This window comes from Mangrovibacillus cuniculi (assembly GCF_015482585.1).
GTDB classification, from domain to species: domain Bacteria; phylum Bacillota; class Bacilli; order Bacillales; family R1DC41; genus Mangrovibacillus; species Mangrovibacillus cuniculi.
This window is the reverse complement of sequence record NZ_CP049742.1, coordinates 2870720-2986062: the sequence shown is the minus strand read 5'-3', so window position 1 is coordinate 2986062 and position 115343 is coordinate 2870720. Positions and strand designations below refer to the sequence as shown.

Below are 115343 nucleotides of genomic sequence, written 5' to 3'. Positions count from 1 at the left end.
TGCTTTTCCTTCCATTCCAGCAGCATGCGTAAAGCCATATTGACCGTTGACATCACCAATTCCAAAGATCGTTGGAATGGAACTACGACCATATCGGTCTATTAATATATGTCCTCTTTCGTCCACCTTTACGCCAACTCCATCGAGGTTAAGTTCTCTCGTGTTTGGTTTACGACCAGCAGCAACAATAATTTCATCAACCTCAAGAGTGAAAGTAGTGGTTTGATCACGTAGAGCAATTATTTTCCCTTCATTGGTGGTAGATATCTTCTCCACATCTGTTGAAGTAAACACAGTCATTTCTCGCTCTAAAAGCTCTGTTACTTTCCCCACCAATTCCTTGTCACCAGTCTTTCCTAGCGTTTTACCTCTTTCTACTAGCGTGACTTCGCTTCCTAGTCTAGCAAATGCTTGAGACAATTCCATCCCAATAGCTCCTCCACCGATGACTAGAAGACGCTTTGGTAGTTGTTTCATGGTGAAAACTGTCTCATTCGTCCAGTAATGAATGTCTTTTAAACCTTCTATTGGCGGAATAAATGGACTTGAACCAGTTGCTACCACCACTCTTTTTCCTTCTATTGTCTTACTTTCTCCGACTTTTATTTTCGTAGACGTGATAAAGCTTGCCGCTCCAAAGAGAACATCTACACCTAGCTTTTCAAAGCGGTCTGGATCATCGTGTTCTTGAATGGTACGGATAGAGCTTTGTACTTGTTCCATCACTTTTTCTACATTAATATCTCCGGACACATCCATTCCAAACTTGGTAGTCTTCCTGGCTTCTGCCACTTGATTTGCAATAGAAATTAGGGCTTTGGAAGGAACACATCCGAAATGTAGACAGTCTCCTCCGAGAAGTTTTGACTTCTCTACTAGTGCTACCTTCGCACCCAGAGAACTTGCTCCTGCTGCAACTGTTAAACCTGCTGCTCCTCCACCAATAACTATGATGTCATACATGCTATATCTCCCCCGTTACGACAATATCTTTTTTGCTTCTAAGAAACGCTGCATTCCTGTGAATAGTTCGATTGCAAAAAATAGTAGCGTTGACCACAGTAAAATAGAAGGGAATAAAATCATGATGCTGAATAAAACAAACCCTTCCGTTCGCTCGGCTATTCCAGCTTGATAATAGAATGATTTCATTCCTTGCTTTTCTGTCACTGCTCCTACAGTTAAGAAGATGGTCATGGAAACGATGATGGAAACACTTAGTAATAAAAGTGCCCACATGACGTCTGGATAGCGAAATGCCAGTCCTAGGATGACACTGATTTCTACTATTCGATCAAACGTTACATCCATTACTGTACCGAATGGAGACGGCTTTGTTAGGCGTGCCATACTGCCATCTACTACATCTAGAAATCCGGAAAACCACAGAGCAAACAATGCGATAAATGGCATATCCCAATAAATGAAGAAACCTGTATAGGAGCCAATAATAAATGCTATTACTGTTACTTGATTGGCTGATAGCCCTAATTTTAAAAGCCATTTGGCACTGTATGTGAAAATTGGTTGAACATATTTTCTTGCATGTGTGTCTAACATTTTCTTTCTCCGATCTTATACTTTTTTCCACTTTCTTTGGATTACTATCGGTATAACCGTCACAAGGAAAAACAATACAACAGCTAATAGAATAGTTGACCAGTCTCCAGAGGTAAAAGAAGAGCCTAAAAAACTATAAACGAAAGTGCCTGGCAGTATTCCTAGGAATGTTGCCAGCATGAAATTCCAGAATGGTACTCGGGTTGCACCCGCTACATAACCAATCAGATCAAAGTGGACTACTGGGATTAACCTTATCCAAAAAATGTACCAGAATCCCTGTTCGTCCAGCTTCTTCTGGAAATTAGGGAACTTTTGCAAAGGATCAATTTTTAAAAATTTCCCCAAACCACCGTACGTCATCCCATATGCAACTGCACTACTTCCCATCGCACCAAGGATGATTAGGAGCCACCCTAGCCAAGCTCCAAACACTAATCCAGCGGTCAAGGAAAGGATGGAGGCTGGAAAAAGAATAAGCGGACGAAACGTATAGGCAACGACAAAGATGACTGGAGCCCAAATCCCAAACGATTGTAACCAGTTTTTAATAGCTGTTGGGGAGATATCTTGAATGTGTGGAAATAGAAAGTAAAACAAAATTGCTACCACAATAACAATACTTAATAGGAAAATTTTTTTCATCCGTTATCGTCCTTCTCTAAAAATTCTACAGCTTCTTTTGGAAACGTAAGATAGCCTTTTTGACCTTCTTCCAACCTTATACCTTTTACTAAAACATTGGCGTCAAGTTCTGCTACTTGGATGTATGCATATATTCCTTCTTCTTTTGCAATGGTTCGTATTACATTACCCGCAAAATGTGTGTTGGTTGGGGGTGTGGTATCCCACATAAGGTGTTTTTGACGAATAAAGCCACCAGTGGGTAACGGAATACCTTCTCCCAAAGACTTTAAAATTTGCTCATGTTTTGGCTTTTCTTTTAGTTCTTCCGATGTACCCACTTGCACCACTTGTCCTTCTTCGACCCAAGCGATTTTGTCTCCAATAATAGTTCCTTCCTCCATATCATGTGTCACAAAGATGGCAGTTGTTTGCTGCTCTTTAAGAAACGTTCGTAACCATAGCCGTAAATCTTCTCTTGTAGATGGATCAAGCGCACTAAAAGGTTCATCTAACAGTAATAGAGACGGCGATGCTGCCAAAGAACGAACGAATGCTACTCGTTGTTGTTGCCCACCAGATAACGTGTTCGGGTAAACCGTTTCATAGCTTTGTAATCCGACTGCTTCTAACCACTCTTTCACAGATCGGGTCTTTTTCTTAGAAGCTTGCATGGCAAAAGCAATATTCTCTCCGACTGTTAACTGTGGAAATAATAGTGGTTGTTGAAACACCATACCTACACCACGTTCTTGTGCGGGTATAGTGGTGACGTCTTGCCCGTTAATTAGGATGTTCCCCGATGTTACCGATTCTAATCCAGCTAAAACGCGAAGGAGCGTTGTCTTCCCAGCTCCTGATGAACCTAGTAAACTGATAATCTCTCCTTTTTCTATTGTAAAAGAGACGTTTTCTAAAAGATTTTTATCTTTTACTGTTTTAGTAATATTGCTCACTTCTACATAGCTCATGTTAACCACCTCTTTTTCAACGTTGAGAAGAGTATCCGAAATAATAGTTCGTGCAGTAAAAAGAAGAAGATTGGTAGTAGCGCAAATAACAAGGCAAACGCCGTCACCATCGTATCATCAATGGAATTAGCGTATGGAAAAAAGATCAGAGCTAACGTAATCACATTTCCTCCACCAATGATTGCCGTTAGCGCATACTGACTTAAGCTAATGACGGTTGTTAAAAAGACGATACTTCGAATAGTCGGCAATAGCATTGGTAGTTCAATGAGGAAAAGGGTTCTAGCATTGGACGGATGCAACAACATCCCTTGCTCTCTCCACTTCTGTCCCATTCTCTCCATTCCTGAACGCATCATAGTAATGGCATAAGGTAACGTAGGTAGTAAGTGAATTATCACCACTCCGAGTATGGTATCAGCAATCCCCATTTTAATTAAGATTATTTGTAAACCTATTGCGATTGCGATAACAGGCAGTAGTAAGGGAGAAAATAAGAGCAATTCGATCGCACTCTTCCCTTTCCACTCTTTAAATGCTAATACTCGTCCTGCTAAAAAGGCACACACTAACGTAATCCAGATGACAAGAAAGGTAATGTAAATGGTAGTCCACAATGCTTCTATTAATAAAACATCTTGAAAAATCGTTCGGTATCCTCGTATGGTCCAATCTGACACATCCAGTTCTCCAAAGGTTAAAAACCCGGTAAAACTTTTCCAAACGAGTAGAAGCAGCGGAAAAATACTGCCTAGAACCGCAAAGAACCAAATATTTGTAGGTGTTCTCATGCACTATTCACCAACCTTTGTCGCATCGTTCTTGCTTTCCTAAAGCCAAACCAAGCCATGATTCCCATTGTTATGGTTAAGCTGACAGCTAGCGCATAGCCAAGTGGACGATTAGCAACATTGCCGCCGTAAAACCAATCAAATAGTAAAACACCAAGCGCTTTTTGTTCTGAGGAACCTACTAAAGCAGGCACTTCATATCCAACAAAGATAAAAGCGACTAAGATAAGTAAAATCTCTAAAAGAGTAGGGGCAATCCATGGGAGCTCTGCGATTTTAAATACCTTCCATTTAGAAGCACCCAGTAAAGACGCTTGTTCTTTGTATCTCGTATCCATTTCTACATATGCTGGTAGTAACATTAAAATAACAAAAGGAACCTCTTTCCAAACGTAAGTAATAATTGTTCCAATTCCCCACTTGTCCTGTACTAACAATGGAAACGATTCTCTGTTTTCTACTAAACCGATTTCAACTAACGTAATAGATATGACACCACTAGGATTTACTAGTAAATAGACCATGTAAGCCCAAACAAAGTGTGGAAACATCATTGGAATCCATATGATGAGTCTATTAGATGCTTTCTTTAAATAAGGGACGGTCACTTTGCAAATTCCCCAGCCAATAAGAATGGAGAGAATAGTAGATACTAGTGTAATCCATATTGTGAACCCTAGTGACTTCAAAAATACTGGATTCTGGTACAGTTCCATATAATACATAAGCGGATGTTGATTTGCAGCTAGGCTGTTTTGTAGTGCTTTTAAGAAACCAGCTGTACTTAATATACCGATAATGAAAATAGAAGGGGCTAACCAGAGCCAGCCCCTACTTTTCTTATTATTTTCGTTCATTGTTCCACTTCTCTTCAATTAATGTAACGTAAGCCGCATCTACTTCCGGTTGAAATACTTCCTCTAGTTCCTCTGCAGGAAGGACGCTTTCCCCTCTATAGATAGATTCCAATTTACTCTTTTCTTCTGGCTTTAACGACTCTACGTTTAAAGGGGTATTTTCTCCCCAATACGTAGGGCGGAGTTTCTCTAATTGTGCGTCAACGGAAAGAAATTCGTTAATAGCAACTAAACTTGCTGGGATATTAGGAGAATTAGTTGGTATCGCCAAATAGTGATGGTTACCAATCGAACCTTCTTCTAATACAAACGTTTTCGTTGTTTCAGGGAAAATACCTTTTTCCATGAAATGTTCCGCTCTAGCTTCATTGTACCCCATAGACATCCATACCTCACCTTGTGCGTATAGGCGATCTAATTCTTCTAAACTAGTTGGATACGTTTCCCCTTTTCTCCACAAGTTAGGTTGCCACTCTTCTAAACGTTCCATCATTATTGGCCATGCTTCCTCTATGACTTCTTCTGGGGTACCGTTTTGTAGTTTCTCCAAGCCTACTGCGTCGTAAAGAAGATGTCGCAGAAATGCGTTACCAGTGAAATCAGATGGGTCTGGAAACGTAAATTTCCCAGGGTTTTCTTTTATCCATTGGTCCAGCTCCACCAGGGACGCAGGTGGACGTTGGACGTTCTTTTCGTCGTATTGAAAAACAAATTGAACTTTCCCCCATGGAGCTTCTAGACCATCAACCGTCTGTCCAAAATCAATGGAAAACTGATCTTTTGACGGAGCATAGTTAGATTCATAGACTGGGAGTGTCTCTAAGAAGGGGCCGTATAGTAATTCTTCTTCTTTCGCTAAGGCAAAATTCTCGCCATTGATCCAGACTAAGTCAATCGTCCCTGCCTTCTTTCCAGCTTCCTTTTCCGTTTGGAGCTTTTGAAGAATTTCAGGCGTGTCCATCGGAATTCTCTTAATTGTAATGCCATGCTTTTCTAGGCGCGGTTTCATGTATTCATCGATATAACGATTTATCCCTTCATCGCCACCCCAAAGGAACATGCGAACTTCTTGACCGGAAGCAGCTTCTTTTACTTCTGTCCAACTCATTTGTTGAACCTCGGTTGGAGAATAAGATTGTGTGTTGGAACATCCCACTAGGATCAGTGCGGAAAGGCATAAAGTGATGATTTTTTTCACAAAGTGTTCCTCCTGTAGGTTTTTTGCAGTGCCAGTAGACTCATTGAAGTATACGAATTAAATGTATGTTTAGATCAATTCCTGCATTCAACGTACCATAAGTATTTTGTTTTCTACAAAATTTAATGTACCACTATTATAGCTCTCAAAACTTTATCGTAACTGTAATCTCTTTTTGCGATAATGTTTTGAGGCCTATAATAGAAAGATAAAGGGAATCCTGAGAATATAATCTCAGGATTCTTCTCTATTATGCTTTTGTCCAAGTAGGAACCATTTCTACGTCTGCCGCTACCATTGTTGTGTAAATAGGGCATCTTTCATCAACTATTCGTTGTAATTCATCTACTCGTTCTTGCGTTTCAGATGTATGCACAGTTGCTCTTACAGAAATCTTTTGGAAATAAGGACGTACTGATTTATCACCCATCATCCCTTTAGGGTTAATTTCACCACTTACTTCAAAGTCAATTCCTTGCAAGTCAAACTCTATTTCCTTTGCTACAAAGTTCGCAATCGCGTTTTCACAACCTACTAATGATACAAGTAATGTAGCTAAAGGGTTGGCTCCTTTATCTGTTCCGCCCATATTAGCCGGTTCATCAATAACAACCTTATGATTATGAGAGATTCCTTCTGTGTACATTCCTTTAGATACTGCAGTTATTTTTTCAATCATTAAGGTCACTCCTTATTTTTATAATGTAAGCTATCTTATATTAGTGAATAACACTACTTTTTGAATCATACATTTTTGTTTTAATATCTTGATACGTTACAATTGAGTTGGAAGTTTTATCCCACCATACTGGGATAGAGATTTCTCCAATTATACGAAATAGTTCGTTTCTTGCATTCATTACTTGGAGAATGTTCACTTCTTCAAAAGGTATCTCCTTTTCCATAAGCCAATCTCTCATTACTTTGCATTTGGAGCATCCATCAATTATATAAAGCTTAGACGTTTTGTCTCACCTCTCTTTTCTACATCCATAATGTACCTCAATGCTTAATAAATAATCTGTAAGATAGGTTACACTTTAATTTTAGAAGGTTAATGAAGGAGAATAGCATGGATAAATTATTTTTACTGTCTCAAATAAGCTTATTTGATGAATTACCAATGGAAGAATTACATATTATTGATGAATTAAGCGAGATGAGACCTGTTCCTAAAGGGACTATTATCTTCTCCCCTGACAAACCGATTGAAGCTTTATTCTTACTAAAAAAAGGGCAAGTGAAATTGTATAAAATAAACCCTTCAGGTAAACAGTTCACTATTGATGTTTTAATTGATGGTAATATTTTCGGAGAAACTTCCACCCTTTCGTTGACAGATGACGATACATACGCAGAGGCAATGACAGAAACGTACTTGTGCATTATTAGTAAAACAGAGTTTGAAAAGTTTATTGAAAATAACCCCAAGATTGCCCTTAAGCTAATCAATATCCTTTCTACACGTTTAAAAGAAATTTACAGCATGAGTGAAAAAATTGCTCTTGGAGATGTGAAGTACAGAATACTTTACTTGCTTGTTAAATTAAGCGAAAAAACCGGAAAACGAAAAAATCATTGGCAATCGATTAATATGAAATTGACTCATCAGGACATCGCTAATATGGTCGGATCTTCACGTGAAACGACTAGCTCGATCATGAGTCAATTTAAAAAAGAAGGATTAGTGAAGAAAGGATTAAAGTTCTCTATCCATATCGATGAAGCAAACAGATTATTAGATAGCTTATAGAACTTCTTAAAAAAGCAAATAGGGCTAAGACAAAACTGTACCTGTTTCGTCTTAGCCCTTTATTCGTTACTTATAAGACATAAGCCATCCATTCCTTAGACTTACGGTCATAGATGATTTTTCCTCTTACTGTAGTTTCTTCTATATTACTCGCATCGTCGTCTACCAGTAAAAATAGTGGAAGTTCAATTTTCCCTCGAGTAGATTCAATTTTTTCTAAGTCTATTAAAAGACCTTCCTCCCATAGTGTAGCAAACGTCATAAGCACTGTTGATGGAATAGGTGGCAATTCTTTTTTTCGTTTAATACCTAACAAAGTAGAATCCAATTTCATTAAAGACATCTTATTGGATAATAAAATTCCTAGGGAAGTAAAGAAATCTTTAGACTCTTTCATAAAAATAGTAGATTGCTCTCCATCTTCTCTACTTAGATAAACAATACTGTTACCTAATTTAGAAAAGAAAGGTTGGTGTAAGGGAATCATTCTATGTCCAAGATACAGCAACTCAGCCACCTCTTGAGGCGCTAAGTTATTCAACTGCTCTTCATCTTTGAAGTCTGTCCAACATAATTCCGTCTCTACCTTTTTAGGCGTTTGCAAATACTGTTGGGTATCTTCTTTATCCCAAAATTCTAAATATGTATGAAGATTAATGTGTGCTTGTCCAAGAGGGTGCTTTAAGAAGAGAAGGTGCTTTGGAGTTTTCCAAGCTTGCATCCATTCATAAAAATATACGCCTCTTAACTCGGCTGCAGATTGTGTGTTGTCTAGATGAATGGTAATTTGTTGGTTCGATTGAAACGCACTCATCTCTTTCCCTCCTTATGTTTCATTCTTGGTGTCTCTCCCATTGATTATACAATGGAAAAACGAAAAACAGCCATCTTGTAAAAATAAATATTTTCCTATATATACCCCTTATGTTAGACGAATTAACAGGTAAAAAGTTTCAATTTTTACCTTTTTTCATCTTTTAATCATGCTTTTTACTAAGCTTTCATACAATAAGGTACTATAAAGTTATTTGACCTTTGTTTGACGTAATTCTCTTACACTTTTATAATAGTTATTACTCTACATGTTGAAAGGGGTGGTAGGATGGGGTATTGACGCTTCAATTCCAACCAACTGTAATTAGTAGCAGAATTTCCAGCGCGCAAGACCTCGTTCTTCCTTTTTCAAGCGGATCCTTAACGCCTCAGAATCTGGAGAACGAGAAAATTTAATTCCAGAAAAAACAGGAGGTGACTCCGGCTATTCTAACTAGGATAGTCGGGAAACTATTTGGACAGTCCCAGTATATTGAACCTAGTGTTGGTGATGATTTTTATCGGTTTGACTGCATTTTTCGTCGCATCAGAGTTTGCAATCGTAAAGGTAAGATCTTCACGTATTGATCAACTTGTGGAGGAAGGTCATCCACTCGCGAGATCAGCCAAACGAGTAATTTCTAATCTTGATGAGTATTTATCTGCTTGTCAATTAGGTATCACCATTACTGCACTGGCACTAGGTTGGATTGGAGAATCTACTGTAGCTGATTTATTAGGTGGACCATTAGCTAGTCTAGGAATCTCAGAAAATCTTAGTCATGTTATTTCTATAGCTATAGCTTTTACGGTTATTACGTTTTTACACGTGGTTATCGGAGAACTAGCACCAAAAACAGTAGCGATCCAAAAAGCAGAGCGATTAACGTTACTTTTATCAAAGCCTTTAATCTTCTTCTACCGTTTAATGTATCCGATCATTTGGTTACTGAACGGATCAGCTCGTTTTGTTGTGAGATTATTTGGTCTAAAGAATATTTCAGAACATGATATTGCTCATACAGAAGAAGAGTTACGACTAATTGTGACAGAAAGCTATAGGAGTGGCGAAATCAATCAATCTGAGTTTAAATATGTGAACAAAATCTTTGAATTCGATGATCGTATTGCTAAAGAGATTATGGTACCTCGAACAGAGATTGTTACATTAGATAAAAATGATACAATGGAAACGTTCTTGCAGCTAGCTAAAGAAGAACGTTATACCCGTTATCCTGTGATGGACGGTGACAAAGACCACATTATTGGGATGATTAATGTAAAGCAGATCTTTATTGATGTCATGGAAGGTAAGAAAATTACGAGTTTTGAACCGTATATCCGACCTATCATTCGTGTAATTGACTCTATTCCAATCAACGAGCTCCTTGTTCGTCTACAACGCGAGCGAGTGCACATGGCAATTCTTTCGGATGAGTACGGTGGTACTTCCGGGTTAGTAACCGTGGAAGATATCATTGAGGAAATCGTTGGAGAAATCCGAGATGAGTTCGATGCAGATGAAGTGCCATTGGTACAAACGATTGAAAAAGATCATTACGTTATTGATGGAAAGGTATTGGTTTCAGAAGTAAATGAATTACTTGGTACTTCCCTTGACGATTCAGACGTAGATACGCTAGGTGGATGGGTGTTAACTCATCAATACGAGTCGCAAGGAAGTGACATTATTCGATTTGAAGATGTGGAATTTATCGTAAAAGAAATGGATGAACACCAGATCAAGTATGTGGAAGTTAGACGAGTGGAACAAGAAGATGAGTCTACTGTTGAAGTCAAGACGATGCCAACTACTACAAATCAGAATACAGGTGCAGAAGTACTTTCTAATTAAGTGAAATGATAATGCTGCAGCCCTAAGGTGAGTTTACTTGCCTTGGGGCTTTTTTGTGTGGAGGGGTGGTGGCCTTTTTGGCGGCTTCCGCCGTTTGTCGCCTTGAATTGTTTCCCCTTCTGGCGGCTTCCGCCGTTTGTCGCCTTGAATTGTTTCCCCTTCTGGCGGCTTCCGCCGTTTGTCGCCTTGATTCGTTTCTCTTTCTGGCGGCTTACGCCGTTTGTCGCCTTGAATCGTTTCTCTTCCTGGCGGCTTCCGCCGTTTGTCGCCTTGAAAAGCCTCCCCTTCCCTCGGCTTAAGCGCTTTTGCCGCACGTAACCTCCCCTCTCTACTGCGGCTTCACCGACTTGCCGTATAAAACTCATTCCCCTTCCCTCGCCTTAAGCGCTTTTGCCCCATGCAATCTCTCCTCTCTACTGCGGCTTCACCGACTTGCCGCATAAAACTCACCCTACTTCCCACGGCTTAAGCGCTTTTGCCCCATGCAATCTCTCATCCCCACTGCGGCTTCACCGACTTGCCGCATAAAACTCACCCTACCTCCCACGGCTTAAGCGCTTTTGCCCCATGCAATCTCTCCTCTCTACTTCGGCTTCACCGACTTGCCGCATAAAATACACCTTATCTCCCACGGCTTAAGCGCTTTTGCCCCTTGCAACCTCCCCTCCCTACTGCGGCTTCTCCGACTTGCCGCATAAAACTCACCCTACCTCCCGCGGCTTAAGCGCTTTTGCCGCACGTAACCCTGACCCCAGCTATCTGCTTAACCGCTTTTGCCGCCACAAAATTGCCACCTACATTTTAGTTCACAGTAACTCCCCTTCCTTTTTTCATGGTATACTCAAGGAGATTTACTAAACAAACGTATACAAGGAGATTTAACATGTCTGAAATGATTCATGCGATAGAAGCTTGGCTAATGGAGTATGGCGTTTGGGGTTTAATTTTCGTGTCTTTTGCGGATTCTTCCTTTTTCCCTATTCCACCTGATGTATTACTTATTCCAATTTCACTTGCATCTCCTGAGAACGCTTGGTGGTATGCACTTTGGACAACCGTTGCGTCTGTTTTAGGAGCCATTCTTGGTTGGGTGATAGGAAAGAAATTAGGAAGACCTATTTTACTCAAACTATTTAAAGAATCTAGTATTTTAAAAGTAGAAGAACTTTTTGAGAAATATGGTCCTGTAGCTATTTTGGTTGCAGCATTTACACCCATCCCATACAAAGTATTTACTATTTCTGCTGGGGTCTCTAAGATGAAGCTTTCTACACTTGTGGTTTGGTCTATTATCGGCCGTGGCGCTCGTTTCTTTTTGGAAGCTGCTTTAATTGTTACCATGGGAGCTCAAGCAAAGGTGTTTATGGAAGAAAACTTTACGTTAGTTACTTTAATTGGCGGAATTGTGATTGTCATTGGCTTTATTGCATATACACTTATGAAGAAAAGAAAAACCGTCTAGACAATTATGTCAGACGGTTTTTTTATTAATTAGAAGGAATACTTAGATCTTTTTTTAAGTTTGTTTGTAACTCAGAACGTGATTTTGTTTTTTGTATTTTAACTCCGACTTTTGTTAACTTTTTGATTAAATGGACCATCTTGTCATGACTAGGTTTCATTTGAATCACCTCTTTTGAGTATATATGTATCGAACTATTTACGTTGACTTCTGCTCTTATATTTATATCGTAACCCTTACTATCTGCTGTGTATAGCATATATAGCATATTGACATCTAAATTTGATAAGTCTGTAACAAATTTTATAAAAATCGCGAATAAAATGGAAAAAAGCTACACATTCTACCATTATGAAAACAAAACTTTTTTCTATTGTCTCTCTGTTACTATTGTCATTTGGTCTGATTACTACTGTCACTCATGCCGAGGAAGTTTATACGGTACGTTCCGGTGACACTCTGTGGAAGATTTCTCAACGTTTTCAGATTGGCTTATCTGAAATCATTTCCGCTAATACCCAGTTCTCCAATCCAAATTTAATCTATCCTGGAGATCGCGTGACAATTCCTACTATCGAAGGAACAAAGTCCGTGGAATCAGAAGTTGTAAGACTTACTAATGTAGAGCGCCAAAAACAGGGTCTTCCTGCCTTGAAGCAAGATTGGCAAGTAGCCCGTGTTGCTCGCTACAAATCAGCAGATATGAGAGACAACAACTATTTTTCTCATACGAGCCCTACATACGGTTCTCCGTTTGACATGATGAGAAACTTTAACGTTTCTTACCGTTCTGCTGGAGAAAATATTGCTGCTGGTCAGCCGACAGCTGCTGAAGTAGTGCGTGATTGGATGAACTCGCCTGGACACCGTAAAAACATCTTGAGCAGTGGATACACGCACATTGGTGTTGGTTATGCCAAGGGTGGTTCTTACACTCATTACTGGACACAAATGTTCATTTCTAAATAAATAAAGGAGATATAAACAGCTCTAATTTTTAGAGCTGTTTTCTATTTATATGACGTTTCACAAGTAAAAAGGTTTCAATTATTTTCGCAATTTACACCATTCTCTCTTATACCATCAAGTCGATTCGTCTACTATTTTTGGTATGAGTCTATGGCACCTTCACTTGCAAGTGTAAAGATACTTTTAGCAGCCAGGAGAAAGCACTCTACTACTTCTCGGGTAAATTCTTCTTCTGCTTGTTCTTCTAGCTCTCCTAGTATTTCTTCTATTTCCCATTCTATTGAATCTTCAAACTTAGGATCATAATTCCCAGAAGCAACGTATTCACCAAACTGATTGCCTTTAGCATAGATTTGTAAGCCATAAAACTCTGTTAAAGCATACATTGTGTTGGAATCAAAGTAATAGGAAGGAATTTTGCCGTTCACATGTGTTCGCAGATAGTTCGAGAGGGTGACTTCGATGTACTCTTTTGATTTAGCATAGGATAGTTTCATTGACTTTAGTTGAAGTGTTTCGTTAGTTGTGGTTTCATATTGAAGCGTTGGATGTTTTCTTTTACTCAAAACAAAGCCTCCTTTTCATAAGATATACGTATTATCTCACAGGAGGCTCTGGATATATATTACATTAATGTAAAAGTCAAAAATATCAATTCTGACTATAAGTGATTTTAAACTAATTCATTTTTGTTGCTATTTAAGAGAAAACGAAAGGCTTCTTCTTTGGGCATCGGTTTTCCATACAGATATCCTTGGATCATATAGCACCCTAAATCTTGAAGCAAATTACTCTGTTCTTCCTCTTCTACACCTTCTGCAATAAGGTTAATATCTAAATCTTTCGCAAGTCGTATTAATGTTTTAATAATGATCATACTTTTAGGATCTTGATGTACGTGTTGAATAAACTGCCTGTCTAATTTTAATGTAGAAACAGGGAAGTGAAGCAAATAGGTTAAGGATGAATATCCCGCACCAAAGTCATCAATGGAAATACTTACTCCCATCTTATTAAAGATAGTTAGTTGCTCAGAAACTTCCACTGTATTTTCTAACGCTAAAGATTCCGTAATTTCAATAACTAGTTTACTTGGACAAACTTGATGCTTATCAAGGTATTTTCCCACCAACGACGGGAAATCCTTGTGTAAAAATTGCCTTGCGGAAGCATTAATACTAATAGTGATATCTTTGGATTTCTCTGTATTCCAAGCTTTCAATGTTGATAATGCTTGATCAACAACCCATTCTCCAATTTCTACAATGATTCCAGTAGATTCTGCCATTGGAATAAATTTAGCTGGAGATACAATTCCTAAGTCAGGATGATTCCAGCGAATAAGCGCCTCATACCCTTTCAATTCTTGAGTTAGCGTATTGATCTGAGGTTGATAATATAATTCAAATTGATCTAATTCTAACGCTTTACGCAAGTTCATCTCTATGTGTAAGTCTGTTTCCATTATCTGAGCAGCATTCTTCTCAAAATGATATATTCCTCCTCTATTTACTTTAGAGGCATTTTGCAATACACCAGATCGGGCAGAGGAGAGTAAAATTTCTGGTTTTTCTCCATGCTCTGGATACGAACTGACTCCCATGCTAAATGTACAGTAGATCTCTTGATTCGCAGTAAAAAACGGCTTCGTTAATTCTTGATACATGGCGGATAATTTACTACAAATAGTTTCTTTTATTGGTTCTGTGACAAGAACAAAATGGTAATTTCCTACTCTAGCAATAAAGTCTTCTTTTCTTTTCTTTTCACCAAGTCTTTGGGCTATGTCTCTTACTAAATTTTCCCCACATTCATAACCTAGTACATCTTGCATATATTCAAATTTATCAATTCTTATATATACTATATTAAATGGCTTAACGGGTGATAAATCGATTTTACTACTCACATATTTACAATAGTGGTTTTGGTTAGGCAGGTCTGTTAGCTGATCAAAGAATGCTAACTTTTCGAGTTGTCGCTCTACCTCCAACCTTTCCATTCTTTCTAATATAATGGCAATCATGTCTGCGAAGGTACCAGCGAATAACTGTTCTTGTGCTGTCCATTTTCTTTCCACAAACGATTCACAACATAATACTCCCTTAACGCCTGATGATGTAATAATCGGGGCATCTAACATCGCGCTGACACTACTCGCTTGTTCTAGGAAGAATGGTACTAGTTCTTTTGTTCTCTCATCTTCATAAATATTATCAACAGCAATCGTTCGGTGAGAGTGTAATAAGTTAAAGTACGTCATACACGACGATTCTTCTAATACAGTATCGCTTCGGTAGTGGCCGTTTTGCTTGTCATACTGGGCATAGTTATGGAGTTTGTTATCGTCATCTTGAGATAACCACACGCCCACTCTTTCTACATTGACTAAAGTGGACATCTTCCCGCATATCTCTACTAAAGCATTCTGCAATTGACTTGGTTCAATCTCTCGACTTTTCGCAATCTCTAATATTTTTGCTTGTTGTTGCATTAATATCCCCTGAGGTGATTCCAACACGTATCCCCCCTTCCTGATAGACTATTCTATAAATGTATATCGACTAAATATGATAATTTATTATATTCAACAGTAGAGAAATAGTGAAAAAGAAATCTAGTAAAATGCGGAAAACAATAATTTTCCCAACAAAAAAAGAAAAGGATCTATCACCCTTTTCTTACAGATGGACGAACATATAGTTTTCTTCCACTTGCTAGGTAAACTCCCACTAAAATAACTAGCAATCCGGTTAAGGTATATAGTGAAATGATTTCATCTAACAAAAATGCACCCCATCCAATGGCAGTTACAGGAATTAAATACGTAACATTTGTAGCAAATTGAGCAGATCCAGCCGATACCATATAATAGTATAAGACCTGTGCAACACCTGACCCTAAGCACCCTAGGCCAATTATTGCTAAAACAGTTTCTATTGAATCAATGGTAAGAAATGAGGCTTGTGACTCTCGTACAGCCAATAAACCTCCACCGATAGCACCAACAAAAAGTGTGACCGTAGCAGTCGTTAATACAGATACGCCGTTTAACCATCTCTTTGTTAAATGAGAACCTAAAGCATAACAAAATGTAGCGATAAGCATAGTGCCAACACCAACAAATGCTCCGGTCCACAATACATCTATGCGCCATTCTAGTAAAATAACAATTCCAATGAATCCTATACATACACCAATAAATTGACGGAAAGTAGCATTCGTCTTAAAAAAGACAGCTCCCAATAAAAGAGCCCATAACGGAGTAGTAGCATTTAAAATGGATGCGGTACTACTTGGAATAAGCGTCTCACTCCAAGATATTAGCAGCCAAGGAATACAAACATTAATGATTCCTACTACAATTAATGGAATCCATGGAATCTTCTTTCTTGTTTTACGTTGTTGGAGGATCATAAATGGTAGTAAGACAAAAGCACCGGCTAGACACCTCCAAAAGACAACTCCAGCCACACCTACATTCGTACCCAATATTTTTATAAATACAAAAGATAAACCCCATATAGCACTAAGGCCAAATAGGGCTGCAAATAACTTCCATGTATTTTCCTGTTTACTCACATTATTCCTCCGTTACTTTCGTTTCTTCATCGCTAGACATTATATCTAAAAACACTCTAGCAAATAACGGATCCCATTGCGTCCCACTTCCCTCTCTAATGATAGAAAGAGCTTTCTCTTTTGGCATCCCTTTACGATAAGGTCTATCAGAAGTCATGGCATCATACGCATCAGCGACAGCCATAACGCGACCAAACACCGGAATATCTTCACCTTGGAGACGGTCTGGATATCCTTTTCCATCAAAACGCTCATGATGACTTCTAACCCCTGGCAAAATAGCTGATAAATCCTCTGTAAATCTTACTTGTTTCAAAATATACTCACCGATGGAAGGGTGCTCTTGAATAATGCGAAATTCTTCATCTGTTAGTTTACCTTCTTTTAAAAGAACCTCATCTCTAATTCCTATTTTCCCAATATCATGAAGTAATGCGGATTTCTTTAATAGCTCTTGTTCTCTTTCTGTCCATCCTACCGCATTTGCTATTTTCACAGAATAGTTAGCTACACGGACAGAGTGCCCTGCAGTGTAAGGATCTCTAGCATCTAGCGTCGCAGCAATGACAGTAAAAAAACTTTCTAACAGCAGACGGTTATCTTCATCCCGCGTATCTATTGCATTTACCATGTGGTTGTACCCACGAATTAACTTAGAGAATTCGTCAGAATATGGATTGTCTAAAAGAAGGAGATTTCCTTCTCTTACAGCTTCTACACCAACGGCTAATTCATCAATTGGCGAGAGCATATGCTTAAATAATAGCATGGCACCTAAAAGAGCTATACTACCAACAACGACTATAATAACCAAAGCCCATTCCCAATACTCTCGCATATTTTCTGTCACGCCTGTTTCAATCAATCGTACTTGATTTGCCAAACTAAATAACATGATAGGGAATGTGGCTAAGAATAAGGAACTTACGACGAGCTTCTTTTTTAAACTTAAGAAATATTGCTCTCTTTTAGATTGATAGATATTGAATTCTTGTAAACTGTATTTCTCCACAGCTAATAAAACTGGACGAGTAGCACTTATTGTCAGGAAGAACTCGATTAATCCATGAAGCATTGCGATTAATATCGCTCCGGTACAAGCTAATCCTATGTATACCAGAGGAAGCTCTAGGTATCCATAAGAGATTGCTAGATATGAAAGAGTGATAGCTGGAATAGATAAACCAAATAGGTGTGGTCCCATAATTCGAATGACAGTTAAGGTCGGGAAACGATGAAGCTGCTCATAAGCTAACTGACAGTCTTGTACAGATGGGTTCGTACCAAGTAACATCTTTCGTATTGGTTTAATATGTTTACTAAACAAAGCCAGTTCAGCTCCAGCCATGACACAACCGGAGAACATCATGATGAACAGCAGTGTCAATATATCTTGCTTTTGTAAATCCAATGAATGGAATATAAACATACTCCCCACGCCAAAGACAGCTACTAGTGAACCGAATATGTATTGTATAAATAAAGAAGTAACGAATTTTTTATAAATGTCTTTCAACGTTTTATTCCCCCATTGCATTTCCACTCTTACTATATTTTACTATAGTAAGGTGAAAAAAGAGAATTATTTCATGAACTGTTGATATCTTTTCAGTTTAACGTAACTATTTATAAATTCTGTCGTATCGTCATACGTTACAAACGGAAAAACTCCTTTATTTGTATGTAAATATAATAAACCACTCCCATCTGAAAATGGCTTATACGAAACATCTAAAACAATTTCTAGGGGAAACTGTTCAAAATGTGTGTCAATCTCTGTCCTTGATAGACGTAAGGTATATTTTTCTTTCTTTATGACTTGTATGCCATCTTTTATGTATTTAGTTGTACACTCATAACCTAGTTTTATCACTATCATCACCCGAAAAAAGGAAAGAGGCTGGGACAATAACCGAAAGTGACTGCACAGGGATTTCCGCTATAGGGGGACGCTCCTGTGGGGTCTCAGTAACCCACCTTTCCCGTAGGAGTCGCCCCCTTCCGCTACAATCCCAAAGATTTATACTGTATAAGCACTAATTCTGCAGTATTATGAAGTCAAATACTAAGAAAAAAGTACATTCGTCTTTTTGAATGTACTTTTTTAGTTATGTTCCAGTCTCTTCACTTATTAGTTTGTTGATTCGTTTTCCGATCCACCAAAAATACTAGAAATAGCATTCATTAGATTGGTAAAGAACTCTTTTACCGAGTTCCAGAAACCTTCATTTTCTACTACATTTTGTAACGTATCTTGTAGAGCGGTAGACAAATCTTCTAATTGCGTACGTACATTATCAAAGTTAATATTTAACCCTCGAATACGATCAAACAAATCAATCAATCTTTGTTGCTCTTCTTCCGTTAATTGAATTCCTAATGTAGATAACTGTTCTTGTACTATTTGCTCTACTTCTTCACGCGTTACAGGATTTTGTTCCGCAATTTGTTGCTTTATTTGGGTTAAGAGTTCCGTTACTTTTTGTTCTTCTATACCTTGTTCGGAAACTAAGTCCGTCATTAAATCTAGCTCATCACTCGCAACGTCCATTCTATCGGCATCCAATTCTACTCCAGATGCTTCATACGCTTTATAAATACCAGCTAATGCAGAATGTCCTGTTACTGCTACTGGAGAAGCAACTTCCACTTCTGCATTTTCCACACCAGCTGTGATCATCGCATTTATATACATTTCATCCGTTACTTGTGTAATATTACCTGGTGTTACACGTTTAATTACAATTCCTGTTCCTTCTTCTGTCATCGTTATTTTCGCAGAAGAAAACATTCGTGAATTAGGATTACCACCAATATATCTCGCTAAGTCTTTCGCTGTTACCGTATATTCCTCCACTTGTGAAGCATCTTCTACTCCAAAGGCTGATTTAACTTCTTCTTTTTGTTCATTACTTAAGGTTTCACCATAAACTACAATTGGTACACCTAGTAATTCATTTATTACTTCTTGATTTCCAGTATCTGCACTAGCAATCCCTGTTGGTAATACAAGTAAACACAAAAGAGGGACAAGTAGCATCTTGGTTATCCTTTTCATTTTTCTCTTCTCCTCATTTCTTCATGTCTTACTATCACTACTAAGAGTATAATCGTATTCTAATAATTAGACGAGTATTACCTAAAGAAGGTTTCATAAATTACGTAACAGTCCATTTACTATTGTTCCGTTTTTGACTTTATACCCTATTCTTTCACCATAAATGGTATATTGATGTGCTACCTCTATTAAATTCCCTCCAATATCCGTTATTGGTTTAGAAGTACCACCAACTATTTCTCCATCTACTATCCATACTTCAATTTTTGTCTTATCGTATTCAGAAAGCATATCTAACACATGGTCTGTTACTTGAAACACTTGCATGTTTATTTCTTTATCTATAAGAGATAATGGATCTTCTCTTAAGAGTTGCCAACTAAGTTGAACTTCATGTTCTTCAATGAAATCTCGTGTCATTTTCATCTTTTTGTTTCCTTCATACCGAATGATATTGTATCCATGCTCTTGTAGAAACGACTTCGCAAGATCATCCGAAATATCATAGGAGGTCTCTGGAATAACTGGTGTACAACCAAAAAGTATGATGAATAATAGTAATAAATTAGTATAAACTTTTAGCACTTTTCTAGCCTCCTCTTATTTATTATGTGCTAAAAGTGAAATTTTTATTGGACATCTAGATACATGAAAACTACCTTCTAAAAACAGAAAGCTATCCACAAGTATAAAGCCATGTACTTGTGGACAGCTTCCACTAAACTATTTGCGTAATGCTTTTAAGATAAGACTTACTATAAACACAAAAATAATGGCACCTACAAGAGCTGGAATTATTGCTATATCTGCAACTACAGGACCGATATTAAATAAGTTACTACCAATCCATGACCCGATAATACCAGCAATAATGTTACCAATAATACCACCTGGAATATCTTTACCAAGTATAATTCCTGCTAACCAACCAATAATACCACCTACGATTAAATAAAAGATAAATCCCATAAAGGTGTACCTCCATATCTTTTCTAAATTAAGATTATGTTCCCCATATAGACGACTTTTAAACCAACTTTCTGTTATAATGTTCGATGGATTGAAGGAGGAACATCAATGAGCTTTTTCTTGTGGACAATTTACTTAGGTGTGTTAGGATTATCACTCGTAGCATATGTGAAAGAAGAGTGGCGAAAATATACGATTTTAGGATTGATTGATTTTATTATCTCCATTGTGACTTGGTTTGGATTATTCAGTTTTGTGACAGGACAAACGATTTTTACGCAAGAAATATGGCGTATCGTATTTGTTGTTGGGCTGTGCTGGGATATAGCAGGATCGCTATTCTTTCCACATAAGTTAACAAGCAGAGAGATGGAAGAGGGTCCCTTTTTCTTGCGATTTGCGTCTTTATTATTCATCTTTCCACTTTATTACGGGATATATCAACTTGCGTTTATATAAACAAGAGAGTAGCCAATCGGCTACTCTCTTTTATTTCGGATGCATTTTGAATTCTAAGAATAACTCGTTATAATATGCTAACATTTCTTTTCCTAAGTTTTCATAAACCTCTAACCTTGCTGTCAACTCTTCACTTGGATAAAAACGTTCATCACCAGAGATATCCTCTGGTAACAATTCTACTGCTGCTTGGTTTGGAGTAGAATATCCAACGTACTCTGCATTTGCTGCACCGTTCTCTGGATCTAAGATAAAGTTAATAAATTGGTGAGCTCCATCCACATTCTTCGCTGTAGATGGAATAACCATATTATCAAACCACAAATTAGATCCTTCTTCTGGAACAACGTATTGCATATGCTCTACTTCCCACATAATTTCAGCAGCCATCCCAGACCAAACAATTCCAATTGGAGCATCACCGTTTTGAATAAGCGTCTTAATCTCATCCCCTACAATTGCTTTAATATTTGGTGTTAGGGTATCGAGCTTTTCTTTAGTTTCTTGCAAGTGCGAATGGTCTTTGTCGTTAAGACTGTACCCTAAACTGTTTAATCCAAACCCCATTACTTCTCTGGCTCCATCAATTAGCAAGATCTCATTACGTAAGCTAGGATCCCATAAGTCATTCCAGCTCTTAATTTCGATATCTATTTCATTTGGATCATAGACAATACCTACTGTTCCCCAAAAGTAAGGAACGGAATAACGGTTCCCCTCGTCAAAAGGAAGGTCCATAAATCTAGGATCGATATGCTTTAAGTTAGGAATTTTGCTGTGATCAAGCTCCATAAGTAATTCTTCTTGTTTCATCTTATCTATTGCATATTCTGAAGGCATAGCAAGATCATAGTTCGTTCCACCTTGCTCAATTTTTGTCATCATCGCTTCGTTCGAATCAAACGTTTCATAAATAACTCTCATTCCTGTTTCTTCTTCGAACTTGTCGATTAGATTGGAATCAATATAATCTCCCCAGTTATAAATGGTTAACGTATTGTTCCCTGAGAATCCTTCTGTCGCATTTAAATGGTTAATGGCTAATAGTAAGATACTTGATGCAACTAAAGCGGCAACAAATGCTCTAATTAGAGATTTCATTTAGGCACCTCCAATCCTTTTCTCGTACGCTGGTTTAGGAAGTAATAACCTAACACTAACAACAACGTAAAGATGAATAACAATGTGGATAAAGCGTTAATATTTAAGGAAATACCACGGCGAGCCATCGAGTAAATTTCAACTGATAGCGTAGTAAAGCCGTTTCCTGTTACAAAGAAAGTAACCGCAAAATCATCTAAAGAATAAGTTAAAGCCAAGAAAAAACCTGCAAAAATACCAGGAGTTATATAAGGTAAAACCACTTTAGATAAAACATCCCATCTGCTTGCACCAAGGTCCAATGCAGCATCTACTAGAGTGCTACTCATCTCTTGGAGTTTTGGCAACACCATGATTACTACGATAGGCACACTAAATGCAATATGGGAAAGTAGGACAGATGTAAAGCCTAATCTAATCCCTAAAATGGTAAACAGAATCAAAAAAGAAGCACCAATAATAACGTCTGGACTTACAATTAAAACGTTATTTAAAGCTAGTAAAGAATTCTTTACCCTTTTTCTTCTTACATAGTCTATCGCTAAAGCACCAAAAACCCCTAGGATTGTAGAAATCACTGCAGACAATAACGCAATCACGAGCGTGTTTAAGACAATGATTAGTAGTCTTGTATCCGCAAATACTTCTTTATAGTAATCAAACGTAAAACCATCAAAGCTGGCCATGTTTCCCCCACTGTTAAAGGAGAAGATCATTAAATAGACGATTGGGGCATATAAAATAAGAAAAACTGCAGTTAAATATACTTTCCCCACTGAACGAATCTTTGTCATTTAGAAGCACCTACCTTTTGACCACCTAGAACAAACATCATAATAGCCATGATAATAACTAAGAAAACAGCAATAGTTGATCCCATTCCCCAATCTTGTGTTACTAAGAAATGTTGTTCAATTGCTGTACCTAAAGTAATTACTCGGTTCCCTGCAATTAGTCTCGTAATCATAAAGAGAGATAAGGAAGGGATAAACACGGCTAAACATCCTGCTTTTACTCCATCAATGGTTAATGGAAAGACCACTCGTTTAAATGTTGTCCAAGGCGAAGCCCCTAAATCTAATGATGCGTATACAAAAGAAGGGTTTAGTTTCTCTAATGCGTTATAAATTGGCAGCAACATAAATGGAATAAAAATATATACGGAAACAAAAACAAAGCTAAAGTCTGTAAATAACAGTTGTTGTTGCCCAATACCGATTGTTTCTAAAAACGCATTGGTCGGTCCATTGGTTCCAAAGATACCTAAGAATGCATATGCCTTAAGCAAGAGATTAATCCAGGAAGGTAATATGATTAACAGCAACCATAACTGACGATGCTTTAGTTTAGTAATTAAATAAGCAGCCGGATAAGCAACAAGTAAAGAGAAAAACGTTATAAGTGCTGCATACCAGAATGAACTCAATGTCATTTTCAAATAAGTAGCGGTGAAAAATTTCTCATAATTAGCAATCGTAAACTGCTGATTCATATCAAAGAAAGAATAGTAAAATACTAATGCGATAGGTGCTACTACAAACAATAGAATATAAATGGCATAAGGAATCAGATAAATATTTTTTCCACTTATATTACGCATCCTGCTGATCTCCATAAGACTCTAATCGCTTATCAAATTCTTCTTCTGTTTCCCCTAGTCGCATAATATGGATTGCTTCTGCCTCAAAGTCTAATCCAATACTCTCTCCCACTTCTGCTTTTTTTGTTGAGTGAACAAGCCATTCATTTCCTTGTTCATCGAAACAGCAAATTTCATAGTGAACTCCTCTAAACAACTGTGAGTCAATTCTAGCTTCCAATTTACCTTTACCTGTAGAAACCAAAGAAAGATCCTCTGGGCGAATAACTACTTCTACAGGTTCGTTAGGGTTTAATCCACCATCCACGCAATCAAACGTTTTGTTAGCAAACTGAACTAGTTGGTCTTTCACCATTGTTCCTTTTACAATATTAGATTCTCCGATAAAATCTGCTACAAAACGGTTTATCGGCTCATCATAAATGTCTGTAGGCGTTCCACTTTGTTGAATAACCCCTTCATTAAGCACAAAAATATAATCGGACATCGCCAATGCTTCTTCTTGATCATGGGTAACAAAGACAAACGTAATCCCTAAACGTTGCTGTAATTCGCGAAGTTCATATTGCATCTCCGTACGTAGTTTCAAATCTAGTGCAGATAGGGGTTCATCTAACAGTATTACCTCGGGTTCATTTACAATCGCTCGAGCAATTGCTACACGTTGACGTTGGCCACCAGACATCTCGTCGATAGAACGGTATTCGTAACCGGATAAATTTACGAAGGATAATGCTTGGTTTACCTTTTTCTTTACTTCCGCTTCTTTCATTTTCTTAATACGAAGACCAAATGCGATATTTTCAAAGACATTAAGATGAGGGAAGAGTGCATAGTCTTGGAATACTGTATTTACTTGGCGTTTATTAGCTGGAATTTTATTTAGTGGTTTCCCGTTAAATTCCATAAGTCCTGTAGAGGGCTCAATGAAGCCTGCTATTAATCGCAAAATAGTTGTTTTTCCACAACCTGATGGCCCTAGTAATGTATAGAATTTCCCTCTTTCTAGTTCAAAACTAACTTCTTGTAAAACAGGCTTATCATCGTAAACTTTTGATACTTGGTCAAATCGTATAATCGTATTTGTACTCAATCTTTTTTCCCTCACATTCTAATTTCTCTTGTTTTATCTATGTCAAATAACTAGTTGTAAAATCAATAAAAAATATCTCTAAAAAAGCCAGATGTATTGTATAGTATACAAATTGTAAATTATGCACAATAGCTCCGTATTCATTGTAACATTTTTGCAACATATCACTTGAAATGTTTGAAAAAAGGACTGAAGAGGAATTCCCCTCTCCAGTCCTTTTTCTAGTTTACATTATATTAATGTAAATCTTTAATGCGGGGTGGCTCTTCCAACCAACCATGTTTAATCATAATTCTAGCTCCTGAATGAGCATAGTCAAAGATATCTTTTGCTATTAGAGTCACCTCTACAGGTAAATCATTACGGAAGCTAAATGCAGTTCCAATGGCATTCTTTCCTAAAGAGAAAGAGCTAAATAAGCTAGTACAATACATCATTAACTTTTCTGAGAAAGGTGATATTACAGAATTAGTAATATTGCCCCCGGATGCAGTTGGTGCAGGTAACTGACTATCTTCTATCTCTTTTGTAAATTTAACAATAATATCTCTTGCTAAATCCATTCCCTCTGCGAAATACTTTTTGATATCATCTGTTTTTGCTACTTGATGGAAGGATTTGATCATGATGAATCCTACCGTATTAGATTCTACACCTTGGTAAATATGTGCCAGTTCTACGGTGTTTAACATCCGTTTATCACCAAGTAAAGACTGTCCTTTTAGGTACTTCTTGTCGTCAACAAAGTAATTAGCCTTTGGCATAGGAACGTAAGGTGCTCGAGCAATTTGTCCATTATCAATTAAGTATGCGGTACATTTAGAATATATCTCTTGTGTAATGCTAGTTAATTCTCTATACAATGAACAAACATCTTCTCGATAAGACATACTTAAATGTAAGGTGTGCATCCCCATTGATATTTGTTTCATCACACGAATAAACATAATATCATAGCCGTTATCGTAAAGTTTTGGTGTACCAACAGAAACATCTTCACTAGTAAACCCTATTGGAGCTTTCCCATCTTCATCCGTAAAGAACTGAGCAATTCTATCTGGAAAAGGAGAGATAACATCATACACGTATTGTAGTAATTGTTTTTCTTCCTCCCTTTCAGCATGTTCCAAGAAAAATTCCATGATTCTTAAGAACATAGTCTTTTGTTGATATGTCATCCATAGGGTACCAATCTCACTAGACGTCAATTTTGCTTGATGAGTCATGTCCTGATTCCTCCGATATTATTTGCTACTTGTTAGTATGTAAAGAGTTAGAATATCTATACAAAGAATTTGCTAATTGAGCTTAACAAGGATAGATCGTAAAGTCTTTTTTACGAAAATTCTTCTAATAACGACTTCTTCCGTCTGTTGATGGTTCGTTATTAATGTAAAAAAAGACCGCCTATATTAGGCAGTCTCTTCCATGTTATCAGTCGTATACGTATGACGAATAAATTCTGCTGATTCTTTTGTTTCTTTCATTAATGAAGCGATTTGTTCGTTTTCTGTCTGTATTGTTTCTACAGCTGCACTCATTTCCTCAAAGCCAGCACTAGCTTCCTCTAGAACAGATGCAAGGTCGACCGTAGATTTTTCTACCACAGTTGTTTGTTCACTTACTTCTTGTGATAAACCGAATAGTTGCTCAATAGACGATAAAATTCCCTCTACATTTACTGATAAGCTTGTCAGGTTCATTTCTACTTCTTGGACACCTACTTCACTTGTATGGAGTGCATTTACTTGATCATCAATTCTTTTAGATGTCTCTTCGCTAAATAAACTCATACTTTCTAAATTCGTTGATATCTCAACCGTAAGTGCTTTCGTATGTTCTGCGAGAGAACGAATTTCGTTAGCAACTACTGCGAATCCCTTACCAGCTGTTCCTGCTCTTGCCGCTTCTATGGATGCATTAAGTGCTAATAAATTCGTTTGACCAGTGATATGATGGATATCTTCAATAAATTCCCCTGTATGTTGTATAGTTGAACGTAATTTTTCAAATTCTACTGTTACAAGTTCTGTTTGATGCCTCATCTTATCTACTTCATTAACTAATGCTTTTACAGTATCCAAACTTATCGTAATGGCATTATTCATTTCGGTGGAATTTGATTGTAAAGAAAAGGCTGTAGTATGCAATTCATTCATTCTCTCTGCTGTTTTACCTGCCTGTGAAGAAATTGTTTGAATTTCTTCTGTTTGAGCAGTTGTTCCTGATGCTAACTCATGAATCACCTTTGTTACTTGCTCTTGTGCAAGTACGTTTTGTTGGATGTATTCATTTGTATCCGTTAGCTTCCTTACCATTACCGTGACTTCTTCCCATAATTCTTTTCTAGTTTTTTCTTCTTGTGTTGCTCTTGCTTCGGTTTGTTCCAGTAGCGATAACGTATAGCGGTTAGATTTCGTTGCTAAAAAGACTAGAACTCCTAACATCCCTGTAATGAGTATGTAGACAAGTATTACATAAGATAGTTGCTCACTAATAAACTCAAATGGTTTTCGCACATATAGATTGTTTACTAAAATTACAGATAAACTACCCACTACCCCAACAAGAAAGCTTGACCATAGTAGAGGAATACTAGAAAACACAAGTAAAAAATAGGATATTAACACAACAGCTAACGACCCACCAATGGAGAAAATAGAGAATAGCAACCCTCCACAGATGATAAAGATATTAATAACAGGATATAACTTATTCCATTTTAATACTCGATGAAATAGTATGTATGCACAGACTAATAATACAAACTGAGTACCATAGTTCCAGATTGTCTCGATACTTTTATCCGATATGGCAACTCCCATCCCCGCAATAATAGTAATCATATAAATAAAAAAGATAAACTGATTTTTGCTACGTAACTCATTTATTTTAAACGTCTCTAACATACTGAATGCCCCTTCACTATCTACTTTTCTTTATTCTACCATGTGGTAGGGCCATTTCGTACCTATATTCTGAATTTTTTGAAGTAATTACTTTTTGTTTGCGTTACGCTGCCATTGAAATTGAACACCAAAGATCTCAGACATAATGGAAAGCATAAATTCTACATACTCTTCTTCTGCTTCTTTTTTTACTAAGGTTTCATCTGTTTCGCTACTAGTAGATTTTATATAAGGTAGAAAAATAGATTCAAAAGCTTGTTCCTTTGAATGAAAAGGAAAAGATGTTACGTTAGGAAACATTTTGGAGACATATTTTTGTTCAATTTCCGTCTTCCAAGATATATCACTCTCTGTATTTTGCAAAAGTTGTTCATTTAATCGGTACAATTGAAAAACTGACTCAGCTTTAGAACGTTCTTGAATTTCTTCTCTTTTTAACATTGCTGCCAAATCCGATTTATTCGGGGAAGAGTACATCCACATTCCAGCTTTGTGTACATAGATCGTTTCAAATCGTCCACTTGCTATTATTTTCAATAGCGGTAATGGACTTTTAATCTTAGCCATAGAATAACTCCTTTTCCGCACCCAGCCATCCTTGACATGGGAGCTCTAATTCACAAGTTACTACTGAAACAAACGAAGAAAATTTACTAGATTAATAAGGATGTAACACCATTGTAAAACAAATTTCTTTACTACGTTAGTGTGAAGTTAAAATTAGTACATATTTCCTATTGATTATCCATTTGACAGTAAAAAAAGGCTTGAACGTCCAAAATTAGGACATTTCAAGGTATATGTTGGATTAATTTCACGATAATAGGCTATATCTACTAGCCTATTATCGTGTAGTACTATTCCCTCTATTGTTCAACTACTGTACAAGTAAGTAGAGGTAAATGGTTGTAAGCGAAATAGATTGACACTTTTCGCAATGGCATTATCCATACTTTTGTTGCACATAAACACATCACGATTTATACTTATCTTATTGAAAATGATTATCAATAATAAAGTAGGTGCATGTAGTGACTTCACACCAAGAAGTAAAATCTCGACCAATCGTCGGTACTATTACTGGTCTTGTAGGATTAGTAATCCTCCTTTTTAGTATGGCAGCTTCTATCTCTTTAGGAGCAGCAGATATTAAACTTGGGACTGTTTGGAATTCCCTTCTTTCTTTTAACCCTAACGAACTCCAACACCAAATTATTCACGAATTACGAATCCCTCGTGCCCTTGCTAGCGCTTTTGTAGGAGCGGCTTTAGCTGTTTCTGGAGCTATTATGCAAGGGATGACAAGAAATCCTTTAGCTTCTCCTTCTATTATGGGTGTATCTGATGGCGCGGCATTTGCCATTGCTATTGTTTTTGCCTTTATTCCTGGACTATCTGTTTTAGAAATCATGTCTGTATCTTTTCTTGGAGCTGGCCTCGGTGCATTATTAGTATTTTCCATCGCTTTTGCTGCTAAGGGGACATTATCCCCTGTCAAATTAGCTTTAGCCGGAGTAGCAGTAGGAGCTCTATTAGATTCCATATCTACAGGAATAGCCATTCACTTTAATGTAGCTCAAGATATTAGTTTTTGGTTTGCAGGTGGGCTTACAGGTGTCACATGGGCACAAGTCCAATGGCTAATACCAGCTTTTTTTATAGGACTTCTGTTAGCCCTATTTATCTCTAGATCTATTACTATTTTAAGCTTAGGGGATGAAGTAGCAATTGGTTTAGGTCAACAAACCATATTAATTAAGACCATTGCTACTATTTCTGTTTTATTGTTAACTGGAGCAGCAGTTTCTGTGGCAGGTGCAGTAGGATTTATTGGATTAATTATTCCACATGTTACGAGATACATAGTTGGGGTGGATTATAGAGTTGTAATTCCTTGTTCAGCTATTTTCGGAGCATTGCTCTTAGTTGTAGCGGACATTGGATCTAGAATGGTGAATCCACCATTTGAAACTCCTGTAGGGGCTATCACAGCACTAGTAGGCGTACCATTCTTTTTATATTTAGCAAGGCAGGATAGGAGGGGCCTATAATGACTAAATCTCAAAAAATATTCTTTATGCTACTTCCTATTCTGATCCTTGTTACCTTCCTCGTCAGTCTAAATACAGGAGTTATTAAGATAGCCCCTTTGGACGTGTTGAAGACTTTCATAGGTTATGGGACGGACCAGGATGAATTAGTCTTGTTTTCCTTCCGTTTACCTCGAATGGTGTTAGCTCTTCTAATTGGAGCTGGAATGGCGGTAGCTGGCGCCATTTTACAAGGTGTTACGAGAAACGATTTAGCGGATCCAGGTATCATTGGTATCAATGCTGGTGCAGGGTTCGCAGTTGTCTTGTATTTGTATTTAGTCAGCGGAAACGCTATAGAGCCCAATGCACTTACTATTTATACCATGCCTATTTTTGCTTTAGTAGGAGCTGGTTTAGCAGCCTTTCTTATCTACTTATTCGCAATGAAAGGTGGGGTAGTGACACCATCTCGTCTCATTTTAGTTGGGATAGGAATAGCCGCATTATTTGGAGCCTGTCTTATTGTTATTCAGCTACGAATGGATCCAAGAGATTTTATGAAAGCAACGGTTTGGTTAACGGGAAGCATATGGGGAGCAAATTGGACCTATGTCCTAAGTTTATTACCGTGGATAGTGGTATTACTCCCTCTTGCCTTTTATCGAGCTCGTTATCTAAATGTCCTTAACCTTGGTGATTCTTTAGCAACTGGTTTAGGTACACATGTGGAAAAAGAACGACGATTGATGCTTTTCATAGCCGTTGCTCTCGCAGGATCTTCCGTCTCTGTTGGTGGAGGTATTTCATTTTTAGGCTTAATTGCTCCCCACATTGCACGAAAAGTCGTCGGACCAAGGCATCAGTTCCTTTTACCAGCAGCTGCTTTAACCGGAGCTCTGTTACTATTATTTTCTGATTATGTTTCGCGAGTATTGATTGCTCCAAGTTCCATTCCAGTGGGGATTGTTGTTGCCTTTCTTGGAGCACCTTATTTCATTTATCTATTAATTAAAACACCTTAAGGAGGAGTTCCTATGCCAGTTATTCGTACAGAATCTTTAACCATTGGATACGGAGAAACAACCATTGTAGATCAACTATCTATTCAGATTCCAGAAGAAAAAATCACTACCATTATTGGAGCGAACGGATGCGGGAAGTCTACTATTCTTAAGACGGTTGCAAGAATTCATTCTCCTAAAAGTGGTGTTGCCTATTTAGATGGAAAAGCGATTCATACAGAAAAAACAAAAGACTTAGCTAAAAAAATGGCTATCTTACCTCAAACCCCTGAAGCACCGAGTGGTTTGACAGTTTACGAATTAGTTTCCTACGGCCGCTTTCCTCATCAAAAAGGCTTTGGAAAATTAACAGCTGATGACCATACAATTGTTGAGAGAGCGTTAGATTCTACTGGATTAAGTGAGTTTCGTCATCGTTCAATAGATGCTTTATCAGGCGGACAACGTCAACGTGTTTGGATTGCCATGGCTTTAGCTCAAGAGACCCCTTTACTAATATTGGATGAACCTACAACTTATTTAGATATGGCACATCAATTAGAAGTTTTAACTTTATTGAAGAAATTAAATGAAGAAGATGGCCGAACGATTGTCATGGTTCTTCATGATTTGAATCATGCCGCACGCTTTTCTCATTATCTTGTTGCGTTGTCTGAGGGGCAAGTAGTGAAAGCTGGAGATCCAGAAGAAGTCATGACTGCAGATGTTTTGAGAACGGTCTTTCAAATTGAAGCAACTATTGTAGAAGATCCTATTAGTGGTAAGCCATTATGTTTGTCGTACGAGTTGGCTAGTGAGAGAGATGAATTGATGGTAGAGAAGGAAGCTGTATTAGTTTAGGGGAGTAGGTTGGTTGCTTTCTCAGGATTTTGGTCGCAAACTCCTTAGGTTGGTCGCTTTCCCAGGGTTTCGGTCGCAAACCACTTAGATTGGTCGCTTCCCCAGGATTTCGGTCGCAAACTCCTTAGGTTGGTCGCTTTCTTAGGATTTTGGTCGCAAACCACTTAGGTTGGTCGCTTTCCCAGGATTTCGGTCGCAAACCACTTAGATTGGTCGCTTCCCCAGGATTTCGGTCGCAAACCCACTAGGTTGGTCGCTTTTTCCCAAACAAAAAGAAGAGACAACGAGTCTCTTCTTTTTTAATGGTGACTATGCCCTGTATCCGACATGTCTGCTTTTCCTTGGTCTTCCTGTACAGCAGCACGCATTTCCTCTGTTACCTCTCCAACTTCCACTTCTTCCACTGGCATAACGTGAAGATCTCTAGCCGTAACATGTGTTTGGATAAAGTAAACCCCGTCTTCTGTAAACTCATATGTAACTTCGTATTTACCTTTCTCTACTTGCTCTGCCGATAACCAAACGGACTCTTCTCTATTATTCGCTACCCAAATCTCAAAGTCTACTACATCTGCGTCATCAACAGGTGAACCACCTTGTGAAATAGTTGCCTGCAACCTTGATTCTTCCTTTACTGCAAGGTCACTCGGAACCTCTAATTCTACGTCTACCATTTGTTGTACTTCTCGAGTAGTATCTTTCTGGCAAGCTGTTAAAGTAATCATAGCTGCACATGTTAATAGTAATTTTTTATACATTTTATATCCCCCTTCCAATTCCCCTACTACCTTAACTATACTGGAAAAACGTTTATATGTTACAAGATTATTTGACAGTTTTATGGAGGTTTGGGATACGGGTATTATACAAGATGCCTTCCTGAAGATGAAAAAAGCTAGAAACGAATTACTTCTCGCTCCTAGCTTTTGTGTATTATTTAAAGGAATTCTTCTTCATCATTTGGCTTGTTTTTTTCCATTTTGCTCTTTCAGCTTTTTCAAGAACTTTATCCCCTTTTCTGTCCATGAAAGCAAGTTCCCTTAGAAGCTTTTTATAGGATTCAAAACGACCTTTCTCTAATTCTCCTGACATAATTGCTCCTTGCACTGCGCAGCCTGGCTCGGCTTTGTGTGTGCAATCTCTAAATTTACACCTTTCTGCTAGCTCCTTAATATCAGAAAAACCATGATCACTAGAACTATCCGCTTCCCACAGTTGCAATTCTCTCATACCCGGTGTATCAATGAGTAACGCTCCTGTCGGTAATGGAAACAGTTCTCGATGAGTGGTCGTATGCTTCCCGCGGTCGTCATCTTCTCGTACTTCTTTCACTAATTGAACTTCTTCCCCCAAGAAAAGGTTGGTTAACGTTGATTTACCCGCACCAGAGGAACCCAATAAAGCAACTGTCTTCCCTTCTTGTAGATAAGGCTCTAATTCTTCCATACCAGTGTTTGTCCGTGCACTGACCACGTGGATTGGTACACCAAATGCTATGTTTTCCACTAGTTGGCGCTTCTCCTCCACATCATCACACAAGTCTGCTTTTGTCAGAACAAATACTGGATTCGCTCCACTTTCGTAAGCCATTACTAGATATCTTTCCATTCTTCTTATGTTGAAGTCTTGGTTTAATGCATTTACAAGAAAGACAGTGTCCACGTTCGACGCTATTATCTGTTGTTCCAAGGTCGTTCCTGCCACTTTACGTGAGAAGAAAGATTGTCTAGGTAGGATGCCTTGTATCGTTGCTTTTCCTTCTTCTGGCCTTGCGTGGATCATCACCCAATCTCCTACTGCTGGATAATCTAGTCTGCTTAGTGCATCAAAACGCAACTTACCAGAGATCTCACCAAGTAATTCTCCGTGATCTGTTGCAATGCGATACATACGCTTATGTTCCACTAATACTCTTCCTGGAATGGCGTTTGTATCTGGCCAATCCTGACGTTGTGTTTCTCTAATTTCGTTCCATCCAAATTGTTTACTATTCAATGTATTTCCTCCTGATTTTGGGTACAAAAAAAGACCGTACGTAACGGTCTTGACCCACTGTTGGTAAGTTAATGTCCGATACAAAGTACGGCACATCCTTCCAAGCAGAAGAAAATAGTAATGAAACGACAGGTTAGTTCCACTTGGAGGGATGTACCACCATATTTAATTGAGTTTCTACTACAGTCATATATACACTCATATGTCATCCCTCACTTTCCGAATTTGATAATATCACTATACCATTTATAGGTTAATTTTGTAAATATTTTTCTCAGCTACTATAGTTTAAATTTGTCTGCGGATTTTTTAAGGTCTTCCGCTACTTGATTTAATTCGACGGCAGAAGCACTCATCTCCTCCACAGCTGACAATTGTGCCTCACTCGCTTCCATAGCACTTTGCGCACTTTGCACATTCATTATTGCTTGTGCGCCCACTTCTGTTATGACTAGTTGAGTAGATTGTAAAGTGCTATCCACTGTTTTTGCAATGTGAGATACCTCTTTTACTTGAGGGACTAGTTGCCCAATAGACTTTTCAATATCACGGAATACATGAACAGTGTTTTCCGCTGCGGAAACTCCTTCTTTAATGGAACCTAAACCTTGATTAGAAAATGTTAAGGCTTTTTTAGATTCCTCCACCATTCGTTTGGCTGTTTCCGTAATCTCTTCTGAAGATAGTTTTGTTTTCGTTGCCAGCTTTCTTACTTCACTAGCTACAACCGCAAAACCGTTGCCTGCTTCCCCAGCTCTAGCTGCTTCAATTGCTGCATTTAACGCTAGAAGGTTGGTTTGATTGGAGATTTCATTTATTAACTCCATCACATTTTGAATGTTTTCCGTATGTTTTACCATCTCATGAATTATTCCAGTTGTATCTTCAAATGTGAGCTCAATTTGTGAAATAGTTTTTCTTAGCTCTCCTAACTCCTTCACTCCTAGTTCGACCGAATTAGAGGATTTCTCTGTTAATGATTCCATGAGTGCAGAGGAAAGTGATAATGCTTCCATCTTTTCTTTTCCCACTTGCATGTTTTTCAATAAACTTTCTACCTTCATTTGCTGATCTTTAGAACCTACGAATGTCTTCTGAGCACTTTCTACCACCTGTTCAGCTGCTTTAGATGTATACAAAGCACTTGCTGTTAGATCACTTGCAGATGTAGACACTTGTGTTGCCGCTGCTTGAATGTTCCGTAACAAATCTTTAAAAGAATCTATTAAAAAATTAAACCCTTTCATTAAGTGTGCTCTCTCATCTTCTCCTTCTACTTCTATGGAACTTCGAAGATCACCACCTGCCACGGTAGTGACATAGTTGGCCAATAAAGTTAAAGGTTTGCTAAAAGATTGCGAGAAAATCCACGCAACAATAAGAACAACAATCATTACTATCGATGCGATAATAATTTGGTTCCACAGTAATGTGTACATAGGTTGCATTATCTCTTCTTTATGAACCTCCGTCACAATTCCCCAATTCACACCTTCTATATTTATAGAAGAAACGGCGCTAACCATTTTCTTCTCATCGGTTTTCGTACTATATTCAATTGTTGTGGTCCCTTCATCCTGGTATGCTTGGAATAGATCATCTTCTACTTTCGTAACACCAATATCCTTCTTACTAGATAATCTACTATCTGATCTATATAGTTGATCACTCCCAATTAGATAAGAATCACCAGTCACTCCTAATCCAGTACTCGATTGCATCACATTATTAATAGTACTATCGCTTAGTTGAGTAGCCACATAACCGATGTGTTCCCCACTATCATGGAGCGGTGATACGATAAATGCTGCTGGTTCCTTAGATGGCTCGTAGAATTTGTAATCACCGATAACAGTTGTTTTATCCTGAAAAGAACGGGTTAGGGCATCCGCAAAGGTCGAATTACGTAAACTGCTATCCCATAAATTTTCACCAAGATCACTTTCTTTCGCTACTGTATATATAATGTCACCATCCATATCGATTAGAAAGAAATCGTAGTACCCTTTTTCCTTAATATATAAATCAAAGTAGCTTTGATAGGTTTTCTCTATCTGTTTATACTCATTCGCCTCTAATCCTCCTAAATCAAACGCTGCTGAGAATTCCTCGAAAGCTTTTACAACAGTGGGATCGAGTGCAAGTACTTGGTTGTCAGACAACTTTCCTTTAAAATACATTTCAATCTCATGCTTTTTCAGGTCCCTTATTGCTTCAATCTTCCCCTGCTCACCTTCTAGTAAGAACCGAGAAGAATTCCAAAGGCTAATCATACTGATGATAATAAATGGAACTAAACTGACTGTTAACATAAGGGTTAAAATCCTTGTCCGTATTGTCTTCAATCTACTCACCCCTATAAGATGTAATGGATTATCATATGGGAAGATAGTAAATTCGACTAAACTATTACCTATTCAATAGGACATGTCTCAAAATAAAATGCAAACATATCGTTGTAAATAATAAGGAGATCCTAATCAGTACGTGTCACCTTAGAGTTGTGACTGTTTGTACAAGAAAAAAGACTTGAAGCAACTATATGCTCCAAGTCTCTATCACTAATGTTTATTTACCCATTATTCCTCATAATCCTTATTAAACATCCATTCACGAGACAAAGATGTTCCTCTTGTTCCCCTCATATCTACTTCTTTTTGTTCAGTAGGATAGAAAATAACAAAACTCTTTGGAACACTTTGCGCCAATCTAGTTGGTAATTCTTCCAATTTTGGATGCCATGCAATCGTTCCTTTTCTTGCACTTAAAAGGATAACTAGATCATTTGGAAGTAACTTCTCTTCGACGTATTCTTCTAGCGATTTCCAAGTCGGATGTCCGATTATTTTCATGGATAAGGATGGCTTTACTGCACCTACTATTTTTTCATAGATTTCTTTCTCAGGTCCAATTACATGGATTTCTAGTTCCGCTCCCAATTGCGCAACCATGTTTTTTATTATTGCTAGGGAGTCCATGAAACCAGGCTTTTGGTTTGCATGATTAGGAATCACGACAGCAACGCGATCTGTTGTTTGTAATGGATGTCCTAGTTTCGAGACAATCATTCGTTGATACGTATGATCTAGCGCTTGGTCAATAACGTTACCAAATAGCATCTGCGCACCAGATCGTTTCCCATTCCAACCCATCACTAATGTTGTGATACGTTCTTCTGTCATGGCACGTTCAATACCCTTTACGATGTTTAAATCAACTTTTGTTACAGGTCTAACCGGAACTTCCGCACTTGTACTATAGGAAATGGCTTTGTTCAGCATTTTCTCCGCTGATGCAACTTGTGTATGAGCTGTTTGCACTTCCTTTTGAACAACTGTAAGCGGGAATAAAGGTTCTGATGTTTTCTTCGCATTTCTAACCATAAAGCTCAACTCTAGTAATGATTCCATTGTTTCAGGGTTTGCTAATGGGATTAAGATTCTTTCTGGTTCGTTTTGTTCTTCTTGTGTAACAGATGAAGCTAAACGTCGACCATATTTCTCCGTCATGTATGGGCCAATCATACATGTAACCAAGATCATAATAATAACACCGTTGACTGTTGCCTGATCAAGTAGACCTAAGTCAAACCCTACTAGCGTCGCTGCAAGAGTTGCTGCAGCTTGGTTTATGGAGAGCCCAAACATAATCCTTTGTTCGTCTCCTGTGTAACCAAATATTTTAGCCCCTATAATGGTGGCAACATATTTACCCCCAATAACTGATACTAAAATTCCAGCTGTAACAATCCAGGAGTTAGGGTCTTGTAGAAATCCGATGATATCCATTAACATTCCTACGGAGAATAAGAAGAATGGAATAAATAAGGAATTGGCTGTGAATCGGACTCGATTCATGATGATTCCTTCATCCGCAATGTATCTATTAAGTGCTAACCCTGCTAAGAATGCCCCTATGATTGGTTCTAATCCTCCAATCTTAGCCAGGAATGCAGAGACAAACAGGACCACCATTACGTATAGGAATTCCGTCACTCCATCTCCATTGGAATTTCTGAAAAACCATTTGGAGAGAATGGGTGCACCTACGAGCACCGCTAACACAAGGATAACTGCAGATGCTATTAGCTTTACCCAGAAGATCATAGATAAATCTCCAACTGCTGCTCCAGCTACCACCGCTAGTACGACCATAGCCAGTGTATCCGTAACAAGCGTCCCACCTATAGTGGTGGTAATTGCTCCGTTTTTCGCTATTCCAAGGCGACTAGCTATTGGATAAGACAGTAGGGTATGCGATCCAACGATGGATCCAAGTAAAACTGCCGCCCACCAGTCGTAGCCTAAAAGAACGCTTAAAAACATCCCCACAAGAAATGGTGTAAGGAAGGAAAAGAGTCCAAAAGTGATACTTCTTTGTCTGTATTGTTTAAATCCGTTCAGATCTAATTCTAGTCCTGCGATAAAGATGATAAATAGTAAGCCTACTGTACCAAGTAATTGTACGGTCTCTCCTCTATCTAAAACATGCAGTCCGTTAGGGCCTAGAAGAACACCTGCCAAGATTGGTCCAATGATACCAGGCACTCTTATGCGGTTCATGATGATAGGAGAAATAAAGAAAGCGATAAGTGCTATGGCAAAAATCATTACTGGATCGTTTAAGGGAAACAGAATGATCACATCCTTTCTGTAAGTATTCTACCATCATACTATACTGTATTCTTTAGTAGATTATCCATCACAAAACTAATTGAAAATGAATATCATTATCTTTATACTATTCCTATACATAATTTGTAATTGTAGGTGATTGTGATGATGATGGAGTTACCGCAACTCTTATCAGTAAAAAAATTGAACTCAATCGATATTAAAATAACTTGTACTGATTGTAAAAGTTTTATGGTTTATGTGGAATCTGGTTATATAACGCTTCAGAAAAACTTAGAAAGTATTACGATTAGAACTCACCAACTAATTTGGGATAACACTTGTTCGTTTTCGCCATATCACATCCACTTGAGTCCTCTTAGCTCTTGTTGGTTATTATCTTGGGATAAGCCTATAAAAACTTCCTTATGGAAGGTGAAGCCTCCATTTAATATGAAGCCTTTCGCAACTTGCATACATAATTTGTCAGAAACTCCCTCATACGAACACCTATCGTCGATTTATCAACTAATTGACCAGCTACATAATAGTAAAAATATCTCCTTTGGACAAGAAGTAGATAATTATTTGCAAGAGAATATAAATACAAAACTTACAACAAGTGACCTAAGTAATTACTTAAATTTACCCTCTTCCACACTGTATAAAAAATTCATCAATGAGTTTGGAGTTAGTCCTTCTGTCTATGTTAAACAGTATAAAATGAATGCAGCTACCAGCTTAATTCGTGATAGTGATGCCTCTGTAAAAAGTATTGCAAAGCAACTCGGTTTCGATGATGAATTTTATTTCAGTAGAGTATTTAAAAACACTTACGGAGTGTCTCCAACTTTATATAAGGAACAAAATGTCCATGGATGTTGAAGGATATGTCCATGGCATCTGGGTGTTCCCTAATTTATAATTGATAATGAAAATCATTCACAACGGAGGAATCAAAATGAAAAAAAAGTTATTATCTATTTCACTTGCTACAGCTTTAACCCTTTTGTTAACTGCATGTAGTGAAAATAAAAATGCACCGGTTAGCGAAAATAAAACAGAAAACACCACCGTTTCAGAAACAAATGAAACAAGAACAATTCAACACTTTTTAGGAGAGTCTGAAGTACCTGCTAATCCCGAAAAAGTGATTGTTCTTTCTCACGTCTCCTGGGAAGGAACGTTAGTATCTCTAAATCATACTCCACATGCCGTTATGGCCTACGACGGTGAATTCGCTCCACATCTTGTTGAAAAATTAGCGGAAACAGAAGCTATTCCTTACGCAGATGAGTTAGATCCAGAACAGATCTTAGCCTTAGATCCAGATTTAGTAATCATGAGTGAAAGATACGAACCAATTTATAATGCATTATCTGAAGCAATTCCTACTGTTGTAGTAGAAGTAGGTGGAGATTGGAAAGAAGATCATCTTCTGATTGCGGATGCTATCGGAAAAAAAGAAGAAGGTCAGAAAGTAATCGATGAGCTTGACCAGAAAGCAAAAGACACGGCCACTTTGTTAAAAGATAAACTTGGGGATCAAAAAGTAATGGCGGTATCTATTAACAAAAAAGATATTCGCGTATATGGTACCAAAAACCATGCGGTAAACAGTCTTTTATTTGACGATATGGGCTTAACTCCTGCTGATGGATTACCAGAAGATTTTGGTGTTAACATCTCTTTAGAAGGTTTATCTACTTTTAATCCAGACGTTATCTTCGACGTTACATACTTTAATAGCGGAGAATACTTTGATTCTGTTGTGAACTCTGATGTTTGGAATAGTCTGAATGCAGTTAAAGAAGGTAAAGTATTTACTTTATCTACAACTTGGGGTTTCTGGGATCCTATTGAGCGTGAAAAAGGAATGGAAGAAATCGCAAGGTATTTAAATAATCTTTAATAAACATTGAGAGCCTCTAATACGGGGCTTTTTTCTTTTGGTGCGCTTCCACAATGAAACATACTCGACTTTTTAGCTTTCCCATCCTTTGGTACAAAAAAGTAGCTCCCCCACTTCATCGAGTAGGAGAGCAAAACCTTAATTCATATTCAAATAAACACCTAAAATGACAAACGCTAAGACAATTCGGTATATGGCAAATGGTAATAAGCGAATTTTACTTATTAAGGCTAAAAAGAAACGGATAGAAATAAATGCAAATATAAAAGCTGATACAAATCCTACTGCAAAGAATGGTATCATATCTGCTGTAAAATACTCCAAATTCTTAAGTACAGATAATCCACTTGCTCCTGCCATAATGGGAACAGCCATAATAAAGGTAAAATCTGCTGCAGCACGATACGGTAAGCCTAATAATACCCCACCTGAAATGGTTGACCCAGAGCGAGAAAACCCTGGCCATAAAGCAATACATTGGAACAAACCTATTAAAAATGCATTTTTGTAGGAGATAGCATCCAATCCATCAATTTTCGTACCAATTCCAGCTTTCTCATCGCGCTTCACTTTCCAATCAGCAGCAATCATCAACACAGCTCCCGCAACTAATCCGACAATAACCGTTTCAACCGAGAACAAATACGTATCAATGAAGTCCTCAAAAGCAAATCCTAACACGATGGCTGGAAGTAATCCAACTAATACAGTACTAAGTGTCAATCGGCTACTCCCACTCTGATCTTGCTTCTTTATTCCCAATAAGTCCATAAAACGAGACCAAAATACAATAACAACAGCTAAAATGGAACCTAGTTGTATTACCACTTTAAATGTATTAGCTACATCTTGAGAACCTAATAGTTCTTTTGACTGCAATAACATATCATCCACAATAATCATGTGTCCGGTAGAAGAGACAGGTGCAAATTCAGTCAATCCTTCCACTACACCTAAAATAAGTGCCACAATCAATTCCCATATATTCATGAAGTAATCCTCATTTCTCTTAACTATATTCATTAATCGACTTATTGATTTTACCCTTATAATAGAAATAATAGAAGTCCTATATTTCCATTCTTCTCTAGCCCTAGAAAGAGGATAGATAAACTAGAAGAGATAATACTACAAACACATAGGCTAGACATTATTAGTTGCGTTTTCCTATGCTTTCGAACAAAATACTAGGTAAGCATGCACTTATTTCTACCTAGTATTATAAGAAAGGGAGTTCTAACAAATGTCAAAGCGTATATTGCCTTCAAAAGAAGAGAGACATAAACACTTCGGTTCTGTTCCACCAATTAAAGGAACAAAACCAACAAAAAAAGAAGATATGCCTGATTTACAAAATACACCGAAAGACTTTTTATTCTCCATTCAGCAAGTGGGTGTAACGAACGTTAAACATCCCATTACAATTGCTGCAGACACTATTCCTTCTCAACAAACAACTATTGCAAATATCACAATGACCACTGCACTAGTCCAAGAGAGAAAAGGAATTAACATGTCACGCTTAACGGAAGCACTACATGATCGCCATCAATCCGGCTGGACAGTAACACTAGAAACACTAGAAGACTTCGCGAAAGAATTAGCAGATCGTATGGAGCAACCAGGTGCCATCGTTTCTATGACATTCCCTTGGTACTTTGAGCGCCAAAGTCCAATGATGGAAAAGCCAGGATTAATCCATGCCGATGTTACCATGAAAGCGGAAGTATCTAATACAGAAAAAACAAAATTTACGGTAGGAATGACTGCTGCTGTTGCAACCCTTTGTCCTTGTTCAAAAGAAATCAGCGAGTACAGCGCTCATAACCAACGTGGAATCGTTACGGTCGAAGCTGACCTAAAAGCTGATACTGGATTCGAGCAAGACTGGAAAGTTACTTTACTAGATGCTATTGAATCCAATGCAAGTGCTATGCTATACCCAGTATTAAAACGTCCAGATGAAAAGCGTGTGACAGAACAAGCATATGAGAACCCTCGTTTTGTAGAAGATTTAACACGTCTAATCGCTGCTGACTTATATGAATGGGATGCACTAAGCCGATTCTCCGTTGAGTGTCGTAATGAAGAATCGATTCATTTACATGACGCTTACGCGAAAATCCATGTAGACTGCGAAACTAATTCTTAAATATAATAGCTAGAAAGCAAAGGCTTTCTAGCTATTTTTCGTTATCCCGTAAGAACATCCTCATTCGGGTATTTAATCTTTGATTGTTTACTTGTAGCTAAAGAAAATGCCAAGGTAAGTGGTCCAAGCTTCCCTATCATCATGGTAAAAATAACAATCCACTTCGCAAGTGCAGATAGGTCTGCGGTGATTCCCATTGACAATCCTACTGTTCCAAAAGCAGATACGACTTCAAATAGTAATGGTAAAAACTCATGTTTATCAGATAGGGTAATCATAAACGTTGCACTAAACACAACTAGAGCTGATAAAGTCGTAATCGACATGGAACGAAAAATAACCGTTTCTCCAACAGTTCGTCTACCTAAAGTAATCTCTTTTCTAGATTTTAAAAACGCACCAATAGTCAAAACAATGATAATGAAGGTAGTAAGTTTAATCCCTCCACCTGTCGATGCACTCCCTGCTCCAATAAACATTAACGCAATCATAAAAAAGATAGACGGCTCTTCCATCGCTCCTATATCAATGGAGTTAAAACCTGCAGTTCTTGGGCTTACAGCTTGAAAATACGATGCCCACCACTTGTCTGCTAGAGATAATGGGCCCAGTGTTCCAGGATTGTTGTATTCTAGAATAAAGAAAAGAAACATAGCAAAAACATTTAATCCCAAGGACCCAACTAACATAAGTTTTGTATGCAAACTAAATTTCTTAAAAGACTTCTTTGACCAAACATCTACTAACACCGTGAACCCTACACCACCAAGAATAAACAATAAACTAATAACGATATTGACTACTGGGCTACCTACCTCTCTCATTAAGCTATCAGGCCATAGTCCAAATCCAGCATTATTAAAAGCGGAAATGGAATGAAAGAAACTGAAATATAGTCCCTTACCAAAACCCATTTCAGGAACCCACTTCATAGCCAAGATCATCATGGCAAAAAACTCGATCGTAAAAGAGAAGATGAATAGCTTTTTAACAAGGCTAATAATTCCCCCTAGAGAAGCCTGGTTTAACGATTGTTGCACAACAAGCCTCTCTTTAAAACCAATCTTTCTTCCTAACAACATAAACATTAGAACAGCAAAGGACATTATTCCTAATCCACCTATTTGAATCAGTGTTAAAATTACCAACTGCCCAAACAATGTATATACTGTCCCCGTATCGACTACAACTAACCCTGTAACAGTAACTGCTGATATCGAAGTAAACAAAGCGTCTAACCAACTAATTTTTTCCGTTGTAGCAAATGGCAGCTTTAGTAAAAGCATACCTACCAATCCAACAATAATAAAAACAATGATTAACAAACGAGATGGGTTTACCGTTCTACTCAGCCAATTCATGTTACACGCCCTGTTCTTCTAGTCTTGCTAAATCACGATTATGTCCCATAACAATTAACACATCCCCTTCTCTTAACATTTCCTCTGGCATCGGAACAGCTATCATGTCTCCTCCACGTTGAATACCAACGATACTGCAGCCAAATTTAGCTCGGAAATCTAAGTCCTTAATTGTTTTCAAGTGAACATTTTCTGTTGCAACCACTTCAATAATAGAGTGCTGATCTGACAGTTCGATGAAGTCTACTACTTTTTCTGACGTCACATAATGAGCGACACGTCTAGCCATATCTCTTTCTGGCTGGATAATTCGATCAACTCCCACTTTTTCTAAAACTTTTTGATGATAATCATTCTGTGCTTTGGCCCATACTACGGGAACCCCAATATCCTTTAACTGCATACAAGTAAGAATACTTGCCTCAATGTCATCACCGAACGAAACAACTGCTAAATCAAAATTGCGAATACCTAAATCTTTTAATACATGCTCATCTATAGCATTTGCTTGAACTGCATGTGTTGCAAATTGAGCAAAATAATTCACCTTATCTTGGTGGCTATCAACAGCTAATACTTCAATATTTAACGGAGCAAATGCCTTAATTAAGTTTCCTCCAAAACGACCTAAACCAAAAACCACTACTTGTTTCATTGTTACGCTTCCTTCCGTTACCTGTTTTCAATAGTATTTCCAACAAAATCTTTCCCACAACAAAAAGACCAAATGAATCCAAATAGGCATAGAGAAATAAACACGTTTCGTGAGCATGTCTCTGTCCTCGATCCACCTGGTCTACTTAGTAAAAAGCAAGCACTCTAGTGCTCTCTCCTTACTCCGTTATCCATTGGTTGAATGCATGAAAAAAACCCCTTTTTCTTCAAGCTGCTCTTCTGCTGCACACACAACAAAAAAACCTCCTGATATAAAGGTGGCCTCTATGACCTCCCTCGCTTTAGCCTACGAAGTTAGCTGACGGGTAGGATGGCGAAAGAGTACTTCATCCCTTTTACATACGTAAAATTAACCCCAATTAATCGGTTCCTCCGTTCCTGCTATGCAGGATTAAGCCAGTTTCAGTTGAATACGAGGATTATCATACTCCCATGTTCTCTATTTGTAAATATATTTTTTTGTAAAATTCCATTGACACTTTTCTGTACTATTTTTAGTATTATCAATAACTTAGAAAGGAGTGCTAACCATGCCCGTATCGCCTAAAAGAAAACTAGAAGCAGAAATTAGTGAAGCTTGTATTAAATATCAGCGTGATTTAGTTGGGAGAGGACCTCAAGAAACAAAAACATATATAGTAAAAGATATGGTTATTACTCGTTTTAAAGGTGTGTTAACAATCGAGGAAAAGCACCTAATCCAGCATGAAGAAGGAAAAAAATTAGTCAAACAAATGCGGCAAGTTTTGCGAGAAATTCATAGCGAAGCATTTGAAGAGATTATTACCAACTTAACAGGCCTTCCTATCCTTTCTAGTCATAGTGATATTTCAACGGAAACAGGAGAAAGAATCGAAGTCTTCATTATGAGTGAAGATCTAGAAGCTAAACTAGAAAGTTAATATCCTTTTTCTACCCTCCTCCTCATATAAGTGTATAGAAGGGAGCGAGTATATGTCTATCTCTAGAGTTAACATACTGATTGAACAATTAACTTCCTCTATAGAGGATTTTCAAGTGTCAGATGGGTCTTTTCGTTTTCCTTTTGAAGGTCCTATTATGACGGATGCATACACCATGATTTTACTAACTTCATTAAACCAAAAGGATCACCCTTTAATTCGCGTGTTAGGACAGCGATTAATAAAACTTCAAACGGCGGATGGAACATGGAAGTTATTTCACGATGAAAAAAACGGAAATCTTTCTTCCACTGTCGAGGCATATTTTGCTCTTCTGTACAGTGGGGTTTGTGCCGCCAGTGATCCTATGATGAAAAAGGCAGAAACGTATATACGTGACATGGGTGGACTAGATAAAGTACATTCCATTACAAAGTTTATGTTAGCGTCTCACGGTCAGTACCCTTGGAGTAGGTTCTTCCCAATCCCTATAGAAATCCTCCTTTTACCATCATGGAGCCCTATTCACTTTTACGACTTTAGCAGTTATGCAAGAGTTCACTTAGCTCCTATGTTAATTCTTAAGCACAAGCGATATATCCATTTCAACAAACATACTCCTTCCATTAGACATCTTGTTATTGATCAAAGAAGCCCTACTATCGATACCGAACAACGTAAACTTCTTGAAAACATTACTACACACATTCATGATTTAGTACAATATCCTTCTGAAGAAGCCTTACATAGGGCGAAGAATTACATGCTTGATCGAACAGAAGATGATGGTACTTATTACAGTTACTTTAGTTCAACATTCTTTTATATTTATGCCTTACTAGCTACTGGACACCTAAGTGGTTCTGCATTAGTTAGAAGAGCGGTTAACGGTGTGTTAGGGCATTATAACCCTAGAATTCAGCATGTAGAAAATTCCCCTTCTACCATTTGGGATACAGCTTTAGTAACTTATGTCCTTCAGACACCAGGTTATCAAGCTACCAAACAAGTGATTACTTCAGCTGTTCCATTCCTTCTTAAACATCAGCATACAAAGAAAGGGGATTGGGCGTTAGAAAGAAAGAATGTAGAACCAGGTGGTTGGGGTTTTTCTAATAGTAACACGATACACCCTGACTTAGATGACACATCTGCGGCACTACGTGCACTTCACTTTCAACAAGTTGATACTGCTGCAATCGATAGAGGAGAAAAATATTTACTTGCGATGCAAAACGAAGCTGGAGGATCTCCAGCTTTCGAACCGAACAAAACAAAGAAAATTTATACTGCATTTCCGATGGATGGCGCTGAAGCAGCGGCAATAGATCCTTCTACTCCTGATTTAACAGGGAGAGTTATCGAGTATTTCGGTACTTATAAAAATTTCACACTTGAACATACCTCTATAAGAAAAGCTGTAGACTGGCTTCGATCTAAACAGAGAGAGGATGGTAGCTGGTTTGGTAGGTGGGGTGTGTGCTTTATTTATGGCACTTGGGCTAGTGTAACAGGGTTGGCATCTGTAGGAGTAAAGCCTGATGATGATATGCTAAAAAAAGCTGTTAAGTTTCTTCTTTCTACCCAAAATCCAGATGGAGGTTGGGGGGAGTCTTGTTATAGTGATCAAAAAGACCAATACGTACCTCTTTACGCCAGTACACCTTCACAAACTGCTTGGGCCTTGGATGGACTGATCAGTGTTTACCCTACAATAGGAAACACACCTTCTAATGTTGCATTAAGTATTGAAAAAGGTATGGAATCTTTATGCAAACAATTACTGGAACGCAATTGGACCTATTCTTATCCGACAGGAGCAGGACTTCCGGGAAATTTTTATATGTATTACCACAGTTACAACTGGATTTTTCCTCTAAAAGCGCTAAAAAACTACATTATTTGGGGAAATGAAACGACATTTCCCGAGAAATAATTCACTTTTAAAGACAGAAAATTGTGATATTATGTAGAAAAGGAGGGGATTTTTGTGAATCCTATACTTCGGGAAATACCGAAAGAAATAAGTAGTGACAGACTTCTTCTACGTTGTCCAAAAGTAGAAGACACAGAGCAATTATATACCGCAATTGAACGCTCTCTAGATGATTTGAAATTGTGGCTCCCTTTTGCTTATAAGGGACAAAACAAAGAAGAGACAGAAATTAACCTCCGTCAGGCTATTGCAAAGTTTGATTTAAGAGAAGCGCTTCGATTTATTATTGTAGAGAAAGCAACAGACCAAGTAGTTGGTTCCACCGGTTTCCATAATTTAGACTGGTCAAAGATGTCTGCAGAGATTGGTTACTGGTTAGATTCGACATACACAGGTAAGGGCTATGTAACAGAAGCAGTAAATGCTCTGACGAAATTCGCCTTTGAAACCTTAGAATTGAAGCGAGTAGAAATACGTTGTGAAGGCCACAACTGGAAGAGCAGAGCCGTAGCTGAGAGAAGTGGCTATATTTTAGAAGGTGTTCTTCGTAAAGAGGATTGGTCTGTAGATGAGCAAAAGCTGACAGATACATGTATTTACGCATTGCTGGATGAGGATTATTTTTCAAAGGAATAATTTTGTGAAGATAGACTTTAATTAGCGAGCGAGGCGAATGGTGGGATTATCTTGCGGGACACTTGGATTAGGGTTTACCTCTTCTTGTGGTCCGCGAGACGCTCTTGCGGGACACCTGACTTCAATTTCTCCTCTTCTTGTGGTCCGCGAGACGCTCTTGTGGCCCGCGAGACGCTCTTGTGGGACACCTGACTTCAATTTCTCCTCTTCTTGTGGTCCACGAGACGCTCTTGTGGGACACCTGACTTCAATTTCTCCTCTTCTTGTGGTCCGCGAGACGCTCTTGCGGGACACCTGACTTCAATTTCTCCTCTTCTTGTGGTCCACGAGACGCTCTTGTGGGACACCTGACTTCAATTTCTCCTCTTCTTGTGGTCCGCGAGACGCTCTTGCGGGACACCTGACTTCAATTTCTCCTCTTCTTGTGGTCCGCGAGACGCTCTTGCGGGACACCTGACTTCAATTTCTCCCCTTCTTGTGGTCCGCGAAAAAACCATATATTAAAAAGTCCCACCAGGCGCTCCTGTGGGACTTACGTTATATTATCTTGTCTCTAAAACTACTTCCGTTTGATCCTCTACTCCTAGTTCTTGCACCGCTTCATCAGAGAGAGGCACAAATACGGTTGCCATTTCTTGAGATTGATTTTCTTCTATCAATTGGACTTCCACTTTAGAGAGATCCGGATATTGATATGCTACTTCTTTTGCAATTTTCGTCCATTCTTCATCTGAAGTGGCACTGGTACTTACAATAATTGTTCCTCTAGTATCTTCAAGCATTTCTTCTTCTATAGAGTAGTTTTTCACCGTTTTATCTTTTTCAGGTTCCGGAAGTTCCTCAGGACTCACTTGAACTGTTTCAAACGGGACATCCTCCGACGAACTTTCTCCCTGTTGACAACCCATTAATAAAAGGGAACCAACTAACACACTAGCAAACCATTTCATCCTATTATCCCCTTATCTCTTTTTCTACACTTTACTAGAAAATCATAACGGGTAGGTAACATACATCTTACATGTCATTTACAAAACTAAGACCATGTAGGCAGTATGTTTATCGGATCATGATCTACTTGCATTTTGTTTCTTTCTGTCACAAGCTTAGTTTTCAAACGGTATTGCTTTGTATGGCAACAACTAGCTGGAAGAACAGTTTGAAATTCTACCACCCTAGATTGTCCAGCTTCAAGTTCATCACCCAGAAGGAAAGATCGCACATGATCTATATACTCCCACTTTCCTCCTTTAGCTAACTCCCAAAGTTCTACTTCAAGTCTAGTCATCTTATCTCTATTTCGCTTTTCTAATTTAATTGTTCCTTCCACACGCTCACCTGGCTGATAAAATTCTTTTTCCAGACACAAGTCCACGCGATGTTTCTTCCCTAAAAAGAACATCCACTTTCTTCCTTTCTTTTCCTTCTTAGCTTCCAGTATTACTATAATAGTAGAAGTGAGTTAAAGCGTTCACGGCGGATTCTTCACTTCTCCATTAATAATAATTCCGGCCATAAGGTTCATTAATAGTATCCAAGTCATGAAGATAAAACACTTTTGTATCCTATCAACATCCATCCAATCATCGATCTCCTCTTTTATACAAAAAGACCCAAACCATCATAGGGTAAGGGTCACTTTTTCACTTATATACAGAGACCTTTACCTATTAGGCAAAGGTCTCGCAAACAACATTGTTTGTTGCAAAGAACGCCGGAGATGGAAATCCATCACGGAATGACGACGAACTTTTATCTGCTACTCCCCTTTGGAGTGTTTTGTTTTAATGATTGTGTAACAGCTTTATCGTTACAGCATCATCATACAATCCTTAGCCTATCTCGTCAATATGAGAAGTGATAATTTTTGTAGCTAGTATATCTTTATTCTGATAAAGTGATTTTATGGAATCTTTTTGAAGAGGTGAAAAAATGATAAAACGATTTTTTAGCTATTATCATCCCCATAAACGCTTATTTTATATCGACTTTTTCTGCGCTATTTTCGTCGGAATTTTAGAACTTGGGTTTCCACTTGCAGTATCTTGGTTTATCGATTCCCTTTTACCAGAAGGAAATTGGTCTACCATCATTGCTGTCAGCGCAGGATTGTTGACATTGTATTTAATGAGCTCTGGTATGCAATTTGTTGTTAACTATTGGGGGCACAAACTAGGAATAAACATCGAGACGGATATGCGGAAAGAATTATTCCAACATGTCCAAAGACAATCCTTTCGATTCTTTGACAACACCAAAACTGGTCATATTATGAGTCGCGTAACGAATGATCTAATGGACATCGGAGAACTAGCGCATCATGGACCAGAAGATTTATTTATTGCCATTATGACCTTTATAGGAGCATTTTGGATTATGCTGAGCATTAATGTGGAACTAGCAATGGTAGCAATACTAATTGTTCCGTTTTTAATTTGGTTGATCTCCTATTCCAATATTAATATGAACAGAGCGTGGACGAAGATGTACGGAAACATTGCAGACGTCAATGCTCGTGTAGAAGACAGTGTATCCGGAGCTCGTGTGGTTCAATCGTTTACAAACGAACAATATGAGATGGACCGCTTCCAAGAGAACAACCAATTTTTCCGAAAATCAAAACTTCGTGCTTATAAAGTAATGAGTTACAACTTATCTGGAATTTATATCACTACTAGGTTGATGACATTGATCATCTTAGTTTATGGAGCCTGGTTAACATTTGCTGGCGCACTTTCATATGGAGAACTAGTTGCATTTATTTTATATGTTAATGTACTTTTTAAACCCATTGATAAAATCAGTGCTCTACTAGAACTTTATCCAAAAGGAATGGCTGGATTTAAACGATTTATGGAGTTAATGGATTCTGTTCCAGATATTCAAAATAAAACTGATGCAGTTGAAGTTGAGTTTTTAAAAGGAGATATTGCGTTTCAAAACGTTACCTTTCAATATGAAGAAAATAGACCAACACTAACAGACTTATCCTTCTCCATACAAGCTGGTCAAACAGTTGCCTTTGTCGGTCCTTCTGGTGCTGGTAAAACAACCATTTGTTCGTTAATACCTCGTTTTTATGATGTATCAGAAGGTAGTATTACAATCGATGGAATAGATGTGCGGAATATGACCAAAGAATCCCTTCGTTCTCAGATTGGGATTGTACAACAAGATGTCTTTTTGTTCACTGGTACCCTTAGAGAGAATATTGCTTATGGTAGGCTTTCAGCATCGCAAGAGGAAATTGAAGAAGCAGCAAGAAGAGCCCACTTAACAGACCTGATTCACTCATTACCGGATGGATACGATACACAAATCGGAGAGCGTGGCCTGAAGTTGTCTGGTGGACAAAAACAAAGACTAGCGATTGCTAGAATGTTCTTAAAGAATCCACCGATTTTAATTTTAGATGAAGCCACTTCTGCTTTAGATACAGAGACTGAAGCTATTATCCAAGATGCGTTAAACGAGTTAGCAAAGAACCGTACGACTTTAGTCATCGCTCACCGATTAGCAACTATCCGAAAAGCAGATCGCATTATGGTTATTACAACAGACGGCGTTGCGGAAGATGGAACGCAGGAAGAGTTATTGCAAGTAGAGGATGGGGTGTTTGCGAAGTTGCATGCGCATCAACATGCTCTTGTGTGAGAAAAGCTTCAGGCGCGCGGTTGCGCACCTGAAGCTAGACACCACTTCTTCACATAAATACCAAGTGAAAGAAATACTAAAAAGGATTGATCAACCACTATCAATCCTTTTTGTATTATCTTTACACTCTCTTACCTTGTCGATTACAGTATTCAACCATTGGCTCCAATACTTCTCTCCAATACTTTCGGTCGTGTGGGACAAAGTTAGAATAATCTACTTCTTCCTTATAAAAGGTTTGTACACCATTATCCATTCTAAATCCTTCTATTTCTAAACTCTGAACCTTTTTAAGAGTAAAGTTGAAAAGGTTTCTCAAAGGCACTCTAGCCATTCCTCTTACTTCACTCAGTTGGACAGAAAAGTCATCCCAACTCATTTGCTTATCTAGTAAATAGACATGAGGGTGTTCAAAATCTTTAAACTCCCCAATAATCGTTTCCGTTTTTACAATAGCTAATCGGCGAAGATCCTCCAATTTTACAGATAAACCAAGTTCCTCTTCCACTTCACGAACTCCATCTTGTATGGATTCTCCTTTTAAGATATGTCCAACTGCTGAAATATCGTAAAGACCTGGAAAGTCGGCTTTAGTTAAACTTCTCTCTTGTAAATAGACGAATGGTGATTCCGCACTAGTGTCCAATAACCAACAATGAAATACCTCATGCCACAAGCCTTCTCTGTGTATCTTTTCTCTAGTGGCTGGATAAAGGGAATTTCTATCCTCGTCCACTACCATAATCATCTCGGTCTTACTCATTTCGTTGATTTGTCTCTGCAACCTTCTTTACTCTATCCACAAAATTGACGACTACTTTATCGCTGGCAAATAGTAAAAACGGTTTAACATACCATTTTAAAGGATTATTTGTAGCGGTATAAGTAAAATGAGTTGTGTTTTCGTCTATTTCAGCTAATTCGTACTTTGCCGTAATATCAAACATACCAGCTATCTGAAATCCTACTTTCAGTTTCTTTTCTTCTGCCTTATCTGTGAACTCTATCGTTTCTACATCATATGTCTGTGTTCTTTTACCTTCTTGATACGTTTGCCTATAGACTGTACCTACACCCTCATCAGTTACTTTAACTGGTTCATTTGCAACCACTTGAGGCATTATCTTTTGCATTTGTTCCGTACTGCCATTAAAAAGATTCCACACGATGTCAATTGGAGCATTAATAGTTATTGACTTTGTCCATGATTTCATTGAATCCACCTCGTTTTTATTTTTATTTTATCTAAAGTTAAGATAAATAGAAACATTTTCCGCAATTTGAATCACCAAGATTCATTCAAGTACGGACCACATCACGTGGTCTTTAGAAAAGCGGAAGGCGCGCGTTTAGCCGCGGCAGAAAAGTTGGGAAGACCGAGTAGGCAGCTCTTCAGCCAATGGAGGGCTTTCGGACTTTTCCGAGCGGTTGAAGATATGCACAGACTTGGAAAGCATTATATTAAGGATACTCATCTAAGTACGGACCACATCACGTGGTCTTTAGAAAAGCGGAAGGCGCGCGTTTAACCGCGGCAGAAAAGTTGGGAAGACCGAGTAGGCAGCTCTTCAGCCAACGGAGGGCTTTCAAACTTTTCCGAGCGGTTGCGCACCTGCAGCTAGACAACATGTCAGATGAGTTGTTGCTGGTCACGCAACAAAAAAAGACACCATTTACTGGCATCTTAAGCGGTTTGATATTCAACAGGAAACACTAGTGGAATGATCGTTTGTACCACCGTTTGCAGGTTACGAATAAATGTTTCTATTTCCTTATATGTATCATGTTGAACCTTAACTAGGAAGCAAGCATCCCCTGCTACCTGATAACAAAATTCTATATCTGTATAGGTATTTATTATTTCTTTAAATGAATCTAACTGATTTGTACTAACAGTAGTTTCCATAATACAACTTACTGGTCCTACAAAATCTCCTGTATGGAATAGCCATGAGTCTACTTTTATTTTCCCGTTTTTTCTTAGCTCTTGAACATAAGCACCCGCTTGGACAGGTTGAATATCAAACTGTCTAGCTAGTTCTCTCATAGAGATATTAGGGTTTCTCGTTACTTCCAATAGAATTCTTTCTTCTAAAAGTTGCGTATTCATAGAACGTTTCCTCTCTACTTGTACTCAAAGACTGACAACTTTATTAACTATATACCGTTTTTTTGAAAAATCAATACAATTCTCTTAATAAAATCATCTTAATCCGATAAGATAGTATAGAAAGGGGAGTTTTCATGAATTCATGTGTGCACTGTGGTGTTCATTACCATGTTCCTGACAGTGGAACAATACATATTGCTTTATTAGACCGTGTTCTCTCATACACCAATCATACTGAACTAGTAACAATCCTAGAAAAACTTTCTCACAACCGTATCGGGGAGATTATTCTCAATACTGCATCCTTTAACGTTTCTCGTTTACTTTCTATCGTACATAATTATAAGGATATTCAATTTATCCAAAGTGGTAAGATGATGAGCTACTTACAGCCGATTATTACACTCGAAGACCATGAGATATACGGCTATGAATCCTTATTACGTTCTAATGAAAAAGATTACCAGCTGCGTCCCGGGCATTTATTCTCGCTAGCCAATGATATTGGGCTTCATTCTAGATTAGATCAGCGTGCAAGAGAAGAAGCTATAAAAGCACGTTCTAAGGTGATACCTAATGGAACAAAAAGCTTTATCAACTTTTTACCATCTACTATTTATAACCCTGATTTCTGTTTACAGCATACTTTTTCTCTCGTTGAAAAATATGCAATCAATCCACAAGATCTCATTTTTGAAGTAGTAGAAACAGAGAGAATAGACGATGTTCCTCATCTTCTTTCTGTTCTGAAGAGATATAAACAAGAGGGAATGAAAGTTGCCCTTGATGACGTAGGAGCAGGGTTTGCGACATTAGATGTACTTTCTGCTCTACAACCTGACTATGTCAAAATTGATCGAGGGTATATTACCAACTGTCATTTGGATACGGAAAAGCAGAAATTCCTACATAAGGTAAAAAAACTTTCGCTAGATTTAGGCTTCAAGACATTAGCAGAAGGTGTGGAAACGAAAGAAGAATACACGTTTTGTAAAGAGTTAGGGTTAGATTTAGCACAAGGCTACTATATCCAAAAGCCGCAGCCGCCCGATTTTTTTAAAAGTCACTAAAACCTGTTGACCTTCACGTTACGTCAACCTTTACAGTAAAAGTAGGAGGTGAAGAGATGAAGTATTCTATACAACAAGTTGCAAAACTTTCAAGTGTTTCGACTCGTACACTTAGATATTACGATGAGATTGGATTGCTATCTCCAAGTAGAAATGATGCGTCTAGTTACCGAGAATACACAGAAGAGAATCTTGATCGTCTGCAGCACATAATGTTCTATCGTTCATTGGATATTCCGCTGCAACAGATAGGTCAGTTAATGAATGACAAACATTTTGATCCACTTCAAACTCTTCTTAACCACCGAAAAAACCTGCTAGAAAAGCGTGAACAGTTGGAAAGACTTATTCAACAAGTCGATGCAACCATTGATGCTAAGAAAGGAAGACGTACTATGTCAGCAGAAGAAAAGTTTGAAGCGTTTAAAGACTCTGTTTTAAAGGAAAACGAACAGATTTATGGGAAGGAAATCCGTGAAAAGTACGGAGATGAACAGATTGATCAATCCTATCAAAAGATGAAATCCCTATCTAAACAAGAATGGGAAAAAGCAGACGTTTTAGGCAAAGAGATTTTGAAAACGTTAGCACGTACAATGCAAACCGGGGATCCTTTTAGTATAGAAGCTCAGCACCTTGCTTCCTTGCACAAAAATTGGATTAGTCACTATTGGTGCCATTACTCTAAGGAAGCACATGCAGGTCTAGCTGAAATGTATGTGGCGGATGAGCGATTTACGAATTTCTATGATAAGAAGGCAGGAAAAGGTGCAGCGGTATTTTTACGAGACGCTATAAAAGCGTACACCGGTAAATGAAAAAGGAGAGACAGATGTCTCTCCTTTTTCATATGTTATAGTCATAGTAATCTTGCCCTTGCGTGACTCTAAATCCACAAGACTCATATAATCCTAGTGCATGGAGATTTTCTACTTCTACATCAAGACAAATATCAAGGTCTTTTTGGCTATAAATGTTTATTAACTGAGATAACGTTCTTCTTCCTATTCCTTTCCCTTGGAAATTAGGGTGAACGGCAAATCCATAAATCCATGCTTCCCCGTCTAGCTCTTGTACTCGAACTTTACCAACTGCCTGCTTCTCATCCTCTATGATAAAGAAATTTTCTAGATTCTCTGCATGCTTTCTATTTGTGAAAGACTCTGCATCCTCTCGCGTCATCCCAAAACAAAGGACATCCAAATCCGCTTCCCACTTGTAATCATCTAACGTGGACTTTCGTAATATCACTGGAGCTAAATCCGTTTTCGTTACTCGATCCCATTTCATCTGATGTTCGCTCATTTTTAGCTTCCCACCAACTGCTATCGTCCACTCCATACCAGCTTTAGAGGCAGCAGGAGTATTTAAAAGAATGCTAGTAAACCCTTGTTCTTCTATCACCTGCTTCGCTTGTTGAAAAAGTGCAGAAAACAATCCTTTTCTGCGGTGTGATGGATGAACCATTCCACAAACTTCTACCTTATTTCCAAATGGATAGAGTGCCAAGTATCCTATCAGTTCTTGTTCTTCATAGTAAAAGAAATCATTCTTCTCAAGATCATTTCTTGTCTCTAGCATATCCCAGTTTAACTTAAGTTTAATTGGCTCATATTTTTCGCATGTGGCTTGAAGTTCCTTAATTGCAGCTAATTCTGCTTTTAACATTTGCTCTCCTCAGCTTTCCAATAGATCTTTATACTTTTCTATATCAAGTTCTACTAATAATTCTTCTCTTAAAATTCTATCTCGAATATCTCCTACCAATCTCTTGATCCTCTCGTCTGCCTTAGACAAGTCAATTTTCTGGATAAAGACACTATACAACTCTACGTCACGAAGACGGAAAAAAGCAGGAATCCATTCTAACACTTCGTATGAAAGCTTGTTTTCCGAAACGTAACCTTTCAATAAGTGTGCAAACATATCGTTTCCATATGCACTCCGCTCCTTTATCCCTAAACCTTCTGTCGCTCGCCACGTAGCATAGTAGACTGCTATTGCGAGATCACTAATTAAATAGTGATAGCTAGCATCATCAAAATCGAAGGCATACACCTTTCCTTCATGATAGAAAAAGTTATGGTTATGAAGATCCGTGTGTATCAGTTGATACGTATCGTTTCTTTGCGGCAATTGCTTCATTTCTGTAACTAGTTGAAGAGCTTTATCCTTTATCTCTTGATCGCTTTCTAGCGTAATAAAAGATGTTACCTGTTTCTCTGTATTTTCATACCAATTTCCTCTTTTCCTTACTGTTGGTTCGTATAACCTTGTAACAGCATGCATCTTGCCAATAGCTTTCCCCCACGCTTGGAATAACGCTTCATTAAATGCTGGTTCTTTATGTGTAACCAATTGTCCCGGTGCTTTTGTAAATAAACACGCAAAGAACTTAGAGTCTGCTACTTTAAATGTTTCTACCAAATCATTCGTACCAGATGTGTGCGCTAAAGATACGTCTACCCCTCCAGCGTGTAAGAAGTTGATCCATTCTAATTCACCTTCAATCTCTTCTTTCGTACGGTGTGAAGAATGCGTTAATCGTAAAATAAAAGGCACTTCATCTCGGTACACTTCAAAAACATAGTTTTCAAAGTCTCCTAGCTTTTTTGCGTTCGTTGCATCTGTATGAAACGCCTCTGCGGCTTTGTATAATAACTCTTTGGAAAATAACTCTTCAATCCATGCTTCCATTTTAATTCTCCTCGTCTCATTATCGGTATGTACTTTATTCGACTCCCATTGTCGAATTTCCTTCGTGTACTTTTCATTGCAAGAGGCATCTAGTTAGATTATCATCTAATTAGATACTTATCTAAGGAGTTGGCTATATGCAGTTAGATAGATTAATTACATTTCATAAAACATTAGGGGACAAAACGCGCTTACGCATCATTGCACTTCTCAACTCTGGTCCACTACACGGTCAAGCAATTGCTGGGAAACTTGCATTAACACCTGCCACTATTTCTCATCACCTTACCAAGTTACGGGATTGTGGATTAGTTTATGAGAGGCGGGAGAAGAATTCCGTTTACTACCACTTAGATGAGAAAAAGTTACTACAGATGTCGCAAGCTGTGATAAAAATGGGGGATGAAACGATGGATAAGCAATTAGTAACTATTGAGGAGAAGAATAAAGTTCTGCAAAATTTCCTAACAACAGACGGTAAAATAAAGACGTTGCCAGCCCAGCGGAAGAAAAAGTTAATTATCTTAGACTATTTAGCTCGAAAATTAGAAAAAGGGCGACTATACGAGGAAAAGGAAGTAAACGAGTTTATTAAACAATTTCATGAAGATTTCGCAACCATTAGACGCGAATTTATCATGTGCTATTTCATGACGAGAGAAAACAATAAGTATGAAATGAACCCAGAAGAAATGTGGAAAATTGGTTACTCTAATTAAGGTTTGAAAACGGGAAAAAGCCTACAAACTAGTGTAGGCTTCTTCTGTAAGTGGTGTTGATTTCTTTTCCGTGATTACTAAGTACATATAGATTCCTCCAAGAATAACGCCTGAACCCACCACTTGGTACAGAGTCACATGTTCTTGGAAAATCCAATAGGCGAGGATAATCGTTCCTATCGGTTCCCCTAATATACTCATGGAAATAGTGGACGCACTTACCCACTTTACTAGCCACACGAATACCAGTTGTCCTAAGATAGTTGGGATTACTGCTAAGCAGGCAAACCAAAACCAATCCTTTACTGGGAATCCAGTAAACGGGTTAGATAATACTACATTATAGACTAATAAAACGAATGAACTAATTGTGTAAACGACAAACGTGTAAGGAATGACATCTACTGCTTTTCGGATGGACTGACTTACTAAAAAATAAAAGGCAATTGTCATTGCTCCCAATAATGCTAATGCATCACCAAACAGAGCAGTGCCCCCTATTTGAAAGTCCCCCCAGCCAACGATGAAGCTTCCTGCGATTGCAATAACCCCAGCTAACAGAGCTGCATTTTGGATTCTTTCTTTAAACAGCCAATACGCTCCGATGAAGGAGAATATCGATTGTAGTGTCACAAGAATGGTGGAACTCGCGATAGAAGTAAATCGTAACGATTCAAACCAAAGGACATAATGACTAGCTAGTAAAACCCCTGCCCAAAAACTGAACATCCACTGCTGCTTGGTGAAGGACTTGATCTGTGCTTTCGCCGATTTCTTTATTAGGATAAAAGGAAGTAATAAAACACTTGAAAAAAGCATGCGATAAAAAGCGATGATTGGTGCTGGTGCCGTAGCAAGCATGACAAAAATGGCCGATGTCGATAGTGCTAACACACCTACCGCAAGTAGGGTGTACTGAAGAGATTTGTTCATAGGGAATCTCCTTATATATATTGGTAGCTTCATTATAAAGCGTTAAACCAGTGAAGAGAATACCTTTATTTCTGCGTGGACTGCATTCCAATTCTCTTCTAGCAGCGCGTTTCCTCTTGCTTCGTGAGTTTGAGGCGCTCTTATTCTCTCCTAGCTGCGCGTTTCCTCTTCCTTCGTGAGTTTAAAGCGCTCTTATTCTCTCTTAGCAGCGTGGTTCCTCTTCCTTCGTGAGTTTAAGACGCGCTTATTCTCTCTTAGCAACGTGGTTCCTCTTCCTTCGTGAGTTTAAGACGCGCTTATTCTCTCCTAGCAGCGCGTTTCCTCTTCCTTCGTGAGTTTAAGACGCGCTTATTCTCTCCTAGCAGCGCGTTTCCTCTTCCTTCGTGAGTTTAAGACGCGCTTATTCTCTCCTAGCAGCGCGCTTCCTCTTCCTTCGTGAGTTTAAGACACGCTTATTCTCTCCTAGCGGCGTGGTTCCTCTTCCTTCGTGAGTTTAAGACACGCTTATTCTCTCCTAGCAGCGCGCTTTCTCTTCCTTCGTGAGTTTAAGACGCCTCTATTCTCTCCTCAAATCAAATCCCCTCTCGCCAGAAGAGTTTAAAAAGCGCCAGCAAGGATGGCATAACATCCCTGCTGACGCTTTTATACTTTCTTATAAGTTACCTGCAAGGACTACTTCTCCAAGAGGCGTTTCGCTATTTGGATTTGGTTCGATAGAGATAGCTACTTGATCCCAGTCTACCTTCTGCAAATCTTTGCTCAAGTTATAAACGATTGTTCCGTTCCCACTCACATCAGGTGTAAACGAGCCCGTTGGAATTGGACCTTCCTCATTAATTAACCAAACCTGATACACTTCATCTCCAGACAATTCGTCTAGCTGGCTTGCTTGGATGACAAGGTTTTGTCCGCCACCCTCTGTTCCGATAATGGAAGCAAAAGCTTGATAGGAATTATCTGATGGAGCTAAGGAAGCTGACTGTATAACGGTCGGCTGTCCTTCTCCGTCTGTGTTAGTACTAATCAAATACATATTTGCAATGACAGATAAGAACAAAGCAGCCGCTAACGCTGGTGTGTACCAGTTCTTTTTCCTAAGCATCGGAACTACTTTTTCACTAACCATTGGTTGATCATCTTCCAAAACTTTGGCTAACACGCGCTCCTTTAAATCAGCTGGCGGCTCTATAGGTGTTGCAGCAAAAGGAAGATCCTGCATTAACGCTTGTAGTTCCTCTACTTCTTTTTTACATTCGGAACAAGAGGCAAGATGGTGCTCAAAAGCTTGTTGTTCTTTCTCTGTAAGTTGGTTGTTCACAAAATCGATAACTTGATGACAATGGCTACTCATCTTGAATACCTCCTTTCTGTTCTAGCGACTTCCGAATATGTTTTAAGGCAAGCCGTATCCTTCCTTTTATCGTGCCGAGTGGAATACCAGTTTGATCAGCAATATGCTGTTGGGTTTCTCCTTGAAAATAAAATAGTTCGACTACTTTTTGTTGATCAGGTTTTAGTTCTGAAATAGCTTCTTGCACGACATGTCTCTTTTCTTTCCATTCTATATGATCTTCTGGAGTATTCTCCTCTTGCCTTTGATCGTCTCTTTCATCGTAAGCATACGTTTCCACTTTATTTCTTTTTCGTATTAAATCAAGTGCCATATTCCTAGTCATGGTAAGGAGCCAAGAAGAAAATTTCCCTTTACTCTCTTCATACGGAGCATGTTTACGCCATATTTTAATAAAAACTTCTTGAATTACTTCTTCTGTAATAGTGCGATCTCCTGTCATTTTAAAGACGAAGGAGTAGATAAGTTTTTCATATCGAGAATATAAGGTAGATAGTGCCTCTTGATCTTTTTGGAGCACTTTACGATATAACTCTTCATCTCTTAACTCGTTCATACCGTACCCCTTTGTATAAAGTTTTACTTATAGCATACTATTTATTGGCGAATATACAAAGCGTCTAATAAGATAACGAGAGAAATTAACTTTTGGATGTATCTTGAAACAAAATGAAATATTACCTTTCGACAAAATTCGTCAAGTTGATGATAATAGGATTATATACAGTTAGGGAGGAGCAAACGGAGATGGGCTTAGAAATTTTTATTGCTGTCCTTTTATTTTCATCCATCCTGTTTAACATTTTGCAAATGATGAACGCAAAAAATAAAATTGATCAGTTACAACAAGAGAAAAGTCAATTAGAAATAGATAACGCTACCTATCAACGTACAAATGAGATATTAGAAGAACAATTAGAACAATTTTCAGTAAAAATATTTCGAATACCTATAAACGAACGTTTACCCCTCTCTTCATTACCTTTTAGATTGATAGCAGAAGATGTACAAAACTATGAAGCTATGTGGGATAACATTGCTCTAAAATCTTTTGATAGATTCACCTTTCAAACAAATGAGGGTCGGTGGATAGAGTTTCAAACTAGTTTATTCAAAGGAGACTATATTGATGTACTAGTCCAAGATATTACGGAACAAAAGCAAAAGGAACTTCATTACAGACAATTAGCTTACTATGATGAACTCACAGAGCTACCAAACAGATCAATGCTCTATCGCCATCTTACTAAGGTGTTATCTCGAGCTAAGAGAAAAAATAGAACTGTTGCAGCCATGTTCCTTGATTTAGATGGATTTAAAGAGGTCAATGATACACTTGGGCATGACGGTGGAGACGAACTGTTAAAAGAAGTTGCTAGGCGGTTGGATGCAACCATTCGAGAAGAAGACTTTGTGTGTCGTTTAGCAGGAGACGAATTTATTATTGTCATTGAAGAAACATGTCCAGAAGAAATTAATCAATTAGCAGCAAGGATTATAGAAGTTTTGTATTCTCCATATCAAATACTCCCTTCTTCTCTCTCTTTATCTACTAGTATTGGAATTGCGTTGTTCCCAAACAATGCCACGAATATGGAAGAGATACTGGTTCATGCAGATAAAGCTATGTATATAGCAAAAAATAATGGAAAAAATAGATTTGAATTCTATCAAAATTCTGTATTGGAGGACGAGAACGACGGGGGTAAATCAATCATGGAAAAGTTCTTCGGGATCTTTAGTACGAAATAGAAAAACCAAAAGGATAGCCCTCTTGGTTTTTTTTTTATGCTCTATATTGCTGCCTTCTCATCCACTGCGTCGCAGCCCATTTATCCCCAACTCTTACAGGTGATCCACCATGTAATGTTAGGTTGTTTAAATCTTGATTATCGTAGAAGTATTCAAAGTACACAGCCATCCCTTTTTGCGGAGATACATAGAATCCTAGTTCAGGAAAATACGTTTCTCCACCTTCTTCAACATCGTTTAAATACATCACTAGTGTACTAATTCTAGGATTTTTAACTGGTCCTTTAGTAGAAGAAAAGAAATCAAAGTGTGCTTTGTACTCTTGGCCCACTTGATAATTTAATATCTGCAACCCTTCTCCGTGGCTAGTTGGAATGTTCATGATTTGAGACAGTCGTCTCTCGATTCGTTCAATAAATTCATTTTCCCCTTCTTGGAAAAACATACTGCTACTCGTTCTAATTTCATCAATGGCTCTTCCGCTACCAATCTTAGAACGCTCTAATCGTTCTTTTGATAACTGAATTAAGCCGTCACACTCTTCATGACTAAGTACGTTCCCTAATACGACAATTAATGGCTCTTCCATCTTTGCGATGATATTAATTTCTCTATCTTCTGTAATAATTTTATTACCAGTATGATGGAAAATAGTTTGTTCTTTTAAAGCCAACTCTTTTGTATCGATTGTCAATTTACTCAACCTCATTTATTTTTATACTTTTCAGAAATTTTATAAGGCAACTTCCTTTGCCCCTAAAATAAGGCATTGAGATAATTTTACACGGTAGCTATCTCTTTTTCTATCTTTTTTGTATTGTTATATTTTGATAAAAAAAGCTACTTTCGATCTTTATCAAAAGTAGCTCCATTCTGCTATTTCCAGTATTTTCCGTATCCTCGTTCTTCTAACTGACTTACTGGTATAAATTCTAATGCTGCTGAGTTCATGCAGTAACGAAGTCCAGTCGGTTCTGGCCCATCCGTAAACACATGGCCTAAATGAGAGTCAGCATGTTTACTTCTTACTTCTGTCCTCGTCATGAATAAACTACGATCCTCTTTTTCTACGATATTTGCCGGAACTAGCGGTTTTGTAAAACTCGGCCATCCTGTTCCACTATCAAACTGATCTTTGGAACTGAATAAAGGCTCCCCAGATACAATATCCACATAGATACCCTCTTCTTTGTTATCCCAGTATTCATTATCAAAAGCTGGTTCGGTAGCATCTTCCTGCGTAACTTGATATTGCAACTCTGTTAATTTTTCTTTCAGTTCCTCTTTCGTATAAGTTGGATATTTTTCTCCAATAGATATATTTCGGTCTTTTCCCCAAGCATTATCTAAGAACTGATCCCTACCAGAGTTAGTTCGATAAAACTTATATTGAGAGGGCTTTTTTAGATAGTAATCTTGATGATACTCTTCTGCTTCATAGAAAGTTGATGCATCTCTAATAAACGTTACGATTGGCTCTTTAAATCTTCCTGAATCCTCTATCTCTTTCAAACTATTTTCTGCTGTTACTTTCTCTTTTTCATTTTTTACAAAAATACCCGAAACGTATTGAGGTCCTTTATCCACAAATTGTCCCCAGGCATCAGTAGGATCGATTTGTCTCCAAAAGATCTGTAATAATTCTTCATATGATACTAGAGATGGATCGTAATACACTTGAACAGCTTCAATATGCGAGGTGTTGCCAGAAGAAACTTGCTCATAAGTTGGATTGGGCTCCTCTCCCCCTGTATATCCTGAAATCACTTCGTATACGCCTTCTATTTCTTCAAAAGGTGGCTCCATGCACCAAAAACAACCACCAGCAAACGTAGCAACTTCTGTGCCGTCTGGAAATTCCGCCTGTACAGGTTCTGTCTCATAACTTCTTGTAGTGAAGTACTCCATTCCTCTAGGTAGGAGCCATAATAGTGCAATGGAAAAAACAACCGCGACAATCCACCACTTTTTCATATTTATCGCCTCCAGTTTAATATAATTTTAACGATGATTAGGAGCATTAGCGAGCAGTTTGTTTATATCTAGCACACTTGAGTTGCATTAGAAATCAAATTGTGATTTAATATCAACTAATCGTAATGATTACTGTTATCAGAAAGGAGCATATTAATGGCTAAGAAATCAAAAGTAGTAAAAGAAAAAAAGCGACAAGAAATGGTGAAGAAATATGCAGAATTGCGTAAGGAACTAAAAGAAAAAGGCGACTACGCAGCACTGGCAAAATTACCAAGAGACTCTTCTCCTACTCGTCTAAAAAACCGCTGCGAGGTAACTGGTCGTCCTAGAGGCGTATTAAGGAAATTTAAGATGTCTTGTATCGCATTTCGTGAATATGCTCATAAAGGGCAGATTCCCGGCGTAAAAAAATCTAGCTGGTAAATTGAAAAGGAGTGGTGGTTATGTACTGTGGTTTGGAAGAAATTTTACGACGCCAATTGGTCAGTAACCTACCAGTTGATCAACGTGAGCTGTACGTCTATATAACTTCTTTAGAGGATCAAATTGCGGAATATAGCCCTACCCCAGGTCACTACTTAGATAAGCTAAGTAAGCAATCTCCTCATCAGCAAGCAGCTAGTAAGTTCCATCTCTCTTTTCAAGAAGTTTACGATAAAATGAATGAAATAGAAGATGAACTTTATCGCATGGTACAAGAATATAAATCAAAAGTATCTCTAACCGTTCTCTCTAAAGAAAAAAAAGAACAAAACTGGATCATTCTCACACCAAAAGTCTGCTAAGCAGGCTTTTTTATTTTGATTATAGTTAGTAGAACTGCTACCTTTATTACAACCAAGCTCACTTATAAAGGAGATAACTAATGAAACCTTCCCTATACTTAGTAGGAGGCGGTCACAGCCACCTTCATGTAATAAAAAACTTTCCAGAATCACTAAAGGAAGATGTTGATATAACACTCATCTCTCCTTCCAACTATCAATACTACTCAGGCATGTTTTCTGGTTTCACAGAAGGACTATACGAGGAGTCCGATATCCGCATAGACTTACGTCAACTTTGCGTTGAAAAAGGCATTATCTTTTTAGAAGATACACTGGTGGCGCTCGATCCGTTCTCAAAGACCATTTTGTTACAAAATAATGGAGTGAAAACGTTCGATATGTTATCTGTGAACATTGGTTCTGTGCACGAGCACTCATCTTCCAAAAATCTCTACAAACCTAATTTTCGCTTTCCCACTCTCGTTCGGGAGTGGAGAGCAGCTGATTCCCCCACCATAGTCGGAGGAGGTGCATCTGCTGTAGAACTAGCATTAGCAGCACAAACCTATCGGAGCAAAGAGGGCCTAACTTCTCCTGTCTCTATTTGGACAAAATCAGAAATTTTTTCGTTCCATCCTAAACATGCAAATAAGATTCGAACTATTTTGCACGAAGCAGGAGTCCAACTGCATGAGTACCAGCAAATGACACAAGAACAAGCAAAATCTTTCCCAGAGCATTCGATCTTATATTTTACAGGTCCCAAAGCTCCGGACCTCTTCAAACAGTCTGGACTTTCTGTAGATGAAAATGGATATGTACTTGTTAATCAATCCTTACAATCTGTTAGTCACTCATCTATCTTTGCAGTTGGTGACAATGCTAGCTTGGAGGGATATCCTGATCTTGCTAAAAACGGAGTATATGCCGTTCGTCAAGGCCCGGTTTTATTGCAGAACCTAGAAAGATATTTATATAACGAAGACTTACTCCCATTTAAACCTCAACGAACATTTTTATCTATCCTTTCCACAGGTAACAAACGTGGTTTTTTAACGTATGGTGATTTAAGCATGGAAGGTGTCATACCTTGGAAATTAAAAAACAAAATTGATACGAGATTTATATCTACCTATCGTGTTTAAAGGATAAGTTCCTGTGTAGGGCGAAATGAATATCGTTAAATATCTTTGAGGAGTAATGCCAATGTATATTTTATTTGGGCTTATCACATTTTGTTCCTTGCTATATTTGCGAGTGAAAAACTTTTCCTATGTTGTCGGAATCTTAATCGGCATCGGACTATCTTTACTTCCGTTGCTTTATTTTGTCTGGTCAGAGTATGGGAAGATTGTTAATCAAACCTCCATGTTCTCTTATATTCCCGAGCATGGAGTCTTTATTTCGCTATACTTTCTTGTCTTCGCTTACCTACTTGCCCTTGTTTGCTTACTATTTTTATTAAATTGCACGATTGCCTTCTTAGGCTGGAAAAGTGTAAGCCTCTTTCAAAAGATAATGCGTTCCTAATTGAAAATGATTATTGACACATGACTTATGTTACCGTATATTTTATCTAAGAGATAATGATAATCGTTATCAATAATTTACATAAGGAGCAATCATCATGAAAAAATGGTTACTAATCGCCGTTATGGCTTTGATTTTTATATTGACGGCATGTAGTTCAACAGAGGATAGTACGGATACAAGTAAAGGAGCTTCTACTGATAAAGACACCATTACATATGAATCAGAAAACGGTCCAATAGAAGTACCAGCAAACCCGAAGCGAGTTATTGTAATGGGATCATTTGCTGGAAATGTCATGGCATTAGATGTTCCACTGGTAGGAGTTGACTCCTGGTCCATGGACAACCCCCGATACGCCGAGTATCTAGAAGACACCACCGTGGTATCAGACGCAGATTTGGAACAAGTTCTTGCTCTTGAGCCTGATTTAATTATTGGTCTATCCAATATGCAAAATATTGACCAACTTCAAGAAATCGCTCCAACTGTTACGTTTACGTATGGTAACTTAGACTACCTAACGCAACATATTGAAATCGGAAAACTTCTCAATAAGGAACAAGAGGCTACTGCTTGGGTAGAAGACTTCCAAGCTAGAGCACAAGCTGCTGGAGAAGAGATACGTGCAACAATTGGAGAAGATAGCACCGTTTCCGTGGTGGAAAACTTTGAAGACCAACTTTATGTGTTTGGGGACAACTGGGCACGTGGTACAGAGATTCTTTATCAAGAAATGAAATTAAAAATGCCAGAGAAGGTGACGGAACTTGCTCTTGGACCTGGCTATTACACCATTTCCCCTGAAGCGCTACCAGATTTCGCTGGTGATTACTTAATTATTAGTAAAAGTGAAATCACAGGAGAATCGTTCCAAGAAACGGAAACGTACAAGAATATCCCTGCCGTAAAAAATGGCAATGTATTTGAAGCAAACGCAAAAGAGTTCTTCTTCAACGATCCAATTTCATTGGAATACCAATTAGAATTCTTCCAACAATCTTTCTTGGGTGAATAAGTTCGGCTACTGCAGACATCTAGTGTGATAGGTGTCTGCTTTTTGATGTTTGGCGACTATTTTGGATTGTACACTTTTACTTCTGCGGCTTAAGCGCTTTTGTACCATCTATTCTTGCTTCAGATGGCGACTTAACCCTTTTGTCGCCTTCCCTCCTACTGCCTCATGGCGACTTAACCACTTTGTCGCCTTCCCTCCTCTTGCCCCATGGCGACTTAACCACTTTGTCGCCTTCCTTCCTCTTGCCCCATGGCGACTTAACCACTTTGTCGCCTTCCTTCCTCTTGCCCCATGGCGACTTAACCCTTTTGTCGCCTTCCCCATATACTAGTTGGATAGATGAGAGTGAGGGAATACAGATGAGTGCTTCCGTTGAAAAAGGAGAGATCGTTGGAGGAATTGTGTTAGCATTTGGATCTGCCATTGCAGCTTTTGGAGATACGTTACTAGCAAAAACGGATAATCCAGCTCTAAAAAGAAAGGGAATTGAAGCTGTAACATACGGTTCTCTCATAGAAGGTACCGGAAACTTCATACAGACTTTTTCACGATTGAAAGCTAATCCAAACATTATTCAAATCGAAACCATAGGTGCTGGAGTTCAAGGGATAGGGAATATAATTAATACATTTGGGGGATTTATCTTGCTAGATGATCAAGAGATTCGTGGATTGCAGCTCGACTTTATTGGTGATGGGGTGCAAGCAATTGGTGCCTCATTAGAAGCCATAGGTGCACTACAAAGCGATTATTATTATGGATCAATTTTAGCAATTGGTGAGGCTTTCCAAGCATATGGGGCAGCGATAGAGGCGTATGGGAATGTACTCTTACTATGTAAACAAAAAGAAGAAGGAGAAAGAATACAAGCATTTGGTAGCCAACTATTATTTATTGGAACAGTAATTTCTGTGGAGGCTTTAGCCTGGGAGTTTAAAATACAGGAAGTTACCTTTTAAAAGCAACTTCCCTCAGAATTTTATGATTGGTTATCCGCAGCATATACCTCTTCAAATGGTTGAACAACAACAAAGCCTTCCCCTGAGAATTTCATTTGGACGGATTCTCCGCTTCCTCTTCCAAAGAATGTCTTTAACTGCACATCCGTTACGAACTCTGGAGATAAGTTGCCAGACCAAGCTACTGTAGCATTCGGATCTGTGAAGATTGGTTTGCCAGGCTCCACTAATAACGTTAATGGTTCATAGTGAGATGTAAAAGCAACCATCCCTTTGCCTTGTAGGCGAACGTTAAATAATCCCCCTGCCATCATTCCAGCAATTTTTCTCATTAATTTGATATCCCATTCTAAGGAAGGTTCAAAAGCTAATAGATCATTTCCATTAATATAAATACTCTCTCCTAATAAATCTAAAATGGTGATTTTCTTTCCTTGATCAGCTAAGTACAACTTTCCAGATCCATTTGCTTTCATGAGAGAGCTGCCTTCACCAGTGAGAGCTTTTTTGACAAACTTCCCCAAACCATGCTCCAATATCCCTTCTCTTTCAAACTTGATACCACCTGTGTAGGAAATCATCGAGCCTGCTTTAGCCCATACTTGACCGTTCAAATTTACTTCTAGCATCCTTTGTGTTTCTAGTTCGAAGAAGCCTTGCCCTTTATCTTGTTGCTTAGTCTTTTCAATAAATTCTCTAATCGTATAATTTTGTTCCATTTCAACGCCCCCTATGTTGGAAGTATTCCATAAAAATAATAGTATTCCTTTGTTTTTGAAAAAATCGGACAACTTGGATTTATAAAGCAGTTCTTTGTTTACTTTCTCAATGAGAACGATTATTATTGTTAATGTAGTGATAAGTTTTATCAATTAACTCTTTTACATAAATTACTCAGAAAAAGGAGGCGTTAGTAAGATGGGAAGTGATCACCAGTTTGTCTTAAATCAATTTTATTCGTCCACATCTAAAAAAGAAGATCTAGTAATGTCTATTACACTAAAAGAATTTTGTGAACGTCCTGACTTACGTAAAATCATCATGGATCAATATAGTGCTAGCATACAGGCAGAAGCCGAGGATGTTACTGGTGCGTATATTGCAGGGTGGTTGGGCTCATTGACTGCTGCTTTCACGCATTTGCGTATGTTCCACGAGGAGTCTATGAATATTGATTTAGGCGCAATTGAAATGGAATTTTATCCGTCTAATCACCACACAAACTACTTTTTACATTTCCATTATGATATTCAACCATCTGAAAGCAAGCCAACGTTTGAGCAATTTTTCTCTTGTACGATTACGCCTGTTTTAAAAGCAATTGAAGAAGAGTCACGAATTCGTTTAGACTACCTCTGGAAGCTAGTAATTCCAGGTATTTTTTGGGCAGAAAAAAGCTGGGTGAAGCATGATATTTTCTCCAAGTTACAGGATCAAATTGAGGAAACAATAAATGAGATACATGCCCTACCACCTGAAGTATTCTCTTTAAAAAAGAATCCCTACCTACATGAATTTGTAGAGTTAGAAAACCCTTGGGATCCAGAAGGAAAGCTATGGAGAAAACCTGTGTGTTGCTTAGCTTATAAAACAGCTAATCATGGTTACTGCTATACATGCCCACGCATGAAGCCAGCTGATCGAGCGGAAAAGTATCATCAAATTCGTGAACAGTTAAAAGAAAAGAAAGAAGCGTAGTATGGTAGGAGCTATCGGGTAATCGGTTAGCTCTTTTTTGTGCCATAGACATCCCACATTTGTTTAAGCACTTCCTGTGGTTCTACCCCCATGGAATAGGTGACAACAATTACTTTTTTTCCGGTAGAAGCAATCACATATCCTGTCTTTTCTTTTGTTGTAACAAACGCTTGATCGAACGACGTTTCAGAAACTTCTTTCCAACCTATGCGATCTTCCATGTTATCTTCTACAATCCAATTACTTATAAAAGAAAACGCAGTTTCATAGTATTCCGTTGTAACTTCCGTCTCTAACCTTTCTGATCCTTGCATATAAGTAAATTGAACTGGCACAAATAAGCTAGTCTCCATAAATTGACCACCCCGGAGGTTTGAAGTGTGTCCATTTATCTCTTCTCTAGGAAGTATTGGCACATCTTGAGAAGCTACCGGTGAAGACGGGAATACTAACATGAAGCAAAGAACAACCAAAACGATTGTTATACCTCTCCTAATCCATGCACCAATTACTATATTATTTACTTTTCTATTTGCTGAAATTTGTGTATTTCTTTCAAGATTCTCTAACTTCTTCCTAATCACCGTTAACTCTTTAAATCTAGTTCTCACTTTGTACCCTACAACTAATACCAATATCAAGAGCATAAAAACTGTATTAGATAAATAGAAACTTCTTTCACCACTATTGTTCATTATGAAAAGAATAGAGATACCTGGTATCCACGTAAGTATTTCATTTCTAAGTTCTTTTTTATATTTCTTATAAAACACTGTTAATGAAGTTACTTCCTCTTCTTTCTTTACACTAGGCTTCTTGCTAGACTCTTTATTTATATAAACCTTCAAATAGTTATTATGAGCAGCAAGATGCCAACCTTCTTCTGCATATTGATTCTTCTCTTCCTGACTTGGTAATTCTTTTGACAATTCCACATGGTAAAATAGTGTCTTATCTGTCTCTTTTTTTGTTTCTGCTATATGTGTCCCCAAATCAGTAAGCTCCCAGCCTTTTGACCCTAACTCATTGAGCCAAATCTCTAAACCATTAGCATCTACTTCATTTACTGGAATTAGTCGTTTTTTATATCCCATGGTGACTCCTCTCCCTGTTGATTAATCAAAGTAAGTCCTTTTAAGCACTTCGGCAAAACTTTCTGTATCCAGCAGTTCATTAGATACCCTGGCATACAGTACTCGCGTTTCATCGTGAATCATAATCAACGATGTATCGTTTGTAGCTTTTTTCATGACTCTTACATCATCGAATTTATCCAATACATTAAACCCTACATTTGATTCCAACATCTCTTCATAGATGAGATCCTTCACAAATGAGAATCTCGTTTCCAAATAATTGATGTATAACTCCTTACCATACTTATCTGTTTCTAAAATCCTCAAGTGCTTTGGAACTAAGAAGTTACTTACGCCACCTATTTGCTGCACACGTAGCGATTCTTCTCCTCTAAAGTCCGTTACAGTTAACCTTGGAATATCCTCTAGATTTCCGTCAGTTGCGCCATTAGTCGAATAGGCAGCAGATGTTGACTGTATAATAGTGGACCCAGATAAGAGTAATAGAGATACAGTTACACCAAAATAAAAAAACTTCGTATTCCTTCTTTTTTGTTTTAGGGATTGATGAGGCTGCTCATTCCCTTCCACTCTAGAAATCTCGTTATTCACGTAGGATACAGATACTTTCGCCTGAAGTATGCTAATGAAACATAAAGGAATTAATAAAATAGTAGACCACACTGGATTACTAAGGAAAAAGTCTATCGGATCACTAAGGTAGGTCCCAACTAAAAAAAGTAAAATAGCTGGTATTGCACATAAGTAAATCCATAACACACGCTTCATGCGCTTTAAAACAGCCAGATATTCTTCCTTATCGTCTAAAAGCTCTTCCGCATTTTCTCGAATTTGCTGAAAGACTAACACGTGGTTACGAATTCCTTTATATTCCCATCCTTTATCTAAGTAGTCTTCTTTTTTACTATCGCTTATTGCCTTACCAAACATTGTTCGATAGGTGGAAGGACGGCTTCTTTTGACAAAAACAGCTGACATTTGGTTTAACTTCTTTAAATGCCATCCATCTTTCACCTGCTCATTCAACCATTCTTCTAACCCATAAGCGTCAGCATCGGACAACCATATGTATTCTCTTTTCTCAGGTGCTTGGTCCGTCATTGATGTCTCCCCTCTTCTTATACAAATTATTCTAACAATCTCTTCACTATTTTCTATTCTGTGTATATACTAGTCTTAATACCAAGTTTTCCAGTCAGATTAATAAACTATGAGAAGAGGAACGGAAATGAATTCCATTCAGTTTATCCAAGAATATTTGAAGACTCCTCGTTCAGTAGGAGCGATATGGCCTAGTTCGTCCACATTAGCAAAAGCTATGGTTGCCCCTGTACGGTTTGACCAAGCAACTTGTATTGTGGAGTTTGGACCAGGAACTGGCGTATTCACAGAGCGACTGGTTGAAAAACTCCTACCTCATAATCATCTAATTCTAATAGAAAATAACGAGCTTTTTTATGAATCATTGAAAAAGAAATACTCTAGGTTCGCTAATATCCATCTTATTTATGGATCAGCAGAAGATATCGTTTCCCATATACAACAAAAGGGATTTACTCAAGTGGATTTCATTGTTTCTGGATTACCGTTTACGTCATTACCTGAAGACGTTTCTACTAAAATATTGACGGAATCTCAGAGAGTACTTTCCCCTGATGGAGAGTTCATCACATTTCAATATTCCAAGAAGAAATTTTCTTTTATTTCCTCTTACTTCAGTAACTATCAAACAAAACGAGTAGTGTGGAATCTGCCTCCAGCACACGTCATAAGATGTTCTTTTCAGTAATCTACGGAACACTTGCCATTCAAGCAAGTGTTTTATTTATGTTCTTCTATAACCAAGCTAAAACAGCTACTACCATCACTATCGTAAAAGTAGCAACAAAAACTCCTATATAATGACCTTTTCGATAAGTTCCGTTCTTTTTCTCTTGGTTTCTCTTCGCTACATTCCAACCTAAGAAAAGGCCTACTAAGGAAAATACAACTCCGTACCTCAATAAACTAACGATATAGATTATGACCGCATCTAGTAACGGTGGTTCTACAGCAAAAAGACCTACACCAATACCAACTAGAAAACCAACGCTACCAGCTGTTAACAAGTTCTTCTTCATCTATAGTCACCTCACTCTATTATTCTAGTAAAATCTAAAAACCTTGTTCCTTGGAAGGAAAGTTCTCCTTTATCTCCTTCTACTATCATTCCAAATTTATTAGTAGGAACTTCTAATTCACATCGATTATTATTCGTATCCTCAAACGTGACATAATAATCTTGATTGGCACGAGTCTCTCCTCCACCATATATTTCTGTTCTCTTCGCCACTACAGTCACAATGACATTTTCAATAGGTGAATTATTATTCTTACTCCATTGCGCTATACCACTAAAAATAACAAATAGTATAAATCCAATTACCACTATAAAAAATAGTCCAACAAACCATGGCATAGCACCGAATTCATTACTCATAAAAGGGTCTGATTGATACATAAAATCCCTTCCTTCTTATACCTTCTTCTATAATAACGTAACTCCTTCCAATAAAGTTTCATATTTTCCAAATATCCACAAACGAAGGAACATAATCATGATAAAATAAAGCTAAAACTAGCTAGGAGGATACAGATGAAAAATGAGGTTTTGGTTTATTCCTTCCATGAATATATTGATGCACCTTTAGAATCGGTTTATGAATATATGAATAAAGATGAGCATGTGTACCAATGGAATTCTATGATTGAAGAACACATATATGAGGGAAATGAAGAAGAAATTAAGGCTGGGTCGACCTATAAATCTAGAATGAAGCTGGATAAAAAGGAATTTGTCATTGAGACAAAAATCATCAAGCATGAACCTCCATATCACGCTGAAATTCACGGATATTCTAAAGAAGGTGTTAGTATTACACGTTATTGGTTTGAGCGAGATGGGCATGGTACAACTTTGACGGTAGAAGCTAGTCTCCTTCCTAAAAATTTTCTATATAAATGGGCATCTAAATTATTTAAACCTTTCTCTAAACTAGTGTTTGATGAGCAATATAAAGCATTTGTTCAGTACGTATACACACAAGAAAGCAAAAAAATTAGTTGAGCAATTCCACTAGAAAAAACAGGCTCTTTCGTTTCCAATAGAGACCTGTTTTTATGTTTTCTTATGAAGCTTCCTTTGGAGTCGGTTGAGCATCTGGCACCTCTCTGTTCAAAATTTTATGGTACTCAAATTGTCTTACGATTTGTTCCCCACTGTATCCCCCGATTATTCCTAAGAAGATGGAACGCCACCAATCTGCAGGGTCAGACACAATGACTAGAAGAGCTCCAGCTACCGCTCCCCAAAACATGTCTTCTAAACACCCGGGGTAAAAAAACTTCTTCGTATTTCTCGGCTTTTTCAACTTACCATTAACCCTAACGTGAATGAACATCCCCATCAAAAGGCCAATTCCACTGGCGAGTAGGACATGCTGCACAATCATCGCTTTTCCTCCTTGAAAAATGATTTTCACAAGGCACATGTTATGGAAGTTACAGACAACTAAAAGTTGGAAAAATAGTTGTCCACAGTACAGTATATTCTTGATACCAACCTAATTATCCCTCCGTCTTTTGGTTCATTTTTCCAAATATCAATCCTACTTTAGTCCTTAAAGATGTAAATAAAAAAACCTAGGATGATGCCCTAGGTTTTCTCCACTACCTAATCCAAGTAAACGACACCTGTATTATCTACATAAAAAGATTTAACGACAGATCTCTTAAACTCTGTCCCATTATACTTCCCATCTAATTCAATCGTGACATTGTACACACCGCTACCCAGTGCAGGAACACTATACGTACCATCTTGATTCACTTTAAAGTTAACTTTCTTCTGTTTTAGCTTTCCATCTTCGTAGACATTAGCATGCACAGTAGTTTTATATTTCAACTTAGTATCTTTGGATTTTACTGCTACTTTCCTGTTTGTTAAATCAATGGTTACTAATTCATTTAAGTCACTTGTGAACTGTGTATGCAGTAAGTAAGCTTCTTTTTGATCACCTTTGGTTTCAACTTTCCATTCTCCACTCTCTGGTAGTGTTAAAGTTGTTGTATAGTGATAGGCTCCCTCAAAAATTTCTGTCTCGTCAACATTTGCTTTGAAAGGATTTGTCTTAGTACCAGAAGGAGATATAAGGGTTAATGTGCTATCTGATTGATTACTCATCCAATCAATCGTCAATTCTGACACACCCTCCTCCACTACAATTGTCTCTTTACTTACTTTATTTCTTTCCCCACCAGCAATATAAGTAGTTGCTTGAAGAAGTTCTTCCTGAGGTAAAGATGCTACAGAGGCCACTTTCAACGATGCAGCAAATACCTGTTCGTTTAAATAAGATTTAAACAAATTAAATGTGGATGTACCTGTCTTAATGTTACCGTGGTCCCATTTGCCCACTCTAAGTTCTGTAGCATACGGTAGTCTCGAACTAGTAACAGTTACAGCTCCATCGTTTTGGCCATAGGAGCTTAAGTATAGACCTCCCCAATATAAGGAGCCTCCAAATCCACCCCAACTAGTTCCTCCAAACGTATAAAATGGCACACTACTTCTTTCTGGTCGATTGTCTGTTTGAGAACGATAATAACTCATATAACCCGTTTGCAAGGAATACGTTGCATCATTTTTACTTCCAATGATACTAGCTAACCAGCTCGCTCCATTACTATACGCTAAATCTGCTAACTGAGAACCATAGTGAGGAGTAGACAACGTTATTACTCTAGCAATATATGGTGATGCACCGTTGTGAACTATAGCCGATTGGGTGTCTATTCCTCCTTTACTATGGGCAACAACAACTACTTTTTCACCAAAGTGATGATACATATCTCTTACTTTTTGCGCTAATAACGCTCCATTATCCCACATATTTTTGGTAGGATACAAATCTATGAATGCGGTTTCATATCCGTTCACATAAGCAGTATCATACATGTTGTTGTTATTCCACCATGTATTAGAGGAACTATTAAGTCCATGAACAAATAGAACGGGATGTTTAGCCGGATCTTCTGCTGATGGTGATGTTCCTATGTACCATTGTCCAGGGACTCCTGATGGATCATCTTTTCCAAATGATCCTGCCTCCGCTGTTACTGGTGTAAGTAAAAATACACTTGCTACTAACGGTAACCATTTTGTTTTTTTCAAATTTATCCTCTCCCTATCCATATTTTGACCCCTTCCCAATGTATGTTGGACAATCAGTTATCCATGCTGACTTTTCAAAAAGAATACATAACACCCAGATATATGATAAATTTTGGTAATTAATAGATTTAGTTATTTAATATCAACTGTATTTTTAAAGTCTGTCCCGGCAACAATGGGGGTATAAGGAGGGTTTACATGCCTGATCATTTTGAAGTCATTTTACGAACTGTAGCTGCATTTTCCATTTTGCTACTTAGTGCAAAGTTCTTAGGAAAACAAACGATCTCTCAGATGAACATCTTTGATTTTATCGTTACCATCACTCTAGGGTCTATCACTGCGAGTATCGCTTATAATATCGACTTAAAACCACATCACACAATCCTTTCATTTGGACTGTTTGTATTTATCGCTTTTCTAGTAGCCTACTTGTCAACGAAGAGTAGAAGAATTAGGAAATACTTTGCCGGAGACCCAACTGTACTTATCCAGAATGGAAAAATTCTAGAAAATAACATGAGAAAAATGAGGTATACCTTAGATTATTTAAATCAACAATTGCGAGAGAAAGATGTATTTGATATACAAGAAGTCATGTTTGCTATCTTGGAGCCTCATGGAACATTATCAGTAGTAAAAAAACCACAATATCGCCCTGTTACAAGACATGATTTGTTGCTTCATTACACACCTGAATCCAGGATTCCAATAGAATTAATTATGGATGGAGAAATTGTCGAGAAGAATTTAAAAGAAAACCATTTGACAGAAACTTGGTTACAGATGCAGCTTGAGAATCGTCAACTTACTTTAAAAGAAGTCGTATATGCTGTTTTGTTGGCTAATGGGACTTTATATTTTGATACGTATAATGATCATATTTTGTCGCCAGTGGACGCGGAATAACCTTTACCTTCTTGCGTTTGTTAATTTCCTCACAAAAGCCGGTACCACTTTACGTGGCCCGGCTTCATTTTTACGCTATCGACTCAACATTCACCTTTTCTTTCTTCTCTCTAACAAAAAGGCCAGTATATAAAAGGGATGTTCCTACAAACAGAATACACGCCATATATACACTCATCATACTAGGTACTAGGAACGCACCAACAATAATGGTCATCCTTGCAATAAGTTCCGCTCCGTTAAAGCTAATACCAGAAAAGGCTGAGTAAGATCCTCTTTTATCCTCTGGCATCATATTAGCTTTCTCTGCATTCGCAACTGGTGAATACAGTAATTCTCCAATAGTAGCTACCAAGTTAACAAATAGTAGCAAATACCAATTATTTGCTGACATCATTAACACGTAACCGATACTGTAGATGATTAATCCGAAAAGCAACACCTTTTTGCCATCCATGTTTCTAGCTAATCTTGTTATCAAAAACGTTAACAACACAACTAATAACATATTCTGTATGTTTAAAAGACTCAGCATACGGACCCCATTTAGTTCAATAATTCCGCTTCCCACTGTACGAAATTCTTCTGCAAGTCTTACCCCGATATAACTGTTAAGAGAAAATTCCGCAGCGTAAATGCACATTGCCCCTGTCACTGCTTTGACGAAAGGTCTATCCTTTAGCGCTACCTGATAGTTAGCCACTAGATCTCTCCATACATTGGCATGAACTTTATCAAGCTTTTTTACCACTGTATCTTGAAGCCATACCATGTACACGATTGGTAAAATGGTCGCAATTGTAGTCACAATGATAAATAACAAAATTTGTTGTGTAAGAAATAACCAACCACCTAAAGCAGCACCAATTGCCATAGATAAATTAACCATCCAGTAATCAATCGCATAAATCGCTTTTCTATTATCTGGTGTAGTGGAGTCGATAATAATCGCTTGCATAGCTGGTCTACTTAAACTACTGGTGAAGGTGAAAAATAAATACGTACCTGCAAATAAGTAGATAAGTTTGGTCTCTGGAAGTATGCAGACAGTCATGATTAGTAGAAGTACTGCGCTACAAATAGAGGATAAAATCAACACTTGTTTTCGATTGAACCGGTCAGATATATAACCACCCAGTAAATTACTGATAAACGCCACACCTACGTTAATAGATAAAAATACTCCTGCCCAAATGGGACCTTTATGCAAACTAAAGAACAACGCCATGAATGGCCAAATAGCACTTGTAACCGCCCTATTAAAAAAAGATGTCATTAGTCGTACTTTGATATTCTGTGGATAGTCTTTCCATTTCATTTCTTGTCAGCTCCTTTTTCTATCTTTATAGTAAAGGAGACAGAAAAAAGTAAAAATTCCCTTTTATAAAATAAATGTCCACTTTTTAAAGGAGCATCTGTATGGATCATCATCTACTCACTCTTTACAATACACTTTCTACTCATCACGCAAGAGTGGAAGGAATTGCAGAAATTTTAACATTAGGTACAAAGCAAACAAGAAGAAAACTTCAACAATGGGAAGCAGACGGTTGGTTAACTTTTCAGTCTGGAAAAGGTAGAGGAAATATATCTTCATTAACATGGCATAAGCCTGTAGAAAAACGGATGGAGGAACAATTCCTTTCAGAGCTTGAGAGTACCCCCATCGAAAAGGTAAGTAAGTGGCTTTTATATGATTGGAAGCCAGAAACAAAGCAGCTGTTGATGAATGCATTTCAACAAAAATTTGGGTTTCATCAAGAAATCCGTGATCATTTAATCATTCCTCGGTATTATTCTTTTTTATCTGTTCACCCGTTGAAAGCTGCAAATATTCATAGCGCTAATCTCGTCGCAAATGTATTTAATAGGTTAGTAGAATTAAAGGAAGATGGGTCTTTTGCTCCTGATCTTGCTCATAGCTGGGAAGTGATGAAGGATCGCTTGCGTTTGTTTATTCGAAAAGATGTGTTATTCCAGGATGGTTCTCTCTTGGCTACACAAGACATTGTAAGCTGCTTACAGGATATGAAGGTTGATGCGAATTACCAAGAGTTATGGCGACCCATTACAGAAATCCGCTCTCCAGCTCCTTATGTAATAGAATTGATTTATCCAAGTGGATGTACTTACGCACTTCATTTATTAAGTATCATACCTGCAAGTATTTACAAAGAAAAAGGCGGGTCTCTTTATGGTACAGGTGGTTTTTTTATTGCAGAGGACACAGATGAAAAAACGGTGTTACAAGCCTTCCCTTCTACTTTTGGATATCGCCCTTTGCTAGACAAAGTAGAGTTTATACAAGTACCTAGGGATTTCCCTCGCGCTTACCGAAGCTTTGCAGAGGAGGAAAATGAAACTGTTCAAGTGGAAAGTGATTCTGGCTTTGGGATCGTGGTGACAAACCCTTTTCGAAACTCTGATATTGCGAGGAAAGAAGTACGAGACTATATCCATCATTGTTTAGCGGTGGCACGTTCAGAAATGCCTCTAGTATCAGAGCGAAATACACCTAATCATGAAGGATGTCTAATTGGATTGTCCAAAACGTACTCACGACCACCTATTGCGAAACCTGCGTTTAATGCTCCACTCATTTTTCACTATACGGATTATGCCGAAGATACAGCTAAGTGGGTTACGTTAACGTTAGAGAATGCTGGGGTTCCAGTAGAAATGAAATGTATTCCTTTTGAGGATTTTGTTTTTAAACAAGAGGTGCACCTGGAGTGTGAATTCTTTTTACACGGAGAAGTGTTTGAGTTTAATCAGACGTTTTATTATTATTATTTTTTATCGAATAACTATTCTCCGTTAGTCAACCAGATAGCAGAAGATAAACATCTTCAAGAGTTGCTTTCCGTTTATCCGTCTTTACCAGTAGAACTATGGAATGAGCAGCATTTGAAAGTGGAAGAGTACTTGTTGGATCAATCTATTTATATACCGCTATATTATCAAAAACGTCAGATTCCATTCTCTAAAAGCATTCAAAATATCGAGATGAAACATTTCGGATATGTGGACTTGTCACGTGTGTGGACCAGACCAGATGTGTAAACTTTCTTTGTGTTATTTCTCTAGCTAGTTGCAAAGTGAAACAGAGGACCGTCTATCTACTTTGGCGGTCCTCTGTTTTAGCATTTCCTCACTTTGGCGACCGTCTCATCGCTCTGACGGTTCTCAGTTTCAACTTTTCCTCACTTTGACGACCGTCTTCTCGATCTGACGGTTCTCAGTTTTAACTTTTCCTCATTTTGAAGACCGTCTTCTCGCTCTCGTGGTCCTCAATTATTACACTTACACTCTTTGACAACCGTCTTCTCCTTCTCACGGTTCTCAAATTCTACCTCAACCAACTTTGGCAACCGTCTGCTCCCTTCAAGCAACTTTCTCTTAAATGTAAGTAGAATCTTCCCCCACATTCTCCATTTGCGCAACTTTTTCCTCAAGTAGTGTTATTCTTTTGTTCATTTTCCCAAAAGTGATCACCAACAATGTAATCACCAAAATTGGAACGGGTAGTAAAGCAAATACAAATAGCTGAAACACCATATCCATGAAGACAAACCTCCTTATTTAGTATTCTGATAAACTTTTAGTAACTCCTCTACACTAATACCGTTAATGCTCAAACCAGTAAGACTCTCTCCTTCAATGGATACGTCCTTTACCGTGCAATTAGTGATAGCAGTACCTGTTAAGTCGGTATTTTCTATTTGTAAATTCGAAGCCGTTACTTGATTAAAAGTACTTCCGCTAATATTCAGATCTGCAAACAACGTACTTCTCAAATTAATATTTTGAAAACGTGTTTGCTCCATATTACAGTTCGTAAAATGTGCTTGAAATAAGCTACTGTTACTGAATGCGACTTGAGATAATGTTGATTGATAAAACGATGTGTTGTTTAAATCACTTTGTTCAAAAGAGCTATTTGATAACTGTTGATTGACTTTGACCAAATGAGTACCGTCTACATCCCCTATCCTCTTTACATAAGATATCTCTTCCTCTGTTTCAAACACTCTTTTAAACCCTAGTTTTTCATAAAAATGATGATTAGATAGCTGTCTTGCGGACGTTTCTAAGTCCCATAGTCTAACATTTGGATAGAGAGCTTCTACATGTTTCATTGCATAGGAACCGATACCTGCACCTTGATATTCAGGATTGATAAAGATACGATCAATTCGTCCATACTGTCTCCCAGTAATTGTTACGATTATCCCACCGATGAGTTCCTGGTTTTGAGAAACTTTATAGTAATCTAGTTCTCTCCACATATATTCATTTGCAGATACTGAATCGAATCCAGGTGGTAGGATATTGCTGTCTGAATCGGTAGTATCTTTCCCCAACAACATATCCGCTTCCGCTCGGAATGTTTTCTCCATGACCCTCGTTAGTGTAGGAATATCCTCTAATGTCGCACGACTTATTTTTATCGTTTCCATTTTGTATCTCCGTCCTTCCTGATAGTATAATTTTACCTAAAAATTGATATTATTGGAACTTACTTTCTTTTCATTCGTACTTCTATGTAAAGGGGGAATATAGATGATCTGGGGTCTATTAATTTGCGGAGTTATTGGTGGAATTACTATGAGATATGCTATAAAAATGCTATATCAAGCAAAAGATGTCATGGGAGAGATTCAGAAAAAGCATAATGATTGGGACTGAACAAACTGGAACAAAGTTTTTAGATTCGTTATTTTTATCAATGTAAACCCTATCACATGATATTTCCCTAAACTTTCTATATAATAGGAGGCATATTGTCCAATAGGAGGAACAAACATGCAACGAGTTGAACTGAAAGAATCTGTTTCTTATTCTCGCATTATCCACGGGATGTGGCGACTAGGTGATTGGAATTTAACACCACAAGAGACGCTAGCCTTCATCGAAAGCTGTCTAGAGAAAGGCATTACAACGTTTGACCATGCTGATATATATGGTGGATACACTTGCGAAGGACTTTTTGGTAACGCTTTAGAACTAAAACCTTCCCTACGTGACCAAATGGAGATTGTCACTAAAACAGGTATTAAGCTAACTGGTGATTTTAATAAAGGTCAAAAGTTAAACCATTATGATACAACAAAAGATCACATTATCTCTCAAGTAGAGCGTTCTTTACAAGAATTAAAGACAGACTACATAGATACTTTACTAATTCATCGTCCAGACCCACTTATGAATCCAGACGAAGTTGCAGAAGCCTTTACTTCTTTAAAAGAAAGTGGAAAAGTAAAAACGTTCGGAGTTTCTAACCACTTGCCTTCTCAACAACGTTTATTGCAATCGAGATTACCATTCTCGTTAGTGACAAACCAATTAGAGTTATCACCGATGGAATTAAAACATTTTGAAGACGGATCGGTAGACTTATGTTATGAAAACAACATGCCACTTATGGCTTGGAGTCCATTAGCCGGTGGCCGATTGTTCAGCGAAGATCGTTATGCTGACCTGCGCTCTAAATTAGCAGAGTTACAAGAAAAGTACGAAACTAGTGGCATTGATGTCATCGTATATGCTTGGTTACTAAAACACCCTGCAACCATTATGCCAATCGTTGGTTCCGGTAAAATTGACCGTGTACAAGCAGCAGTTGATGCACTTGACGTGGCTCTTACTAGAGAAGAATGGTTTGAAGTATTGAAGGCTGCTAGAGGTAGAGATGTCGACTAAATAAAATATAAACGGCAAGAACAGTAACTAGCCTGTTCTTGCCGTTTCATTTATCTACTTATTAAATGAGCGTTCAACTACTTTCTTTCATCTTACTTACAGTAACTAATCTAAATACTGAGGTGGTTCTTGCTCGTGACCATCTTCCATAACTTCTTTAAAGATATTATTTTTATCTCGTTTTTTATTAAGGTCATCTGTCGTCAAATGACTATGTAAGATTACTTTTAACTGATCCATCTGTTCTCGAAAGTCTTTCATCGTAACAGGCTTAGCATCATCTTTTAATTCCAATCCAATCTGACCGTTTGGTTCTAACGTTGCATATTTTACATCTTTGAAGCGATTAACACCTTGTTGCCTTAACTTCATCTCTAGCTGATCTACGGTTAATCGCATCGTAGCGATATTGTCTTCCAATATTTCTCCGTCCTCTATTACCACTTTAGATTTCCCTGAAATAAAGTCCTCGAAGAAATTATATTTCACTTGTAAAATTTCAATACCAATTAAGGTTAATACTAGAATAAATCCCACAGCTATCGTCTGCCAAATATTTTGTCCAGCTACAGGTTGTATTAAGAGAGATCCGATCGCAATCATAATGACCGTCTGCGCTAATGTCATTTGGGATATTGATTTTCTGCCTGCAATTCGTAAAAGTAGCGTTCCAGCTATAATAATTAGGATAGATTTCCATATCCAATCTAAATCCATTATGCCACCTCATTATTGTATGATGTGACTTAGTTTTACCAATTATCGCTATTCTATGTTTATCTCTTTCTTCTTTCCAATGAGATGAGGTCGTCTTCTAGTTGGCTCACATTCTCTTGCATTAACTTTCGAGCGTCTTTCACACCTTGGTTATAAAAATATGGTCCAATTTCTTGTAAAAAGAATTCCATCATATTTTCCGCACCAATGTCACCTAACTCCTCTGCTCTTTCTTGGTAAAACCATTCTTTTAACTCTTCTACAATTTGTTGTTTCTTTTCTTTTTCTAATTTTATAATAATCATCTAATCCCTCACAGTGTTAACATCCATTGATAGATAAACCATACCGCCACAACTGGAACTGCACACAGACCTACTACAAGAAAAACAACTTTCTTTCCATTTTTCTTTTCTTTCATAGTTAATCCCCCTATAGGTTTTCTATCGTAATTGTACTTGATAGAGAGGATTATCGCTATATTACTTGATACAGATAAAGTGCTTGTTAATAGAAAAAACACCCTGTAGAATAGACATTTTTTTCATGTCTTTCTGTAGGGTGTTTTTTTTAATACCTATATCACACACTAATTATCTTGTATCATTTTGCGATTTTTCTTAAATAGTTTCGATAATACTTCATAAACAATTGGTACAATTAGTAGTGTTAATAACGTAGAACTCGTTAATCCACCAATAACTGTTACTCCTAATCCTTTGGAGATTAACCCTCCACCACCACTAGAACTTACAGCTAGTGGAATAAGCGCTCCGATTGTAGCAAGTGCTGTCATTAGAATTGGACGAAGACGAGTTGCTCCCGCTTCAAGTATTGCTTCTCGTAAATCCATACCCTCACGTTCCATATGAATAATACGATCTACTAAAACGATAGCATTCGTTACAACGATTCCTATCAACATCAATATTCCCATCATAACAGATACGGAGATTGTTTCACCTACTACTAATAATCCCACGAAAGATCCGATTACAGTAAATGGTAAAGAGAATAAGATAGCAAACGGAGCTACTCCTTCTCCAAACGTAACCACTAAAATAAAGTACACAATAGCAATCGCTGCAAGCATCGCTAATCCTAATTGCGTAAATGTTTCTGCCATATCAGCTGTCACACCAGCCACTTCCATTGTAACCCCTTCTGGTAGCTCCATTTTATCTAACTCTTTTTGAACTTCAGAGGAAGCAGCTGTTAAATCGTCTCCTAAAATAGATGCTGAGACAGAAGCATGATATTCACCCTTACTACGAGCTAATGTATTTAACGTAGTACCTTCTTCTACATCCACTAGTTGAGATAATGGAACACTCTCTCCTGTAGCAGTTGAAATTGGTGTATCTAAAATGTCTTCTATAGACTTAGGTTTTTCTGCTTGTTCTTGTTGTACTATGACATCTAAAGTTGTTCCATCTTTCTCTACTGTCGTCAGTACATCAGATGTACGATTTGGACTAAGAGCCATGACAAGCTGACCAGTAGTGAGTCCATATTGTAATAGATCGGATTGCTCCACTTTAAACGTGTGTTCTATATATGCTTCTTCTGCGCTAGAAGAGACATCTTTTAACCCATCTTGCTCTTTTAACATATCTTCCACTTGTTTTACTGTATCGTTTAACTTATCTAAGTCTTCACTATAAAACGTGTAGCTTAACTCATTAGAAGACATGGAAGCAGAGGTAAAGTTTTGGCTCTTCCATTCTCCAGATTGACCAATGTTAAAGACGTATTCTTCTACCTGCTCTTTTACTTCAGGGAAGTTTTTCATCTCTGGATCAAAGATAAGGTATAGCAGTCCTCCGCCAGTACTGCCGCCCATCATTGCCGTCATTGAATCAGCTTCGTCTGTTACAGAAACTTGAACGATATTAATATCGTCGCGTTCTAGCATCGCTTCTTCCACGACTTGAATATTTTTCAGCGTATCTTCCTTCAATTCTCCCGCTTCCGGAGTATATGTTAAGTACATTACTTTCTCTTCTTCACTACCTAAGAAACTAAATCCAATCATTGGTGTTAGTGCTAAACTTCCCACCAATAATAAAACAGACACTACTGACGTAATTATTTTATGATTTAGCGTCCACTCTAGTACACGTTTATACCAGTTAGAAAGTTTACCAGTTTCATTGTGCTTACTTTCTGTCTTCTCTTGGTACAATTTCTTCTTAAATAAGAAATGTGATAATGCCGGTACTACTGTGATTGCAACGATTAACGAAGCACCTAAAGCGAAGGACATTGTTAAAGCAAATGGAATGAATAGTTCTCCAACCATGCCACCTACAAACATTAGCGGTGCAAAAACAGCAACCGTTACTAGCGTAGATGATAGTATTGGCTTGAACATTTCTATCGTTGCTTCACGAATTAATGCTCTTCCTGTTAACTTCTCTTCTTTCAGATGTAGTCGTCGATAAATGTTCTCTACTACAACAATAGAATCATCAATAACTCGTCCTATGGCAACGGTAATTGCTCCAAGTGTCATGATATTTAACGTGATATTTAACCAGTTTAATAGTAAAAGCGCCATAAAAATGGAAACTGGTATCGAAACGATGGAGATAATCGTAGACTTAAAATCTCGTAAAAATAGTAAAATAATTAAAACGGCAATTAGTCCACCAAACAACGCTTTTTCCATCATGGAAGCAACGGATTTTTCAATGGGCTCTCCTTGGTCTAAGGTAACATCTATGACTAATCCATTACGTGCTTCTTCTTCCTCTACCACTAAGTCTTTGACGCTATTTACCACATCTACTGTGTTCGCATCTTGTGCTTTGACAATCTGAATAGCTATCGCATCTTCCCCGTTTGTACGCGAAACAGATTGTACTTTTCCTACTACTTCAATTGTTGCGATATCTCCAAGCTTAACAAATGGAGATGGACTATCTTGTGTAGGTGTTACTGGGATAAGCATTTCTTGTAGTTCATCCGCAGTCATAAACTTCCCGTCTATTGCAACCGCTTCTTCCCCAGCTTCAAACTCATACAATCCAAGCGAAACAGCCATATCACTTGCTTGAATCATCTGTTTTACAGTATCCTCTGTTAAACCAAGAGTCGTCAGTTTTTCTTGATCATATGTTAATTCAACTTCTTCAATATGTTGACCTGCGATTGTTGCTGATGCTACACCGTCTAGCTTTTCTATTTTCGGAAGTATACTGTTCTCTACTGTAGACGTTAATTCAACAATATCTTGCTCTGTACTACTGATACTTAGCGCAACTACCGGCATCATATTCATACTTATAGCCGTTACAGTTGGTTCTTGCGCTCCTTCAGGTAACGAAATTTTCTTTAACGCAGCTTCTAAAGCTCTATTTGCTTCATCCATATCTATTCCGTAATCATACTCTACTTGTAAACTTGCCATATTAGAGTACGAGCTGGAATAGACAGCTTTAACACTTTCTAAGTTCTCTATTGCACGTTCCATCGGCATCGATATTTCTTCCATAACTTCTTCTGGAGTCGCTCCAGGATAAACACCCATCACCATCAGAAACGGGATAGAGATATCAGGAATTGTTTCCATTTTCATTCTTGTTCCTGAATAAATCCCAGAAATCGTTATAATAATGGTGAGTAACCAAACCGCCAGCTTATTCTTTAAAACAAAATTAACTAAACTATTCACGCCTGCACCTACCTTATATTTACTAATATGACCACAACGTTTATAATAATGACTACCTAGTCAAATGTCAACATTTTCACAATGAGGGGAATAAATTATGGATAGAAAACAACTAATTATGGAGAAAGCGTTAGAGCTTTTTGCTAAACAAGGGATAGAATCAACCTCCGTCCAACAAATAACAGAGTACTGCGGCATTTCTAAAGGTGCCTTTTATTTAACTTTTAAGTCAAAGAGTGAACTGATTGAGGGAATTATTGACTACTTTATGACTGATATTATTTTTGAAGTTGACCGTGTAGTCAAACATACTTCTTCTAATGAGGATTTATTGTATCTTTACTATCACACGGTGTTTCAGACATTCCAAAAGCACTCTGATTTTGCAAAGTTACTAGTGAAGGAGCAAGCACACCCTCCAAATGAAGAACAGTTACTGAAATTGGCGGCGTATGATGAAGAGTTAGGAAGATTGCTCGAGACTATTGTAGACAAATTATATGGAGGAAGAATTGAGCACACCAAATACGATTTAATTTTCTCTATGAAAGGATTTATTAAGAGCTATTTAGAGCTATTTATCTTTTTCAACGCACCAATTAACTTAGATAAATTAGCAAAGTCTCTAGTAGAGAAAACCAATATACTTGCAGAAAATATTACAATCCCTTTTATCTCATCTGAATTAAAGCTGCTCCCTCCAACAGATGCAGATCCGGACAAATTAGTACAGATGGTTCAAAGTAAAGCCGCTTCCTTAGACGAATCTTTGGAAAAAGAATCTCTAGAAATCTTAACGGAACAACTTGTAAATAAGACTCACCCCTTAGCAATAATTAAAGGTCTTATCACTAATATTAGTCACCACCCAGACTGCAAAGGCGTAGCATTTCTATTGGATAAACATTTTTTTAAATAAGATTCCGCTGTTTGTAGATGATAAACATTGCATTAATACTTGCTGAATTGTACCGTTCATTGCCGTACCGTGTGGCTTTTTCGACTTGCCGTTGGGGTGGTACCTTCTTCTGGCGGCTTAAGCGCTTTTGTACTGGGTCACTCACCTCTTTCCATGCGGCTTCTCCGACTTGCCGTTGGGGGCGGTACCTTCTTCTGGCGGCTTAAGCGCTTTTGTACTGGGTCGATCCGCTCTTTCCTTGCGGCTTCTTCGACTTGCCGTTGGGAGCGGTACCTTCTCCGGGCGGCTTAAGCGCTTTTGTACAGGATCGCTCACCTCTTTCCTTGCGGCTTCTTCGACTTGCCGTTGGGAGGGGTACCTTCTCCGGGCGGCTTAAGCGCTTTTGTACAGGATCGCTCCCCTCTTTCCTCGCGGCTTCTTCGACTTGCCGACGGGGGCGGTACCTTCTCCGGGCGGCTTAAGCGCTTTTGTACAAGGTCACTCGGCTCTTTCCTTGCGGCTTCTTCGACTTGCTGTTGGGGGCGGTGCCTTCTCCGGGCGGCTTAAGCGCTTTTGCCGCCTTCTCATCTTCCTTCCCATGGCGACTTAACCCTTTTGCCGCCTTCGCATCTCCCTTCCCACGGCGACTTAACCCGTTTGTCGCCTCCCCATCTTCCTTCCCACGGCGACTTAACCCGTTTGTCGCCTTCCCATCTTCCTTCCCATGGCGACTTAACCCTTTTGCCGCCTTCCCATCTTCCTTCCCATGGCGACTTAACCCGTTGGTCGCCTTCTCATCCTCACACATACCCTACAAATAAACTTCCAACCCCTACATTTTTTTCAAAGGTTTGAAGAAACTAATACGAAAACATTACAAACACCTAATTGTAGAAAATAATCTGTCTTTTCAGTGGATTCTCTAGAGAAAATACTTTACTATGGATTTGTTCGTTAATCACTACTTATGAAATGTGAGGAGATAAAACTGGTATGGATGTTCAAGAATTTATTAATGGTTTAGAAATACTAAATACTTCCTATCCGTCTCCACATACAATTCTTGGCGTGGCAAATGACTCTAGAGAAGTAAAAGAAGGGTATGCATTTGTTGCAGTTAAAGGATATACAAGTGATGGTCATAACTTTATTAAAGATGCCATTAGAAATGGAGCTTCTTTGATTATTGGAGAGGAATCGAGTCATTCCTTATCTGTTCCATATATACAAGTGAAAAATAGCCGGAAAGCACTTGGGATTTTGGCTTGTAACTTTTATCAGACAAACCAATCTACCAAGAAATTCATCGGCGTTACAGGAACAAATGGTAAAACTACTACCACTTATATTATTCATTATCTATTAAAGGAATGTGGTATATCCAGTTCCTTAATTGGTACGATTGAAAATGTAATTAATGGAGAAGCGTCTCAATCTACAAATACCACACCAGATTCCCTTGAGCTACACCGAATGATTGCCTCATCTCATGATGACGTTATTGTGATGGAAGTATCTTCTCATGGATTGAGTCAAGATCGACTAGAAGGAATCGAATTTGATATTGGGGTGTTTACTAATTTAGAGCAGGAACATCTTGATTATCATGGATCAATGGAAGAATACTTTAATACCAAATTTCAGTTATTTGAGAAATTAAAGGATTATGGAGTTGCTGTTATTAATGTGGAAAGTAGTTGGGGAGAAAAAGTGGAAGAACAGCTTATTCACTCAAACAAAAAAGTTATTACAGTAGGATTGAGTACTTCCTCTACAATTCAGCTTGTAAAAACGGAAGACTGTTTACCGTCCGATGTATATATACGAGAAGATTTTGAACGAAGTAAATTCCATTTCACTATGCCCGGCATCCACAATTTAATAAACGCCACTTTATCTTATGGGGTTGCTCGAAGTATTGGTTTAAACAAACAGCAAATCTATGAAGGACTTCAATCTTTTACAGGAGTTAATGGTAGATTTGAAATCTATGCTACTTCTAACGGAGCTACTGTAGTAATTGATTATGCGCATACTGCGGAAGCATTTTTCCACTGTTTGACCACTGCTAAACAGTGCGGTGCAAAGAAGATTACGCACATTTTCGGTTTTAGGGGCGACCGAGATCAAAAAAAACGTCCAGAAATGCTATCTGTTTCATCGGAGTTAAGTCACCATATCATTTTAACACTTGATGATTTAAATTCTGTGCCGCAAGATGAGATGACTGCTTATCTTAAAGAGCAACAGCAGAATATCCAATCAGCTTCGACGGATGTCATTCCTGATCGCACACTTGCGATTAAAAAAGCTATGGAGAGCGCTTCTAAAGAAGATTGGGTTTTTATTACGGGTAAAGGCCATGAACGTTACAAGCAAACATTTTCTCTATCAACAAATTCAGATCGAGAGACGGTGGAATATGTACTAGCTATAAAAGAAAAGGGTGTTCAGAAATAGTCTGAACACCCTTTTACTCTTCTACTTCTTCATTTTCAAGCACAGTTTCTATTGGTAAACCTTTAGCTCTAGCTTCTTTTAACTCAAAGTAAGTATCTAAAATTTTTTGCCCAATTTTGTTGTTGGAGGAAGGATTATTTCCACTAGTTTGATATAACCAGGGGACAACGATGGAGAATGCAACCTCGGGGTTGTCATGTGGTGCATACCCGACTAGAGTTAAGTTCCAAGTTTCTACTAACGTCCTTCCTTGTGCCTTTAGTTCCTCTAACTTAGGACCATCATAAAACCCTTGAGCAGTACCTGTTTTTCCTGCAGGTTTATACTCTCTATTTGCAAAGTATCCAGCTGCCGTTCCTCCTGGAGCTTGCATTACCTGTCGCAAACCTTCTTTCACACGATTAATGTGCTCTGTCGACATTTCCAATCTATTCAGCACCACTGTTTCCATTTCATTCACCACAGGACCTAACTCTTCTGATCCTGGTACTGGTTGGTGCATGGATTTTACCATCCTTGGTGCAACTCGATATCCTCCATTTGCGATTGTGGAAATATATTGAGCTAATTGAAGTGGTGTATACGTATCATACTGTCCAATTGATAAATCCAATAGTTTACCTGGAATTGTTTCCTGTCCAGCGAAACCTATCTGTTCCCCAGGTAAATCAATTCCTGTTCTAACTCCCAGACCAAATTGCGCAAAGTGTTGTCTTACGATATCGAACGTTCCTTCTCTTAAAGGAAGAGGTTGATTAGGTCGATAGTTTCCTCCTCCTATATCAATTACCGTCTTAAACATATACACGTTGGATGATCTCTTCAACGCCGTTAAATCATCTATATTCCCCATATTTACATACGAACTCTTCGTAGGGGTATTTTTAATAGTTACGGGTGCATCGTAGTGATATCGCCCGGGTGTTAAGGCGCCAGTTTCAAATCCTGTCAATACTGTTGCCGCTTTAATGGAGGATCCTACATTATAAGATGTAGTGAAATTTCCTGCAGCAAAGTCCGCTAAGACTGGCTCTCCTGTTTCCTCATCCACTAAATACTGTTTACCTGACATTGCTAAAATTTCACCCGTATTTGGGTCCATCATCGTGACAAAAACTCGATCGAATAATTCATGGCCAGATAGTGCTTTTACTCGCAGTATTTCTTCGCTAATAATGTCATCTACAGCTAACTGGAGATCTATATCTATGGATAAGCGAAGGTCATTACCTCTTTGTCCACCTGTCACAATATCTGTATCAATGATAGATCCTGAACGATCCGTCATACTCTTCACTTTCTCTTTTCTACCCTGCAATACGTCCTCATATTGCGCTTCCAGGTAACTAACTCCCACTCGATCATTCCTACTATATCCTTTTGCCAAGTATTCATCTAATAGTTCTACAGGAATACCTTGGTCTGCTGATGATACGCGACCTAAAATGGTTCTTAGTGTATTCTCAAACATATATTTTCGATCCCAATCAGTAGTTGATTCTACTCCTGGCATCGTTCGTAAATTCTCTGATACAACCGCGTACTCAATCTCCGTCACATCACGATTTTTAATCATTTGTGGTGTATGTGCGTAGCCTGAAATCATTTCGCGGAAGATGGCTAGTACTTCGAGTTCTTGAGCCGTAAAAGATTCTATAGCACCTTTAGGGATTCTCTCTAACTGTAGCTTATATAGCTTAGTATTTTTATGCTCGTCATCTTCTAATGCTTTCTCATCTTCTTTCGTAATGAGCTTTTTAGCTTCTTCTGGATTTTTCAAAAGCCAATAGTCTTGCAAATCTCTTTTCTGAATTCTATCTGTTTCCTTTGTAATTATCTTTGCTAGTTGCTCTGCTACTTCTAACATTTCTTCTCGTTTTAGCGTTTTATCATTTGTAAATGTGATCGCTTTTTCCGGCTCATTATCTACGATGAGTTGGTCATTACGATCATAGATCTTCCCTCTAGGAACCGGTGTATTGACCGTGATATCTACAGTTCGTTTAATTTCTCGAGTAAAATCTTCCCCATACACTATTTGAAGGACACCTAAACGGAGTACTAATCCTGAAAATAATAAAAATACAATGATAAATAACATATTAAGACGAAACGAAAGATGGCCTTTGTTCTTTTTCTTTTTGTTCATGTTCACTCTCCCATTTGCAACCATTTCTTTATATAAAGCATACCATTTATTCCAATTTGTTGGTATGTCAATTCTATAATTACAAAAGAAAAGCCCAGTAGAATACTATCTACTGGGTCACGGAATTGTAACTAATTCTGGTTTCTTTTCTGCGGTCACCGGCTCTTTTTGGTATGGAAATACTTCCTCAGGCTTTCCTTTTAGAATAACTTTTCCACCTTCAATATAAATAATTTGATCCGCTAGAGCTTTTGCGTCTTCTTGATCATGGGTCACAAATATGGAGGTAGTATTGGTCTTCTTTAAGATTTCACGTAATTCTTCACGAATTTTAATCTGCAAATACGTATCTAGATTACTAAATGGTTCATCGAAAAGGAGTAGGGCTGGAGCTGGTGCTAATGCTCTAGCAAGAGCCACGCGCTGTTGTTGTCCTCCACTTAACTCATACGGATAGCGTTTCTTCAAATTCGATAAGTTTACAAGGGAAAGCATTTCCTCTACTCGTTCTTGTTTTGCTTTCTTACTCCGTTTCTTTAATCCGAACTTGATATTCGCTTCTACTGTCATGTGCGGGAACAAAGCGTAATCTTGAAACACCATCCCTACGCCTCGCTTTTCTGGTTGTACAAATTGTTTTTCATCTAATACTTTCTTGCCATCTAAGGTGATACTTCCTGTTTTCGGCACCTCAAGTCCTGCAATTAATCGGAGGATCGTGCTCTTTCCAGAACCACTGACGCCAAGGATAGATACAATCTCACCTTTGTTCATCTGTAATGAAAAGTCCTTGATAGCTAATTCTGTTGCTCTATTGTATTGATAGGACAAATGCTGAATATCTACAAACATAGATGTTATTCTCCTTTGTCTAATATTTTGTGGAAAATAAAAATGCTAATACCACTAATCAGGATAATTAGTAATGAAGCCGATGCGGCTTCATTTACCATTTCATCGTTAGCATACCTAAACGCTCTAGTTGCTAGAGTTTGAAAGTTAAACGGCTGTAAAAGCATTGTAAGTGGTAACTCTTTTAAAATATCTACAAATACTAAGATAAATCCCCCTACAATCGCACCTTTAATCATCGGAACGTCGACGCGGAAGAAAGAACGATTGATGGAAGAGCCTAATAGTCGAGATGCTTCTGTATACTTGTTCCCGACTCTTGAAAATCCTGCATCGATAGAGTTATAGCCCACTGCTAAGAATCTAATCACGTATGCACTGATTAACATGATAATACTTGTACGTAGAGCCGTTGGAGCATCTGCGTTAAATGATGTAAACATATTAGCAATAAAGCCATCTAGAGCAATAAACACCGTAATGACCCCTATGGCGATAACTGCACCTGGGATAGAGTAACCAAGGATCGTTATCTTAGATAGAAATTTTGGTACGATACCAGTATGAAGTCTACTATAGTTTGCAATGATTAATGCTACTGTAACGATACATGCAGCTGCAATTGCCGCTGAGAAAAATGAATTTTTTACTAATGTAAAGAACTCTACTGTCACAATCTTCTCATACGTTTGTGTCATCCAAAAGACTAACTGTGTAAAAGGAATAAGAAATGCAAAGGAAAAAATACCGAAACAGTAAGCAAACACTCCCCAAGCTTTCCATCCTGTTAACTTCTTGGGCTGAATAGGTTTCAGTTTTGTTGTAGAGTGGCTGAACTTCTTTCTACCTCTCAGCGCTTGTTCTACTACTAGAATAAAAATAACTACAATCATTAAAGTACCAGCTATTTTAAATGCGGAGTCTAAGTCCCCCATGGAGAACCACGTTTGAAAGATTGCGGTAATAAATGTTTGAACCCCAAAGAGTTTTACAACTCCGTAATCGTTTATCACTTCCAGTAAAACAATCGTTCCTCCACCAATGATAGCAGTCCGAGAAATTGGTAATACAACTCGGAAGAAAACGCCGAAAGAATTGCTACCTAAAAGGCGTGCGTTCTCAATTAGAGAAGAAGATTGATTTTCAAAAAAGCTCTTCGTTACAACGAAAACGTATGGGAACAAGAACATAGTGAAAATGAAAATAGCACCTTCCATGTTCATTATATTAAAGTACTTTTGATTTACTTGAATATCAAACTGATTACGTAAAGTAGATTGTATGATTCCGGTATAATTTAAGATTCCATTATACGTATACGCACCGATGAATGGTGGAATGGCCAAAGGTAAAATCAATCCCCATTTTAGAAAATTACGTAAAGGAAACGAGTATACCGTTACTAACCAAGCAAGGCTGGTACCAATGACCATGGTCAAAAACCCTGTGAATAGAAGTAAAATACTCGTATTAATAACGATATCTGTTAAAAGATATTCTTTTATATGCAACCAATTTTCTGAAGATGGAGAGATGGAATTAATTGCGATTAATACGTTTGGAAGCAAGATGATGGTAATAAAAAGAAAGCTTAACATACTCCAAGCGTTTGTATTTCGTTTTACTTGTTGGATAAAGCGCATACCGACACATCCTTAAATTCTGGTAAGAAAGAAGTCATTCCCTTAAACGAAGTATAGCCATACCCTTTTAAAAGAGTATGACTAAATTTCCCAATATTATTTCCAACTTACTTCGTTCATTAGTTGAATAGCACGAGCATTGTTATCACCTAAGATTGTTAGGTTAATATCTTGCTCTTTGAATTCGCCCCAAGATTTAAGTAGTTCAGATGCTTCTGCATTAGGATTTACAGGGAATTCATTGTTACCTTCTGCAAATGCTTCTTGTGCTTCTTTTTCTGTTAGAAATTCGATAAACTTAACTGCGTTGTCTACGTTCTTTGCATGTTTAACAACTGCAGCACCACTGATGTTGATATGTGTTCCGTTTGTTTCTTGGTTAGGGAAGAATACGCCTACTTGCTCCCCAATTTTCGCTTCTTCCGCATCTGTAGAGTTTATTAATCTACCTACATAGTAAGAGTTAGTAATTGCAACGTCTCCTTCACCAGCAACGACACCTTTAATTTGGTCTGTGTCTCCACCTTGTGGTTCACGAGCCATGTTTTCTACAATACCTGCAGCCCAGTCTTTAGCTGCTTCTTCTCCATTTAGTTCAATGAAAGAAGCCACTAGAGATTGGTTATAGATGTTTTCAGAAGATCGAATTAACACTCGTTTTGACCAGTCTGACTCAGCTAGTGCTTCATAAGTGGATAATTCTGAAGGATCTACACGGTCTTTCGCATAAACAATAACACGCGCACGTTTTGTTAAACCAAACCACTCGTTATCTGTGTCACGTAGTTTATCTGGAACATTTGTTGTTAATACATCACTTTCTACCGCTTGTGTTAGCTCACGATCTTTTAATCTAGCAAGGTTACCAGCATCCGCTGTGATAAACACATCCGCTTCCGTAGCTTCGCCTTCACGGTCTAGACGCTCCATTAACTCGTCACCTTCACCTTGAATAACGTTTACTTTAATGCCAGTCTCTTCTGTAAATTGCTTATAAAGTTGCTCGTCTGTGTCATAGTGACGAGATGTATATAGGTTAACTACTCCCGCTTCTTTCTTACCTTCTTCTGAGTTTCCTTCTGGTTTAACTTCGTTTGATGCATTCCCGCATCCTGCAAGTACTAAAGATGTTAATGTCATTGCAGCAAAGATTGATTTCCAAGTCTTTTTCATCACTGTACCTCCGTTGTATGTAAATAGTTATGAATGATAATGATTATCGCTCTCTTAGAATAATGTAAATGAAAATCATTGTCAATAGATTTTTGAAAGAGTTTTCTTTTTCCATAAAAAAAAGAATTTGCAACTAAGCAAATTCATCTATTTTCATTTCCTCCAAAAAGCCGTATACCCTTCTTTATCCTTTATGTTAAACGCAATCATTCTTTCTAGAAGACTGTAGTCTACAGGTTTTTCCCACTTAATTCTTACCAATTCCTTAGTATGGTCGTACCCAGATTGTACAATTTCATCCGAAAATCTGTTAATAGTTACCCTTTCTGGTGCCACTGACATATGATGCTTCGCTATACTAAAAGCGATAATAAACGTCCCTTGATGCGTAAACATTGGTTGTTTCCATGCTATTTTGGTGTCTAGTTGAGGGAATGTGTCACACACCCACTGTAGGACACTTTCCACTTTTAAACGATGGTCCACGTTATCAATCGCCTGTAAATAATCTCTATAATTCTCCAAAATACTGACTCCCTTTATCCGTTTTTTTTTATTTTACCTTTTTTACATGAAAATGAAAGCATAACAAAAGCCCGCCACCAAGTGGACGGGCTTAATATTTATTATTCTACAGTAACAGACTTCGCCAAGTTACGAGGCTTATCAACGTCACAATCGCGGTGAAGTGCCGCATAATAAGAAATTAATTGTAAAGGAATAACCGATACTAGCGGAGTTAAGATCTCATGAACGGCCGGAAGAACAAAACGATCTTCTTCTGTTTCTAGGCCTTTCATTGAAATAATACATGGATTTGCTCCACGTGCCGCTACCTCTTTCACGTTTCCACGGATACTTAAATCCACATTTTCTTGAGTAGATAACGCAATAACTGGTGTACCTTCTTCAATCAATGCAATTGTACCGTGCTTTAACTCTCCACCAGCAAAACCTTCTGCTTGGATGTAAGAGATCTCTTTTAATTTTAACGCTCCCTCTAGACCAACATAGTAGTCTAAAGAACGACCGATGAAGAAACAGTTACGAGTAGTTGCTAAGAACTCACGCGCGATTTCTTCCATCTCTTCTTTTTGATCACATAATGCTTCCATAGCAGTCGCTACAATACCTAGCTCTGTTACAAGGTCAAAGCCAAGTTCACGACCTTTTGCTTTTGCTGTTACCGCAGAAAGAATAGATAAAACTGCGATCTGTGCAGTATACGCTTTTGTAGAAGCTACTGCGATCTCTGGGCCAGCGTGTAATAATAACGTGTAATCTGCTTCACGAGATAAGGTTGAACCTGGTACATTCGTAATTGTTAACGCTTTGTGACCAAGCTTTTTCACTTCTACAAGTACCGCACGGCTATCTGCTGTTTCACCGGATTGAGAAATGAAAATAAATAATGGTTTCTCTGATAATAATGGCATGTTATAAACAAATTCAGAAGCCACATGCACTTCTACAGGTACTCCAGCCAATTTTTCAATAAACTGTTTACCTACAAGTCCTGCATGGTAACTAGTTCCACAAGCAACAATATACACTCGATCCGACTGATCCATTGCTGCAAGAATATCTGCATCAATTGTTAACTCGTTTTGATCGTTTTGGTACGCTTGAATAATTTTACGCATCACAAGCGGTTGCTCATCAATTTCTTTTAACATGTAATGAGGGTACGTACCTTTTTCAATATCACTAGCATCAAGTTCTGCTGTATAAGGCTCACGAGTACGAATCTCACCCTCAAGAGATTGAATCGTTACTTCATTACGAGTAACAATAACCATTTCTTTATCCATTAACTCTAAGAATTGATCTGTTACTTGTATCATTGCCATGGCATCAGATGCCACAACATTAAATGTATCTCCAACTCCTACTAATAGTGGAGATTTATTTTTTGCAACAAAAATGGTTTCTTCGTTTTCTGCATCAATTAAAGCAAGTGCATACGAACCTTTTACAAGCTTTAATGTAGCACGGAATGCTTCCTCTGTAGAAAGACCTTCCTTAGAGAATTTATCTACTAACTGTACAATAACTTCTGTATCTGTATCACTTTCAAACGTTACATCAGCAAGATATTCACGCTTTAAGATAGAATAGTTTTCAATTACTCCATTGTGAACTAAAGTGAAACGACCAGATGTACTTTGGTGAGGGTGAGCATTGTGACGGCTTGGAGCTCCATGAGTTGCCCAACGTGTATGTCCAATACCAGTTTGTGCGGACACATCACTTGCTACTACTTCACGTAAGTCAGCAATACGACCCTTTTCTTTAAATACATGAACACCTTCTTCGTTTTGAACGGCAATACCAGCAGAATCATAACCACGATACTCTAGTTTTTCTAAGCCTTTCAAAAGGATTTCTTTCGTGTCCTGCGTTCCAATATACCCTACGATACCACACATATTACAATTTCCTCCTCTATGGATAAGAGGACAAATTTACTTCCCATGGGGACAAGTAAACCGTCCCCTTATCTCGTTATATGGTTGCACATGTTCCGTCCTTTGTGCATCAGGTCACCCCAATGGTTTAAGACTTCACGTTACAATGCTGTGCGACATCGGGAGGCATCCGCCGAACTTTCGATAAACCTCCTCCTCGTCAACTACAATCCGTTCGCTCCAGATGGTAGTTCAGGCGCTTTAACCTGTCGAATGAGTTCTTTGTAAATCCTTGTTATTTACATTTTCTCAAACAACAGAATCTATCTTACCTTATCATTTCCGAAATCGTCAACGAAAATGTGTAAACCCTTTAGTGGTAAGATACGACTCCTAACAAAGAATATGCAGAGAGCCATTATTCTGTGCGCTCTCTGCATATAGTTTAGACGTATCGAGTTTGAAAAGGTTACAAAATCTTTTAAGATAATCCCATTTCTTCTTTTACTACTTCTGCAATACGGTCAACAAATGTATCACACGCTTCTTGTGTAGGTGCTTCTGCCATTACTCGAACTAATGGCTCTGTTCCAGATGGACGAACTAGAATACGCCCGTTACCACCCATTTCTTCCTCCACTTGACGAATAACTTCTGCTACTTTGTCATTATCTGTTACTGCATGCTTATCCGTTACACGAACGTTTACTAACTTCTGAGGGTATTGCTTCATCTCACCAGCAAGCTCTGATAACGATTTTTTCGTTGCTTTCATAATGTTTACTAACTGCAACCCAGTTAGTAGACCATCACCAGTTGTATTATAATCTAAGAAAATAATATGACCAGATTGTTCTCCACCTAAGTTATACCCATTTTCTTTCATCGCTTCTACAACATAGCGATCACCTACAGCTGTTTGAACACCTTCAATATTCAGTTCTTCTAGTCCTTTATGGAAACCTAGATTACTCATAACTGTAGACACGACAGTAGAGTGTTTTAAGCGGCCTTCTTGCTTCATATATTTACCACAGATAAACATAATTTGGTCACCATCAACAATTTGTCCTTTTTCATCTACTGCAATTAGACGGTCACCATCTCCATCAAATGCAAGTCCTACATCTGCTCCTTTTTCTAACACTAGTTCTGCTAGCTTCTCAGGATGAGTAGATCCAACGCCTTCATTGATGTTTAACCCATCAGGTGTAGCACCCATCGTAGTAATATCTGCGTCTAAATCTGCAAACAAATGTGCTGCTAAAGAACTTGTTGCGCCATGAGCACAATCAAGCGCTACGTGAATACCTGTAAACTCTTCATCAACAGATTGTTTTAAGTACTGAAGATACTTTTGTCCACCTTCAAAATAATCGCTTACTTGTCCTAAATCTCCTCCAACAGGACGAGGTAGCGTATCTTTTACTTGGTCTAGTAATTCTTCAATTTCCGCTTCCTGGCTATCAGATAGTTTAAAACCATCTGGACCAAAGAACTTAATACCATTATCCGCAACAGGATTATGTGATGCAGAAATCATCACTCCCGCTTGTGCTCCAAGCGCTTTTGTTAAATAAGCTACTCCAGGTGTCGAAATGACCCCTAAACGCATGACTTCAGCTCCAATGGATAGCAATCCAGCAACTAATGCACCTTCTAACATGTGGCCAGAAATACGTGTGTCACGTCCGATAATCACTTTCGGACGCTGCTGCTTTGTATTCTTTGTTAATACGTATCCTCCAAAGCGACCTAAACGAAATGCCAACTCCGGCGATAATTCCGTATTAGCAATACCACGTACGCCATCTGTTCCAAAATATTTACCCATAGTTCATTCTCTCCTTTATCGATACGCCTAGGCGTTTTCACTGTCTGGTTCTATTATTCTAATCGTTACATTCTTTGACGGGAAAGACCAAACTACATTGTCCGGTCCATCTACATCTATAGGAATAGTATGTTCTCCTGCTTCTAAGCCACTTAAATCTAATAGTAAAGTAAAAGCAGAACCCTCTAATTCTTGTACAATGGTAGACTCTCCTGAAGCTGTAACGTTCGTACGTCCATTTTTAGGAGTAACAAACTCTACTTCTAGACCATTCTCTAATCCAGAAGTAGAGATGGAAACATCAGAGAACGTTCTCTCTTCTTCCTTTGTAATGTCTACCTGTACCGGAATTTCGTCTTCACTTGCTCGATTTAAACCGTCTTGTAGATTAACCGGTATATTTACCACATCGTCTTCTTCCAATTTGGTTACATCTACTTTCACCTCATAACGTTCGATTCGATCTAGAACGCTTTGTCGGCCGTACAAAGTAATTTCTTTTACATCTGTACTAATAGAGTTCAGTGTAACTCCATCTGGTAGTTTACCTGATTGAACGATTTCAACAGGAACTGTCTTACTAGGGTTTCGTACTGGTACTCTAACTTCCACTCTAGCGGGCTCTACCACTACATTTAATAGATTTAGATCTCTATCCAGCACTCTGATAGGAGCATTGGTTAATATCGTTTCATCTACTTCAGAACCGATATTTAAGGCAGCTTTTACATACGTGATTTGATCTATTACATTTTTTGCACCGACGATTGTTACTTTCGTTGGATCCACAATAGGGGTATCAGATTCAAATCCTTCTGCAAGTTGGGACGTATCGAATTCTGCTTCTACAGAGAATTCCTTCGATACTCTTTCTTGTAAAGAAACATCTGCATACGTTGGATCTAAGGTAACTGTTAGCTTCTCGGAAATATTCCTTACTTGTATAGGAACATTTACTTCGCCTATGTCTGCATTAGACATATCAATAAATACTTCATATTCTTTTTGTGCTCGAGTAGACTGCACAATTGCCCGAGGGCCCTCAATTGTCATCGTGACCGTTGATGGAGCTCCTGTCACTACAAAGTTTTCATTATCGTAAATAACATCCACTGGTACTTCTTCAATCACTTCCAAGCTATCAGAACTACTAGCAGTCTGGGGAGATTGATCTTGGTCAAAATTAACGGATGAATACAGGAGTAATGCTAACAGTAGTGCCACTACTCTCATAAACCATTTACTTTCCATAAACTTATCAATCATTACGCTTCCCCCTCATCGAGAATAGTGAGGAGTTGTTTTGTTTTGATTTTGAAGAAGATAACAACTCTTCTGATAATAGACTCTTTAAATCTTCCACACTCAACCCACGATGTAGCTCACCATTTTTCGTTAATGACACTGCTCCCGTTTCCTCAGAAACAACAATGGTAATAGCATCTGTTACTTCACTTATTCCAATTGCTGCTCTGTGTCTAGTACCCAGTTCCTTTGAAATAAAGGCACTCTCCGAGAGAGGGAGATAACAAGCTGCTGCAGCAATTTGATTTTTTTGTAACACCACCGCTCCATCATGCAATGGAGTATTAGGTATGAAGATGTTAATTAGAAGTTCTGACGTAATTTTAGACTGAAGAGGTATTCCTGTTTCTATGTAATCACCTAATCCAGTTTCACGCTCGATTGATAAAAGCGCGCCGATACGACGTTTTGCCATATAGCTTATAGACGTACCAATATGGTCAATAATTAATTTCGTTTCTTCTTCTTCTTGATTGCCACTTCTAGCGAAAAGTCTTCCTCTTCCAAGTTGCTCTAATGCTCTCCTCAACTCAGGCTGGAAGATAATTATAATGGCCAAGAAACCCCACTCGATTACTTGTTCCATCATCGCACTAAGCGTATCAAATCCTAAGAACACACTAAGTGTTTGAACAATGATAATAACAAAGATCCCTTTTAATAGCTGAACCGCTTTGGTCCCCTTGATTACCATAATTATTTTATATATGACAAACCAAACTAATAATATATCAATGATGTTAGTCATGTAGTCTAACATCATAAAGTCTTCAAAAGGCATATTTCATCCTCCATCTATATAATCATCTTTTGATGCGTAGGAATAGGGGTATCTTTTTCATTATAGCATACTGGAAAATAAAAACGTAATTACGGTCATGTTACGAGTTAATGATAAATTCATGATGTAAATACCTTTCCTTAACTAAACAAAACCAGGTGAATCATCTATCCGACTCACCCGGTTTGTCCTACTTTTATGGCACAAATTGTTTTCCTAACTTTTTCATCTGGTACCACAACCATTCGAATGCTTGATCAATCTCCTCAATCTCACCAGTTACGGAACCAGCAGAAGCTAAGTATTTATCGCCATTTATAACAGTAACACTTCCATCTACTTTTCCTTCAATTTTGATGTTACCGTTTCGCACGATTACATCACCTTGAACCGTTTCACCTGGTGGAACCACTACAGTATCACCACTAGCAACCAAATTAGGTTGCTTTGTATAGGAGAACTCATCTGTTCCGTTCCAAGTAGTAAATAAACTGCCACCCATCAAAACAATAAACATAGCAGCCGCGGATAATAGAGGGTATTGTTGTAACCATCTCTTTGCACCGATACGTTTTTTCTCTTTCGGTAGTTTATCTAATACATTCTGTGTGAAATTATCTGGTGCACTAATATGAGAAGTACTCTGGACAAGTGCAATAACTTTTTTCAATTCATTAAAATGCTCTAAACAGTCCTGGCATTGATTTAAATGCGCCATTAACTGTTGTTGTTCTTCTACCGATAAATCGCCATCTAAATAATCATGCATAGCATTGATCATTTCATCTGAACATCGCGTCAAGGTCTTTCACCTCTTTATAAGTGTCTTAATCGTTTGCGAAGCGCTTCTCTTCCTCGGTGTATACGCGTCTTCACAGTTCCAAGAGGCATATCTAATATTTCACTAATCTCTTGTAAAGGCAATTCTTCCATATACTTTAATAAAATAACTGATCGATACTTTTCTGGCAATTGCATTATCTCTTGTTGTATTGTATGACCTATCTCCAATTGTTCTACTTCTTCATCAGGTTTTAATTCCGTAGAAGCAATTTGAGAATACATCGTTAAACCTTCCGTCCCTGCAACCTCTGCATCTAAATAGTAATCAGGCTTTTTCTTTCTGATACGGTCAATACATACATTAGTGGCTATCCGAAACAACCACGTGGAAAATTTCCGATCAAGATGATACGTATGAATATTTACATATGCACGAATAAACGCTTCTTGTGCCATATCTTCCGCTTCATGACGGTTACCAAGCATTCGATAGCATAATTGAAAGACTTTATCTTTGTAAAGTTCAACAATTTCACCATACGCATTCTGATCACCAGCTAATACCTGTTTAATTCTCTTCTTTACTAGTAAGTCCATTTTCTATACCCTCCGCCTCTGCGGCTACCTTTTATACGTATAGGTTTCAAAAAAGTTTCACCGTTCTAAAAATAATTTATAGGTTTATTCTAACAAATTTTTACTATATATGTTTGTACTTTTTGTAAAAAGGGGATAAAGTATATATATACCATTTGCAGGAGGAATGACTGATGAAGAGTTTAGAAGAACATATTGAATATTGTCGTCAAAAGATGGTGAAACTCGCTTCAAAGTATTCCTTTGCACACTCAGAAGTAGTTGCAGCAAGTGTAGAACTAGATCAACTATTAAATCAACTATGGCTAGAAAATAATAAAAAGAATGTCAGGAAGTCCTGACATTCTTTTTTTGTTACGTGAACAGTAACCACTCATTTTCAGGTGTGTTTTCTTTCTATCACAAAAGCTTCTCACCAAATAAAGAGCCAATGAGAGCAACTGCTGTAGCCGCAGTTTTGTTTTTCTCATCTAGAATAGGATTTACTTCTACAAATTCAGCTGAAGTAATTAACTTTGACTCTTCTAACATCTCCATAGCCAAGTGACTTTCTCTATAAGTAGCTCCACCTGGAACCGGTGTTCCTACCCCTGGTGCTTCTTGTGGATCCAACGCATCTAAATCTAAAGATAAATGCACCCCATCTAGATTCTTTTCTTTTAAGTAACTGATAGTTTCATCCATTACTTGAGTCATTCCAAGACGGTCTACCTCATGCATGGTATATACCTTAATTCCTTTTTCCTTAATTAACGTTCGTTCTCCCTCATCTAGAGATCTTGCTCCAATGATAACAATATTCTCCGGTTTTATTTTTGGAGAATCACCGTGTATGGAAGTTAAAGTCGGGTGACCTATTCCTAAACTAACCGCTAGTGGCATCCCGTGTATATTACCAGATGGAGAGGTTTCTCCAGTGTTTAAATCTCCATGTGCATCATACCAAATAATCCCTAAATTACTATAATGCCTTGCTAGCCCAGCAATTGTGCCCATCGCAATACTATGGTCCCCACCTAGTACTAAAGGAAAGTCCCCTTCAGTAATAACTTTATCAACCGTTATGGCCAGCTCCGTATTCCCTTTAGCAACCGCTTTCAAATTTCTCAAATTAGTAGAAGGGTCTTGCACTCTTTCAGCTGCTTCAATTAAAACATCCCCTCGATCTCTTACTGTATGACCGATGTTTTCTAAACGTTCTACTACACCTGCATATCTGATAGCACTAGGCCCCATGTCTACTCCACGTCTCATTTGACCTAAATCCATTGGTACACCTATTAAAGAGATTGATTTCATGAATGTTTCCCCCTTTTTATCTTTCTTCTATTGTAAGAGTAAATAGGAACATGACTCAACTCAACAAAATTTTGCATAACTATTCAGAATATATAATTTTATATTTAGTCGTTTTATATCAATCTTAGCTTGTATGGTGAAGTATAGAGAGACAATTCTCCAATTTGTCCATTCGGTATATGTAGGGTCTGCTTCTAGCGCCACTTTTAAAAATAAATTTCTTTATGTCCATAAACTTATTACTGAGGGGAAGTGTGAAATGTTCTTATGCTTTCTCTCATTGTTATCTTGGTGCATGAGTGCTTGTAGGGGCCATATTCTTTTCTTGCTAAGGGTTTTCTCGCGCCAGATGGGCATAGATAGCTTCTATTCTCTTCTCACGGCGGATTTCCTCGAGCCAGATGAGTATAGAGCGCTCCTATTCTCTTCTCACGGCGGATTTCCTCGCGCCAGATGAGTATAGAGCGCTCCTATTCTCTTCTCACGGCGGATTTCCTCGCACCAGATGAGTATAGAACAACACCTTTCAACTCACATACCTGTAATCTTCATAAAAGAAAACCTATTTAAGATCCCATTACGTATCTCTTTTGTACAAAGTATCATTTTTAATTAAATAAAGGAGACTCATCTAAGAGTCAACCACATCACGTGACTAACGATGAGTTGTTATTGATCACGTAACAAAAAAACTAGCCTACAAAAGTAGACTAGTTTTATGTGATGAGCCATGAAGGACTCGAACCTTCGACCCTCTGATTAAAAGTCAGATGCTCTACCAACTGAGCTAATGGCTCTAAAATTGGCTGGGCTAGCTGGATTCGAACCAACGCATGACGGAGTCAAAGTCCGTTGCCTTACCGCTTGGCTATAGCCCAATAATGTGATAGTAATAGTTTAACCAGAGTAAAGTATACTATGCATAACCAATTACTGAATTAATAGTAATAAAAAAACCTCTATTAAAGGTAAATAAGTGGTGGAGGGGGACGGATTCGAACCGCCGAACCCTGAGGGAGCGGATTTACAGTCCGCCGCGTTTAGCCACTTCGCTACCCCTCCACTTGGATGGTGCCGGCGATAGGAGTCGAACCCACGACCTACTGATTACAAGTCAGTTGCTCTACCAACTGAGCTACACCGGCAAAATATATGGTGGAGGATGACGGGATCGAACCGCCGACCCCCTGCTTGTAAGGCAGGTGCTCTCCCAGCTGAGCTAATCCTCCATATTTTTAATATGTATAAATGGTGACCCGTACGGGATTCGAACCCGTGTTACCGCCGTGAAAGGGCGGTGTCTTAACCGCTTGACCAACGGGCCAGTAAAGTGAAATTAAATAAGCTTCCAACCGGGCTCGAACCGGTGACCTCTTCCTTACCATGGAAGTGCTCTACCTGCTGAGCTATGGAAGCAATGGCTCCGCAGGCAGGACTCGAACCTGCGACCGATCGGTTAACAGCCGATAGCTCTACCACTGAGCTACTGCGGAATCATATAAGCCTGGCGACGTCCTACTCTCACAGGGGGAGATCCCCCAACTACCATTGGCGCTGAGAAGCTTAACTGCCGTGTTCGGGATGGGAACGGGTGTGACCTTCTCGCTATCGCCACCAGACATTATTGCTTCAAATCTCTTTTGTCTCTTAAGACAAAATTTATTTTACTATATTTGAAGAAAAAATCAAGTGTTTTTTTCACCTTTATTCCTTCAAAACTAAATACTGCGCGCCACCAAAGCGTATTGCCGAGAATCACCAAGTTTGACTTGGTTAAGTCCTCGATCGATTAGTATTCGTCAGCTCCACATGTCGCCATGCTTCCACCTCGAACCTATCTACCTGATCATCTTTCAGGGATCTTACTTCTTACGAATGGGAAATCTCATCTTGAGGGGGGCTTCATGCTTAGATGCTTTCAGCACTTATCCCTTCCGCACATAGCTACCCAGCGATGCCTTTGGCAAGACAACTGGTACACCAGCGGTGCGTCCATCCCGGTCCTCTCGTACTAAGGACAGCTCCTCTCAAATTTCCTACGCCCACGACGGATAGGGACCGAACTGTCTCACGACGTTCTGAACCCAGCTCGCGTACCGCTTTAATGGGCGAACAGCCCAACCCTTGGGACCGACTACAGCCCCAGGATGCGATGAGCCGACATCGAGGTGCCAAACCTCCCCGTCGATGTGGACTCTTGGGGGAGATAAGCCTGTTATCCCCGGGGTAGCTTTTATCCGTTGAGCGATGGCCCTTCCATGCGGAACCACCGGATCACTAAGCCCGACTTTCGTCCCTGCTCGACTTGTAGGTCTCGCAGTCAAGCTCCCTTGTGCCTTTACACTCTACGAATGATTTCCAACCATTCTGAGGGAACCTTTGGGCGCCTCCGTTACCTTTTAGGAGGCGACCGCCCCAGTCAAACTGCCCACCTGACACTGTCTCCCACCCCGATAAGGGGCGCGGGTTAGAAGTTCAATACAGCCAGGGTAGTATCCCACCAATGCCTCCACCGAAGCTGCCGCTCCGGCTTCCAAGGCTCCTACCTATCCTGTACAAGCTGTACCAAAATTCAATATCAGGTTGCAGTAAAGCTCCACGGGGTCTTTCCGTCCTGTCGCGGGTAACCTGCATCTTCACAGGTACTATAATTTCACCGAGTCTCTCGTTGAGACAGTGCCCAGATCGTTACGCCTTTCGTGCGGGTCGGAACTTACCCGACAAGGAATTTCGCTACCTTAGGACCGTTATAGTTACGGCCGCCGTTTACTGGGGCTTCGGTTCAGAGCTTCGCGTGAGCTAACCCCTCTCCTTAACCTTCCAGCACCGGGCAGGCGTCAGCCCCTATACTTCGCCTTGCGGCTTCGCAGAGACCTGTGTTTTTGCTAAACAGTCGCCTGGGCCTATTCACTGCGGCTCTCTCGGGCTTTCACCCTATCAGAGCACCCCTTCTCCCGAAGTTACGGGGTCATTTTGCCGAGTTCCTTAACGAGAGTTCTCTCGCACACCTTAGGATTCTCTCCTCGCCTACCTGTGTCGGTTTGCGGTACGGGCACCTTCTTCCTCGCTAGAGGCTTTTCTTGGCAGTGTGAAATCAGGTACTTCGGTACTATAATTCCCTCGTCATCACAGCTTGACCTTACGGTAACGGGATTTGCCTCGTTACCAGTCTTACTGCTTGAGCGCACATATCCAGCAGTGCGCATACCCTATCCTCCTGCGTCCCCCCATTGCTCAAACGGAAGAGAGGTGGTACAGGAATATCAACCTGTTGTCCATCGCCTACGCCATTCGGCCTCGGCTTAGGTCCCGACTAACCCTGAGCGGACGAGCCTTCCTCAGGAAACCTTAGGCATTCGGTGGAAGGGATTCTCACCCTTCTTTCGCTACTCATACCGGCATTCTCACTTCTAAGCGCTCCACCAGTCCTCCCGGTCTAGCTTCGACGCACTTAGAACGCTCTCCTACCACTCACACCAACGGTGTGAATCCACAGCTTCGGTGATACGTTTAGCCCCGGTACATTTTCGGCGCAGAGTCACTCGACCAGTGAGCTATTACGCACTCTTTAAATGGTGGCTGCTTCTAAGCCAACATCCTGGTTGTCTAAGCAACTCCACATCCTTTTCCACTTAACGTATACTTTGGGACCTTAGCTGGTGGTCTGGGCTGTTTCCCTTTCGACTACGGATCTTATCACTCGCAGTCTGACTCCCACGGATAAGTCATTGGCATTCGGAGTTTGTCTGAATTCGGTAACCCGATGGGGGCCCCTAGTCCAAACAGTGCTCTACCTCCAAGACTCTTACAACGTGAGGCTAGCCCTAAAGCTATTTCGGAGAGAACCAGCTATCTCCAAGTTCGATTGGAATTTCTCCGCTACCCACACCTCATCCCCGCACTTTTCAACGTGCGTGGGTTCGGGCCTCCATTCAGTGTTACCTGAACTTCACCCTGGACATGGGTAGATCACCTGGTTTCGGGTCTACGACCTCATACTCATTCGCCCTATTCAGACTCGCTTTCGCTGCGGCTCCGTCTTCTAAAACTTAACCTTGCATGAAATCGTAACTCGCCGGTTCATTCTACAAAAGGCACGCTATCACCCATTAACGGGCTCTAACTACTTGTAGGCACACGGTTTCAGGATCTATTTCACTCCCCTTCCGGGGTGCTTTTCACCTTTCCCTCACGGTACTGGTTCACTATCGGTCACTAGGGAGTATTTAGCCTTGGGAGATGGTCCTCCCGGATTCCGACGGAATTTCACGTGTTCCGCCGTACTCAGGATCCACTCAGGAGAGAACAAGATTTCGACTACAGGGCTTTTACCTTCTCTTGCGGACCTTTCCAGGTCGCTTCATCTACCTCGTTCTTTTGTAACTCCGTATAGAGTGTCCTACAACCCCAAGAGGCAAGCCTCTTGGTTTGGGCTGTTCCCGTTTCGCTCGCCGCTACTAAGGGAATCGCGTTTGCTTTCTCTTCCTCCGGGTACTTAGATGTTTCAGTTCCCCGGGTCTGCCTTCCAACTCCTATGTATTCAGAGAAGGATACTGTTCCATTACGAACAGTGGGTTTCCCCATTCGGAAATCTCCGGATCGAAGCTTACTTACAGCTCCCCGAAGCATATCGTTGTTAGTGACGTCCTTCATCGGCTCCTAGTGCCAAGGCATCCACCGTGCGCCCTTATTAACTTAACCGTTAATAATGCTATATTTTTTTCTTACCATAATGGAAAGAAATCTTAAGATGGCGATTCTCGGTTTTAATTGCTTTGGTGTCTTACAGTATTTAGTTTTCAAAGAACAAAAGTTTTGATGGATTGAACCATCAAAACTAAACAAACCAATGTATGTGCCGAACGTCAGTACTTCCGAAGAAGTACTGTTCCGTAATATATCCTTAGAAAGGAGGTGATCCAGCCGCACCTTCCGATACGGCTACCTTGTTACGACTTCACCCCAATCATCTGTCCCACCTTAGGCGGCTGGCTCCAAAAGGTTACCCCACCGACTTCGGGTGTTACAAACTCTCGTGGTGTGACGGGCGGTGTGTACAAGGCCCGGGAACGTATTCACCGCGGCATGCTGATCCGCGATTACTAGCGATTCCAGCTTCATGTAGGCGAGTTGCAGCCTACAATCCGAACTGAGAACGGTTTTATGGGATTGGCTTAACCTCGCGGTCTTGCAGCCCTTTGTACCGTCCATTGTAGCACGTGTGTAGCCCAGCTCATAAGGGGCATGATGATTTGACGTCATCCCCACCTTCCTCCGGTTTGTCACCGGCAGTCACCTTAGAGTGCCCAACTGAATGATGGCAACTAAGATCAAGGGTTGCGCTCGTTGCGGGACTTAACCCAACATCTCACGACACGAGCTGACGACAACCATGCACCACCTGTCACTCTGTCCCCTGAAGGGGAACGCCCTATCTCTAGGGTTGTCAGAGGATGTCAAGAGCTGGTAAGGTTCTTCGCGTTGCTTCGAATTAAACCACATGCTCCACCGCTTGTGCGGGCCCCCGTCAATTCCTTTGAGTTTCAGTCTTGCGACCGTACTCCCCAGGCGGAGTGCTTAATGCGTTAGCTGCAGCACTGAAGGGCGGAAACCCTCCAACACTTAGCACTCATCGTTTACGGCGTGGACTACCAGGGTATCTAATCCTGTTTGCTCCCCACGCTTTCGCGCCTCAGTGTCAGTTACAGACCAGAAAGTCGCCTTCGCCACTGGTGTTCCTCCACATCTCTACGCATTTCACCGCTACACGTGGAATTCCACTTTCCTCTTCTGCACTCAAGTTTCCCAGTTTCCAATGACCCTCCACGGTTGAGCCGTGGGCTTTCACATCAGACTTAAGAAACCACCTGCGCGCGCTTTACGCCCAATAATTCCGGACAACGCTTGCCACCTACGTATTACCGCGGCTGCTGGCACGTAGTTAGCCGTGGCTTTCTGGTTAGGTACCGTCAAGGTACCGCCCTATTCGAACGGTACTTGTTCTTCCCTAACAACAGAGTTTTACGATCCGAAAACCTTCTTCACTCACGCGGCGTTGCTCCGTCAGACTTTCGTCCATTGCGGAAGATTCCCTACTGCTGCCTCCCGTAGGAGTCTGGGCCGTGTCTCAGTCCCAGTGTGGCCGATCACCCTCTCAGGTCGGCTACGCATCGTCGCCTTGGTGAGCCGTTACCTCACCAACTAGCTAATGCGCCGCGGGTCCATCTGTAAGTGATAGCCGAAGCCACCTTTGAATCATCTGTCATGCGACAAATGATGTTATTCGGTATTAGCCCCGGTTTCCCGGAGTTATCCCAATCTTACAGGCAGGTTACCCACGTGTTACTCACCCGTCCGCCGCTAACTTGCGGGAGCAAGCTCCCACAAGTCCGCTCGACTTGCATGTATTAGGCACGCCGCCAGCGTTCGTCCTGAGCCAGGATCAAACTCTCCAATAGATGTTTGATTAGCTCATAAAAAACTTGTTTTGTTGTTTCATAGAAACAACTGAATTAAACGTTGGCACTTGGTTTGTTTAGTTTTCAAAGTTCAATGTTTGCCGCTCGTTTTCAGCGACTTTCTTAATATACTCGATGTCTCACTTAAAGTCAACAAGTATTTTAAATTATTTTTTCGCTTTCAAGCAACTCGTAAGTGCTCATCAGCGACGAATAATAATATATCACGATAGGATTTTAACGTCAACATTATTTTAATAAAAAATTAACTTTCTTTTTTCTGCTTTTGCTTTTTAGTTGGTAGGATGTATTGCATACACTCTTTATGAGTTGCTACACGTCTAAATAAAGCAAATAGAATTGTATACCTTTCTTCCATTGCTCTCTTTACAATATGATCAATACGAGTATCTTTTAAATCAAATAAAATTTCATCCATCTCTCTTTTTAACAGATACTGAATTTCCTCAACTTCTCTATTATTGACTAACAAACCCAACATTGCACACGCACCCCTTAGTTGTAATACATATAGTATTTTCCAATTGATTACTTTTAATCACGAAAAATTAATAATTAGCATATTTAGAGTGTTTGTCCACATATATGTACTACAAAGACTGTTTAAGGGGTTGGTTTTCATGAATTCTTTCTTCGTAATTAATGGTTCCAAAATGAAAAGAGGACTGCTAGTAGTCCTCGTTGCTTTCTTTACTGCACTATTTGTGTATACACAAACCGTTTCTACTACTACTGTATTTAAAACGGATAATGGAACCAGAGCTGTTTATTCTGGTAAAGATGGTATTGCACTCACATTTAATATTGGATGGGGTGACAAGCAAGCCGTACCAATAATTGAGCAATTAGTTTCCGAAAACGTTAAACAGGCCACTTTCTTTTTATCAGGTTCTTGGGCGGAAAGACATCCTGATACAGTGGAACTCATCAAGAAAAGTGGGTTTGAAATCGGATCTCTTGGATATGCTTACGTTGATTACACTGATTTACCAGACGATAAGATTAAACGTGATATTTTAAAATCACAAGAAGTTTTCACGAAATTAAACGTAAAAGATGTAAAACTACTTAGAACACCTACTGGTCATTTCAATGAAAAAGTTATTTCTATTAGCGATAAGTTAGGATTTAGCTTAATACATTGGAGTATTACAACAGATGACTGGAAAAACCCAGGAGTAGATAAAATTGTTGAGAACGCTTCTAAAACAAAAAAAGGAGACATTGTTTTGTTACACGCATCGGATGCTGCCAAACAAACTTCCAAGGCACTCCCTGAAATCTTGAACAAATTAAAAAACAAGGGTGAGTTTGTTACAGTAAGTACACTTCTTTCTAACGGAAACATCAAAACAAAATTAGTACCTTAAGATTGAAAATCAAACTACACCAGGATCTCCAATAATTTCTGAAGCACTCTTTAGAATGCAAGCAATATCACAAGATTGGTAAAGAGTAGTTAACGTAACATAAAAAAGACTGTCGCAATTGCGACAGTCTTTTATGCTTGTGCAGCTTTCCTATCTAAGCGTTCTTTAGTAGCTTTCTTAGACAGTTCAATATAATGTGGCAATCTTAGTAACTGATATCCGTTGCAAATAATCAGTGTAGATACCATTAAGTAAACATAGCTCATTTCATTACTTCGAAATGCTGGCAAAGCTTCTACTAATGTAGCTACCACCATAAAGAAGAATGCTGAGGTAAACGTATGTCTTGCTTGTTGTCTTTTAACTAGAGCAATCATTACACAAATCACCGCAAAAATTGCTGCAAAAGTTACATAAGAACTTAGACCTTCGCCTTCGTCTGCAAAAGCATTGTACCTAAGATATACTAAGTCGAATAGAGCGACCCCGATGATAACCCACTGAACACCGTTCCATAAAGACGGCCCTTTAAATATCCCTAAACCAAAGCGGTGTATAGTTAAATATGAGAAGAAACCCATTTGGCTAATCACACTAAAGATAAACCCTACACCAACAAGCCATAAAAATGCCGTTATAATTTCCGAAATTTCTACATTAACAAAGTGTGTAGAAAACTCGTCCCATCTGAATATAAAACCAAGCACTCCAGATGTAAGCCCTCCCAAAAAAAGAGTGGTTACAAACAAACGAACCCAATATCTACTCGTCACAATCGTATCCCCCGTGTTGTAAATTTCTACATTTATTTTACCATACCTATAGAAAATTTGGGCTCTTTCCTCCGCTTCCGAATAATTTTTCTTCTTTGTCGAATGATAGTACTACATTCTTTATGTAGAGAGAAGGGACATAAGGTGAAGAAAAATTTTTACTTTATCATGGTAATTGGTATCTTTTCTACTTGGTTAGCTGCATGTTCGGGTGGAGGAGAAGAAAATAGTGGGCAAATGGATTATGAACAAACGAAGAAGATGATTGTTGATATATTAAAGACCGATGATGGAAAAAAAGCAATTGAAGAAATTTTAACGGAAGAAAAAATGAAACAACAACTTATTATGGATCAAGCAATTGTACAGAGTACCATAGAGACTACTCTTACCTCTGAAAAGGGTACGGAGTTTTGGCAAAAGCGATTCGAAGATCCAAAGTTTGCTGAGACTATGTCTAAAAGCATGAAAAAAGAAAATGAACAACTGTTAAAAGACCTATTGAAAGATCCAGAATACATGGAACTGATGATTAACGTAATGAAAGATCCAGAATTTGAAAAAACTATCATGGATGCTTTAAAAAGCAAAGAATACCGTGAACATCTTCAAACAGTTGTGACAGAAACACTTAACCTACCTACTACACAAGTCCGTATGCAAGAAATTGTGTTAAAAGCAGCGGAAGAAATGGCTAAAAGCGGTGAGTCTGGTGGTGGCAGTGGTGGTGGTGGTTCTTCTGAAGAAGGTGGTAGTGAAGAAAAAGGAGCTGGACAAGAGGGTGGTTCTTCTGAAGAAGGTGGAGGCAGTGGCGGGGGATAACCCTAATATCTACTTCTAATTAAGTTATTTAGATAATTTATAACCATGGCATGCTATTTAACGTTACATTTGAAACACGAAGAAAAACCCCCTCTCTACTTATAGAGGGGAGGTTTTTTTAGTTGGTATGGTTAATTACTTTTTTAGCAATTTCCGTATAAATTTTTCCTGTAGGATGATCTTGTCCATATACAGAAGGTGCAAAATCTTCTTCGTTCCAGTCAGGTTGTCCCAATGGAATTTGACCTAAAAGCTCTGTTTGAAGTTCATCAGCTAATTTAGGACCCCCACCTTGACCAAAGACAAATTCTTTTTCCCCTGTCTTCTTACTTTCATAATAAGCCATGTTTTCTACAACACCAATAATTTCATGATCTGTTTGTAGAGCCATTGCACCAGCTCTTGCAGCTACAAACGCCGCAGTTGGATGAGGAGTAGTAACAATTATTTCTTTACTAGCAGGAAGC

General features: G+C 38.6%; 111 protein-coding genes, 8 tRNA genes, 3 rRNA genes and 1 riboswitch (2 of these 123 running past the window's edge). Of the genes, 36 read left to right on the top strand and 86 right to left on the bottom strand.

From position 1 onward, the window contains the following. The 9 genes from G8O30_RS15165 to G8O30_RS15125 all read right to left on the bottom strand — a co-directional run. Positions 1-963 carry the 5' portion of a dihydrolipoyl dehydrogenase family protein gene (locus G8O30_RS15165; protein ID WP_239672855.1) on the bottom strand. The gene continues 462 nt to the left of window position 1, outside the view, so 963 of the gene's 1425 nt are visible here — the first part of the coding sequence; the start codon lies at positions 961-963; its stop codon lies off the left edge, out of view. A 15-nt stretch (positions 964-978) separates the two neighbouring features. Further along, on the bottom strand, positions 979-1560 hold the full coding sequence (locus G8O30_RS15160) for a CDP-alcohol phosphatidyltransferase family protein (RefSeq protein ID WP_239672854.1): 582 nt from the start codon (positions 1558-1560) through the stop codon (positions 979-981). 15 nt (positions 1561-1575) lie between these two features. After that, complete coding sequence (locus G8O30_RS15155; protein ID WP_239672853.1) at positions 1576-2205, bottom strand: TVP38/TMEM64 family protein; 630 nt, start codon at positions 2203-2205, stop codon at positions 1576-1578. Then, positions 2202-3155, bottom strand: coding sequence for an ABC transporter ATP-binding protein (locus tag G8O30_RS15150; RefSeq protein WP_239672852.1), 954 nt, complete (start codon positions 3153-3155; stop codon positions 2202-2204). Before G8O30_RS15150 ends, G8O30_RS15155 begins: the two co-directional genes overlap by 4 nt. Beyond that, positions 3152-3946, bottom strand: coding sequence for an ABC transporter permease (locus G8O30_RS15145; RefSeq protein WP_239672851.1), 795 nt, complete (start codon positions 3944-3946; stop codon positions 3152-3154). The genes G8O30_RS15150 and G8O30_RS15145 overlap by 4 nt, the downstream gene beginning before the upstream one ends. Further along, positions 3943-4803: an ABC transporter permease gene (locus tag G8O30_RS15140; RefSeq protein ID WP_239672850.1), complete on the bottom strand. Its 861-nt coding sequence runs from the start codon at positions 4801-4803 to the stop codon at positions 3943-3945. Before G8O30_RS15140 ends, G8O30_RS15145 begins: the two co-directional genes overlap by 4 nt. Continuing rightward, entirely contained in the window at positions 4790-6001 is a 1212-nt protein-coding gene (locus tag G8O30_RS15135; protein WP_239672849.1) for an ABC transporter substrate-binding protein, read from the bottom strand. The genes G8O30_RS15140 and G8O30_RS15135 overlap by 14 nt, the downstream gene beginning before the upstream one ends. A 250-nt stretch (positions 6002-6251) precedes the next feature. Next, positions 6252-6680 carry an OsmC family protein gene (locus G8O30_RS15130; RefSeq protein WP_239672848.1) on the bottom strand — a complete coding sequence of 143 codons (429 nt, stop codon included), beginning with the start codon at positions 6678-6680 and terminating at the stop codon, positions 6252-6254. A gap of 40 nt (positions 6681-6720) precedes the next feature. Next, the gene (locus G8O30_RS15125) at positions 6721-6948 is read right to left on the bottom strand and encodes a glutaredoxin family protein (protein WP_275576540.1); all 228 of its coding nucleotides are present in this window, start codon (positions 6946-6948) and stop codon (positions 6721-6723) included. Between the two features lie 125 nt (positions 6949-7073). Between G8O30_RS15125 and G8O30_RS15120 the strand changes: the two genes are divergently transcribed. After that, positions 7074-7754: a Crp/Fnr family transcriptional regulator gene (locus G8O30_RS15120; RefSeq protein ID WP_239672846.1), complete on the top strand. Its 681-nt coding sequence runs from the start codon at positions 7074-7076 to the stop codon at positions 7752-7754. Between the two features lie 70 nt (positions 7755-7824). On the opposite strand, the gene G8O30_RS15115 is transcribed toward G8O30_RS15120, so the two are convergent. Continuing rightward, a complete protein-coding gene (locus G8O30_RS15115; RefSeq protein ID WP_239672845.1) occupies positions 7825-8568 on the bottom strand; it encodes a hypothetical protein in 744 nt (247 codons plus the stop codon). Positions 8569-9078: 510 nt separating this feature from the next. Between G8O30_RS15115 and G8O30_RS15110 the strand changes: the two genes are divergently transcribed. After that, a complete protein-coding gene (locus G8O30_RS15110; RefSeq protein WP_239674577.1) occupies positions 9079-10422 on the top strand; it encodes a hemolysin family protein in 1344 nt (447 codons plus the stop codon). On the opposite strand, the gene G8O30_RS15105 is transcribed toward G8O30_RS15110, so the two are convergent. Continuing rightward, complete coding sequence (locus G8O30_RS15105; RefSeq protein WP_239672844.1) at positions 10419-10736, bottom strand: hypothetical protein; 318 nt, start codon at positions 10734-10736, stop codon at positions 10419-10421. The genes G8O30_RS15110 and G8O30_RS15105 overlap by 4 nt on opposite strands. A 569-nt stretch (positions 10737-11305) precedes the next feature. Here G8O30_RS15105 and G8O30_RS15100 point away from each other — a divergent pair. Then, positions 11306-11884: a YqaA family protein gene (locus G8O30_RS15100; RefSeq protein ID WP_239672843.1), complete on the top strand. Its 579-nt coding sequence runs from the start codon at positions 11306-11308 to the stop codon at positions 11882-11884. A gap of 25 nt (positions 11885-11909) precedes the next feature. Here the strand turns inward: G8O30_RS15100 and G8O30_RS16165 are convergent, their stop codons facing one another. Next, entirely contained in the window at positions 11910-12044 is a 135-nt protein-coding gene (locus G8O30_RS16165) for an Lmo0850 family protein (RefSeq protein WP_275576497.1), read from the bottom strand. A gap of 191 nt (positions 12045-12235) precedes the next feature. On the opposite strand from G8O30_RS16165, the gene safA reads away from it, so the two are divergent. Further along, a complete protein-coding gene (safA, locus tag G8O30_RS15095; protein ID WP_239672842.1) occupies positions 12236-12853 on the top strand; it encodes a SafA/ExsA family spore coat assembly protein in 618 nt (205 codons plus the stop codon). A gap of 131 nt (positions 12854-12984) precedes the next feature. Here the strand turns inward: safA and G8O30_RS15090 are convergent, their stop codons facing one another. The 8 genes from G8O30_RS15090 to G8O30_RS15055 form a co-directional block, all read right to left on the bottom strand. Continuing rightward, positions 12985-13419 carry a hypothetical protein gene (locus G8O30_RS15090; protein WP_239672841.1) on the bottom strand — a complete coding sequence of 145 codons (435 nt, stop codon included), beginning with the start codon at positions 13417-13419 and terminating at the stop codon, positions 12985-12987. 107 nt (positions 13420-13526) lie between these two features. After that, a complete protein-coding gene (locus G8O30_RS15085; RefSeq protein WP_239672840.1) occupies positions 13527-15371 on the bottom strand; it encodes a sensor domain-containing phosphodiesterase in 1845 nt (614 codons plus the stop codon). 152 nt (positions 15372-15523) lie between these two features. Beyond that, positions 15524-16435: a DMT family transporter gene (locus G8O30_RS15080; protein ID WP_239672839.1), complete on the bottom strand. Its 912-nt coding sequence runs from the start codon at positions 16433-16435 to the stop codon at positions 15524-15526. A 1-nt stretch (position 16436) separates the two neighbouring features. Then, positions 16437-17951 (bottom strand): HD-GYP domain-containing protein, encoded by a 1515-nt coding sequence (locus G8O30_RS15075; RefSeq protein WP_338040639.1) that lies wholly within the window; start codon positions 17949-17951, stop codon positions 16437-16439. A 66-nt stretch (positions 17952-18017) separates the two neighbouring features. Next, positions 18018-18308 (bottom strand): hypothetical protein, encoded by a 291-nt coding sequence (locus G8O30_RS15070; protein WP_239672838.1) that lies wholly within the window; start codon positions 18306-18308, stop codon positions 18018-18020. A gap of 258 nt (positions 18309-18566) precedes the next feature. After that, entirely contained in the window at positions 18567-19493 is a 927-nt protein-coding gene (locus tag G8O30_RS15065) for a DUF1002 domain-containing protein (RefSeq protein WP_239672837.1), read from the bottom strand. Positions 19494-19586: 93 nt separating this feature from the next. Then, the gene (locus G8O30_RS15060; protein WP_239672836.1) at positions 19587-20078 is read right to left on the bottom strand and encodes a hypothetical protein; all 492 of its coding nucleotides are present in this window, start codon (positions 20076-20078) and stop codon (positions 19587-19589) included. A 138-nt stretch (positions 20079-20216) separates the two neighbouring features. Continuing rightward, positions 20217-20462 carry a GlsB/YeaQ/YmgE family stress response membrane protein gene (locus G8O30_RS15055; RefSeq protein WP_239672835.1) on the bottom strand — a complete coding sequence of 82 codons (246 nt, stop codon included), beginning with the start codon at positions 20460-20462 and terminating at the stop codon, positions 20217-20219. A 108-nt stretch (positions 20463-20570) separates the two neighbouring features. On the opposite strand from G8O30_RS15055, the gene G8O30_RS15050 reads away from it, so the two are divergent. Next, positions 20571-20921: a hypothetical protein gene (locus tag G8O30_RS15050; RefSeq protein ID WP_239672834.1), complete on the top strand. Its 351-nt coding sequence runs from the start codon at positions 20571-20573 to the stop codon at positions 20919-20921. A 30-nt stretch (positions 20922-20951) separates the two neighbouring features. Here the strand turns inward: G8O30_RS15050 and G8O30_RS15045 are convergent, their stop codons facing one another. The 7 genes from G8O30_RS15045 to G8O30_RS15015 form a co-directional block, all read right to left on the bottom strand. Next, a complete protein-coding gene (locus G8O30_RS15045) occupies positions 20952-22022 on the bottom strand; it encodes an ABC transporter substrate-binding protein (protein WP_239672833.1) in 1071 nt (356 codons plus the stop codon). Continuing rightward, on the bottom strand, positions 22019-22816 hold the full coding sequence (locus G8O30_RS15040; RefSeq protein ID WP_239672832.1) for an ABC transporter permease: 798 nt from the start codon (positions 22814-22816) through the stop codon (positions 22019-22021). The genes G8O30_RS15045 and G8O30_RS15040 overlap by 4 nt, the downstream gene beginning before the upstream one ends. Beyond that, positions 22813-23622 (bottom strand): ABC transporter permease, encoded by an 810-nt coding sequence (locus G8O30_RS15035; RefSeq protein WP_239672831.1) that lies wholly within the window; start codon positions 23620-23622, stop codon positions 22813-22815. The genes G8O30_RS15040 and G8O30_RS15035 overlap by 4 nt, the downstream gene beginning before the upstream one ends. Beyond that, positions 23615-24715, bottom strand: a complete 1101-nt coding sequence (locus tag G8O30_RS15030) for an ABC transporter ATP-binding protein (RefSeq protein WP_239672830.1) — start codon at positions 24713-24715, stop codon at positions 23615-23617. Before G8O30_RS15030 ends, G8O30_RS15035 begins: the two co-directional genes overlap by 8 nt. A 236-nt stretch (positions 24716-24951) precedes the next feature. Then, entirely contained in the window at positions 24952-25941 is a 990-nt protein-coding gene (locus tag G8O30_RS15025) for a DUF3231 family protein (protein ID WP_239672829.1), read from the bottom strand. A gap of 186 nt (positions 25942-26127) precedes the next feature. Then, positions 26128-27624, bottom strand: coding sequence for a methyl-accepting chemotaxis protein (locus G8O30_RS15020; protein WP_239672828.1), 1497 nt, complete (start codon positions 27622-27624; stop codon positions 26128-26130). Between the two features lie 87 nt (positions 27625-27711). Continuing rightward, positions 27712-28191 (bottom strand): hypothetical protein, encoded by a 480-nt coding sequence (locus G8O30_RS15015; RefSeq protein WP_239672827.1) that lies wholly within the window; start codon positions 28189-28191, stop codon positions 27712-27714. 464 nt (positions 28192-28655) lie between these two features. Between G8O30_RS15015 and G8O30_RS15010 the strand changes: the two genes are divergently transcribed. From G8O30_RS15010 to G8O30_RS15000, 3 genes are read left to right on the top strand one after another with little or no spacing between them, the layout of a single operon-like run. After that, positions 28656-29675, top strand: a complete 1020-nt coding sequence (locus G8O30_RS15010) for a FecCD family ABC transporter permease (RefSeq protein WP_239672826.1) — start codon at positions 28656-28658, stop codon at positions 29673-29675. Further along, a complete protein-coding gene (locus G8O30_RS15005; RefSeq protein ID WP_239672825.1) occupies positions 29675-30679 on the top strand; it encodes a FecCD family ABC transporter permease in 1005 nt (334 codons plus the stop codon). Before G8O30_RS15010 ends, G8O30_RS15005 begins: the two co-directional genes overlap by 1 nt. Before the next feature lie 12 nt (positions 30680-30691). Next, positions 30692-31519 (top strand): ABC transporter ATP-binding protein, encoded by an 828-nt coding sequence (locus G8O30_RS15000; protein ID WP_239672824.1) that lies wholly within the window; start codon positions 30692-30694, stop codon positions 31517-31519. 299 nt (positions 31520-31818) lie between these two features. Here the strand turns inward: G8O30_RS15000 and G8O30_RS14995 are convergent, their stop codons facing one another. From G8O30_RS14995 to G8O30_RS14980, 4 genes are all read right to left on the bottom strand, one after another. Next, positions 31819-32277: a FixH family protein gene (locus tag G8O30_RS14995; RefSeq protein WP_239672823.1), complete on the bottom strand. Its 459-nt coding sequence runs from the start codon at positions 32275-32277 to the stop codon at positions 31819-31821. 175 nt (positions 32278-32452) lie between these two features. Next, positions 32453-33514 (bottom strand): ribosome small subunit-dependent GTPase A, encoded by a 1062-nt coding sequence (gene rsgA / locus G8O30_RS14990; protein WP_420844578.1) that lies wholly within the window; start codon positions 33512-33514, stop codon positions 32453-32455. A 281-nt stretch (positions 33515-33795) separates the two neighbouring features. Further along, positions 33796-35859 carry a methyl-accepting chemotaxis protein gene (locus G8O30_RS14985; RefSeq protein ID WP_239672822.1) on the bottom strand — a complete coding sequence of 688 codons (2064 nt, stop codon included), beginning with the start codon at positions 35857-35859 and terminating at the stop codon, positions 33796-33798. A 234-nt stretch (positions 35860-36093) separates the two neighbouring features. Then, positions 36094-38124: a cation:proton antiporter gene (locus G8O30_RS14980; protein ID WP_239672821.1), complete on the bottom strand. Its 2031-nt coding sequence runs from the start codon at positions 38122-38124 to the stop codon at positions 36094-36096. A gap of 168 nt (positions 38125-38292) precedes the next feature. On the opposite strand from G8O30_RS14980, the gene G8O30_RS14975 reads away from it, so the two are divergent. Next, entirely contained in the window at positions 38293-39012 is a 720-nt protein-coding gene (locus G8O30_RS14975; RefSeq protein ID WP_239672820.1) for a helix-turn-helix domain-containing protein, read from the top strand. A 76-nt stretch (positions 39013-39088) separates the two neighbouring features. Beyond that, positions 39089-40039, top strand: a complete 951-nt coding sequence (locus G8O30_RS14970) for an ABC transporter substrate-binding protein (RefSeq protein WP_239672819.1) — start codon at positions 39089-39091, stop codon at positions 40037-40039. Between the two features lie 138 nt (positions 40040-40177). Here the strand turns inward: G8O30_RS14970 and G8O30_RS14965 are convergent, their stop codons facing one another. Then, positions 40178-41029, bottom strand: a complete 852-nt coding sequence (locus tag G8O30_RS14965) for an undecaprenyl-diphosphate phosphatase (protein ID WP_239672818.1) — start codon at positions 41027-41029, stop codon at positions 40178-40180. Positions 41030-41282: 253 nt separating this feature from the next. On the opposite strand from G8O30_RS14965, the gene folE2 reads away from it, so the two are divergent. After that, positions 41283-42191: a GTP cyclohydrolase FolE2 gene (folE2, locus tag G8O30_RS14960; RefSeq protein ID WP_239672817.1), complete on the top strand. Its 909-nt coding sequence runs from the start codon at positions 41283-41285 to the stop codon at positions 42189-42191. A 41-nt stretch (positions 42192-42232) separates the two neighbouring features. Here folE2 and G8O30_RS14955 read toward each other — a convergent pair whose 3' ends face one another. Beyond that, positions 42233-43552, bottom strand: coding sequence for a TrkH family potassium uptake protein (locus G8O30_RS14955; protein ID WP_239672816.1), 1320 nt, complete (start codon positions 43550-43552; stop codon positions 42233-42235). 1 nt (position 43553) lies between these two features. Further along, positions 43554-44207: a potassium channel family protein gene (locus tag G8O30_RS14950; protein ID WP_239672815.1), complete on the bottom strand. Its 654-nt coding sequence runs from the start codon at positions 44205-44207 to the stop codon at positions 43554-43556. Between the two features lie 288 nt (positions 44208-44495). Then, a riboswitch (cyclic di-AMP (ydaO/yuaA leader) is annotated at positions 44496-44635 on the bottom strand. Between the two features lie 122 nt (positions 44636-44757). Here G8O30_RS14950 and G8O30_RS14945 point away from each other — a divergent pair. From G8O30_RS14945 to G8O30_RS14935, 3 genes are read left to right on the top strand one after another with little or no spacing between them, the layout of a single operon-like run. Continuing rightward, positions 44758-45129, top strand: coding sequence for a Na-translocating system protein MpsC family protein (locus G8O30_RS14945; protein WP_239672814.1), 372 nt, complete (start codon positions 44758-44760; stop codon positions 45127-45129). 52 nt (positions 45130-45181) lie between these two features. After that, positions 45182-47065: a terpene cyclase/mutase family protein gene (locus G8O30_RS14940; RefSeq protein WP_239672813.1), complete on the top strand. Its 1884-nt coding sequence runs from the start codon at positions 45182-45184 to the stop codon at positions 47063-47065. A gap of 54 nt (positions 47066-47119) precedes the next feature. Continuing rightward, on the top strand, positions 47120-47701 hold the full coding sequence (locus G8O30_RS14935) for a GNAT family N-acetyltransferase (protein ID WP_239672812.1): 582 nt from the start codon (positions 47120-47122) through the stop codon (positions 47699-47701). Between the two features lie 542 nt (positions 47702-48243). Here the strand turns inward: G8O30_RS14935 and G8O30_RS14930 are convergent. Beyond that, a complete protein-coding gene (locus G8O30_RS14930) occupies positions 48244-48651 on the bottom strand; it encodes a hypothetical protein (protein WP_239672811.1) in 408 nt (135 codons plus the stop codon). A gap of 86 nt (positions 48652-48737) precedes the next feature. After that, complete coding sequence (locus G8O30_RS14925) at positions 48738-49103, bottom strand: sporulation protein (RefSeq protein WP_239672810.1); 366 nt, start codon at positions 49101-49103, stop codon at positions 48738-48740. Positions 49104-49633: 530 nt separating this feature from the next. On the opposite strand from G8O30_RS14925, the gene G8O30_RS14920 reads away from it, so the two are divergent. Next, entirely contained in the window at positions 49634-51355 is a 1722-nt protein-coding gene (locus G8O30_RS14920; RefSeq protein ID WP_239672809.1) for an ABC transporter ATP-binding protein, read from the top strand. Positions 51356-51476: 121 nt separating this feature from the next. Here G8O30_RS14920 and G8O30_RS14915 read toward each other — a convergent pair whose 3' ends face one another. The 3 genes from G8O30_RS14915 to G8O30_RS14905 all read right to left on the bottom strand — a co-directional run bounded on the left by G8O30_RS14915 (position 51477) and on the right by G8O30_RS14905 (position 53465). After that, positions 51477-52103 (bottom strand): NUDIX hydrolase, encoded by a 627-nt coding sequence (locus tag G8O30_RS14915; protein WP_239672808.1) that lies wholly within the window; start codon positions 52101-52103, stop codon positions 51477-51479. A 7-nt stretch (positions 52104-52110) separates the two neighbouring features. Further along, entirely contained in the window at positions 52111-52569 is a 459-nt protein-coding gene (locus G8O30_RS14910) for an SRPBCC family protein (RefSeq protein ID WP_239672807.1), read from the bottom strand. Between the two features lie 470 nt (positions 52570-53039). Further along, entirely contained in the window at positions 53040-53465 is a 426-nt protein-coding gene (locus G8O30_RS14905) for an Lrp/AsnC family transcriptional regulator (protein ID WP_239672806.1), read from the bottom strand. A 134-nt stretch (positions 53466-53599) separates the two neighbouring features. Between G8O30_RS14905 and G8O30_RS14900 the strand changes: the two genes are divergently transcribed. Next, entirely contained in the window at positions 53600-54535 is a 936-nt protein-coding gene (locus G8O30_RS14900; RefSeq protein ID WP_239672805.1) for an EAL domain-containing protein, read from the top strand. A gap of 56 nt (positions 54536-54591) precedes the next feature. Beyond that, the gene (locus G8O30_RS14895; RefSeq protein ID WP_239672804.1) at positions 54592-55353 is read left to right on the top strand and encodes a MerR family transcriptional regulator; all 762 of its coding nucleotides are present in this window, start codon (positions 54592-54594) and stop codon (positions 55351-55353) included. A 28-nt stretch (positions 55354-55381) separates the two neighbouring features. On the opposite strand, the gene G8O30_RS14890 is transcribed toward G8O30_RS14895, so the two are convergent. Further along, entirely contained in the window at positions 55382-56203 is an 822-nt protein-coding gene (locus tag G8O30_RS14890) for a GNAT family N-acetyltransferase (protein ID WP_239672803.1), read from the bottom strand. A gap of 9 nt (positions 56204-56212) precedes the next feature. Further along, positions 56213-57232: a phosphotransferase enzyme family protein gene (locus G8O30_RS14885; protein WP_239672802.1), complete on the bottom strand. Its 1020-nt coding sequence runs from the start codon at positions 57230-57232 to the stop codon at positions 56213-56215. A gap of 137 nt (positions 57233-57369) precedes the next feature. Here G8O30_RS14885 and G8O30_RS14880 point away from each other — a divergent pair, with 137 nt between their 5' ends. Further along, complete coding sequence (locus tag G8O30_RS14880; RefSeq protein ID WP_239672801.1) at positions 57370-57951, top strand: DUF2087 domain-containing protein; 582 nt, start codon at positions 57370-57372, stop codon at positions 57949-57951. Positions 57952-57972: 21 nt separating this feature from the next. Here the strand turns inward: G8O30_RS14880 and G8O30_RS14875 are convergent, their stop codons facing one another. The 3 genes from G8O30_RS14875 to G8O30_RS14865 all read right to left on the bottom strand — a co-directional run bounded on the left by G8O30_RS14875 (position 57973) and on the right by G8O30_RS14865 (position 60791). Beyond that, positions 57973-58884 (bottom strand): DMT family transporter, encoded by a 912-nt coding sequence (locus G8O30_RS14875; protein WP_239672800.1) that lies wholly within the window; start codon positions 58882-58884, stop codon positions 57973-57975. A 652-nt stretch (positions 58885-59536) separates the two neighbouring features. Beyond that, positions 59537-60235, bottom strand: coding sequence for an anti-sigma factor (locus tag G8O30_RS14870; RefSeq protein WP_239672799.1), 699 nt, complete (start codon positions 60233-60235; stop codon positions 59537-59539). Beyond that, complete coding sequence (locus tag G8O30_RS14865; protein WP_239672798.1) at positions 60228-60791, bottom strand: RNA polymerase sigma factor; 564 nt, start codon at positions 60789-60791, stop codon at positions 60228-60230. Before G8O30_RS14865 ends, G8O30_RS14870 begins: the two co-directional genes overlap by 8 nt. 191 nt (positions 60792-60982) lie before the next feature. Here G8O30_RS14865 and G8O30_RS14860 point away from each other — a divergent pair, with 191 nt between their 5' ends. Beyond that, complete coding sequence (locus tag G8O30_RS14860) at positions 60983-61987, top strand: GGDEF domain-containing protein (protein ID WP_239672797.1); 1005 nt, start codon at positions 60983-60985, stop codon at positions 61985-61987. Between the two features lie 34 nt (positions 61988-62021). Here G8O30_RS14860 and G8O30_RS14855 read toward each other — a convergent pair whose 3' ends face one another. After that, positions 62022-62681 carry a 2OG-Fe(II) oxygenase gene (locus G8O30_RS14855; protein ID WP_239672796.1) on the bottom strand — a complete coding sequence of 220 codons (660 nt, stop codon included), beginning with the start codon at positions 62679-62681 and terminating at the stop codon, positions 62022-62024. Positions 62682-62863: 182 nt separating this feature from the next. Next, on the bottom strand, positions 62864-63961 hold the full coding sequence (gene msrB, locus G8O30_RS14850) for a peptide-methionine (R)-S-oxide reductase MsrB (RefSeq protein WP_239672795.1): 1098 nt from the start codon (positions 63959-63961) through the stop codon (positions 62864-62866). 156 nt (positions 63962-64117) lie between these two features. Here msrB and rpsN point away from each other — a divergent pair, with 156 nt between their 5' ends. The 4 genes from rpsN to G8O30_RS14830 all read left to right on the top strand — a co-directional run bounded on the left by rpsN (position 64118) and on the right by G8O30_RS14830 (position 67279). Then, positions 64118-64387, top strand: coding sequence for a 30S ribosomal protein S14 (rpsN, locus tag G8O30_RS14845; protein ID WP_239672794.1), 270 nt, complete (start codon positions 64118-64120; stop codon positions 64385-64387). Between the two features lie 20 nt (positions 64388-64407). Next, positions 64408-64749, top strand: coding sequence for a hypothetical protein (locus G8O30_RS14840; protein WP_239672793.1), 342 nt, complete (start codon positions 64408-64410; stop codon positions 64747-64749). Between the two features lie 80 nt (positions 64750-64829). Then, positions 64830-65876, top strand: coding sequence for an FAD-dependent oxidoreductase (locus G8O30_RS14835; RefSeq protein WP_239672792.1), 1047 nt, complete (start codon positions 64830-64832; stop codon positions 65874-65876). Between the two features lie 482 nt (positions 65877-66358). Further along, positions 66359-67279 carry an iron-hydroxamate ABC transporter substrate-binding protein gene (locus G8O30_RS14830; protein WP_239672791.1) on the top strand — a complete coding sequence of 307 codons (921 nt, stop codon included), beginning with the start codon at positions 66359-66361 and terminating at the stop codon, positions 67277-67279. A 108-nt stretch (positions 67280-67387) separates the two neighbouring features. On the opposite strand, the gene G8O30_RS14825 is transcribed toward G8O30_RS14830, so the two are convergent. Continuing rightward, positions 67388-67603: a hypothetical protein gene (locus G8O30_RS14825; RefSeq protein ID WP_239672790.1), complete on the bottom strand. Its 216-nt coding sequence runs from the start codon at positions 67601-67603 to the stop codon at positions 67388-67390. 35 nt (positions 67604-67638) lie between these two features. Between G8O30_RS14825 and G8O30_RS14820 the strand changes: the two genes are divergently transcribed. After that, positions 67639-68238, top strand: a complete 600-nt coding sequence (locus tag G8O30_RS14820; protein ID WP_239672789.1) for a DUF6944 family repetitive protein — start codon at positions 67639-67641, stop codon at positions 68236-68238. 20 nt (positions 68239-68258) lie between these two features. Here the strand turns inward: G8O30_RS14820 and G8O30_RS14815 are convergent, their stop codons facing one another. Beyond that, entirely contained in the window at positions 68259-68957 is a 699-nt protein-coding gene (locus tag G8O30_RS14815; RefSeq protein WP_239672788.1) for an AIM24 family protein, read from the bottom strand. 199 nt (positions 68958-69156) lie between these two features. Here G8O30_RS14815 and G8O30_RS14810 point away from each other — a divergent pair, with 199 nt between their 5' ends. Next, a complete protein-coding gene (locus tag G8O30_RS14810; RefSeq protein ID WP_239672787.1) occupies positions 69157-69936 on the top strand; it encodes a (2Fe-2S)-binding protein in 780 nt (259 codons plus the stop codon). A gap of 26 nt (positions 69937-69962) precedes the next feature. Here G8O30_RS14810 and G8O30_RS14805 read toward each other — a convergent pair whose 3' ends face one another. Continuing rightward, positions 69963-71030 (bottom strand): DUF2812 domain-containing protein, encoded by a 1068-nt coding sequence (locus G8O30_RS14805; RefSeq protein WP_239672786.1) that lies wholly within the window; start codon positions 71028-71030, stop codon positions 69963-69965. Between the two features lie 21 nt (positions 71031-71051). After that, positions 71052-72134, bottom strand: a complete 1083-nt coding sequence (locus G8O30_RS14800) for a DUF2812 domain-containing protein (protein ID WP_239672785.1) — start codon at positions 72132-72134, stop codon at positions 71052-71054. Between the two features lie 127 nt (positions 72135-72261). Between G8O30_RS14800 and G8O30_RS14795 the strand changes: the two genes are divergently transcribed. Then, a complete protein-coding gene (locus tag G8O30_RS14795) occupies positions 72262-72822 on the top strand; it encodes a class I SAM-dependent methyltransferase (protein ID WP_239672784.1) in 561 nt (186 codons plus the stop codon). Positions 72823-72868: 46 nt separating this feature from the next. Here G8O30_RS14795 and G8O30_RS14790 read toward each other — a convergent pair whose 3' ends face one another. Beyond that, a complete protein-coding gene (locus tag G8O30_RS14790) occupies positions 72869-73153 on the bottom strand; it encodes a hypothetical protein (protein WP_239672783.1) in 285 nt (94 codons plus the stop codon). A gap of 11 nt (positions 73154-73164) precedes the next feature. Next, the gene (locus G8O30_RS14785; RefSeq protein WP_239672782.1) at positions 73165-73533 is read right to left on the bottom strand and encodes a DUF2500 domain-containing protein; all 369 of its coding nucleotides are present in this window, start codon (positions 73531-73533) and stop codon (positions 73165-73167) included. Positions 73534-73668: 135 nt separating this feature from the next. Between G8O30_RS14785 and G8O30_RS14780 the strand changes: the two genes are divergently transcribed. Further along, positions 73669-74139, top strand: a complete 471-nt coding sequence (locus G8O30_RS14780) for an SRPBCC family protein (RefSeq protein WP_239672781.1) — start codon at positions 73669-73671, stop codon at positions 74137-74139. A 61-nt stretch (positions 74140-74200) separates the two neighbouring features. Here G8O30_RS14780 and G8O30_RS14775 read toward each other — a convergent pair whose 3' ends face one another. Next, positions 74201-74524 carry a DUF4257 domain-containing protein gene (locus tag G8O30_RS14775; RefSeq protein ID WP_239672780.1) on the bottom strand — a complete coding sequence of 108 codons (324 nt, stop codon included), beginning with the start codon at positions 74522-74524 and terminating at the stop codon, positions 74201-74203. A 221-nt stretch (positions 74525-74745) separates the two neighbouring features. After that, the gene (locus G8O30_RS14770) at positions 74746-76245 is read right to left on the bottom strand and encodes an esterase/lipase family protein (RefSeq protein WP_239672779.1); all 1500 of its coding nucleotides are present in this window, start codon (positions 76243-76245) and stop codon (positions 74746-74748) included. A gap of 198 nt (positions 76246-76443) precedes the next feature. On the opposite strand from G8O30_RS14770, the gene G8O30_RS14765 reads away from it, so the two are divergent. Continuing rightward, entirely contained in the window at positions 76444-77154 is a 711-nt protein-coding gene (locus tag G8O30_RS14765; protein WP_239672778.1) for a DUF421 domain-containing protein, read from the top strand. Between the two features lie 70 nt (positions 77155-77224). Here the strand turns inward: G8O30_RS14765 and G8O30_RS14760 are convergent, their stop codons facing one another. Then, positions 77225-78472, bottom strand: coding sequence for an MDR family MFS transporter (locus tag G8O30_RS14760; protein WP_239672777.1), 1248 nt, complete (start codon positions 78470-78472; stop codon positions 77225-77227). A 101-nt stretch (positions 78473-78573) separates the two neighbouring features. Between G8O30_RS14760 and G8O30_RS14755 the strand changes: the two genes are divergently transcribed. Then, positions 78574-80217 carry an ABC transporter substrate-binding protein gene (locus G8O30_RS14755; RefSeq protein ID WP_239672776.1) on the top strand — a complete coding sequence of 548 codons (1644 nt, stop codon included), beginning with the start codon at positions 78574-78576 and terminating at the stop codon, positions 80215-80217. Between the two features lie 336 nt (positions 80218-80553). On the opposite strand, the gene G8O30_RS14750 is transcribed toward G8O30_RS14755, so the two are convergent. Both G8O30_RS14750 and G8O30_RS14745 read right to left on the bottom strand, forming a co-directional pair. Next, positions 80554-80718 carry a hypothetical protein gene (locus G8O30_RS14750; RefSeq protein WP_239672775.1) on the bottom strand — a complete coding sequence of 55 codons (165 nt, stop codon included), beginning with the start codon at positions 80716-80718 and terminating at the stop codon, positions 80554-80556. 14 nt (positions 80719-80732) lie between these two features. Then, positions 80733-81614, bottom strand: a complete 882-nt coding sequence (locus tag G8O30_RS14745; protein WP_239672774.1) for a GNAT family N-acetyltransferase — start codon at positions 81612-81614, stop codon at positions 80733-80735. A gap of 103 nt (positions 81615-81717) precedes the next feature. Between G8O30_RS14745 and G8O30_RS16160 the strand changes: the two genes are divergently transcribed. Together G8O30_RS16160 and G8O30_RS14740 are read left to right on the top strand one after the other, a co-directional pair. Next, complete coding sequence (locus tag G8O30_RS16160; RefSeq protein ID WP_275576496.1) at positions 81718-81843, top strand: hypothetical protein; 126 nt, start codon at positions 81718-81720, stop codon at positions 81841-81843. Positions 81844-81960: 117 nt separating this feature from the next. Further along, positions 81961-82857: an aldo/keto reductase gene (locus G8O30_RS14740; RefSeq protein ID WP_239672773.1), complete on the top strand. Its 897-nt coding sequence runs from the start codon at positions 81961-81963 to the stop codon at positions 82855-82857. Between the two features lie 105 nt (positions 82858-82962). On the opposite strand, the gene G8O30_RS14735 is transcribed toward G8O30_RS14740, so the two are convergent. The 3 genes from G8O30_RS14735 to G8O30_RS14725 all read right to left on the bottom strand — a co-directional run bounded on the left by G8O30_RS14735 (position 82963) and on the right by G8O30_RS14725 (position 87250). After that, on the bottom strand, positions 82963-83574 hold the full coding sequence (locus G8O30_RS14735) for a DUF421 domain-containing protein (RefSeq protein ID WP_239672772.1): 612 nt from the start codon (positions 83572-83574) through the stop codon (positions 82963-82965). A gap of 59 nt (positions 83575-83633) precedes the next feature. Further along, positions 83634-83879: a DUF2164 domain-containing protein gene (locus tag G8O30_RS14730; protein ID WP_239672771.1), complete on the bottom strand. Its 246-nt coding sequence runs from the start codon at positions 83877-83879 to the stop codon at positions 83634-83636. A gap of 284 nt (positions 83880-84163) precedes the next feature. Beyond that, on the bottom strand, positions 84164-87250 hold the full coding sequence (locus G8O30_RS14725) for an efflux RND transporter permease subunit (protein WP_239672770.1): 3087 nt from the start codon (positions 87248-87250) through the stop codon (positions 84164-84166). A 97-nt stretch (positions 87251-87347) separates the two neighbouring features. On the opposite strand from G8O30_RS14725, the gene G8O30_RS14720 reads away from it, so the two are divergent. After that, a complete protein-coding gene (locus tag G8O30_RS14720; RefSeq protein WP_239672769.1) occupies positions 87348-88169 on the top strand; it encodes a TetR/AcrR family transcriptional regulator in 822 nt (273 codons plus the stop codon). Between the two features lie 972 nt (positions 88170-89141). After that, entirely contained in the window at positions 89142-90608 is a 1467-nt protein-coding gene (locus G8O30_RS14715; protein WP_239672768.1) for a UDP-N-acetylmuramoyl-L-alanyl-D-glutamate--2,6-diaminopimelate ligase, read from the top strand. A 13-nt stretch (positions 90609-90621) separates the two neighbouring features. On the opposite strand, the gene G8O30_RS14710 is transcribed toward G8O30_RS14715, so the two are convergent. The 11 genes from G8O30_RS14710 to sigW form a co-directional block, all read right to left on the bottom strand. Then, entirely contained in the window at positions 90622-92757 is a 2136-nt protein-coding gene (locus G8O30_RS14710; protein WP_239672767.1) for a peptidoglycan D,D-transpeptidase FtsI family protein, read from the bottom strand. Positions 92758-92874: 117 nt separating this feature from the next. Beyond that, on the bottom strand, positions 92875-93609 hold the full coding sequence (locus G8O30_RS14705; protein ID WP_239672766.1) for an ABC transporter ATP-binding protein: 735 nt from the start codon (positions 93607-93609) through the stop codon (positions 92875-92877). Positions 93610-93614: 5 nt separating this feature from the next. Continuing rightward, complete coding sequence (locus G8O30_RS14700) at positions 93615-95252, bottom strand: ABC transporter permease (RefSeq protein WP_239672765.1); 1638 nt, start codon at positions 95250-95252, stop codon at positions 93615-93617. A gap of 96 nt (positions 95253-95348) precedes the next feature. Further along, positions 95349-96425 (bottom strand): Fe(3+) ABC transporter substrate-binding protein, encoded by a 1077-nt coding sequence (locus tag G8O30_RS14695; protein ID WP_239672764.1) that lies wholly within the window; start codon positions 96423-96425, stop codon positions 95349-95351. A gap of 153 nt (positions 96426-96578) precedes the next feature. Next, complete coding sequence (locus G8O30_RS14690; protein ID WP_239672763.1) at positions 96579-96950, bottom strand: iron chaperone; 372 nt, start codon at positions 96948-96950, stop codon at positions 96579-96581. Between the two features lie 101 nt (positions 96951-97051). Further along, on the bottom strand, positions 97052-98854 hold the full coding sequence (glmS, locus tag G8O30_RS14685) for a glutamine--fructose-6-phosphate transaminase (isomerizing) (protein ID WP_239672762.1): 1803 nt from the start codon (positions 98852-98854) through the stop codon (positions 97052-97054). 460 nt (positions 98855-99314) lie between these two features. Beyond that, positions 99315-100667 (bottom strand): phosphoglucosamine mutase, encoded by a 1353-nt coding sequence (gene glmM / locus G8O30_RS14680; protein WP_239672761.1) that lies wholly within the window; start codon positions 100665-100667, stop codon positions 99315-99317. Between the two features lie 27 nt (positions 100668-100694). Beyond that, a complete protein-coding gene (locus tag G8O30_RS14675; protein WP_239672760.1) occupies positions 100695-101933 on the bottom strand; it encodes a CdaR family protein in 1239 nt (412 codons plus the stop codon). Continuing rightward, positions 101926-102753: a diadenylate cyclase CdaA gene (gene cdaA, locus G8O30_RS14670; protein WP_239672759.1), complete on the bottom strand. Its 828-nt coding sequence runs from the start codon at positions 102751-102753 to the stop codon at positions 101926-101928. The genes G8O30_RS14675 and cdaA overlap by 8 nt, the downstream gene beginning before the upstream one ends. 196 nt (positions 102754-102949) lie before the next feature. Continuing rightward, entirely contained in the window at positions 102950-103534 is a 585-nt protein-coding gene (locus G8O30_RS14665; protein ID WP_239674574.1) for an anti-sigma factor family protein, read from the bottom strand. Between the two features lie 35 nt (positions 103535-103569). Further along, positions 103570-104133: an RNA polymerase sigma factor SigW gene (gene sigW / locus G8O30_RS14660; RefSeq protein ID WP_239672758.1), complete on the bottom strand. Its 564-nt coding sequence runs from the start codon at positions 104131-104133 to the stop codon at positions 103570-103572. Positions 104134-104306: 173 nt separating this feature from the next. On the opposite strand from sigW, the gene G8O30_RS14655 reads away from it, so the two are divergent. Next, positions 104307-104474 (top strand): aspartyl-phosphate phosphatase Spo0E family protein, encoded by a 168-nt coding sequence (locus tag G8O30_RS14655; protein ID WP_239672757.1) that lies wholly within the window; start codon positions 104307-104309, stop codon positions 104472-104474. 58 nt (positions 104475-104532) lie between these two features. Here G8O30_RS14655 and rocF read toward each other — a convergent pair whose 3' ends face one another. From rocF to G8O30_RS14590, 13 genes are all read right to left on the bottom strand, one after another. Beyond that, positions 104533-105432, bottom strand: a complete 900-nt coding sequence (gene rocF / locus G8O30_RS14650) for an arginase (RefSeq protein WP_239672756.1) — start codon at positions 105430-105432, stop codon at positions 104533-104535. A gap of 724 nt (positions 105433-106156) precedes the next feature. Next, a tRNA-Lys gene (locus G8O30_RS14645) sits at positions 106157-106229 on the bottom strand. 6 nt (positions 106230-106235) lie between these two features. Then, positions 106236-106310, bottom strand: a tRNA-Gln gene (locus tag G8O30_RS14640). Positions 106311-106409: 99 nt separating this feature from the next. Next, positions 106410-106494: transfer RNA gene (locus G8O30_RS14635), tRNA-Tyr, on the bottom strand. 7 nt (positions 106495-106501) lie between these two features. Further along, positions 106502-106577, bottom strand: a tRNA-Thr gene (locus tag G8O30_RS14630). Between the two features lie 8 nt (positions 106578-106585). Then, positions 106586-106661 (bottom strand) — tRNA-Val (locus tag G8O30_RS14625). A 20-nt stretch (positions 106662-106681) separates the two neighbouring features. Then, positions 106682-106756 (bottom strand) — tRNA-Glu (locus tag G8O30_RS14620). A 19-nt stretch (positions 106757-106775) separates the two neighbouring features. After that, a tRNA-Thr gene (locus G8O30_RS14615) sits at positions 106776-106848 on the bottom strand. 2 nt (positions 106849-106850) lie between these two features. Further along, positions 106851-106925 (bottom strand) — tRNA-Asn (locus G8O30_RS14610). A gap of 9 nt (positions 106926-106934) precedes the next feature. After that, positions 106935-107051: ribosomal RNA gene (gene rrf / locus G8O30_RS14605) — 5S ribosomal RNA — on the bottom strand. Between the two features lie 150 nt (positions 107052-107201). Next, positions 107202-110133, bottom strand: a 23S ribosomal RNA gene (locus G8O30_RS14600). A 206-nt stretch (positions 110134-110339) separates the two neighbouring features. After that, positions 110340-111890 (bottom strand): 16S ribosomal RNA (locus G8O30_RS14595). The 16S, 23S and 5S rRNA genes sit together here with 8 tRNA genes alongside, the layout of an rRNA operon. A 265-nt stretch (positions 111891-112155) precedes the next feature. Beyond that, entirely contained in the window at positions 112156-112392 is a 237-nt protein-coding gene (locus G8O30_RS14590; protein ID WP_239672755.1) for a hypothetical protein, read from the bottom strand. A 139-nt stretch (positions 112393-112531) separates the two neighbouring features. Here G8O30_RS14590 and pdaB point away from each other — a divergent pair, with 139 nt between their 5' ends. Continuing rightward, positions 112532-113281 carry a polysaccharide deacetylase family sporulation protein PdaB gene (gene pdaB / locus G8O30_RS14585; RefSeq protein ID WP_239672754.1) on the top strand — a complete coding sequence of 250 codons (750 nt, stop codon included), beginning with the start codon at positions 112532-112534 and terminating at the stop codon, positions 113279-113281. A 131-nt stretch (positions 113282-113412) separates the two neighbouring features. Here the strand turns inward: pdaB and G8O30_RS14580 are convergent, their stop codons facing one another. After that, complete coding sequence (locus G8O30_RS14580) at positions 113413-114054, bottom strand: KinB-signaling pathway activation protein (protein WP_239672753.1); 642 nt, start codon at positions 114052-114054, stop codon at positions 113413-113415. A gap of 144 nt (positions 114055-114198) precedes the next feature. Between G8O30_RS14580 and gerD the strand changes: the two genes are divergently transcribed. Beyond that, the gene (gene gerD, locus G8O30_RS14575) at positions 114199-114876 is read left to right on the top strand and encodes a spore germination lipoprotein GerD (RefSeq protein WP_239672752.1); all 678 of its coding nucleotides are present in this window, start codon (positions 114199-114201) and stop codon (positions 114874-114876) included. 118 nt (positions 114877-114994) lie between these two features. Here gerD and G8O30_RS14570 read toward each other — a convergent pair whose 3' ends face one another. Continuing rightward, positions 114995-115343, bottom strand: partial view of an Mrp/NBP35 family ATP-binding protein gene (locus tag G8O30_RS14570; RefSeq protein ID WP_239672751.1) — the 3' portion only. Its footprint extends 704 nt past the window's final position; only the last 349 of its 1053 coding nucleotides appear in the window; its start codon lies beyond the right edge, outside the window; the stop codon is at positions 114995-114997.

Excerpts from the sequence above, each read along its gene's own strand:
- G8O30_RS14995 (WP_239672823.1), bottom strand. The coding sequence starts at position 32,277 with ATGTATAAAAAATTACTATTAACATGTGCAGCTATGATTACTTTAACA.
- G8O30_RS15055 (WP_239672835.1), bottom strand. The coding sequence starts at position 20,462 with ATGGGATTTATCTTTTATTTAATCGTAGGTGGTATTATTGGTTGGTTA.
- rpsN (WP_239672794.1), top strand. The coding sequence starts at position 64,118 with ATGGCTAAGAAATCAAAAGTAGTAAAAGAAAAAAAGCGACAAGAAATG.
- G8O30_RS15005 (WP_239672825.1), top strand. The coding sequence starts at position 29,675 with ATGACTAAATCTCAAAAAATATTCTTTATGCTACTTCCTATTCTGATC.
- G8O30_RS14875 (WP_239672800.1), bottom strand. The coding sequence starts at position 58,884 with ATGAACAAATCTCTTCAGTACACCCTACTTGCGGTAGGTGTGTTAGCA.
- G8O30_RS15160 (WP_239672854.1), bottom strand. The coding sequence starts at position 1,560 with ATGTTAGACACACATGCAAGAAAATATGTTCAACCAATTTTCACATAC.
- msrB (WP_239672795.1), bottom strand. The coding sequence starts at position 63,961 with ATGAAAAAGTGGTGGATTGTCGCGGTTGTTTTTTCCATTGCACTATTA.
- G8O30_RS14970 (WP_239672819.1), top strand. The coding sequence starts at position 39,089 with ATGAAAAAAAAGTTATTATCTATTTCACTTGCTACAGCTTTAACCCTT.
- pdaB (WP_239672754.1), top strand. The coding sequence starts at position 112,532 with ATGAATTCTTTCTTCGTAATTAATGGTTCCAAAATGAAAAGAGGACTG.
- G8O30_RS14775 (WP_239672780.1), bottom strand. The coding sequence starts at position 74,524 with ATGATTGTGCAGCATGTCCTACTCGCCAGTGGAATTGGCCTTTTGATG.
- G8O30_RS14830 (WP_239672791.1), top strand. The coding sequence starts at position 66,359 with ATGAAAAAATGGTTACTAATCGCCGTTATGGCTTTGATTTTTATATTG.
- G8O30_RS15130 (WP_239672848.1), bottom strand. The coding sequence starts at position 6,680 with ATGATTGAAAAAATAACTGCAGTATCTAAAGGAATGTACACAGAAGGA.
- G8O30_RS14740 (WP_239672773.1), top strand. The coding sequence starts at position 81,961 with ATGCAACGAGTTGAACTGAAAGAATCTGTTTCTTATTCTCGCATTATC.
- G8O30_RS15000 (WP_239672824.1), top strand. The coding sequence starts at position 30,692 with ATGCCAGTTATTCGTACAGAATCTTTAACCATTGGATACGGAGAAACA.
- folE2 (WP_239672817.1), top strand. The coding sequence starts at position 41,283 with ATGTCAAAGCGTATATTGCCTTCAAAAGAAGAGAGACATAAACACTTC.
- G8O30_RS14810 (WP_239672787.1), top strand. The coding sequence starts at position 69,157 with ATGGGAAGTGATCACCAGTTTGTCTTAAATCAATTTTATTCGTCCACA.
- G8O30_RS14790 (WP_239672783.1), bottom strand. The coding sequence starts at position 73,153 with ATGAAGAAGAACTTGTTAACAGCTGGTAGCGTTGGTTTTCTAGTTGGT.
- G8O30_RS14925 (WP_239672810.1), bottom strand. The coding sequence starts at position 49,103 with ATGTTCTTTTTAGGGAAGAAACATCGCGTGGACTTGTGTCTGGAAAAA.
- G8O30_RS15120 (WP_239672846.1), top strand. The coding sequence starts at position 7,074 with ATGGATAAATTATTTTTACTGTCTCAAATAAGCTTATTTGATGAATTA.
- G8O30_RS14590 (WP_239672755.1), bottom strand. The coding sequence starts at position 112,392 with ATGTTGGGTTTGTTAGTCAATAATAGAGAAGTTGAGGAAATTCAGTAT.
- G8O30_RS14655 (WP_239672757.1), top strand. The coding sequence starts at position 104,307 with ATGAAGAGTTTAGAAGAACATATTGAATATTGTCGTCAAAAGATGGTG.
- G8O30_RS14750 (WP_239672775.1), bottom strand. The coding sequence starts at position 80,718 with ATGGATATGGTGTTTCAGCTATTTGTATTTGCTTTACTACCCGTTCCA.
- G8O30_RS14890 (WP_239672803.1), bottom strand. The coding sequence starts at position 56,203 with ATGTTAAAAGCAGAATTAGCTGCAATTAAGGAACTTCAAGCCACATGC.
- cdaA (WP_239672759.1), bottom strand. The coding sequence starts at position 102,753 with ATGCCTTTTGAAGACTTTATGATGTTAGACTACATGACTAACATCATT.
- G8O30_RS14675 (WP_239672760.1), bottom strand. The coding sequence starts at position 101,933 with ATGATTGATAAGTTTATGGAAAGTAAATGGTTTATGAGAGTAGTGGCA.
- G8O30_RS14860 (WP_239672797.1), top strand. The coding sequence starts at position 60,983 with ATGGGCTTAGAAATTTTTATTGCTGTCCTTTTATTTTCATCCATCCTG.
- G8O30_RS14895 (WP_239672804.1), top strand. The coding sequence starts at position 54,592 with ATGAAGTATTCTATACAACAAGTTGCAAAACTTTCAAGTGTTTCGACT.
- G8O30_RS15035 (WP_239672831.1), bottom strand. The coding sequence starts at position 23,622 with ATGCGTAATATAAGTGGAAAAAATATTTATCTGATTCCTTATGCCATT.
- G8O30_RS14835 (WP_239672792.1), top strand. The coding sequence starts at position 64,830 with ATGAAACCTTCCCTATACTTAGTAGGAGGCGGTCACAGCCACCTTCAT.
- G8O30_RS14695 (WP_239672764.1), bottom strand. The coding sequence starts at position 96,425 with ATGAAAAAGACTTGGAAATCAATCTTTGCTGCAATGACATTAACATCT.
- G8O30_RS14905 (WP_239672806.1), bottom strand. The coding sequence starts at position 53,465 with ATGAATACGCAACTTTTAGAAGAAAGAATTCTATTGGAAGTAACGAGA.
- G8O30_RS14720 (WP_239672769.1), top strand. The coding sequence starts at position 87,348 with ATGGATAGAAAACAACTAATTATGGAGAAAGCGTTAGAGCTTTTTGCT.
- G8O30_RS14795 (WP_239672784.1), top strand. The coding sequence starts at position 72,262 with ATGAATTCCATTCAGTTTATCCAAGAATATTTGAAGACTCCTCGTTCA.
- G8O30_RS14665 (WP_239674574.1), bottom strand. The coding sequence starts at position 103,534 with ATGATCAATGCTATGCATGATTATTTAGATGGCGATTTATCGGTAGAA.
- G8O30_RS15050 (WP_239672834.1), top strand. The coding sequence starts at position 20,571 with ATGAGCTTTTTCTTGTGGACAATTTACTTAGGTGTGTTAGGATTATCA.
- G8O30_RS15145 (WP_239672851.1), bottom strand. The coding sequence starts at position 3,946 with ATGAGAACACCTACAAATATTTGGTTCTTTGCGGTTCTAGGCAGTATT.
- G8O30_RS14865 (WP_239672798.1), bottom strand. The coding sequence starts at position 60,791 with ATGAACGAGTTAAGAGATGAAGAGTTATATCGTAAAGTGCTCCAAAAA.
- G8O30_RS15020 (WP_239672828.1), bottom strand. The coding sequence starts at position 27,624 with ATGTTAGAGACGTTTAAAATAAATGAGTTACGTAGCAAAAATCAGTTT.
- G8O30_RS15045 (WP_239672833.1), bottom strand. The coding sequence starts at position 22,022 with ATGAAATCTCTAATTAGAGCATTTGTTGCCGCTTTAGTTGCATCAAGT.
- G8O30_RS14880 (WP_239672801.1), top strand. The coding sequence starts at position 57,370 with ATGCAGTTAGATAGATTAATTACATTTCATAAAACATTAGGGGACAAA.
- G8O30_RS15025 (WP_239672829.1), bottom strand. The coding sequence starts at position 25,941 with ATGACTCATCAAGCAAAATTGACGTCTAGTGAGATTGGTACCCTATGG.
- G8O30_RS14785 (WP_239672782.1), bottom strand. The coding sequence starts at position 73,533 with ATGTATCAATCAGACCCTTTTATGAGTAATGAATTCGGTGCTATGCCA.
- rocF (WP_239672756.1), bottom strand. The coding sequence starts at position 105,432 with ATGAAATCAATCTCTTTAATAGGTGTACCAATGGATTTAGGTCAAATG.
- G8O30_RS14940 (WP_239672813.1), top strand. The coding sequence starts at position 45,182 with ATGTCTATCTCTAGAGTTAACATACTGATTGAACAATTAACTTCCTCT.
- G8O30_RS14885 (WP_239672802.1), bottom strand. The coding sequence starts at position 57,232 with ATGGAAGCATGGATTGAAGAGTTATTTTCCAAAGAGTTATTATACAAA.
- G8O30_RS15140 (WP_239672850.1), bottom strand. The coding sequence starts at position 4,803 with ATGAACGAAAATAATAAGAAAAGTAGGGGCTGGCTCTGGTTAGCCCCT.
- glmM (WP_239672761.1), bottom strand. The coding sequence starts at position 100,667 with ATGGGTAAATATTTTGGAACAGATGGCGTACGTGGTATTGCTAATACG.
- G8O30_RS15065 (WP_239672837.1), bottom strand. The coding sequence starts at position 19,493 with ATGAAAAGGATAACCAAGATGCTACTTGTCCCTCTTTTGTGTTTACTT.
- G8O30_RS14705 (WP_239672766.1), bottom strand. The coding sequence starts at position 93,609 with ATGTTTGTAGATATTCAGCATTTGTCCTATCAATACAATAGAGCAACA.
- G8O30_RS15155 (WP_239672853.1), bottom strand. The coding sequence starts at position 2,205 with ATGAAAAAAATTTTCCTATTAAGTATTGTTATTGTGGTAGCAATTTTG.
- G8O30_RS16160 (WP_275576496.1), top strand. The coding sequence starts at position 81,718 with ATGATCTGGGGTCTATTAATTTGCGGAGTTATTGGTGGAATTACTATG.
- G8O30_RS14800 (WP_239672785.1), bottom strand. The coding sequence starts at position 72,134 with ATGACGGACCAAGCACCTGAGAAAAGAGAATACATATGGTTGTCCGAT.
- safA (WP_239672842.1), top strand. The coding sequence starts at position 12,236 with ATGAAAACAAAACTTTTTTCTATTGTCTCTCTGTTACTATTGTCATTT.
- G8O30_RS14805 (WP_239672786.1), bottom strand. The coding sequence starts at position 71,030 with ATGGGATATAAAAAACGACTAATTCCAGTAAATGAAGTAGATGCTAAT.
- G8O30_RS14975 (WP_239672820.1), top strand. The coding sequence starts at position 38,293 with ATGATGATGGAGTTACCGCAACTCTTATCAGTAAAAAAATTGAACTCA.
- G8O30_RS14910 (WP_239672807.1), bottom strand. The coding sequence starts at position 52,569 with ATGAAATCATGGACAAAGTCAATAACTATTAATGCTCCAATTGACATC.
- G8O30_RS14755 (WP_239672776.1), top strand. The coding sequence starts at position 78,574 with ATGGATCATCATCTACTCACTCTTTACAATACACTTTCTACTCATCAC.
- G8O30_RS14745 (WP_239672774.1), bottom strand. The coding sequence starts at position 81,614 with ATGGAAACGATAAAAATAAGTCGTGCGACATTAGAGGATATTCCTACA.
- G8O30_RS15015 (WP_239672827.1), bottom strand. The coding sequence starts at position 28,191 with ATGGCTAAGATTAAAAGTCCATTACCGCTATTGAAAATAATAGCAAGT.
- G8O30_RS14965 (WP_239672818.1), bottom strand. The coding sequence starts at position 41,029 with ATGAATATATGGGAATTGATTGTGGCACTTATTTTAGGTGTAGTGGAA.
- G8O30_RS14950 (WP_239672815.1), bottom strand. The coding sequence starts at position 44,207 with ATGAAACAAGTAGTGGTTTTTGGTTTAGGTCGTTTTGGAGGAAACTTA.
- sigW (WP_239672758.1), bottom strand. The coding sequence starts at position 104,133 with ATGGACTTACTAGTAAAGAAGAGAATTAAACAGGTATTAGCTGGTGAT.
- G8O30_RS14765 (WP_239672778.1), top strand. The coding sequence starts at position 76,444 with ATGCCTGATCATTTTGAAGTCATTTTACGAACTGTAGCTGCATTTTCC.
- G8O30_RS16165 (WP_275576497.1), bottom strand. The coding sequence starts at position 12,044 with ATGAAACCTAGTCATGACAAGATGGTCCATTTAATCAAAAAGTTAACA.
- G8O30_RS14815 (WP_239672788.1), bottom strand. The coding sequence starts at position 68,957 with ATGGAACAAAATTATACGATTAGAGAATTTATTGAAAAGACTAAGCAA.
- G8O30_RS14870 (WP_239672799.1), bottom strand. The coding sequence starts at position 60,235 with ATGAGTAGCCATTGTCATCAAGTTATCGATTTTGTGAACAACCAACTT.
- G8O30_RS14710 (WP_239672767.1), bottom strand. The coding sequence starts at position 92,757 with ATGAACAAAAAGAAAAAGAACAAAGGCCATCTTTCGTTTCGTCTTAAT.
- G8O30_RS14840 (WP_239672793.1), top strand. The coding sequence starts at position 64,408 with ATGTACTGTGGTTTGGAAGAAATTTTACGACGCCAATTGGTCAGTAAC.
- G8O30_RS14700 (WP_239672765.1), bottom strand. The coding sequence starts at position 95,252 with ATGCGCTTTATCCAACAAGTAAAACGAAATACAAACGCTTGGAGTATG.
- G8O30_RS14920 (WP_239672809.1), top strand. The coding sequence starts at position 49,634 with ATGATAAAACGATTTTTTAGCTATTATCATCCCCATAAACGCTTATTT.
- glmS (WP_239672762.1), bottom strand. The coding sequence starts at position 98,854 with ATGTGTGGTATCGTAGGGTATATTGGAACGCAGGACACGAAAGAAATC.
- G8O30_RS14930 (WP_239672811.1), bottom strand. The coding sequence starts at position 48,651 with ATGAAATGGTTTGCTAGTGTGTTAGTTGGTTCCCTTTTATTAATGGGT.
- G8O30_RS15110 (WP_239674577.1), top strand. The coding sequence starts at position 9,079 with ATGATTTTTATCGGTTTGACTGCATTTTTCGTCGCATCAGAGTTTGCA.
- G8O30_RS15115 (WP_239672845.1), bottom strand. The coding sequence starts at position 8,568 with ATGAGTGCGTTTCAATCGAACCAACAAATTACCATTCATCTAGACAAC.
- G8O30_RS14735 (WP_239672772.1), bottom strand. The coding sequence starts at position 83,574 with ATGGATTTAGATTGGATATGGAAATCTATCCTAATTATTATAGCTGGA.
- G8O30_RS15040 (WP_239672832.1), bottom strand. The coding sequence starts at position 22,816 with ATGACAAAGATTCGTTCAGTGGGGAAAGTATATTTAACTGCAGTTTTT.
- G8O30_RS14730 (WP_239672771.1), bottom strand. The coding sequence starts at position 83,879 with ATGATTATTATAAAATTAGAAAAAGAAAAGAAACAACAAATTGTAGAA.
- G8O30_RS14980 (WP_239672821.1), bottom strand. The coding sequence starts at position 38,124 with ATGATTTTTGCCATAGCACTTATCGCTTTCTTTATTTCTCCTATCATC.
- G8O30_RS14715 (WP_239672768.1), top strand. The coding sequence starts at position 89,142 with ATGGATGTTCAAGAATTTATTAATGGTTTAGAAATACTAAATACTTCC.
- G8O30_RS14915 (WP_239672808.1), bottom strand. The coding sequence starts at position 52,103 with ATGATTATGGTAGTGGACGAGGATAGAAATTCCCTTTATCCAGCCACT.
- G8O30_RS14825 (WP_239672790.1), bottom strand. The coding sequence starts at position 67,603 with ATGGGGAAGGCGACAAAAGGGTTAAGTCGCCATGGGGCAAGAGGAAGG.
- G8O30_RS15150 (WP_239672852.1), bottom strand. The coding sequence starts at position 3,155 with ATGAGCTATGTAGAAGTGAGCAATATTACTAAAACAGTAAAAGATAAA.
- G8O30_RS14760 (WP_239672777.1), bottom strand. The coding sequence starts at position 78,472 with ATGAAATGGAAAGACTATCCACAGAATATCAAAGTACGACTAATGACA.
- G8O30_RS14820 (WP_239672789.1), top strand. The coding sequence starts at position 67,639 with ATGAGTGCTTCCGTTGAAAAAGGAGAGATCGTTGGAGGAATTGTGTTA.
- G8O30_RS14955 (WP_239672816.1), bottom strand. The coding sequence starts at position 43,552 with ATGAATTGGCTGAGTAGAACGGTAAACCCATCTCGTTTGTTAATCATT.
- G8O30_RS14945 (WP_239672814.1), top strand. The coding sequence starts at position 44,758 with ATGCCCGTATCGCCTAAAAGAAAACTAGAAGCAGAAATTAGTGAAGCT.
- G8O30_RS15100 (WP_239672843.1), top strand. The coding sequence starts at position 11,306 with ATGTCTGAAATGATTCATGCGATAGAAGCTTGGCTAATGGAGTATGGC.
- G8O30_RS14900 (WP_239672805.1), top strand. The coding sequence starts at position 53,600 with ATGAATTCATGTGTGCACTGTGGTGTTCATTACCATGTTCCTGACAGT.
- G8O30_RS14780 (WP_239672781.1), top strand. The coding sequence starts at position 73,669 with ATGAAAAATGAGGTTTTGGTTTATTCCTTCCATGAATATATTGATGCA.